A 105,547-nucleotide genomic window follows, 5' to 3' on the forward strand; every position below is an offset into this window, starting at 1 on the left:
TCAGGTCATTGCGGGTGCAGAGCCACACGGAGCGCACGTTGGCGTCGCCCTCCCGGAAGCGCACCAGCAGCAGCGCAGCCGCAAGATTGATCGCGGCGCCGAAGAGCCCCAGGCCGGAGATCGTACCGCCCTCGGGCGCCGCGCCAGTCGCCGCGCGCCAGATCGCAAGTCCGACGATACCCACGGCCATCGTGGCAAGGCTGGCGCTCTTGAAGAACGCCGCCCCCGAGCGAACCTGGACGCTCTTCCCAATCACCCAGAGACTGAGGGCGTAGGTCGCGGCGTCGGCTGCGAAATCCAGGGTGTTGGCGGCCAGCGCTGCGGAGGCCGCAAGCCAGCTCCCCACCGCTACCACGGCGAAGCCCAGCACATTGAGTGCGATCACGGCCCGCAGCGCACGCTTGTACGCCGGCGATGCGCCATCGAAAGCGACCGGGCTACCGCAGCCGCACCCGGCAGCGGCCGGTTTCTCAGAGGTCGAGCAACTGGACATGTCGGCACCCTGCACCCTCTAGTGGCTAGAGGATCAAGCGCCTATTTCAGGGACCAGAGGAGGACGCATGAGCGCGCTCACAATAGGCAAGCTCGCCAAGGCCACTGACGTGAAGGTGCCGACAATCCGCTTCTACGAGCAGATCGGTCTCCTTCCGGAGCCCGACCGCACCGAAAGCGACCGTCGCGTCTACGACGATGCAGCGGTTCGCCGGCTGGCGTTCATCAAGCATGCCCGGCAGCTTGGCTTCTCGGTGGATGCCATCCGCACCCTGCTCGACCTGGCCGACCATCCGGATCGGGCATGCGACCAGGCGAACGCCCTGGCCGCGGAACAGCTGACGTCGGTCGAGGCCAAGATCTCCCAGTTGCAGGCGCTGCGGTCCGAGTTGAAGCGCATGGTCGACGCCGGCTGTCACGGCGTGGCGGGCGAGTGCCGGGTCATCGAAACCCTCGCTGATCACAGCCTCTGCACCCATGACCACACCGCCCCGAAGCGGCTGGAGACAGCCTGACATGCCGGCTTGCCCCCACGTCCACGGTTCCACGGCGGCTCGAAGGGATGTTGCGGCTGCCATGGAAGCGGCCGAGCGCCGCTGCGCGGTCGCTGGGGAGCGATGGACCCCGTCGCGACGTCGGACCTACGAGTTGCTCTTGCAGGCAGGCTCCCCGGTGAAGGCGTACGACCTGATCTCGTCGTATGCGCACGACGGGGAACCTGTGGCGAAGCCACCCACCATTTACCGAGCGTTGGAGTTCCTCACAGCGCAGGGACTAGTTCACCGGATCGAGAGCATGAACGCCTTTCTCGCTTGCGGGTCCAACCCCCACGGACGTTCGACAGAGTTCCTGATCTGTGACTGCTGCGGGCGCGTCGAGGAGCTTGGCGTGGGAATGGATGGGGCTGCATTCCCGGCAGCGTCAGCCCGCGGCTTCAGGCCCTCGCGGATGGTCATGGAGGTGCACGGCGCCTGTGTCGACTGCAGCTCAGGGCAGCCGAACTAGCAGACCGGTCGCACAGCAGGCTGCGAATGCGCGATCTTATGAAGCGGAAGCCACAAAGCTTCACGAAGGAAGACGGCGAGGTGGGCGGATCGCCTGATCAGCGACCCGGCTCGCTGCGCCTCCTGAGCGCTGCAACTACCGTACCTTCCTAGAGGCCAAGCGGTTGCCCAATGGAAGCGGTATGGTCCAGGTTGGAGCGGTGAGTCTGACCTAACGGTTCGGCCACGTCCGACTTTGACGGGCTTGCCCGCTATGCGTCTGACGGGCGCTCGACCGATGCTGCTGAGCCGCGCCCACTGAGGCGCGGATGCATGCGAAACGAGGAAACGTCCGTATCGATGAGCAACATCAATATCCGGCGTGTGATCGACAACATCCGGTCTGGCACTACCGTTTACACGCCGGTCATTGAGTTGATCGTCAACGCTATCCAAGCGATGCCCGAAGGCCAGGCGGAGACGGGTCGTATCGAGGTGACCGTGCTGCGCGCGCAAGAGCATGGGCTGTTCGACCAGGTTCCAGCTGTCGACGGCTTCGAAGTCCGCGACAACGGTGTCGGGTTCAATAAGACGAACCGCGATGCGTTCGACGAACTCTATACCGCAAACAAGCTTAAGCAGGGCGGCAAAGGGTTTGGGCGGTTCACGTGCCTCAAATACTTCGACCGCCTGCATGTCGAGAGCGACTACCGCGAGGGCGAGACCATGCGCCATCGCACCTTCGACATGGGGCTGGAGAACGACATCATCGTTGGGGAGACCGTCAGGCCCTCCGATGCCGAACACAGCGGAACAAGCGTCACCATCTCCGGAATTCGCGCGATAAAGCTGCAGGATCGGAGCGTCGAGATCATTGCGCGCTCCCTGGTCGAGAAACTCCTGCCCTACCTCGTCGACACTGCGGTGCCCTGCCCCCGCATCATCGTGCAGGACGCGGACGGCGCAAACGCTGTGGTGCTCAACGACTATCTGAGCGGCGGTGAAGGCCATATCTCAGAGATGACGGTCCCTGCGCCGCTCTTCACGTTGCCGGCCACGGACGGCCCCCGCGAATTCCTGGTGCGGGTGTTCAAGTTCTACTCGCCGCGCAGCCAGAAGAGCAAAATCAGCCTGGTCGCCCATCGGCGCGAAGTGACGGATGTCACCATCCAGACCTATGTTCCGGAGTTCGCCGACGAGTTTCACGACGCCACCCTGCCCGCTGATGGGGGTCGCGACCGGAACTACATCGTCAAAGCCTACGTCTATGGCTCCTATCTCGACGAGAACGTGTCGCTCGAACGCGGGGCGTTCCACTTCGGCCGTGACACCGACCTGCTCTTGGGCGTCTCGCAGGCTCAGATCGAAAGCGCTGCCGCAGACATCACGCGGGAGGCGATGGGCAAAGACATCAGCACTCGGAGGGAACGGAAGCAGAAGCGGATCGACGCTTACGTCGCGAACGAAGCCCCCCGGCACGCCAGCGTAGCCGCGGAGGCAGACTTCTCGAGCCTGCCAATGAACCCCTCGGACACCGAGATCGAGATCCACCTTCAGCGCCATAAGCATGCTGTAGAGATCAAGACGCGGAGCGAGGTCGCGACCATCTTGGCTAAGGAAGATATGTCGGCCCTAAGCGAGCAGGTCACCAAGGTCCTCGCGCAGATCTCGCAGACCAGCAAGAACGACCTCGCGCACTATGTCTCCATGAGGAAGTGCGTCCTCGACCTCTTCCGGAAGTCGCTCGAGCGCGACAAGGACGGCAAGTACAAGTCAGAAGGTGAGGTTCACGACATCATCGTGCCTCGCCGCAAGGACAGCGACGAGCTCGACTACGAAGACCACAATCTCTGGATCCTGGACGAGCGCCTGAACTTCGCGGACTACCTGACATCTGATCTGCCGATGAACGGGCCCCAATCTGATCGGGGCGACGTGACCATCTTCAACCACAAGGTGGCGTTCCGCGGAGAAAACGAAGCCAGCAACCCGATCATCATCTTCGAGTTCAAGCGGCCGCTGCGGCACGACTTCGCCAACGCCTCGTCGGATGACGATCCCGTGGAGCAAGTCGTCCGCTACGTCAGGCGTTTCCGCTCGGGCGAGTTCCAGACGCCAGAGGGGCGCGATCATCGTGACCGAGACTACGCCCTTCTACGGTTACGTTGTGTGCGACCTCACAACGAAGGTTCGGGACTGGGTGCGCGACGTCAAGGATTTCACGCCCATGCCGGATGGGCTCGGATGGTACCGGTGGTACAGCAACATGAACCTCTACATCGAGGTGCTGAGCTGGGACAAAATCCGCAAAGACGCTGAGATGCGGAACAAGATCTTCTTCCACAAACTCGGCATCTGATCGCACGCGAAGTCGATCTACTCGCGCAGGGCCGACATGCGCCAGGAGCGGACTCTCATTGCAAGCCGAAGGCCTGCATCAAGCATCCGTCGCTCCGGCTAAGCCTGCTTCAGCTTGCGGATGGCAGCGACGCCGAACTCTCAGCAAGCGGTTATGTGAACCGTCTTTTCACGACCGGACCGCTGCGAGATTAAGAACACACAATGCTGGCCGAAATCGGCCGATGGGCGGATCGCCTCTAGGCGATGGGCGCTGGTCGGCGCTGGCTGGCCGCCCGGGCGAGGTTCGCCGCCACGCTGACGACGCGCAATTTCGCATGAGCTTGGTGGAACGCGCGGAACGCAGCCTCATCGGCGGGGCGAACAAAGGTCGTAGTGGTTTGAGCATCTGCGCCGCTCGTCAGCACGCCGGCCGGCACTGAGCCGACCCAGCCCTGAGCCTGACGAAAACTGAGGATGATCGAAGCGAAGCTCGGATCGTCATGATCGACATGGGCCTCGGCCTGCGCAATGCGCGCGCCCGTTAGAGCGCATGCAACGACACCGTTCGAAGAGCGCGCGAATTCGGCGCGCATGAAGGCGGCGAGCTCACCGGCGACCGCTCGGCGACAGGCGTCGGCGAATTCCAGATCCTGGGATTTCGCCCGCCCTTCGATCGCCGTGAGGTAACTGAAATCGGTCGCCTCACCGTTAGGCCGCACCAGCCAGAACCCCGGCGTCGCGAAGCCGGCCCCTGTGTTCAATCGCCGCTCGAACCGGACGATGCCTGCCGTCCCCTTACGCTCTTCGGCCGGCAGCACAGCATCGAGCCGCACGACCAGGGCTGCAAGGTCGTCATGATGACCCGGATCATCGACAGGGGCACCATTGGCATAGGTGTGGAGAATCTCTTTGAAATGGGCCTTGGCCGCCTTTTGCGACGCCCAGGCCTTGCCGTTCGTCAGGGTGATTGCCGCCACAGCACAGGCTCCGCAACGCTACTTCATGAGCCCGTACTTCTTCATCAAGCCTGCGACCCTGTCGATATGAGGCTGAATGGCGCTCTTCTGCGGAGGCGCGTAACCCACCTGGCTATGGTGGGCCGGATCGCAGAACCGCACCGTGTCCTTCATGCCGGCGTGGTCTTCCGGTGCGGTGCCGGGGATCACCCTGAAGAGTTCGAGCAACTGGCCTGAATTCGCAGTGTCGTAGTTGGCAGGCGGCTGTTGGCCGGTTTTCCCGAGGTGAAGCTCGCGCACAAACTCCTCAACGAGCACGCGCAGGCGATCGACGGCGTATTGGCGATTGGCCTCATTGCCGGCGGCCGCGCCCTTGATCTCCGCCAACTGCTGCTGGAGCCGCGCCTGCAGCACGATCACAGGGCCGGTCTGAAGGTAGTTCTCGTAGTGGAAGAGTTGTGTCGACCGGTGGAGGTTCAGGGCGCGCAACTTGTCCGTGACACTGCGCACGTGGGACAACACCACCACCTGTTTGCCGTGGTCGTCGATGAGATGGGGGACGACTTGGGCGATGAAGGCTTCGGCATGGTCGTCATCCATTGCCTGAACCGGATCGTCCAGAAGGATGAAACCAAACGGTGAGGTCTTGGTGGTGGCGCGCATCAGCCAGACGGCCAAGCCGAGGCAATTCAACTGACATTCACTGAGGTTGGCCGCGGCCGGCATCCGTACGCCGAAGCTGGTGGCGTGCAGCTTCAAGGCGTCGTTGGCCGGCTCCATCGTGTCGAACCCGACGAGCGCGCCTTGGTTCAGCAGCTTGTAGAGGTGCGCGACCTCTGTTCCCCGCGATTTCAGCAGGTCTTCTTGCTTGCGCTGAGCACTTGCTTCGACCGCACGGATCAGCACCTGAGTCTCTTCAAGAATAGCGGCGTATCGCGCCAAGGTCTCCACCGCGTCCCCGAGGGCAAGCGCCTTTCCGACCGCGTCGATCCGGGCGACCACATTGTTGCCGGCGATCACGGCCTCAACCGATCCGGCCACCAGCCCCCAACCCACCTCGTAGGCGTCGAGTGCTTGAGCGAATGCGCGCGCGGCGCTCTCTAGCGCCGCTCTCGCGGCCTTTCGATCCTCCACCAAACCGGGCAGGCCTGCCGCCGTTCCGGCGCGCTCACGTGTGGCCGTCCCAAGTTCTTTGTTGCGTCGCAGGGCGTCGCCCAACTCGCGCTGCCGCAGCGCGAAGGTGTCATGAGCCGCCAGGTAGTCATCGAGATGCTCATGCGCACCGAGGATCGTGACGAGGCCACTCCGGCCGATCTCGTCCAGCCCGCGCAGGCCTAGGGCCGTGACAGCGCTGACCGCGGGGTTAAAAGCTTCCTGCCAGGACTGCGAGACTTTCGTCAGGATGTCGGTCGCGGTAACCAGCTCCTCAGAGGCTGCGATCCGCTCACGCAGCGCGGCCTTATGGGCGTCGCCGAGCGTCGGCTCTTCGCACATGGGGCAGTCGGCCCGATCGCCGGCGATCGCCAAGCCCTCCGACCAGAACCTGAGCAGCGCGGCGCTGTAGCTGGCGGCGGTCGCGGCGGAAACCGCGGCCACCGCATCATCGACTGTCGCGGACGCGGATTGCAGCGCACTCAGTCGATCGACGGCGTCGCGCTTCAGATCCGCGTGGTTCTCCGCGAGCGCCACAGGCGCAGTGTCGAAAACGGCGCGGCCGACAGTCGCCCGCGCGGCGCGCAGCGCCTGGATCGCTTCTGCTCGGTTGGCGCAAGGCTGACCGGTCAACTCGGCTGCGCCGGCAAGTAGCGCGGCTTCGTCTCGCACCAGGTCAACAGACACCGGCGCCTCACCCCACCGTCGGGCCACGTCGGTGGTCGCCGGGGTTAGGGCGAGGCCCTGAACCAAGGCCGAGAGCTTCGCACGCGCCTCCGTCACGGCGGCGGGCGGCGTCCGCTGAAACGAGCCACGGGCGCTTTCCAAAGCAGATTTGAGGTTGGTCAGCTCCTCCAGACCGAACGCCGCACAGATGGCGTCGCGTCGGTCCTTAGGTTTGGAATGGACGAACGTCTGCAATCCATGCTGCGCGACCACGGGGTAGAAGGCCTCGAGCGCGTTTATGCCAAGACTGGAGAAGGCACCGGAGACGCCGTCGATGAACGTCTCCGACGACTCCTTCGGCCCCAGCCGCCGGCTCAGCTCGACGTCTTTGCCATTGAGATGGACCTTCAGAGAGACTTCGGTCGGCGTCCCGCCATGAACGTTGGCGAAGGTGTTGGCGTACTCAGCCTTGCTGAAATCCTCCCCCCGCTGGCGGCGCTTCGTGGTGCCGTAGAACAGCCACTCGATAGCCTCGGCGAAACTCGTCTTGCCATGGCCGTTCGGCCCGTAGAACAGGACGAGATCCTTATCGAGGTCGATGGGGTCGGCCGCGCTGCCGAAGCCCCGGAAATTACGGACGGTGAGAGCTTTCAGCCGCATCGGCCGGCTCCTGCAGGGCTTTCTCCATTACGTCCTTGAGGCGCGTGACCAAGTCGGCTGTTTTGACCGTCGGATTGCGGTGGCCGGCGATGAAGGTAGCTATCAGCTGCTTCGACAATTCGTCCTGTCGGCTAGCCCCGAACTCGTCCAGATGACTCCTGTCGGTCATGTCCACTCCGCCCCGCTCCAGCACCATCTAAAGCAAAGCTGTCACGCGGCGCGAGTCTCGAAACTGTCGCAAGCAATGGTCAGTGTTCGAGACAAGGATTTGCCACACGAGCCGGGCTCAGGATTCGGCGCCCTACCCTTACTTCCGACAAGCCAGATGCTCCCGATAGCAGCTAAGTCAGAAGTTGTTACTCGGCAGTCCCTGCGCCCACCCGAGAAGCGGACCTTGCGAGCGTCAGCTAAGGGTCAGAACTCGCCCATTCCCGCGCGAACGGCGTCGTTTGTACTACGCGCTTGAGAGGCCCCTTCCCTGCACGCAGCAAGTGCGATTCCATGCAAGCAGGTCAGGAGAATTGCAGATGCCTACTGACGTCTCCGGTGCGCTAGGCGGCTCGGGGCCGCGCTACCGGCGCACAGTCCGCCGGGCGGAACTTCGCCGCATTGTTCCGTTGGCCGACACGACCATCTACGAGCTTGAGCAACGTGGCGAATTTCCGCGCCGATTCAACCTGACACCGCGGTGCGTCGTCTGGGATCTGGCGGAGGTGGAAGCTTGGATCGATGAGCGTCGCCGCGCGTCAGACGCCTCCCTCATTGCCAGGTCGCCCTCTCCGGACGTCCGCCAGCGCCGTGCGCGACCGGTCAGACAGTAGCGTCTAACGGGCCCAGCTCCATGCTCGGCGGATAGAGCGTCGGCGCACGCTTCCGGCCATCAACCCACGCGTCGACCATGTCGGCCCATTCCTGGAGCATGTGCCGTCGCTGCGGCTCGTACTCGGCCTTGTTGTAGACGCCCCGAGACGAGCGGCTGTCCTCATGGGCCAGAGCCTTCTCGATCCAGTCTCGGTTGAAGCCGAGCTCGTTCAGCAAGGTTGAGCCGGTCCGCCGCAGGTCGTGAACCGTGAACGGTTCGAGTGGCAGCCCCTCCTTCTTCGCGCGTTCCGCGACCGCCGTCGTGATGCGGTTGAAGGTAGCGCGGGACATTGGTGCGTCGGCATCGTAGCGCGACGGCAGCAGGAACCGAGAGTTTCCTGCGCAGGTCTTCAGCGCGATCAAGATGTCGAGGGACTGCTCCGACAGGTAAACATTGTGGGCCTTCGAGCGCTTCATCCGCTCCTTCGGGATGGACCAGACCGCGTTCTCAAAGTCGACCTCATCCCAGGTTGCGTCCTGCAGCTCGCTCTTCCGGACCATCGTGAGCAGGATCAGCTTCAGACCGAGCCGGATAGTCGGCAGCGTCGGCACATGCTCCAGCTGCTTCAGCATGATCCGGATCTCGGTAGGCGATAGGGCGCGATCCTTCGCCACGAAGGTTGCGATCGACGCGGGTCCGACCTCGTCCGCGGGATTCCGGACCTTTTCACCATGGAGGATCGCGAAGCCGTAGATCTGTTTGAGGATGTCCCGGACATGGATTGCGGTAGCGGGAGCGCCGCGACCCTTGATCTTGGCGCACAGGGCTCGCAGGTCGTCCGGCGTGATCTCCGACAACAGGCGATTGCGAAAGGCCGGAAGCAGGTCGCGTTCGAAGATCGAGCGCCTCATCGCCCTGGTGCTGTCGGCCATAGGCGCCTCTTTGAACCAGCGCTCCCCGAACTCACCGAAGCTCTTTGCCTCTAGGACCCGCCGCTTCTCGCGTTGCTTCTCCTGGGCGGGCGAAAGCCCCTCGGCCACCGCCCGACGGGCATCGAGACACTTCTCACGCGCTCGCGCCAGGGACAGACCTGATGGCCCGTACTTGCCGATCGTCAGCGTCTCGCGGCGCCCATGCAAACGGTAATCGTAGCGGAAGGTGATCGACCCCGAGGTCGTCACGTGGACGTACATGCCGTCGCGGTCAGCGACCTTATACGCCTTCTCCTTGGGCTTCAGGTTCTTGAGCGCGGTGTCGGTAAGCACGGTAGACTCCAGAGAATACCGTCACCCCCTTCGGAGCGACTCCAAACACCAGCTTTCCTTTATATTTCCGAGGCTTCCGCTCTCAAAAATACCGTCACGCGGTGCTTTCCAGATGACGGTATCGCCGAGACTCATCGCGAGCAAGCGGGAGGGACGCCGTCATGACTACCGCCAGAACGAGCTGCTGCTCCCCGATAGGTACCGATAGATGACGGCAGCAATCACGTTTTTGTTCAATGACTTACGTGGGCTTGCCGGGCTTCTGCGATAGCCTCTGAAGGCTATCGGATCATTCCCACTCGATCGTCCCGGGGGGCTTGGACGTCACGTCATAGACGACGCGGTTCACGCCCCGCACCTCGTTGATGATCCGGGTGGCGCAGCGGCCCAGCACCTCCCAGGGGAACTCGAAGAAGTCGGCGGTCATCCCGTCCGTCGAGGTGACGGCGCGCAGGGCCAGGACGTCCTCGTAGGTGCGCGCGTCGCCCATCACCCCCACCGTCTTCACCGGCAGGAGCACGGCGAAGGCCTGCCAGATGGAGTCGTACAGCCCGGCCTTGCGGATCTCGTCCAGGTAGATCGCGTCGGCCTGCTGCAGCACCGCCACCTTCTCCCGGGTAATCTCGCCCGGGATGCGGATGGCCAGGCCCGGCCCTGGGAACGGATGACGGCCCACGAAGGCCGGCGGCAGGCCCAGCTCGACGCCAAGGGCGCGCACCTCGTCCTTGAACAGCTCGCGCAGCGGCTCGACCAGCTTCAGCTTCATGTAGTCCGGCAAGCCGCCCACGTTGTGGTGGCTCTTGATCACCGCCGACGGCCCGCCGCGCGCGGAGACGCTCTCGATCACGTCCGGATAGAGGGTGCCCTGGGCCAGGAAGGTCGCGCCTTCGATCTTGGCGCTCTCCTTGTCGAACACCTCGATGAACAGCCGACCGATGGTCTTTCGCTTGGTCTCCGGGTCGGTCACCCCGGCGAGCTCGCCCAGGAAAAGATCAGCCGCATCCACGTGAACCAGCGGAATGTTGTAGTGATCCCGGAACATGGTCACGACCTGCGTCGCCTCGTCCTTCCGCAGCAGGCCGGTGTCGACGAACACGCAGGTCAGCTGCTCGCCGATCGCTTCGTGGATCAGGACGGCGGCCACCGAGCTGTCCACGCCGCCCGAGAGGCCGCAGATCACCTTGGCGTCCCCCACCTGCTCGCGGATCTTGGCCACCTGCTCCTGGCGGTAGGAGGCCATGGTCCAGTCCCCCTTCAGTCCGGCGATCCGGTGGGTGAAGTTGCGCAGGATCAGGGCGCCTCGGGGTGTGTGGGCCACCTCGGGGTGGAACTGGATGCCGTAGAAGCGCCGGCCCTCATCGGCGATGACGGCATAGGGACTGCCGTCGGAGGTGGCGACCACCTCGAACCCCTGCGGGATCGCGGTGATCTTGTCGCCATGGCTCATCCACACCGTCTCGGTGTGCCCGAGGTCGCCCAGGCCCTCCAGCAGCGGGCTTTCCTGCCGCACCTGGATCTCGGCGCGGCCGAACTCGCGGTCGTGGCCGCTCTCCACCGCCCCGCCCAGCTGGGCGCACATGGTCATCTCGCCGTAGCAGATGCCCAGCACCGGCACGCCGAGTTCGAAGATGCGCTGCGGCGCCGCGGGGCTGTCGTCCTCGTGGGCGCTGGCCGGGCCGCCGGAGAGGATCACCGCCTTGGGGGCGAAGGCGTCCAGCATCGGCTCGACCTTGTCGAACGGATGAATCTCGCAATAGACGCCGCTCTCGCGGAGCCGGCGCGCGATGAGCTGGGTCACCTGGCTGCCGAAATCGACGATCAGGACCTTTTCGTGAGCGGGCGTGGTCATGGGGCTCCGTTAGCGGGCTTTCTCCAGCACAGCGACATAGAAGCCGTCGGTGCCGGAGGATCGGGGGGTCAGGCGCAGGTCGCCGGCGGCGGTGAGGAAACGGGCCAGCTCGGGGTCGGCCGTGGCGGGCCGCCGGGCGAACTCGGGGTGGCGCTCGAGGAAGGCGGCGACGCGATCCTCGTCCTCCTCCGGCAGCACCGAGCAGGTGACGTAGATCATTCGGCCGCCCGGCTTCACGAAGCCCGCTCCGTCGTTCAGCACCAGGTCCTGGTCCGCCTGGCGCTTGGCCAGGGTTTCCGGGGTCAGCCGCCACTTGGTGTCGGGATGCCGCCGCCACGAGCCCGTGCCGCTGCACGGCGCATCGATGAACACCACGTCCATCTTGCCCGCCAGGTCCTTCAGCGGCTCGGGGTTGAGCGGCGTACGGACCTGCAGGTTGCGGACGCCAGCCCGGTCGCCCCGGCGGATGGTGTCGGTCAGGCGCCGCGCGTCGCTGTCGTAGGCATAGATCTGGCCGGTGTTGTTCATGGCCGCCGCGAGCGCCAGCGTCTTGCCGCCGCCGCCGGCGCAGAGGTCCAGCACCTGCTTGCCCTTCACCTCGCCCGCGGCCGAGGCCGCCACCTGGGAGCCCAGGTCCTGCACCTCGAACCAGCCCTTCGAGAACTGGGGGATGGCCTCGACGGCCCCGCTCCGGTCCGCCGCGGCGGGCGCGGGGATGCGCAAGGCGTTGGCCGCCAACCCTGGAGGCTGGGCGTCGAAGGGGGTGAGCGCCTTCAGCGCCCGCGCCGGGTCGGTCTTGATCGTGTTGACCCGCAAGTCCACCGGCGCGCGTTCGGCCAGCGCTGCGCCCTCCGCCGCCCGATCCTCGCCGAAGGCTCGCGCGAAGGCGGCGTCCAGCCAGTCGGGGTAGTCGCCGCGCACCGCCGGCGGCGCATCCGCGAGGTCCCGCGGCGTCGCCAGGGCCTGGCGTTCGGCGTCGGTGAGCGGCCCATGGCCATGCACCTCATCGCCCGCCGCGTCGGCCAGCCGGTCCAGCGGCCAGCCCCAATGCAGGTGCAGCGTGCCCAGCACGGCGGCCCGCAGGCTGTCGTCCCCCATCCTCCAGGCCAGCGAGCGGCGGCGGCGCAGGACGTCCAGCACGAGGCCGGAGATGAAGGCGCGATCCTTCGAGCCCGCATACCGCGCGCCCTCGCCCCAGGACTTCATGGCGAGGCGGACGGGCCTGTGCCGCGTCTCGATCTCGGTGAGGACCTCAATGGCCGCCGTCAGGCGTCCGCCGTCTCGCATCAAGTCACCTGAATAGGGCCACGAGCACCATCACGAGCCCGACCATGGAAACGAGCCACACCAGCGTCCGGACCGTGGGGATCCCGGACGCATAGAGCGGCGCATAGAGCGCGCGGCCGCCGACGTAGAGGCCCGCGCCCCAGACCGTCAGCGGCCCGCCCAGCTTCCCCGCCACGGCGCAGGCCAGGACGGCGGCCGCGAAGAAGGAGAAGGTCTCGGCGAAGTTCCAGAAGGCCCGCTCCAGGCGCGCGGCCACGCCGCCCAGCGGCATGGGCGTGTCGCGCGGACCCGCGGCCCACTTCAAGTCGCCCTGGTGCGCCCGCGCCGCCGCCGCCGCCCAGAGGAGCTGGACCAGCCCCACGGCGACCGCTGCGCCGAGGAGCTTCAGCTCCACCGCCAGTTCACTGCCCATGCTTTCGCCTCCCCGTTCGAGCCCGGGTCTAGCCGGCGCTCGGATAGTTCGGGGCCTCGCGCGTGATCATCACGTCGTGGACGTGGCTTTCGCGCAGGCCCGCGCTGGTGATGCGGATGAACCGGGCCCGCTCGCGGAACAGCGGCAGGGTCGGGGCGCCGACGTAGCCCATGGCGGCGCGCAGGCCGCCCACCATCTGGTGCAGGATCGGCGCGATAGGGCCCTTGTACGGCACCTGGCCTTCGATCCCCTCGGGCACCAGCTTCAGGGCGTCCTTCACGTCCTTCTGGAAGTAGCGGTCGGCCGAGCCCTGACCCATGGCGCCCACCGAGCCCATGCCCCGATACGACTTGTAGCTGCGGCCCTGGTAGAGGAAGACCTCGCCCGGCGCCTCGTCGACGCCGGCGAACACCGAGCCCATCATGGCCACCGAGGCGCCCATGGCGAGCGCCTTGGCCAGGTCGCCCGAATACTTGATCCCGCCGTCGGCCACGACCGGCACGTCCGAATCCGCCGCCGCCCGCACGGCGTCGGCGATGGCGGTGAGTTGGGGCACGCCCACGCCCGCCACGATGCGGGTGGTGCAGATGGAGCCGGGACCGATCCCGACCTTCACCGCGTCCGCCCCGGCGTCGATCAGCGCGCGTGCGGCGTCATAGGTGGCGATGTTGCCGGCCACGATCTGGACGCGGTTGGTCTCGCGCTTCACCCGCTGCACGGCGTTGGCGACCTCGGCGTTGTGGCCGTGCGCGGTGTCGATCACCACCACGTCCACCCCGGCGTCCACCAGGGCCATGGAACGCTCGTAACCCGCATCGCCCACCGTCGAGGCGGCGGCCACCAGCAGCCGCCCCTGGGCGTCCTTGGCCGCGAAGGGGTGGGCCTGGGACTTCTCCATGTCCTTGACGGTGATCAGGCCGACGGCGCGATAGTCGTCGTCGACCACGATCAGGCGCTCGATCTTGTGCCGGCGCAGCAGGTCGCGCGCCTCGGCCTGGCTGACGCCCTCACGGACCGTGACCAGGCCCTCGTGGGTCATCAGCGCCTTGGCGGGAATGTCGTCGCGCCCCTCGAACCGCATGTCGCGGTTGGTGAGGATGCCGCACAGTCGGCCGTTATGGTCCACGACCGGAAAGCCGGAGATGTGCCGCCGCGCCTTGATCTGCCGGACCTCGCCCAGCGTGGTCTCGGGCCCGATCGTCAGCGGGTTGATGACCATCCCGCTCTCGTAGCGCTTCACTTCGCGCACCTGGTCCGCCTGTTCCTCGACGGTCAGGTTGCGGTGCAGGACGCCGATGCCGCCCGACTGGGCCATGGCGATGGCCAGGCGGCTTTCGGTGACCGTGTCCATCGCGGCGGACACGAGGGGGATATTCAGACTGATTTCGCGCGTGAACCGGGTCGAGACATCCACCTGCGTCGGCATGACGTCGGACGGGCCGGGTTCGAGCAAAACATCGTCGAAGGTCAGACCTTCGCGGATCTGCATGAGACTCTCCGTTTTGCGGTCCGCGTATAGGGGTTGGACGGCTAGCGGAGCAAGGGGCGTGAAGGGCGCGTTCATGCGATTGCGGGCTCCTGGGCGATGCGGGGACGACGATCGAGGCCGAAGGTCATGGCGAACATGACCAGGCAGAGGGCGGTCGTGGCCATGACGGCGAGGGTCGCGGAGCGCTCCAGCGCCAGGGCGAACAGCGCCGGGCCGAGGATCTGGGCGAACAGGGCCGGCCGGCCGATCAGCGCCGAGCGCCAGGCGTAGCCTTCAGGGCCCCAGAGGCTCAGCGGCAGGACGCCCTTGGCCACGGTGAGCATCCCGTTGCCGGCCCCCTGCCCCAGCGCCATGGCCGCGCCAGCCGGCGCGCCGAGGGTCAGGAGGGCCGCCGCGCCGCTCGGGTGCATGAGCGTGGCCAGGCGCGTGGTGGCCAGCGGAGGCAGGCGACGCAGGACGGTGAACTCCAGGAACCGGACCGTGACCGCGGAGATCCCCATGAGCCCCGCGGCTGCGGCGGCGGCCTGCGGCGTCAGGCCGAAAGCGCCCAGCAGCCGCGGCAGGTGGGCGCTCATGCAGGTGGAGATGAACCAGGCGCAGGCAAACAGCACGGCCAGCTGGATCATCGGCCGGTCCCACCGCACGTCCGCATGCAGCGCCGCCGCGCGCGGGCCGTGACCCGGCGTCGGGGGACAGACCCAGGCCGTCAGCGGCAGGCACACGAGGATCTGCACGGCCGCCCAGGCGAAGTGGGCGCCCCGCCAGCCGAGCTGTTCGGCCATCCAGGCGGTGAGGGGCCAGCCCACCACCGAACCGAGGCCGCCGATCAGCGCCACCGCGGTGATCGGGCGGCGGGCGCCCTCCCCGTACAGCGAGACCAGAATGGCGAAGGGCGTCGGCGACAGACCTAGCGCCTGCCCGAACCCGATCACCGCCATGCCGGCCGCCAGGCCCACGCCGTCCTTGGCGACGCCCACGATCACCAGCCCCAGCGCCAGGACCACGTGGGAGGCGAGCAGGACCTGCTTGCCGCCCCGCTCGTCGATGCGCCGGGCCACGCGCGGGGCGATGAACGCCGGCACGGCGAGCGACAGCGACACCATGCTGAAGACGAAGGTCGGCGAGAGTCCCAGGTCCCGGCCGACGGCGTCGCCGAGCACGCCCATCAGGTAGAAGCTGGAGGCGAAAGCCGCGATCTGCCCCAGGCCGAACCCGCCGACGACGAGCGCCTGGGGTCGCTGGAGGGGGTTGCGGGCTTCCATGGCGAGCTAGTGCCTGGATTGCGGATGCGAGGAAATCGACTTATTCGATTTTCCATGTTCCAAAATCTCACATCCGGGCCGCTGCCTTCGTTGAACGCCTTGCGGGCGTTCGAGGCGATGGCGCGGACCGGACGGGTTACCCTGGCGGCCGAGGAACTCCACGTGACCCACTCGGCGGTCAGCCGGCAGGTCAAGGCGCTGGAGGCCGCGCTGGGCGTACGGCTGTTCACGGGCCCCAAGAACCGGCTGGAGCTGACCGCCGCCGGACGCGAGCTGCTGCCCGCCCTGACCGAAGCCTTCGACCAGATCGCGGGGGTCGTGCGCCGGGTGCGGATCGGCGGCGAGGACCTGCACATCGCCGTCAACGCCAGCCTCTCCGTCAAATGGCTGATCCCGCGGCTCGCCGGGTTCCAGGCGGCGCATCCCGAGATCCGCCTGGTGCTGTCCGAGCTGGCGGCCCACGCCACCTCGCACCGGGGCGCGCAGGCGGTGGTGCGGATCGTGCCCCTGAAGCGGGTATCAGAGCCCAACTGCACCGCCTTCATCCGCAACGCCCTGGGGGTCGTCATGTCGCCCGCAGCAGTAGCGCGGTGGGGCGAGGACCCTCTGGCCGCGCCCCGACTGGCGGCGGCGACCCATCCCGAAGCCTGGCCCCTCTTTGCGGAGCACGCGGGGATCGAGCTGCCCCCGGCTGGCGAGCGGGCATTCCCGCACGTCCACTTCGCCATGGACGCGGCGCTGGCGGGCCTGGGCGCTGCCGTCGTGTCGTGGCCGCTGTGCGTGGACGAGGTGCGCAGTGGCCGGCTGGTGGCCCCGCTGGGCTTCCACCGCTCGGGCAGCGCCTTCGCCATCCTCACCGCGCCAGGGGCGGAGAGCCGGGCGCTGGCGAAGCTCCGCGACTGGCTGGTGGCCGAAGGAGCCAAGACGCCCGCCCCGCCCGAACCCTAGTCCTCGTCCAGCACGTCGCCCAACCGATCGAGGTGCGTCTCCCACGCGCGCCTGTGCCAGCCCACCCACCGCTCCAGGGCCGAGAACCCCGCCTGGTCTATACGGCACGTGCGCACGCGCCCGGCCTTCGCCGTGCGCACAAGCCGGCTTTCCTCCAGCACCTGCAGGTGCTGTCCCACCGCCGTGACGGTGATGTCGAGGGGGGCCGCGAGCGCCGATACGGAACTCGGGCCAAGGCTCAGCCGCCCGAGGATGGCGCGCCGGGTGGGATCGCCCAGCGCCTTGAACAGGCGGTCGAACTCTGGGCTCTGCATCAGTTCGCCAAGCTCTGCGCGAGCCGGTCCAGCAGTTGCTCCCATCCGCTCCTCCTGATCTGCGGCCCGTCAGCGTTCTCGAAGAATGCGGCCTGGTGGGTGAAGGTCAGTTTCGTCCCCTCTCCCGCGACCTGGAATTCGAAGGTGTACAGCCCGGCGGAGATGCGGCTGCCGCCGACCGTCATCGTCGCGGCGATCACGATCCGCTCGTCGGGCGCGATGTCCAGGTGCTCGCCCTCGGCGACGATCGAGACGCCAGGTAGTGGGGTGTCCTCGCCCAGGCGCCCTCGGCTGACCTCACGCCCGCCGACTCGAAAGTCGAGCTCGAACACCTCGGCGGCGTAGCCGAACCAGCGCTGCTTCTTGCTCGGATCCGAGAATGCCGCAAACACCGTCGCCACGGCCTTTGGGTAGGTGCGTTCGATCACGAAGGTGTCGTGGATCACAGGGCTCATCGCCGCCTCCTTATTGAAGTCCATACTTCAGTATCGCAGCGGCCTTTTTGTCAAGCGATGACTTCAGTATCGTGGTGCGAAGGCGTCCTACCGCACCCTTGGGGTTTGGGGGGTGGCCGCCTCGCCGCTCCAAGTTTACGTTCATCAAAGGCAATCTGGTGAGAGCGATGAGCGACGCAGTCGGCCCTGGCGATCTGGTGCTTTGCGTGAACGCCGCCCCCAATCATGTGACGGGGCGACCCGTGCCGCTGCAGGCCGGGGAGACCTATCGGGTCCTGGGCGTGATGGAGTTCGGCTGCCCCTGCGGGCGGGCCGACCATCTTCTCGACGTGGGCATCGACTGGGGGTGGTGCCAGACGCGGTTCCGGCTGCTGCCGAAACCCAAGGCCCAGGCCCGGACGCGGAAGATCTCTGCGCCGCGGGAGAAGGAGACGACCCGCTGACGGGCGGGCGTCTCCCCTCCTCCATCGCGATGGCTCAGAACGCCACGGCGCCGGTCAGGCTGAAGGCGTGGGCCTGGGCTTCGCGAGCGCCTTCATAGCGGTAGCCCATCCGGACCACGCCGCGGGCGCCGACCCGGGCCTCAAAGCCGGCCGACAGTTCCAGCGACGTGCGGCCGGGCGAGCTGGACGCTACGTCGAAGCCGGAACCCTGCAGCGCGGTGTCGATGCGGGTGCGCGCACCGTCCAGTTCCTGCAAGGCAAAGGCCGAGACGTACGGCTTCAAGGTGGCGTCGCGCAGGACGACCTGCCGCTCGGCGCGGACGCCGAGGCGGGCCTGGAAGGCGTCGCGCTTCACATCGTCGAAGCTGAGGCCGACAGCAGCGCTGCCGGCTTCCGTGACGCTGTCGCGGTCGATCCGGTCCTTGGAGAGGCCAGCGATGACGGTGACGGTCGCGGGCGCGAGGACGAAGGTGCGGCCCGCCTCGACGTCCACGGCGTAGGAGGCGCCTTCCGGCTTGGCGTAGAGGGTGGCGCCGCCGAGTTGGCGAGTGGTCTTGTAGACGTCCTTGCCGGCCTGGACGACACCGCTTGCGTAGAGCGGCCCGGAGGTCCAGCCGGCATAGGCCATGGCCTGATAGCTGAAGGCGCGTCCCGCGCCGAACTGGCCGGCCTTGACCTCGGACTCGCCGTAGCTGACTGCGCCGCCGAGGCGGACGGTGTCGCTGATCCGACGGTCAGCGCCGATCACGACGCCCAGCCGATCGTCGCGATAGCGCCCGGCGATATCGTCGGCGCCCACCTCGCGTGTGCCGCCCACGAACGACGCCCAGACCTCGCGATCGGCGGTGGCGGAGGCCGTGCGGGCGATGGCGAGACGGCGGGCGGCGCGGGCGCCGCGCAGGACCGCCTCGACCGTGTCGGCGTGGACCTCACCGGCCGCCAGGTGCAGGACACCGGCGATCTGAACCTCGTTGAGGCCGATCAGGGTGTCGGAGAAGCCGGTCGAGCCGGCGTCGCGCAGGACGTCGACGGCGCCGCCAGCGGCCTCCGCGTTCTCGGCGCCCGTGGGAATAGCGGCGTAACGGTCGGGCGTCACCGCCAAGATGACCGCGTTGGGGCGATAGACGACCTCGAAGCGGCTGTTCGCCGACAGGCCCTGCGTCGGCTGCGTCACACGGTCGAAACGGCCGGTGACGCCGCCCTCGGCCGTGACCACCTGGAAGGCGTCGCCGATGCGGGGCGTATAGGTGTTCGTGGCGTCGCCGGTGATGCCGCGGGTGATCGGCGAAATCGCGCCGGCGGCGGTGAAGACGCTCCCCGTCCCCGTCAGGACCAGGGTGTCGAAGTGACCCGCGCCGATGCCGGCGGTCGGGCCATCGATGTCGATCAACAAGGTGCCGTCGCGCTGGAGGGCGACGCTGCCGTCGACCACGAGGCGGCCGGGCGAGTTGCCGGGGGACAGGACGCCGGCGACGTTCACATTGCCCTTGATCAGGCCTGAGCCGCCGGCCGCGCCCAGGGCGTCCACGGTGACGTTGCCGGTGAAGACGTTGTTGAACTTCAACGTACCTTCCTGGACGCAGGCGCCGATGGCGTTGGCGCCGGGCGCCAGCAGGTTCAACGAGCCCGACCCGGCCTTGATCAGGCAGTTGTCGCCGCTCAGGACGCCGGTCAGGGCGACGTTGCCGGCGCCGGTGTCGATGATGGCGTTCGGGCCGCGGATGGCGAGCGACTGGGTGATCGCCAGGTCATTTTGGAGAGTCAGCGTCGTGCCGCCGCCCAGCACAATGGCGCCGTTGCTGGCGCCCAGGGCGGCCTGCGAGGTGGCGATCACCGAGCCACCGGCGATGTTGATGGACGTCAGGGTGCTGGGGCCGTCCAGGGTCAGAGCGCCGGCTCCGGTCTTGATGAGACCGCCACCGCCGGTCATCGGGCCGCTGAGCGTGAGGTTGGCGCCCGAGAAGTCGATGGTGGCGAGGCCGGCGGCGATCTCCAACGGATTGGAGACGGTCAGGTCGTTCGTGGCGATGAAGCGGGTGTTCTCGCCGAGCTGGATCACGCTGGTGAGGCCGCCAAGGGCCTTGGTGTCCGAGATGGCCAGGGCGCCGGACTGGATCGACACGCCCCCGAAGCTGTTCTCGCCCGAGAGCGTGAGGACGCCCGAGCCGGTCTTCACGAGCTGGCCGCCGCCGGTGATCGGTCCACCGAGGGTCAGTACGTGGTCGGTGTCGAAGGTGGACGGGCCCGTGGCCAGGGTGATCCGGCGCAGGATGCTGGTGTCGCCCGTGGTGCGGATCGTGCCGCCATTGACCTCGAGGTCGGCGCCCTCCGCGCCCAGGGCGGTGTCGGCGCCGATGGCCAGCACGCCCTGGTTCACGGTCACGCCGAGGAAGGTGTTGGCCCCCTTCAGCTCCAGGACGCCCTCGCCCGTCTTGATGAGCCGCCCCTCGCCCGAGATCACGCCCGACAGGACGAGATCATGGCCGCCGGTGTCGATGGAGCCGCCCTTCTCCGTGACGCGGAAGTCGAGGTTCACCGAGCTGTCGTCGACGACCTTGAGCGCGCCGCCGTCGAACACCGGGTTGACGCTGCCGCCCGCCAGGTCGGCGGCGGAGAACTGGCCGCCCGCCTCGATGTTGCGCGGCGGCGCGCCGCCACCACCACCGCCGCCACCGTCGTTGGCGCTGATCGCCGCGGCGATGTCGGTGCCGAAGATGTAGGCGTAGGTCAGGGTGACGCTGTCGCCGTTCACAAGATCGCCCAGCGTGAAGCCCATGCCGATCGTGTAGTCGCCGTTGCCCAGAAACGTACCGGCCAGGTAGCCGGCAGGGGCGGCGGTGAACCCCGGTGCGCCGGTGACGTGGGGCGCGGAGTCGTTGGAGTAGAGGCCGATCACGTACTTCGACACGGTGGCCTCGGCGTAGATCAGATCCGTCGTCGGGACCGAGCCATTGCCCTGGAAGTTGTTGGTGGCGCTGCTGTCGCCGGGCGCCGCGACGGCGTCGGGATCGGTGAAGCGCACGAACTTCAGGCCGGTGATGTCGGTCATCGCGGTGATCGTGGTGACGATCTGGAGCTGTTGGCCGTTCTCGTTGAAGCGATAGTCGTGGCTTACGCCGAGCGTGCTGCCGTAGGTCCCAGTCCAAACGGCGCGCTGGTCGAAGGTGGAGCCGCCGTGGGCGACGCCGCTGTAGTCGGTGAGCGTGCCGCTGATCTGGGCCGAACCGAGCGAGGCGTTGCTGTTGGTGGCGGTGAAGGCGCCGCCCGAGGTCGTGCCCTGGAGGACGAAGCCCTCCATCGGGGAGCCGGGAGTGAGGTAGTCGTAGGCGGGGTTGAACGTTCCCGTGCCCGCGCCGTCGTACAGGATGCCCGGCTGCACCGTGCCGCCGGTGCCAAGGGTGCCTTTGTCGTTGAGGCCGATCTTCAGATAGTCACCCTGCAGGACGAGGCTCTGGGCATGGGCCGCTGGCGCGACGGCCGCGACGATTGCGGTGCTGGCCAAGGCGCGCACAAGCCAGCGGCGGGCCGCGAGGGCGGCCACCGGCGCGGTCTCGGGGCTGAAGAATTCGTCGGCCGACGGGCTCGCTTTGGACATGACGCAACTGGCTCCGAAACTGGGAGCTCAGCGGCTAAAGGTCCTCATTCAACAGGGGGTTACGCCCACATCCCGACGCCCCATTTTGAGTATGCGTCAAACGCGCACACGCGCTGAGGTTGCAGGCCCTCACCTCAGCGCCCCCGGAAGCCCGTGGCGACGAAGAAGACCTCGGAGCTGTCCTGGCGGCTAGCCTTGGGCTTCACGTTTCGGACGTCCGTGAAGTAGCGCTTCAAGAGGGCGATGAGCTGGTCGGAGCCGCCGCCCTGGAAGGCCTTGGCCACGAAGGTCCCGCCGGGCTTCAGCACCTCGACCGCAAAATCGATGGCCGCCTCGATCAGGCCGACGATGCGCAGGTGGTCGGTCTCACGGTGACCGATGGTGTTCGGCGCCATGTCGGACATCACCACGTCCGGCGCCCCGCCGAGCAGCTCGATCAGCTTCGGCCCGCACGCCGGGTCGGTGAAGTCCATCTGCAGGATATGGGCGGGCGGCAGCGGATCGACCGGCAGCAGGTCGACGCCCACGATATCGGTCACCCCGCGCTCGATGGCCACCTGCGTCCAGCCGCCAGGGGCCAGGCCCAGGTCGACCACGCGCGCCCCCTTGCGGAAGAAATGGAAGCGGTCGTCGATCTCGGTGATCTTGAACGCCGCCCGGCTGCGGTAGCCCAGGGCCCGGGCCTTGGCCGCGAAAGGATCGTTGATCTGGCGCTCCAGCCAGGCCTGCTGGCTGGGCGTGCGTTCCTTGGCGGTCTTGAGGCGCGCGGGCTTGCCGCGGCCGCCTTCCACGCCGCCGGTCGGCGGCTTCACCATGCGTTTGCGGGGGGGCTCGTCGGTCATGCGGCCGCCTTCGTACCACCTCGGCCGCGCCGGCGCCTGCGCCGTCGACGCTGGCCGCGCTCGGCCATCAGCGAAAGGAGGATGCCTTCGCGCAGACCCCGGTCGGCCACCCGCACCCGGCTGCAGGGCCATTCCTCCTGCACGGCCTGCAGGATCGCCGCGCCCGCCAGGACCAGATCGGCGCGATCGGGACCGATGCACGGTTGGGCCGCGCGCTCGGCGGCGTTGAGCGCCAGCAGGCCGTCGGCCGCCGCCTCGCAGTCCGAACGCGTCATCCAGATGCCGTCCACCCGGTTGCGGTCGTAGCGGGGCAGCCGCAGGTGCATCCCCGCCAGGCTGGTGATCGCGCCCGAGGTCCCCACCAGGTGCGCGCGGTCGGCCTGGAAGATGGGCTTCAGCGGGTCGGCGCGGCGGAAGGCGGCGATCTGGGCCTTCACATGGTCGACCATCTCGCGGAACCAGGCCTCGGTGGCGACGTCGCCCTCCGGGAACCGCTCGGCCAGGGTGACGACGCCGATGGGCACCGACAGCCAAGCCCGGACCGGCGGCGTCCCGCCCTGCGACGGCGCCTTCAGATCCACCCAGGAGAGCTCGGTGGACCCGCCGCCGACGTCCACCACCAGGGCGGCCTCATGCCGGTCGTCCAGCAGGTTGAGGCAACCCGTCACCGAAAGTCGCGCCTCCTCCTGCGGGCTGATGATCTGCAGCTTCACCCCGGTCTCGTGGGCGACCCGGTTTACGAAGGCCTGACCGTTCTCGGCGATGCGGCAGGCCTGGGTCGCGATGGCGCGGAACTTGGCGACGCGTCGGCGGCGCACCTTCTCGCCGCTCACCTTGAGGGCGGCCAGGGCGCGGTCCATGGCCTCTTCCGAGAGCCGGCCGCTCTGGGTGAGCCCCTCGCCCAGGCGTACGATGCGCGAATAGGCCTCCAGCACGCGGAAGCCGCCCGTCGGCGCGGGCGCAGCGATCAGGAGTCGGCAGTTGTTGGTGCCCAGGTCCAGGGCCGCATAGCAGGGCGCCTCGGCGCCCAAAGACCTATCCCGGCCGCGAACTGGCGACCCGGGCGCGCGCGGCGCCTCATCCATGGACACAATTCCGTCCTACGCAGACGCCCGCCCCCCGCAGCGCCTCATTTCGAGGCGACTGTAGCAAGTGCGGCAGGCGCCAGGAAGACGACGACGGTTGAATGACGACTTTCCGACGCTACGTTCACCTTCCAGTCAGGAGAGAAGGCTTAGATTCGACGGTATGAGCACGCGACTCGCCAAATTCACCATCGGCCAAGTCGTCCGCCACCGGGTCTACCCCTTCCGCGGCGTAATCTTCGACGTCGATCCCATGTTCTCCAACACCGAGGAGTACTGGCTCTCGATCCCGGAGCATATCCGGCCGCACAAGGACCAGCCGTTCTACCACCTGCTGGCCGAGAACGACGACAGCGCCTACGTGGCCTATGTGTCGGAGCAGAACCTTGAACTGGACGACACCGGACAGCCGGTCGGCCACCCGCAGGCCTCGCTGATCTTCGACACCTTCAAGGAAGGCCACTACCGGCTGCGGTCGGGCATCGGCCACTAAGGCAGGCCCTACACAGTCTATGCGGCGGCCGCCCGCGACGCGCAAAATTGTTTCGGCAAGTGGCCTTTCCGGAGGCCAATAAGGCGGGAACTTGCGGCTGAGCCGCTCCATTCTCTGCGTCATGGCCACCGACCTCCCGCCGCCGCCGGGCGCCCGCCCCGATTGGACCATCGACCAGGGCTGGGCGACCTATACCCAAGCGGAACACGACGTCTGGATCACGCTCTACGAGCGCCAGCGCGACCTGCTACCTGGCCGGGCATGCGACCCCTTCCTGAAGGGCCTCGACGCGCTGGACCTGCACCGTACCGGGATCCCGGAGTTCGGCCGGATCAACGAGGAGCTGGAGCGGCTGACCGGCTGGACGGTGGTGGCGGTCCCAGGGCTGGTCCCCGACGCCGTCTTCTTCGACCACCTGGCCAACCGCCGGTTCCCCGCCGGCAACTTCATCCGCAAGCCCGAACAGCTGGACTACCTCCAGGAGCCGGACGTCTTCCACGACGTGTTCGGCCACGTGCCCATGCTGACGGACCCCACCTTCGCCGACTACATGCAGGCCTACGGTCAGGGCGGCCTGCGGGCCCTCAACCTGGGCCGCCTGCACAACCTCGCGCGGCTCTATTGGTATACGGTGGAGTTCGGCCTGTTGGAGACCGCCGCCGGCCTCCGGATCTACGGCGCGGGGATCGTCTCCAGCCACGCCGAGTCGATCTTCGCCCTGGACGATCCCTCCCCCAACCGCCTGGGCTTCGACCTGGCGCGGACCATGCGCACCCCCTACCGCATCGACGACTTCCAGCAGGTCTATTTCGTGATCCCGTCGCTGCAGGCCCTGCTGGACGCTACCCTGGCCGACTTCGGCGCGCTCTACGCCGCCCTGGCGGGCCAGACGGACATCCCCATCGAGGCGGTGCTCCCGGACGACAAGGTCTTCACCCGCGGGACCCAGGCCTACGCCCGGCGCGGCGGGCGAACGGCGGCCTGACATTACCTCGGAGGGAGTTGTCGCGGCGCGCGGCCGCTCCATGCTGAGCGCATGATCCATGCGTTCGATGCCGCCACTGCCCTGCGCCCCGACGGCTCCGGCCGCCTTCGTGGCAAGACGAGCCCCGATTACTGGGCCTTCGTTGGCCCCTTCGGCGGGACCACCGCCGCGACCCTGCTGAACGCCGTGACGCAGGATCCCCGGGCCGCCGGCGACCCGCTAGCCCTGACCGTGAACTACGCCGCGCCGATCGCCGAGGGCGGTTTCGAGATCGACGTGCGGCCCGTCCGCGCCAACCGCTCGTCCCAGCACTGGCTCGTCGAGCTGAGCCAGGGGGGCGGCGAGCCGGCCGCCATAGCCACCCTGGTGCTGGCCGAACGACGCGAGAGTTGGTCGCACCAGGTCGCGAGGCCCCCACAACCCGGTCCGGCCCCCATCTACGACAGCCCCTCCAGTGCGCGCTGGCCCGGGCAATACCGGTTCCGCTTCGCCGCCGGCGCGCCGGATTTCAGCGGCGGCGGCACGGGCGAAACCCGCTCCGAGGTCTGGATCGCCGACGCCGAGCCCCGCGTGCTGGACCATGCCGCCCTGGCGGCCATGGGCGACGCCTTCTTCGGCCGCATCTTCCACGCGCGCCGGTCGATCGTGCCGTTCGGGACGGTCTCGATGACCACCCACTTCCACGTCAGCGCCGCAGAGCTGGCGGCGGAGGGCGCCACCGAAGTCCTGGGCGTCGCCGATGCCCGCACCTTCCACAAAAGCTACGGCGACCAGGCCGGTGAGCTGTGGTCGCCGTCGGGCCGGCTGCTCGCGACGACCACCCAGGTCTTCTACTTCAAGGCCTAGCGGCGTCAGTAGTCCTTGCGCCAGCGGACGGCGATGCGGTTCCCGGTGCCGGTCCCCGCGCTCTGCCCGGCCAGACGCGACAGGATCGACAGGTTCTTGCGGATGCGCCACTCCACCTGGGCCGAGGGCCCCTCGCGACCGCCGCCGGTGATCTCCAGATAGACGTCGTCGGTGAGGTACTTGCCGCCCGAGACCGTGACGCCGGACTCGTCCGCGCCGCCGAACGCCAGACGGTCGAGGCCGGCGAAGTTGCGCAGGTTTCCGATCACGTCGAACCCGCCGCCGCCCGCCAGCGCGGAGAGCGCCGACGCCAACTGGGCCGCCTCCACCGGGGAGAGCTGGGCGGCGGACCGCTCGAACAGCACCTTGGACAGCACCTCGTCGTTCGGCAGGCTGGGCGAGGAAACCAGGGTGATCTCCGGCCGAGCCGCGGTGCCGCGAATGCGCACGGTGACCGTCAGCGACGGGTCCTCGCGGGTCGCGTCCAGTTGCAGGCGGATATTGGCCGGCCGGCTGGACAGGTAGACCACGCCGCGGTCGTCGAACTCGAACCGCTTGCCGGCGAAGTCGTAGTCGCCGCGCACCACCCGCGCCGTGCCGGACAGGTCGGGACGAGTCGTCGTGCCCCCCACGTGGGCATCAAGCGAAAGCTCCAGATCGAGGCCGCGGCCGCGCAGGAACACCCGGCGCGGCGCCCGCAGCTTCACGTCCAGCAGCCAGCCGTCCCCGCGCCGCGCCCGCGGAGGAAGGCCCGCGCGCAGGTCGTCGGGGCGATTGATCTCCGTCACGTCCATGGCGACCACACCCGAGGGCGTCGGCGGCTCCGCGGCGACGTCCGCGCGGTCGATGGTCAGGTCCCCGGTGAGCCGCACCTTGCCGTCGGCGCCGCGGTTGACGCTGGCCTGGCCGCTGGCCGACGCGGTGGCGATCTCATTGTCGATCAGGCGGAAGCCTTGCAGGTCCATCCGGAAGCTGGACGCGCCCTCCGGCAGCAGGCTGATACGGCCCTGGCCGCTGACCTGGCCCCCGCGGCCGTCGTCGCCGCGCGCCTCGGTCACGTTCACCGCGTCCTCGGTGAAGGCGGCGCGCAGGGTCACGTCGCGCAGCGTGAGTCCGGTGCCACCGTCGTCGAATCGGCCACGCTCCACCGACACCTGGCCCGAGGCGCGGGGATCGGCGAGGGTGCCCGACACCGTCCCTTCCGTACGGACGAAGCCGGCCAGGGCGCGCTCACCGCCGATCACCAGTTCCCACAGCGGCCGCACCTCGCCCTCGGCGAAGAACCGCCCCTGCATGGGGCGCTGGCGCGCGATGGCGATACGGAACGGCTTCGCCGAAGCCTCGGCGGGCAGGACGAAGCTGGCGTTCGCCCGCAGGCCCTGCTCGTTCAGCGTGGCCACGTCGAGTGTCAGGCTGGAGCCCGCAAGCCGGGCCTTGAGCGTGCCGTCCATCCCCTGGTTGGCCGGCGTCCCCTTGCCACGTGCGTCGGCAAGCTGAGCGTCCAACGTTCCCTGCAAGCGGTCGCCCTGGCCCTGCACGGCCAGGGTCGCGTCGATGCGGCCGTCAAAGTCGGCGTTGAACAGGTCGAGACCCATGTTGTCGACGCGGGCGCGAACATCGGCCGCCTCGCCGCGCAGAGCGCCGTCCAGGTTCAGCCGGCCGCCGTCAGCCCCGGCGAGCCGTACGCGCGCCGTCTGCTCTGGCCCGCCGAAACGGAACTGCGCGGTCTCGATCGTCCGCAGGTCGCGCTTGCCGAGCGCGCCGCGCCCGTCGAACGCCAGGAGGTAGCCGGGACGGGTCTCGGTGAGGACACCGCCGCCCTCGAGGGTCCAGCCCCCCTGGCCGGAGGCGCCGCGCGCCGTGGCCGTATAGGGCAGACGCGCCAGAGGGCCGTCCGCCGCGAGCCGGGCGCTCGTCACGGTAATCGCCGAGCCGGCCGGACGCGCGGCTTCGGCGCGCAGGTCCAGGGTGGCGCGAGGCCCCCCGCCGGTGTCGACGACCCTTGCGGTCCCGGCGATCCGCCCGGCGTCCAGGAGGGCTCCGCGGCCGATGTCGAGCGTCAGGTTCGCCGCCGACGGGCTGCGCTGGCGGAGCGACAGGGAGCCCGCGGCCCGGATCCCGCCGGCGTCCACGGAAAGCCCCGTCAGATCGATACCGCCGCGCGGAAACCGGAAGTCGGAACGCGCCTTCGCAGGACCGTAGCTGCTGGCCGCCGTGAGGGCGACGGAGCCGTTGGACCCGTCCGCCTGCCGCTGGAAGGTGATCGCGAGTTTCGCGTTCGTGAGCGGAAGCCGCGGGAGGTCGACCTGCTCGATGTCGGCGAGCAGGTCCAGGCGCGGCGAGGCCAGCGCGCCGCTGACGCCCCCGGTCCCCTTGATCCGCCCGGTGATCTCGACCGGACCCGCCCGCACCGGTCCGGTCGCGCTCCAGTCGGCCTTGAAGGCCAGGGTCCGGTCCGCCTGCATCACCCCGGCGGCGCTCGCGTCGAGCGAGGCGCCGTCCAGCGTCGCCTTGGCGACCGACAAGCGCCCGGCCTGCCAGTTGGCCTGGACCTGGAGCCGCGGCTTGCCGCCCAGCAACCGGTCCAGCTCAGCCAGGCCCAGGGCGAAGCGGTCGCCGCGCGCGTCCAGGGTGAACGTCCACGGCGCCGCCGAGCGCGCCTGGGCGGCCTCGAAATCGACGGAGGCGGCCCCATCGGCGCCCAGCCGGGCCGCGGCCAGGTTTGAGATGTCCGCCCTACCCTTGAAGTTCACAGCGCCCAGCAGGCTGCGGCCGCCGCTGGCCCGCACCTTGAGGCCGCGGCCGGTGAGGTCCAGTCGACGCAGCAGGAGTTGGCCGTTCGCCAGGCGCTCGCCCTCCAGCGTCGCCGTCGGCGCCCCGCCCAGCAGCGCTGCGGCAAAGCCCTCCCCGCGCCCGCCGACGCCCCAGGCTTCCGCCTTGACTGCGAGCCCGGTCTTGCCGCGCCGAAACTCCATCGGCCCCGACACGCGCGCCAGGGCGTAGCCGCCCAGCCCGACCTCGGCGGTGTTGTACGAGCCGCTGAACGCCCAGGCCGTAGCGTCGCCGGTCACGCGGCCGACCACCCGCGTCGCGCCCAGGGCCGGGCCGCCGCCTACGATCCGCGACAGCGACGCCGCCTGGGCGTCGATGCGCGCGCCGTTCGCGCCGAGGCGGCGCTTGCCCAGATCCCCCTCGCCCCACGCGCGCAACAACACCGCGTCCGAGCGCAGCCGCGCGTCGAGCGCGTAGACGCCCTCGCGCGCCTTGCGGCCCGCGACGCCGAACACGACGTCGCGCCCGAAGCGCTCGGCGTGCGGCGCGGTCAGGGACGAGGCCTCCAGCAGCAAGCGCCCGCCCGCCTGCCCGCCCTTCGGAGTCCAGGCGCCCCGGGTGTAGAGCGGCGTCAGCGCACCCGAGGTGGCGGTGGCCGAGAAGCGGCCCTCCGAGACCGTCCCGTCGGCGCGCACGGTGAGCTTGAACGGCTGGTCGGGCGACAGCCCCGCCGCGCCCGCCAGCGCGCCGCCCTTGGCCTCCACCGCGTCGGCGGCCAGGCGCATCGGGCCCGTCTTGCCGAGAACGAAATCCAGGTCGAGACGGTCTCCGGCATGCAGCACGCTCGCCGCCTTCAGCTTGCCGCTGCGTCCGCCGCGCCGCTCCACGTCCAGATTGAAGTCCAGGTCGTAGACGCCGCGGGTGCTGGCAAACGCCGGCTCCAGGACCAGACGCGTGGAGGCCTGGTCGATGTGGAATGAGACCGGCAGCCCTCGGTCCTTGCCCTTCGGCGCCAGGGTCGGGCGGCGGATCACCCGGACCGTATCCGCCTCGATCAGATCGGCGTCGAATCGGCGCCTCAGGAGTTCGAGGTAACGCCATGTGATGTGGACGTTATTCGCCTCCAGCCACACGCCCTTCTCATCGCGGATGGTCAGGCGACGAACCCGGGCGTCGCGCCAGATGTCGCCAGACAGGCCCTCGATCTTCAGGCGGCCGACACGGCCCAGCTTGAGGCCATCGGTGCGCGCCTCGATAAGCAGCCGCACCTGGGGGACCAACACGCCGTAGCGTCCAATCGCCAGCGCGCCCACCAGCAACAGGAGGAGGCTCACCGCCACGGCCGTAATCGCCTTCGGCAGGGCCGAACGCTTCAGAACCTCGGGCGCCTTCGCCCCGATGGCCGCTTCGCCCGTCGGCGGGGTGTCGTCAGGCGCGCTCAAAAGCTCTGCCCGATGCTGACGTAGACCTGGATCGCCTGCTCGCCATTGCGCCGCGCGATGGGCGTGGCGACATCGACGCGGATCGGCGCGAAACCCAGGTTGTAACGGACGCCCAGGCCGACGCCGACCGCCAGGTCCTGGAAGTCGATCGGCCCGCTGGATCCCACGGCCCCGGCGTCCACGAACGCGGCCATGCCCCACTTGGCCGTCAGCTCCTGCCGGACCTCGAAGGAGGACTCGAACAGGAAGACCCCGCCGCGCGGCGTGTCGTCATCGATCCGGGGTCCCACCGCCTGGTAGGGGAAGCCCCGCACCGAACCGCCGCCGCCGGCGTAGAAGCGCTGCGAGGCCGGGATCTGGTCGACGGTCCCGTTGAGGATCCGCCCCAGGCGCAGGCGGGCGGCCACGACCGTGCGACCCCGCTTGTCCAGCGGCAGGTAGTAGGATCCCTGCGCCACCGCGCGCAGGTACGGCAGGTTGGTGTCGCCCAGGATCAGCGTGGGTTCGAGCCGGGCGCTGAGGCGCCAGCCCTGCGTCGGGTTGAGCGGGTCGTTGGAGCGGTCGAGCAGGAGGTCCCCGAGGGTGGCGAGCGTGACGAGATCGCGGCCCAGGGTCGTGCCCGTGCCGGCCTTCAGCTCGTCCGACCGGCTCGCGGTGACCGAGGCGCCGACCGTGACATACGAGGTCTTGCCGTAGCGACGCGTCACGTCGGCGCGGGCTTCTACGCCGGCCTCATCGTAGGCGTCCGTTTCTTCGTCATAGGCCGCCGCCCCCAGCTTCAGGGTCTGCTGCGCGCGCCGCCAGTGCGGGAGGGAAACGTCGATCCCGGCGCGGCTGTCGCGATCCGATATCTGCCCGTAGAGGGCCATGGTGTCGGCACGGCGCAGGCGGTTGTAATGGGTCCAGCGGACATTGACCCCGATCCCGTCTACGGTCGCGTAGCTGGCGCCGGCCTCAATCGTCCGCGGCTTGCGGGCGGCCAGGCTGACGACGACGGGCCTCAGGCCCTCGCCGGTCGCCTTGTCCGCCGGGGCCAGGGCGACGGTCACCGAGTCGTAGGCGCTGGTGTCGAGCAGCCGCCGCTCAAGTTCGGCGACGTCGTCGGGATCGTAGACGTCGCCCGACTCCCACGGCGCCAACCGGCGCAGCCAGGTCGGATTGGTTCGCCCCTCGCCCGTCACGTCCAGGCCGTCCAGACGCACGAGCGAGCCGGCGGCGATGCGATAGGTCGGTCGCAGCGTGTGGTCCGCATGGTCGACGATCACCTCGCGGGGCTCGGCGACGGCATCGGCATAGCCGCGCTTCTGGATCGCAGCGACCACCCGGCCCTCGGCCGCGATCACGTCGACGGCGCGCCCCGGCGCGCCAGGCCTCAAGGCCATGGCCTCTCGCGCCGCCGCCGCCGAGTCATCGTCCGGCGGGGCGCCGCGCCACTCCAGGGCGGAGGCTCCGACGAGGAAGCGTGGGCCCGGCGTAACCTGGACCACCGGCCGGGGCGGCTCGGCTTCCGTCACTTCCGGCTCGACCTGGTAGCCGTAGTAGCCCTCGGAGCGCAGGGCCGCGATCGCATCCTCGGCCGCCGCCCGGGCCCGGCGGCGGGCCTCGAAGCGGTTCTCGATGGGGCGATCCGTCTCGCCGATCACCCGCTGGATGGCTGTGCGCAGATCGGGATCCATTTCGCCTTGGACCACCGCCTTGGGCTCGGCCGCCGCGGCGGCGGCGGGCGTGCAGAGCGCCGCTGAGGCGGCGACGGCGTACAGCAGTCGACCCAAGCCCGAATCCTCGCTCGCGCACCCCCGTCCCGTGTAGCGGCGCGTCACTCCCCTGTCATCCGGCCGGGTTCGGGAACCGGCGCCCAAATCCTAGGCGCCTGCTCGCGGCGTGCGCGCCGGGTCACGAATTTCCGTCTGCGGCTTCCGGCAGGGCCGTAAGCGTCCTACAGATTCATGATGCTAAGTGGCGGGAAGGCGTGGATTCCATCGTGAGCGTCAGGCGGGACGAAACGGCCGCGGACCTCGGGGCCTTGGCCCCTGAAGGTCAGGCCAGGCCCTACGACGAAATGCTGACGCCCGACGGCAAGGTGCGGCCGCACTACGCCGCGCTCGACGCACGGCTCTCGACCCTCTCGCCCGACGAGCTGGCCGATCGGCAGCGAACGCAGGAGCGGTTCTTCCTGCTCCAGGGCATCACCTTCACCGTCTATGGGGCGGAGAGCTCCACCGAGCGGATCATCCCCACGGACATCCTGCCGCGGATCATTCCGGCGGCGGAATGGGCCCGGATCGAGGCCGGCCTGACCCAGCGCCTGCGTGCGCTGAACATGTTCCTGGCCGACATCTATTCGGAACAGCAGATCCTGATGGATGGGGTGGTGCCGCGCGAGCTGGTGCTGAAGGCGCCCTCGTATCGGCGGGAGATGCAGAACCTCTACGTGCCGCACAAGGCCTACGCCAACGTCTGCGGTTCGGACCTGATCCGCCAGCCGAACGGCGAGTTCGCGGTGCTTGAGGACAATCTGCGGGTGCCATCCGGCGTGTCCTACATGCTGGCCAACCGCGAGGCGTCGCGGCGGGTCTTCCCGGGCACCTTCCGGGGCGCCGGCGTGCGCGCCATCGACCGGTATCCCGACCTGCTGCTGACGACGCTCAAGGGCATGGCGGCCGACTGGCGGCCGAACCCCCAGGTCGTGGTGCTGACCCCCGGGGTCTACAATTCCGCCTACTACGAACACGCGTACCTCGCCCGGCTGATGGGCGTGCCGCTGGTCGAGGGCCGCGACCTCGTGGTCCACGACAACATGGTCTACATGCGCACCACCACGGGGCTGCGCCGGATCGACGTGATCTATCGGCGGGTGGACGACGACTTCATCGACCCCCTCACCTTCCGGCGCGACTCCGCGCTGGGCGCGGCGGGCCTGTTCAACGCCTATCGCACCGGCAACGTGGTGATCTGCAATGCGCCCGGCACCGGCGTCGCCGACGACAAGGCGGTCTACGCCTATGTTCCGGAGATCATCCGCTATTACCTGGGCGAGGACGCCATCCTGCCCAACATCGAGACCTACCTCTGCCGCGAGCCGGCGCAGCTCAGCCACGTGCTGGCCAATCTGGACAAGCTGGTGGTCAAGGCGGTGGGCGCCTCCGGCGGCTACGGCATGCTGGTGGGGCCGCATTCCACCAAAGCCCAGCAGGACGCCTTCGCCGAGGCGCTGCGCGCCGATCCGGCCAACTACATCGCCCAGCCCACCATCCAGCTCTCCACCGCGCCGTGCCTGATCGACCACGCGGTGGACCCGCGCCACGTCGACCTGCGGCCGTTCATCCTGTGCGGTGAGAAGATCGTGGTGACGCCGGGCGCCCTGACCCGCGTGGCGTTGCGCAAGGGCTCGCTGGTGGTCAACTCCAGCCAGGGCGGCGGGTCGAAGGACACCTGGGTGCTCTCCGAAACCAAGGGCGACAAGTCATGATGCTCGCTCGGGTCGCCGACAGCCTCTACTGGATCGGCCGCTACGTCGAACGGGCCGAGCACATGTGCCGGCTTTCGGACGTGATGCTGAACGCCACGCTGGACCGGTCGGAGGCGGCCGCTCAGGTGGCGCGCATCGCCCTGGCGGCGGTGGGCGATCCGGACGTGGCCAAGGCCAAGAGTCCGTACGATGCGGCCCTGGCCCTGGCCCTGGACCGTGACGACGACGGCTCGATCTATTCCTCCATCGCCCGGGCGCGCGAGAACGCCCGGCAGGTCCGCGACCAGATCACCACCGAGACCTGGGAGCGGCTGAACCTGATCTATCTGCGGATGAGCGATCCGGAGGTTCGCCGCTCCTTCGAGGACGGCTCCCAGCTCTTCCTGCACGACACCATCGCCGACCTGCACCTGTTCAAGGGCGCAGGCGACGCCACCATGAGCCACGGCGAGGGTTGGAGCTTCCTGCTGCTGGGCGTCTACCTGGAGCGGGCGCAGCTGATCGGCTCGCTGCTGGAGGTGGTGTTCGGCGAGGGACGGCGTCGCCGGCCCATCGGCGACCACTTCGCCCTTACCAGCGTGCTGCGGATGGGTTGCGCGCTGGAGCCCTACCTGCGGGCGCACACCGCCGACATGCAGCCCCGGCTGATCCTGCGGTTCCTGATGCTGGACGAGGACTTCCCGCGTTCGATCCGGTTCTGCACCCAGGAGATCGAGTCGCACCTGACGGCGATCATCCGCCACGCCGGCATGGCCGGCAGCGTGGGCCCCGACCGGCTGGCCGGCCGCCTCCGCGCACGTATGCAGTACGCCGATATGGACGAGATCGAGGCCCAAGGCCCCAGCGCGTTCCTGAAGACCGTGCTGGACGAGTGCGCCGCCATCCACCGGAACCTCTACGACACCTTCGTCGCCTACCCCCTCGAAGACCGCCTTCCCGCGTAAGGATCTGACCCGTGCTGCTCGAGATCCGCCACGTCACCCAGTACCGCTACGCCTCTCTGGTGCGCGAGAGCGTCATGGAGGTGTGGATGCAGCCGCAGAAGAGCGCCCGCCAGCGGCTGGTGAGCTTCGATCTCGACCTCGACCCGCCGGCGCAGGTGTTCAGCTACCCCGACAGCTTCGGCAACGCGGTCTATCATTTCGACGTGCCCCAGCCGCACGACAAGCTGACCATCACCGCCCGCTCGGCCGTGGAGACCCAGCCCGCCCCGCCCCTGCCCGACCAGCTCGACCGTGGCGAATGGGACCGGCTGAGGTCGGAATTCCTGCGGGGCGAGAGCTTCGACTTCCTGCACCCCCACGGCTTCGCCTGCGAAAGCGAGGCGCTGCACGCCTACATGGCCGAGCACGACATCGACGCGCTCCGGGGCCGCGACCCCCTGACGGCGGTCCGGGAGCTGAACCGGCTGATCTACGACTCCTTCGGCTACGAGGCCGGGGTCACCCGCGCGGACTCGCCGATCGACGACGTGCTCAAGGCGCGGAAGGGCGTCTGCCAGGACTTCGCCCACGTGATGATCACCATCTGCCGGCTGTGGGGGATCCCGGCCCGCTACGTCTCGGGCTACCTGTTCACAGACCGCAAGCACGGCGACCGCTCGGACCCCGACGCCACCCACGCCTGGGTCGAGGTGTTCCTGCCCAGCCTGCGCTGGATCGGGCTCGATCCCACCAACAACACCGAGGCGACCGAGCGCCACGTGGCCTGCGCCATGGGCCGGGACTATTCCGACGTGCCGCCATCACGCGGCGTCTACAAGGGCGAGGCCGAGAGCCAGCTCGCCGTGGGCGTGTCCGTCCGCAAGGCCCGGGCGGCCATCGCCGATCCGGAGTTCCTGCGCGTCTCCGGCACGCCGGCCCGCAACGTGCCCGCCGGCCGCCGCGCCACCGGCAACGCGGCCTACCAGCACCAGCAGCGGCTGCACCAGATGCAGCAACAGCAGCAGTAGGTCGTCAGGAGGGGCGCTGCGGCGGGAAAGCGCTCTTGCGATGACGCTTTGACCCACCGTCCGGACTGGGGCCGAGGACCGGCGCGCCGATAGGCCGTCGTAGCCCGCCGCAGCGGCCTCAATATAGGTCAGGCGCGCGGCTGGAAAAGCGGGGCGATGGTCGCGATGGCGGCGTCGGCCTCGGCGCGGTCAGGCGCCTCGTTGGCGTCGTTGTAGCCATAGGATTCGTCCGGCCCGGAGTTCTGCACCACCATGCCGTCCGGCCGCGAAAGCGTGCCGACGCCCTTGTAGTAGATCCCGTAAGTGACCTCGGCCTGCGGGATCAGCCAGGCGATCTGGCCCCGGACCGGCACGATGCTCTCGTCCTTCCACAGCGCCCGGGCGCCATAGCCGGTGCAGTTGATCACCACCTTCTGCTTCAGGGCGGCGAGGTCGGCGGGCGTATGGAACTCCACCGTCTCGATCCGCCCGCCGTTCAGCAGGAAATCGTTGGTCAGCATGCGGCCATAGGCGTTGATGTTGAACATCGGCAGGCTGGCGCGGCGCACATGCGCCACCGGGAACGGATGCTGCCCGGCGGCGACCGCCTCGGAGGGCGGGGTCAGGTCGCGGATGCGGGCCTCGTAGTGGGCGAAATCCATCGGCTGGGGCGCACGGCCCTGGCTTGGCGCATCCGCCAGCATGTAGCGGTCGGTCCATTCCACCGGCCGGTCTGCGAGGCCCAGGTACTGCTGGTGGATGCGGAACGAGCGGCGGGCCATCTCTTCCCATTGCGCCGGGAAGGCCGCCGACACGGCGCTGTCGAGCGCGATACGGCTATCCGGCGACCAGACGCCGGTGGCGCGGGCAGAGCGGGCGTCCGGCGCCCGGTCCTTGGCGTAGATCGTCACGCGGCAGCCCGCCCGCTGGGCCAAGGTCGCGGCGGTGAGCCCCAGGGCGCCGCAGCCGATGACGGCGATGTCCCGCTCGCCGCCGGCCAGGGCGATCTTGAGCGCATTGAGGCCCGAGCCCCAGGAGAGCGACCAGCCGCTGCCCCCGTGGCCGTAGTTGTGGACCACCAGCTTATCGCCCACGGCTTCCGCCTCGATCCGCGGCCCCGCCGCCCGGAAGGGCCGCAGGCAGACGGTGATCCCCGTGATGCGGTCGGTACGGGCCTTGATCGGCGCTAGCGGCGGCGGCGCGGCGAATCCGGAGATCCCAGCGCCCTGCCCCGTCGTCGCGCAGCCGCCCAGCAGGCCGACCCCGCCCAGGGCCGCCGAGCGCTGCAGGAACGCGCGGCGGTGAGCCAATTTCACGATCTCGGATGTCACGCCCGGCCCCTCGCACTCGACGCGGCCATATCGGCCGCACCGGCGAAGAGTGGCAAGCCTAGAGCTTCGGCCGGTTGGCCAGATCGGTCCCGGTGATCTGGTAGTGCACAAGCTCCGCCACGTTGGTGGCATGGTCGCCGATGCGCTCAAGGTTCTTGGCGATGAACAGCAGGTGGATCGAATCGCCCACGCTGTCCGGCGCGGCGGCCATGGCGGCGACGATCTCGCGGACCACGCCCTCGTGGCGTTCGTCGATGTCGGTGTCCTTGACCCAGACCTCATAGGCGCCCTGGGCGTCGTTGCCGCGGTAGGACGCGATCACGGCCGCCAGCCGCTCGGCGACCAGGCGCCCCAGTTCGGAGATGCTGGCCGCCTGGGCCTCGGTCGGCGCCTTGTCCAGGCGGGGCACGCGCTTGGCGATGTTCTTGGCCAAGTCGCCGCAGCGCTCGAGCTGCATGGCGATCTTCATGGCCGCGATGGGACGGCGCAGGTCGTCGGCCATCGGCTGGCGCAGGGCGATGAACCGGACGGCGTTCTTCTCGATCTCCGCGTCCTGCAGATCGAGGGCGTTGTCGGCCCGCACCACCTTCTCGGCCGCCGGCAGGTCGTGGCGGGCGAAGACGTCCACGGACGCCCGCACCTGCGCCACCGCCAGATCGCCGAGGGCCGCCACCGCATAGGACAGGGCGCCCAGGTCGTCGTCGACCGCCTTGAGGATGTGGTCCACGGGAAGCCTCCTAGCCGAACCGGCCGGTGATGTAGTCGCGGGTCTGGTCCACGGTCGGGTTGGTGAAGATCTGCTCGGTCTCGCCGAACTCGATCAGCTTGCCCATGTGCATGAACGCCGTCTGGTCGGAGATGCGTGCCGCCTGGCCCATGTTGTGCGTCACGATCACCACGGTCACGTCGTGGGCCAGGTCGGCGATCAGGGACTCGATCTTGGCGGTGGCGATGGGGTCTAGCGCCGACGTCGGCTCGTCCAGCAGAAGCAGCTTGGGCTCCGGCGCCAGCGCGCGGGCGATGCACAGGCGCTGCTGCTGCCCGCCCGAAAGCTCGTAGGCCGGCTTCTTCAGCCGGTCCTGCACCTCGTCCCAGATCGCCGCCTGCTTCAGAGCCTTCTCGACCCGGCCCTCGACTTCGCTGCGGTTGCGGAGGCCGCGCACATAGAGGCCCGAGGCCACGTTCTCGAAGATGCTCTTGGGGAACGGGTTGGGCTTCTGGAACACCATGCCCACCATCAGCCGGACCAGGATCGGATCCACCGACCGGCTGACCAGGTTCAGGCCATCGGGCATCAACTCGATGGCCCCCTCGTAACGGGCTCCCGGATAGAGGTCGTGGATCCGGTTGAAGCAGCGCAGCAGGGTGCTCTTGCCGCAACCCGACGGGCCGATGATCGCCGTCACCTTGTTGTTGTGGATCGGCATGCTGACCGAATGCAGCGCCTGGAACTTGCTGTACCAGAAGTCGAGATTGGAGACCCGCGCGCGGATCGTCGCCTCCGGCGACAGGGGCGTTGGCGTCGTCACGGCGGGGCTCGCGATGTGAAGGGCTTCGTTCATGGTCACGTCCGAACCGTACGACGGAGGCGATAACGCAGGTAGATCGCAAATCCGTTCATCATGAGGGTCATGCACAGCAGCAGCACGCCGGTCGCCGCCGCGTTCACATGGAACTCGGCCTGGGGCCGCGAGGTCCAGTTGAACATCTGGATCGGCATCACCGTGAACGGCGAGTTCAGCCATTCGAAGTTGATCCACGGCGGCGTGGACGTAACGGGGGCCGGCGGCAGGAAGGCGATATAGGTCAGGGCGCCGATCGTGATGATCGGGGCGGTCTCGCCGATGGCGCGTGACAGGCCGACGATCGCACCGGTCAAGATCCCGGGCCGGGCGCTGGGGAGGATGTAGCTCCACATCACCTGCCAGCGGTTAGCGCCGATGCCGTAGGCGCTCTCGCGAAGGCCCGAGGGGATGGCGCGCACCGCCTCCCGCGTGGCGACGATGACGATGGGAAGGATCAGCAGCGACAGCACGAGGCCGCCCACCAGGATGGTCTGGCCCATGTCCAGCGCATAGACGAAGAAGCCCAACGCCAGCAGGCCGTAGATGATCGAGGGCACGCCGGCCAGGTTGCTGACGTTGACCTCGATGATGTCGCTGAGCAGGTTCTTCGACGCATATTCCTCGAGGTAGAGCCCGGCCCCCACCCCCAGCGGAATCGCGATCGCGGCGGTGACCAGCATCACCAGCGTCGTGCCCACCCAGGCGGACAGCACCCCGGCGGCGGCGGCCCGCCGCGACGGGAAGCTGGTCAGGAACTCGGGGCTGATGCGCCCCAGGCCGTCGATGAGCAGGTCCGCGACCAGGGTCATCAGCAGGCCCATGACCACGAAGAGCACGAGGATGCCCACCACGCCGAAGATGAGATCCTGGCGGCGCTTGACCTGGACGAGCCGGCGCGTGTCGTCGCCGGCGCGGATGGCGATGTCGCTCATCAGTAGGCCTCCCGGAACTTGCGGCGCAGGAAGAAGCCCGTGAGGTTGAAGAACAGGGTAATCACGAAGAGCACCAGGCCCGCCGCGAAGATCGTCGAATAGGCCAGTGAGCCGTGCGGCAGGTCGCCCAGGCTCATCTGCACGATGTAGGCCGTGATCGTCGCCGCCCCTTCGCGGGGATCGCCGGTGAGGTTCGGGTTCTGGCCGGCGGCGATGGCCACAACCATGGTCTCGCCCACGGCCCGGGAGAAGCCCAGCAGATAGGCGGCGGTGACGCCCGAGAACGCGCCGGGGATCACGACCTGGAAGGCCATCTGCACCCGGCTCATCCCGATGGCGAAGGCGCCTTCGCGCAGCGACATGGGCACCGCCCGCATCGCGTCCTCGCTGATCGAGACCACGTAGGGCAGGATCATCATGCCCATCACGAAACCCGGCACGAGCAGGTTGAACCCCGAGAGCCCGGGAATGAACTGCTTGGCCAGGGGCGTGAGGAACAACAGGGCGAAATAGCCGAACACCACCGTGGGCACGGCGGCCAGCATCTCGAGGATCGGCTTCAGCGCCTCGCGCACGGAGGGCTTGGCGAATTCGCTGAGGTAAACGGACAGGATGAGGCCGAGCGGCGTCGCGACCGCCATGGCGATGCCGGCCGCCCAGAACGTCGCCGTGAGCAGCGGCAGGATGCCGTAGTGGGCCTCAGTGAAGACCGGCGTCCATTCGGTGTCGGTCAGGAAGTCCCAGAACGGCACCTGCTGGAAGAACGGCAGCGACTCCGTCACCAGGACCCAGATGATGGCGCCGGTGATGAGCACCGACAGGGCCGCGCAGGAGAACAGCGCCGCCTGCATGATCCCGGCGAGGATCCGCCCACGACGCAGGAAGGCGCTGTTGCGCAGCGCCTGATACTCGGAGATCTGTGTTTCGGGTGTCATCCCGTTCCGTCACGCAAGAGCCGCCCCCGGGGACGCACGTGGCGCCCCCGGAGTCCGGCCGTTTCTACGGCTAGGGCTTGGCCGCCGCCACCGGCTTCTGGCCCACGTCGGCCAAGAGTTCCTCGACCGTCACGCCGACCTTGGAGCCGCCGTCGAAGAAGCTGCCCGTCTTGCGGGCGTCGACCTTGGCCAAGGCCAGGGCGTAGGCCTGCGTCGGCAGCGGAACATAGCCGACCTCGCCGACCAGCTTCTCGCTCTCGCCCGCCGTGAAGGCAAACTTGAGGAAGGCGGGCACGTGCGGCCGCTCGTCGGCGAACTTCTTGTTCACGTAATAGAACAGCGGCCGCGACAGCGGCTGGTAGCTGGCGTCGCGGGCGGCCTGGACCGACGGCGCCACGCACTTGCCGTCCTTCTGCCGGATCGGCACGGCCTTCACCTTGCTGGCGTTTTCCGTGACGTAGGCGAGGCCCAGGTAGCCAAGCGCGTTCGCATCGCCCGAGACGCCGTTGATGGTGACGTTGTCGTCCTCGGTCGCCGTGTAGTCGCCGCGCGAGGCGCCCTCTTCGCCGTTCACCGCCTTGGTGAAGTAGTCGAAGGTGCCCGAGTCGGTGCCGGCGCCGAACAGCTTGACCGGCTGATCGGGGAACGAGGCGCGCACCTGCTTCCACGACGTGACCTTGCCCTGGGCGGCGGGCTCCCACAGCTTCTTCAGCTCGTCGACGGTGAGGCAGTCCACGAACTTGTTGCCGGGGTTGACCACGACGGCCAGCGCGTCGAGGGCCACCGGCAGCTCGATGAACTCGACACCGGCGTCGGCGCAGGCCTTGACCTCCTCGGCCTTGATCGGGCGCGAGGCGCCGGCGATGTCGATCTCGCCGCGGCAGAACTTCTTGAAGCCGCCGCCGGTGCCCGAGAGGCCCACGGTCACCCGCGTGCCGGACGCCTTCTGGAACTCCTCGCCCAGGGCTTCCGAGATCGGATAGACGGTGCTGGAGCCGTCGATCAACAGGATCGAGCCGCCCGCGGCCTTCGGCGCGTCACCCTTCTTGGCGTCGCCGCCCGGGCTGCACGCGCTCAGCAGGGCCGCCAGGCCCGCAACGCCAAACAGAATCCGCTTTTTCATTGTCGTCCCATTCTCTGGATCGGCTGCAGCGGGCGATCGCTCGCTTGGTTCAGTAGGAGCCGGCTGCAACGCTTTCGTGACTTCTGTGGAGCCTCACCGTGTAAGGCCCCGGGGCGCTCCTTTGACTACATTTGTGTGACACTTCCACGACAGTGGCGACCGGAACAATGCGTCACGGTTCCGTCGTCCAACCACGAACGGCCATTGCGGCCCGGCGCCCCGGGCGATGCGGATGGCCGCACGGCTTTTCTTTCGTCTTCGCAGGACCGTCACGGGCGCGACACGCGGCGCAGCTAGCGTTCTGCGAAGTAAACCCCTCGCGTATCTCTCCAGACGGCCGTCCCCGAAGGCCGCGGGCCGCGACCGCCCCCCGGTCGCGGCCTTCTTTTTCGAGAGGTCGGCGGCCCTACGCCGCGATGGGGCGAAGCGGAATCGGCTGGGCCATCAGCGCCTTGCGCGCGTCCAGCCACTGGACGACCTCGAAGGTCCCGTCGAAGCGCTCGACGATGGCTGTGCAGCTCTCGACCCAGTCGCCGTCGTTCAGATAGGCGATGCCGTCGATGTCGCGCATCTCGGCCTTGTGGATGTGGCCGCAGATCACGCCGTGGACGCCGCGGCGGCGCGCCTCTTCCGCCATGGCGGCCTCGAACTGGTCGATGAACGCCACGGCGTCCTTCACCTTGTGCTTGAGGTAGGCCGAGAGGCTCCAGTAGCCCAGGCCCATCATCCGGCGCACCCGGTTGAAGTGGGTATTGAGGGCGATCAGCGCCCGGTAGCTCCAGTCGCCGAGGAACGCCAGCCAGCGGGCGTTCTGCACCACCCCGTCGAATTCGTCGCCGTGGGTGACGAGATAGCGCTTGCCGTCCGCTGCCTCGTGGATCGCGTCGCGCGCCACGATCACGCCGCCGAAGTGGACGCCGCAGAAGTCGCGGACCACCTCGTCGTGATTGCCGGGGACGTAGACGACCTTCACGCCCTTGCGGGCCAGGCGCAGGATCTTCTGCACCACGTCGTTGTGCGCCTGCGGCCAGTGCCAGCCCGAGCGCAGCTTCCAGCCGTCGACGATGTCGCCGACCAGGTACAGCGTCTCGCACTCGAGCTCGCGGATGAACTCCAGCAGGAGCTCGGCCTGGCAGCCCTTGGTCCCGAGATGGATGTCGGAGATGAACGCCGCCCGGCAGCGGACGGCGGTGGAAGTCTCGTGCATCGCTGCCCCCAACGGCGAAAGACGCAGGCGAGCGTCCGGCGAGTCTGTGACAGACCGGCGACGCCCTGCCCGCCCGTCAGCCCTCCGTATCGAGGGCGTACCCGGCGGAGCGCACGGTGCGGATGAGATCCGGCGCGTTCGGCAGGCGCAGCGCCTTGCGCAGCCGGCCCACATGCACGTCGACGGTGCGGACCTCCACATAGGTGTTGGCGCCCCAGACGGCGTCCAGCAGGCGTTCGCGGCTGAACACCCGGCCCGGCCGCTGCATCAGGAAGTCCAGCAGGCGATATTCCGTCGGGCCCAGGTGGATGTCCTGGCCCGAGCGGGTCACCCGGTGGCGGCCGCGGTCCAGGATCAGGTCGGCGTACTCCAGCCGCTCGTCGACCAGTTCCGGCCGCGTGCGACGCAGCAGAGCCCGGATGCGGGCCACCAGTTCGCTCATGGCAAAGGGCTTGACCACATAGTCGTCGGCGCCGGTGTCCAGGCCGCGGACCTTGTCGGCCTCCTCGCCTCGCGCGGTGAGCATGAGCACCGGCGTGCGACGGGTCTCGGCGCCCGCCCGAAGCTGGCGGCACACCTCGACGCCCGAGACCTTCGGCAGCATCCAGTCCAGCACCACGAGATCCGGCGGCTCCTCGGCCACGCGAAGCAGCGCCTCCTCGCCGTCGGCCGCCCGCTCAACGCGGAAGCCTTCCTTCATGAGATTGTAGTCGAGCAGGGTCGCCAGGGCGTCTTCGTCTTCGACGACCAGTACGTAGGGGTTCACGGCTGTACGCCTTCCACTTCGATGTTCGGCAAGCTCACCTTCGGTCGCTCCCCGATCAGTTCCTGGCCCGTCATCTGGAAATGCAGGATCTCGGCGATGTTGGTCGCGTGATCCCCGATGCGCTCCAGGTTCTTGGCGATGAACAGCAGGTGGGCCCCGGCGGCCACGGAGCCGGGATGATTGGTCATCAGAGAGAGCAGTTCGCGGAACAGGCTCTCGTAGTGTTCGTCCACTTCGCCGTCACGGCGCCAGACGTCCAGCGCCGGCTCCACGTCGCCGGCGGCATAGGCGTCCAGCACCTCGCGCAGGCGGGCCGAGACCAGGCGGCCCATCCGCTCGATGGCGCCGGTGAGCGGCAGCAGCGGCTCGCTGGCCGACAGCACCAGGCTGCGCTTGGCGATGTTGCGCGCGAGGTCGCCGCAGCGCTCGAGGTTCATGGCCAGCTTCAGCGTCGAGATCGCGCGGCGCAGGTCCGCATGCCCCGGCTGGTGCGTGGCGATCAGGTCCAGCGCCCGGCGCTCCACCTCGCTCTGCAGGGTGTCGAGCCGCAGGTCGCGGACGATCAGGGCCTGGGCCAGGGGCACGTCCCGGCGCACCACCGCGTCGACGGCGTCGACCACCTGCGCCTCGGCAAGGCCGCCCATGCGGATGACCTCGGCGACGAGCTGGCGCAACTCGGCTTGGTAGGTACGTGTCACTGCGGCCTCATTTCGCTGCGGTGCAAACTAATGCGATCTCGCGACAGTTTTGCGACAGCGAAGGCGTTCGGCCGCCGCCGTCGTCACGAACCGTGGGCGACCGCCGGGAGATAGACGCTGAAGGTGCTGCCCTCGCCCTCGGCGCTCTCGATGATCAGGCCGCCGCGGTGGCGGTTGACCACGTGCTTGACGATGGCGAGGCCCAGGCCCGTGCCGCCGCTGCGCTGCCCCTCGACGCGGTAGAAGCGCTCGGAAAGGCGCGGCAGATGCTGGCGCGCGATGCCCGGCCCATCGTCGGTGACCCGCAGGACCACATAGGTCTGTCCCTCGGCGGCGTCCGGCGACAGCAGCGACAGGCCCACGCCGGACCGGCTGGCGGCGCGCGCGGCCTCCACCGTGGGCGCAGCTTCCAGGCTGACGGTCACCTTGCCGCCGGGCGGCGTGTATTTCACCGCATTGTCCACGAGGTTCTGGATCACCTGCACCAGCTGATCGCGGTCGCCGACCACCGAACCCACCCCCCGGCCGACCTTGGTGGCGATGGTCACCTGCCGGTCCGCCGTCAGCGGCTTGATGGCGTCGGAGACGTCCTGGATGGTCCGCGCCAGGTCCACCTTGCCCGACGGCGCGATGTGTTCGTTCAGCTCGATGCGGCTGAGCGACAGGAGGTCGTCCACCAGGCGCGCCATCCGCGTCGCCTGCTGGGCCATGATCCCCAAGAACTTGTCGCGCGCCTCCGGATCGTCCTTGGCGTGGGTCCGCAGCGTCTCGACGAAGCCGGCCAGCGACGCCAGCGGCGTACGCAGCTCGTGGCTGGCGTTGGCCAGGAAGTCCGCGCGCATCCGCTCGGTGCGGCGTGCATCGGTTTCGTCGCGCAGCATCACCACCAGCTGGTTCGGCCCCGCCTCCCCCGTCGCCAGCGGCCGGGCGAAGGCGCGCCAGAAGCGTGGCTGCACCCCGATGGTCTCGAACGCCACCTCGGCCGACCCGCCGGATTCGAGCGCCGCCTCGATGGTCTCCAGCACTTCGGGCCGGCGCAGGGCCGCGCCCAGCGGCGCCCCGGCGAGCTCGATCCGGAAGACCTCGCGGGCGGCGCGGTTGCCATAGGTGATCTCCGGCGCGTCCCCATCGCCCCCCTGCACCACCAGCACGGGTTCCGGCAGCAGTTCGAGAATCAGCGGCGCCGCCGCGCCCGCCCCGTTCTTTTCCAGGTCCGGCATCAGCCCACCGGCACGCCGAGTTGCTGGGCCGTGCTGCGCAGCGCCTGCTGGTCGGCCGGCGAGCCGGCGAAGGCCCGGCTGGCGTCGCGATAGTCCGCCGCGGCCTCTCGGGTCTGGCCCAGGACCATGCGCGCCCGCATGAGGCGCTCCCAACCCGCCCGGTCCTTCGGGTTCTGCTTCAGGCGCTCGGCCAGCCCCGAGACCATGCCCTGGATCATCTGCTGGCGATCGCCCTCGCTCATGTCCTGCGCCGCGGCCATCTGCTCCTGGGTCGGGCCGCGGGGCGCGGAACCCATCGGCGGAGCGCCCATGGGCGCCTGCGCCGTCTGAAGCGGCGGCAGTCGGCCGGCCAGGTCGATCTTGCGATCGGCGGCGACCTTCTCGACGAACGCCCGCACTTCCAGCGCCCAGGGCGCGTCCGGCGGCGCGGACCTGAGCAGCGCGATCCAGTCGTTCATGGCGCCTTCCTGGTCGCCACGTTGGTCCTTTGCGACAGCCAGGTAGTAGCGGGCGCGCGGATCGCCGGGGTCGGCCCCCACCGCGCGCCGGAAGATCGCCTCCGCCGCCGGCGTCACGGCCCCGTCGGCGGCCAGCACGGTGGCTTCCCCCTGGGCCGACAGATATTCGGCGTTGTCCGGGTCCAGCGCCGCCGCCTTGCCGTAGGCCTCGGCGGCCTCGGCGTTGCGTCCGGTCTGCATGTACGACCAGCCCAGCATCCGCCAGCCTTCGGCGTTGTCGGGCCGCTCGCGCATCTGGGCCTCGAGCTGGGCGATCATCGCGCCCACCTCGCCCTGCGGGTGCCCCTCGGCGGTGGTGGCCATGGCGGCGGGACCGGCGGCCTTCAGGGCGGAGCCGCCCGGCACGTCGGGGCGGCCGATCTTCAGATAGAGCCCGGTGCCCGCCAGCGTGACTACCGCCACGATCCCCAGCGCCACCGCCAGCAGCGTCTTCTCAGGCAGCGGCCGCGCCTGCGCCTCGGGCTTGCGCCCCTCGGCCAGGACGCGGCGCTTGAGGTCGGTCTTCAGCGCCTCGGCCTCGGGCTGAGCCAGGGCGCCGGCCGCGGCCTGGGCCTCGATCTCGCCCAGCTGGTCCTTGAGCACGCTCACCGCGTCGGCGCGCCGCTCCCGGGCCGCGTCGCGCCGGCGCACCAGCGGGATGGCCAGGCCCACGGCCGCCAGGACCGTCATCAGGGTCAGGATCATCCAGAGCATTCAGCGGGCCCCATCAGGACGGGTGGTGTCGTCGGCGTTCAGCATCGCGGCCAGCTCGGCCTCTTCCTCGGGCGTCAGGTCGCCCGCCCGGGCCGGCGAGCGGCCCCGCATGTAGACCGCCGCCCCGAGGGCGCCCAGCGCCAGCACGGCCAGAGGCCCGAACCACAGCGCCAGGGTATCGAGCCGCATCGGCGGCTCCAGCTGCACGAAACTGCCGTAGCGGGCGACGATGAAGTCCATCGCCTGCTTGTCCGTGTCGCCCGCGCTGATCCGCTCGCGCAGGATGATGCGCAGGTCGCGGGCGAGCGTGGCGTCCGAATCGTCGATCGACTGGTTCTGGCAGACGACGCAGCGCAGCTCCTTCGACAGCTTGTGCGCGCGCGCTTCCAGCGCCGGATCGGCCAGCTGTTCGTCGGGATTCACCGCGCCCGCCGGACCGGCCAGCAGGGCGAAGGCGACGGCGAGGGAGATGAGGCGCCTCACGGTTCCTTCCTCAGCTGTTCCATCAGCGGGCCGACCTTCCGTTCCCAGTCGTCGGGGGTCAGGGCGCCCACGTGGCGATAGCGGACGCGGCCCTGCTTATCGATGACGAACGTCTCGGGCACGCCGGCCACCCCGAACTCGATGCCCGTCCGGCCGGTCTGGTCGTTGCCCGCGCGGATGTAGGGATCGCCCCGCTCCGCCAGCCATTGGGCTCCGGCGGCGGCGTCTTCCTTCCAGTCCAGCCCGTGGATCGCCACGCCCTCTTGGCGCAGGCGCATCAGCACCGGGTGCTCCACCCGGCAGGGCCCGCACCAGGAGGCGAACACGTTCAGCAGCACCGGCTCGCCCCGCTGGAAGTCGGTGTTGGACAGGCCCTGGTCTCCCGGCCGAAGCGGCGCGGTGGTGAACGCCGGCAGCGGCTTGCCGATGAAGGCCGATGGCAGGGCGCGGGGGTCGCGTCCGAGGCCGACGAAGAACACGCCCAGCAGGATCAGGAACCCGACGACCGGCAGGATGAACAGCAGCCGCTTCATTCCGCCGCCACCGGCTGGCCCACGGGCAGGGTCTTCACGGCCGCGCCGACCCGCACGCGGCGGTCGCTGAGCGACACCGCCCCGCCGGCGGACATCACGAACCCGCCGATCCAGATCCAGACGATCAGGGGATGGTCCCAGAGGCGCACGATGACGCCCGCCTCCGACTCCTCGCCCACCGAGACGTAGAGGTTGCCCAGCGGGCCGACCCGGATGCCCGCCTCGGTGGTCTGCGACTGGGCGGACGGATACCACCGCTTCTCGCTGCGCAGGTCATAGGCGCCCATGGGGCCCTTGACCGCGAACTGGGCTCGCTTGGCCTGGTAGTTGGGCCCCTCCACGATGTCGTAGTCGGTCAGGGTTAGGGTGCGGCCGGCGAAGGCGACGCTGTCGCCGACCTTCATGTTCAGCACCTTGTCGGAATCCCAGGCGGTGACCCCGGTGATGCCCAGGGTCAGGAGCCCCAGCCCGGCATGCGCCGTCACCAGCCCGACGATGGAGCGCGGCGTGGTGCGGATCGCCCGGCCGAGGTAGGCCCGGCCCGACCACCACCGGCGTCCCAGGATCCAGACGCTGCCCAGGATCAGCCAGGCGGAGAGCGCGAGCCCGCCCGCGGTCGCCACGCCCTTCAGCCCCCCGAACGGCAGCGCGACCAGGAGGACCAGGCCGGCGACGATGGCCGGGATGCGGACGCGGTCGAACACCTTGCGCGCCTCGTCCCGCTTCCAGTTGAGCATCGGGCCGAACACCACGAGGAACAGCAGCGGCACGGCGAGCGGCGAGAAGGTCTTGGCGTAGTACGGCGGCCCGACCGAGATCTTGTCGCCGTTGATCATCTCGATGAACACCGGGCTGAAGGTGCCCAGGAACACCGTGGCCGTGAGGGCGGTCAGGAAGAGGTTGTTGAGAGTGATTCCCCCTTCCCGCGAGAGCGGCTGGAACAGGGCGCCCGAGCGGATCGCCGGCGCCCGCCAGCTGTAGAGCGCCAGCGACAGCCCCGTGGTCGCCGCGAGGATGCCCAGGATGTAGACGCCCCGCTGCGGGTCGACGGCGAAGGCGTGGACGCTGGTCAGGATGCCCGAGCGGACCAGGAAGGTGCCCACCAGGCTCAGCGAGAAGGTCAGGATCGCCAGCAGGATCGTCCAGCTGACCAGGGCCCCTCTGCGCTCCAGCACCAGCGCCGAGTGCAGCAGGGCCGTGCCCAGCAGCCACGGCATCAGCGAGGCGTTCTCCACCGGGTCCCAGAACCACCAGCCGCCCCAGCCCAGCTCGTAATAGGCCCAGGCGCTGCCCAGGGTGATGCCGGCGGTGAGCGGGATCCAGGCGGCCAGCACCCACGGCCGCACCCAGCGCGCCCACGCCGCGTCCACACGGCCCTCGATGAGCGCGGCGACGGCGAAACAGAAGGCCACCGAGAAGCCCACATAGCCCAGGTAGAGCAGCGGCGGGTGCATCACGAGCCCCGGGTCCTGGAGCAGCGGATTGAGCTCGGTCCCCTCCGCCGGCGCCGGCGACAGCCGCAGGAACGGGTTCGAGGTGAAGAGGAGGAAGCCCAGGAAGGCCGCGCCCAGCACGCCCTGAACGCCAAGCACCCTCGCCTGCAGCGTCTCGCGCAGCGTGCCCCCAAAGAACGCCACGCCCGCGCCGTAGATGGCGAGGATCAGCACCCAGAGCAGCATGGAGCCTTCGTGGCTGCCCCAGGTGGCGGCGAATCTGTAGGCCAGGGGCTGGGTCGTGTGACTGTGCCGCGCCACCAGGGCCACGGAGAAGTCGCAGGTGACGTAGGCCCAGGCCAGGCACACGAAGGCCAGGCTGACGAAACCGCCCTGCAGCAGCGCCGCCTGCCGGCCCACCGCCATCAGCACACCGTCGCCCCTGTGCGCGCCCCAGAGCGGCGCGCCCGATTGGACCAGCGACAGCAGCAGGGCGAGGATCAGCGCGAACTGACCGACTTCCGCCAACATGGACTTTGTGCTCCCCTCGGACCTGCGGCGCGTGGTAGCGCGTTCGGCGCAGATCGGAAATGTTAGTGTGCCAGGGAGTGCCTTGAAGGCGTAGGGGTCGGCGGCCAAAAGCCGCTGGGGGCGTAGGTTAATGGCGGAAGTCTACAAGATCGCGATCGTCGGATCGGGTCCTGCCGGAATGAGCGCGGCTGCTCATGCCGCGAAGAAGGGCATCAGCCATGTCCTTCTGGAGAAGACCGACCACCTCTCCGACACGATCTTCCGCTACCAGAAGGGCAAGCACGTGATGGCGACGCCGTCGGTGCTGGTCCTGCGCGCCGACTGCGAATTCGACGCCGGCAAGCGCGAGAAGATACTCGCCCAGTGGAACGAGGACGTGAAGGCGGCGGGCGTGAACGTCCGCTTCAACGCCGAGGCCAAGGCCATCACGGGCGAAAAGGGCGCCTTCACCATCGAGCTCACCAAGGGCGGGCAGATCCAGGCGGAGAACATCGTCCTGGCCATCGGCACCCAGGGCAATCCGAACCTGATGCGTTGCGACGGCGCAGGGCTGCCCCACGTGCAGTACCAGCTGGACGACCCGGGCGAATATACCGACGAGCACATCTTCGTGGTGGGCTCGGGCGACGCGGGCATCGAGAACGCGCTGGGCCTCGCCGCCGACCCCGCCCAGGGCAATACCGTCACCATCCTGAACCGCTCGGCCGACTTCGCCCGCGCCAAGAAGGCCAACGTCGACAACCTGATGGCCGCCCGCGACGCCGGGCGCATGACCATCATGACCGAGACCTCCCCCGTGCTGGTCGAGCCGGGCTGGATCACGGTCGAGACCCCGCAGGGCTCGTCCCGCTACAAGTGCGACCGGATCATCGCCCGGATGGGCGCCTCGCCGCCGCGCAAGTTCGTCGAAAGCTGCGGTATCGCCTTCGCCAGCGAGTCGCCTTCGGCCTTCCCGGCCCTTTCGCCCACCTTCGAGACAACCAAGCCCGGCATCTATGTCATCGGCGCCCTGGCCGGCTATCCGCTGATCAAGCACTGCATGAACCAGGGCTTCGACGTGGTGGAGTTCATCAGCGGCGTCACCGACCTGGAGCCCGCCGACGAACCCCTGCTGAAGGAAAAGCTGCAGGGCCTCCCCGGCCGCCGGTCGGTGTCGGAATGGCTGGAGTTCCTGCGCAGCCGGGTCGAGATCCTGAACGGCCTGTCCCCCCTGCAGATGCGGGAGTTCCTGCTCGACTCCGAGGTCCGGGCTTACAAGCCCGACGAGGCGATCTTCATCCGCAACGACCAGGGGTCCTCGCTGTTCGGGATCGCCGAGGGCTCGGTGAAGGTCGAGGTCGATCCCTCGAACCCCAACATCACGGTGCCGATCGGCGAAGGCTCGATCTTCGGCGAGGTCGGCCTGATCTCAGGGCGCAAGCGCGGCGCGACGATCCGCGCTGCCGAGCCGACGATCTGCGTCGAAATCCCGCGTATGGCCGCCCTGAAGCTGATGGCCCAGGTGCCGGAAGCCCGCGACACGGTGAACCGCATCACCAGCGAGCGGCAGGTCCTGCAGATCTTCAAGTCGGGCCTCACCCCCGCCGACATCCAGGAGGTGCTGGCGGGCGCCGAGGTCATGGACGTGAAGCCCGGCCAGGCGATCATCAACGAGGGCGACGTCTCGGACGACCTCTACATCATCCGCTCCGGCTCCATGATCGTGGAGAAGAACCTGGGCGGGAAGCCCGTCTTCATGTCCTACGTCCCGGCCGGCTCGTACTCGGGCGAGATGGCGATGATCGAGCGTGCGCCGCGGGTGGCCACCGTGAAGGCCGCGATCCGCTCGACGGTCGTGAAGCTGCCGGCCGATCCGTTCCGGCGGCTGCTGGCCCGCAAGCCCGAGCTCGCCAAGCGCATGTACGACGAGATGAAGGCGCGCCGCGAGATCAACGCCTTCATCGAGGAACAGAAGGAGGAGTTCGGCGGCGCCGTCGACATGTACTCCTCGGTCGCCAACTTCCTGATCAAGCAGGGCATCGGCGAGGCCACCGACGTGCTGCTGATCGACGAGAGCCTCTGCGTCGGCTGCGACAACTGTGAGAAGGCCTGCGCCGATAGCCACGACGGCCTGAGCCGCCTGAATCGCGAGGCGGGCACTACCTTCGCCAACATCCACGTGCCGACGTCCTGCCGCCACTGCGAGCACCCGCACTGCATGAGCGACTGCCCGCCGAACGCGATCCGGCGGGGGCCGGACGGCGAGGTGTTCATCTCCGACACCTGCATCGGCTGCGGCAACTGCCAGCGGGCCTGCCCCTACGGCGTGATCCAGATGGACAAGCCGCCGCCGCCCAAGCCCAAGCTCTGGGAGTGGATGCTGTTCGGCAAGGGCCCCGGCCCGGGCCAGCCGGACTACGAATGGCGTAAGAAGGCCTCCAAGGGCGGCGCCGGCGGCGAATCGCCGAAACTGGCGATCAAATGCGACATGTGCTCGGGCAAGGCCGGCGGACCGGCCTGCGTGCGGGCCTGCCCGACGGGGGCGGCGATCCGGGTCTCACCCGACGCCTTCCTCTCGGTGGCGCGTATCGACAGGGGCGCGGGCTGACACGTGACGCAGGTTGGGGGGCATCATACCGAGCGCGTGAGGCAGCGGACCCATGAGGGGTTCCTGCGTCACAAGGGATTCCGTTGGGCGCAGATCGCATCGTTGATCTGCCTTGTGGCGGTGGCGATCTATTTCTTTGTGGCCGCCCGTCTTGCCGAACCGCCCAACGGCGGCAGCTGGCTGGGCTACATCCTGGGCGTAGTCAGCGCCGGCCTGATCGTCTGGCTGGCCTGCCTGGGCGTGCGCAAGCGGGTCATCACCGCGGGCCACTATTCGCTCAAGGCCTGGGTCTCGGCCCACGTCTACCTGGGCCTGTCGCTCATCGTGCTGGCCACGCTGCACACGGGTTTCCAGTTCGGCTGGAACGTCCACACCCTCGCCTATTCCCTGATGATGCTGGTCATCGCCTCGGGCGCCCTGGGCATCTGGGCCTACGCCACCCTGCCCCAGCGGCTGCACGGCAACCGCGGCGAGACCACCCGCAAGCAGATGCTGGAGGCGTTGGAGAGCCTGGACAAGCAGCTCCACGACCTGGCGCTGCCGCTCGACCGCGCGGGCGCCCAGGTGGTCCGCCTGTCGCTCGAGGAAACCGAACTCGGCGGCAGCTTCTGGCGACGCCTCACCGGCGCCTACGGGAACTGCGCCACGAGCCGGGCCCTGCGCCAGGTGAAAGCCCTGCCCGCGCCCGCCGATCCGCGCCAGGCCGACGCCCTGGAGAAGATCGAGACGGTGCTGCAGCAGAAGGCCGATGTGCTGGGCCTCGCCCGGCGCCAGATGCAGATCACCGCCCTCCTTGAGGGATGGCTGTTCGTGCACATCCCCGCCACCTTCGCCCTGCTGGCGGCGCTCACCGCGCACATCGTCAGCGTCTTTACGTACTGGTGAGCCGGTGGCCCAGGAATTCCACCTCAAGCTGATCACCCAGCGCGCCGGCGGCGGCGACCCCATCGTGCGCGAGCGGACGGTGGAGAAGCCCGAGCTGTCGATCGGCCGCGCAAGCGCCAACGACATCGTGCTGGCCGACCTGTCGGTCGATCCGACCCATGCGCGGATGCGCTTCTCGGGCCCCGGCCGCATCAGCATCGAGTCCGTCAGCGGTCTGCCCTTCGACCTCGGCGGGCGGCAGGTGCAGGGCGCGGAACTCAACGTCGCCAGCCGCCCTGTCGTCCGCTTCGGCGCCTATACCCTCGCCTTCGAGCCGGCCGACGACGATAGCGCGGGCGTGACCGTCGTCCGCGACGACGACGAACATCACGCCAGCCCCAGCGTCTTCTCGCTGCAGGCCAAGGTGTTCGGCCGGCGCAACATGGCCTGGGTGCTCGGCAGCGGCATCTTCCTGCTGTGCCTGGCGTTCCCGATGATCTTCGTGCTGTTCATGTCGAACCCGAAGATCCACCCGGACGAGCAGTGGTCGACGGGCCCCCTTTCCAAGGCTCACGCCTTCATGGCCAAGGACTGCAAGTCCTGCCACACCAACGCCTTCGTGGCCGTGCGGGACGAGGCCTGCCTCACCTGCCACGCCGCCGCGCCGGACAAGGCGCCCATGGCGCTGGCGACCGCCAAGCGACTGGGCAGCCCGTTCGAACCGCGCCTCGTGGCCGAGCATGCGCCGCACGCCGACCTGGTGAAATCGACGCCCCTGCCCCCGGGCCTCGGGGCCAAGGTCAACGTGCTGGTCCAGCGCGCCTTCAACCATCCCACCGACCGGTGCGCGAGCTGCCATATCGAGCACACGCCGGCCAAGGGCGGCCCGCCCTCGGCGCCGCTCAGCGACAAGCCCAAGCTGGTGGTGGTCCAGGACTGCGAGAGCTGTCACAGCGAGCTGAAGATGCGGCTGCCGAAGACTGGCCTCATCGACACGCCCGACTGGAGCAAGCACCCCGGCTTCCGCCCCCTGGTGATGACCGAACCCGGCTCTGCGCCCAAGTTCCAGCGCGTGGCCCTGGATACCGCGCCGCAGGAGCGCAACGGCCTGAACTTCCCGCACCGGCTCCACCTCGACCCGCTGGGCGGCGTGGCCCGCCAGGCCATCGGCCTGGGCAAGGCCGCCGGCTACGGCGCGGCGCTGGAGTGCGCCTCGTGCCACCGCCGGGACGCCACGGGAAAGACCTTCCTGCCGATCGAGATGGAGCGCGACTGCGGCGACTGCCACAGCCTTGCCTTCGCCCGGGTCGGCGGCGAACTGCGCAACCTGCCCCACGGCGACGTGAACAAGGTGATCGCCACCCTCGCGGGCCGCTCCGTCGCGGCGCCGGCCGGCACAGACCGGGCGCGGCCGGGAACCATCCGCCCCAGCGCGTTCGCCGCCAGCGGGGCCGGCGCCTACCGCGCCACCTTCTCGCGCGGCGGCGCCTGCTACGACTGCCACACGGTCACCTGGGCCGGCGACACAGTGCAGCTGGCGCCCGTCAGCCTGGCCTCCAGGTATCTCCCGCGCGGCGCTTTCGACCACGGCGTGCCCGAGCACGGCGGCCCGGGCGAGTCCAAGAAGGGCGGGTTCGAATGCGCCGACTGCCACCGCGCCCAGACCTCCGACAAGTCCGGCGACGTCCTGATCCCGGACCTGGCCAAGTGCGGCGCCTGCCACGGCAAGACCACGGCCCAGATCGCCGCGGCCGACGACGCCGACTGCACGACCTGCCATAGCTTCCACAAGCCCGGTCAGGCCACGCCGAAGCCCGGCCATCCGCCGCTGGAGACCCTGCGGTGGACCGAGGCCCTGGCCCGCCGGGCGGCCGGCGCCTGACGGCCTGATCTCAGCAAAAACGCCGCCCCGGGCGACCGGAGCGGCGTTCGCATCGTCAGATCGTGACGGGGTTCAGACCACCCCGAAGGCCAGCATCGCGTCGGCGACCTTCTTGAAGCCTGCGATGTTGGCGCCCTTCACATAGTCGGGAATCTTCGACCCCGGCCGGCCGCCGTACTCCAGGCAGCTCGAGTGGATGCCCGCCATGATGTCGATCAGCAGGCGCTGCAGCTCCTCTTCCTTCCAGGAGATGCGGGCCGAGTTCTGGCTCATCTCCAGGCCGGAGACCGCGACGCCGCCGGCGTTGGCCGCCTTGCCTGGCGCATAGAGGATCTGCGCGTCCTTGAAGACGTGCACGCCCTCCAGGTTGGTCGGCATGTTGGCGCCTTCCGACACCCCGATGCAGCCGTTGCCCACCAGCGTCCGGGCATCGTCGCCCAGCAGTTCGTTCTGCGTCGCGCACGGCAGCGCCAGCTGGCAAGGCACGCCCCAGGGCGTCTTGCCCACGTGGAACTCGGCGCCCTTGAATTCCTTGGCGTACTCCGAGATGCGGCCCCGGCGCTTGTTCTTGAGGTCCTTCACCCAGTCGATCTTCTCCTGGGTGAAGCCGTCGGGGTCATAGACGAAGCCTTCGGAGTCCGAGAGCGTCACGACCTTGCCGCCCAGCTGCGTGCACTTCTCGGCCGCATGGGTGGCGACGTTGCCGGACCCCGAGATCACCACCGTGTGGCCCGCGATGTCCTTGCCTTGGGTCTTCAGCATGTTCTGCAGGAAGTAGGTGGCGCCGTAGCCCGTGGCCTCGGTGCGGATCAGCGAGCCGCCGTACTCCAGCCCCTTGCCGGTCAGCACGCCGGTGAATTCGTTCGTGATCCGCTTGTACTGGCCGAACATATAGCCGATCTCGCGCGCGCCCACGCCGATGTCCCCGGCCGGCACGTCCACGTCGGCGCCGACGTAGCGGTAGAGCTCGGTCATCAGGCTCTGGCAGAAGCGCATGACCTCGCCATCCGACTTGCCCTTCGGATTGAAGTTCGAGCCGCCCTTGCCCCCGCCCATGGGCAGGCCGGTGAGCGCATTCTTGAAGGTCTGTTCGAACGCCAGGAACTTCAGGACGCTTTCGGTCACCGAGGGGTGGAAGCGGATGCCGCCCTTGTAGGGGCCGATGGCGTTGTTGTTCTGCACACGCCAGGCGCGCTGCACCCGGATGTCGCCCTTGTCGTCCTGCCAGCAGACGCGGAAGCTGATCACGCGGTCCGGCTCGGCGATGCGGCGCAGGATCTGGGCCTTGTGATAGGCTTCCTTGTCCTGGATGAAGTCGAAGATGTCCTCGGCCACCTCGGTGACCGCCTGGACGAATTCCGGCTGGCCCGGGTTGCGGCGCTTCACGCCCTCGATGAACCCGTTCAGGTCGACGTGATCGGTTACTGCCATGTGGTCCCCCATGCTCCGGCGCGACCCTCGCCCCGGCGGCTCTTCCCTTAAGAAGCTTAGCTTCGAAATCCGTACGGGCTAAGCGCATTTGCGGACGCAAACCCGCGCCCTCTTCTTTGCCCCTTCACAAGAGCCTGGAATTTGCGACAACTCCCCCGCTGGATGGGGGCTATAAGTCATGACGAAAGCGTCTGATCTGTTCGTACAATGCCTGGAAGAAGAGGGCGTCGAGCACGTCTTCGGGGTTCCGGGCGAGGAAAACCTGGACTTCCTGGACAGCCTGTCCCGGTCCACGAAGATCAAGCTGATCCTGACCCGCCACGAACAGGGCGCGGGCTTCATGGCCGCCACCTATGGCCGGCACACGGGCAAGGCCGGCGTGTGCGTCGCCACCCTGGGCCCGGGCGCCACCAACTTCGTCACCGCCGCCGCCTACGCCCAGCTCGGCGGCATGCCGATGATGATGCTGACCGGCCAGAAGCCCATCAAGAAGTCCAAGCAGGGTCGGTTCCAGATCCTCGACGTCGTCGACATGATGAAGCCGCTGACCAAGTACACGCACCAGCTGGCGTCGGCCGACAACATCCCCAGCCGCGTACGCGAAGCCTTCCGCCTGGCCCAGGAGGAGAAACCCGGCGCGGTCCACATCGAGTTCCCCGAGGACGTGGCCGACGAGCAGACCGAGTCGAAGCCGTTCCCCAAGAGCAACGCCCGCCGCCCGGTGGCCGACGAGAAGTCGATTCGCGCCGCGGCCAAGCGCATCGAGCAGGCCAAGTCCCCCATCCTGGTGATCGGCGCCGGCGCCAACCGCACCATGACCAGCCGGATGCTCTCGCAGTTCATCGAGAAGACCGGCATTCCGTTCGTCTCCACCCAGCTCGGCAAGGGCGTGGTCGACGAGTTGAGCCCCAAGTTCCTCGGCTGCGCGGCCCTGTCGGCCGGCGACTTCGTGCACCGGGCCATCGGCGCCGCCGACCTGATCATCAACGTCGGCCATGACGTGATCGAGAAGCCGCCGTTCTTCATGCAGCCCGGCGGCACGGAGGTGATCCACATCAACTTCCGCTCGGCCGAGGTCGATCCGGTCTACTTCCCGCAGTACGAGGTGATCGGCGACATCGGCAACGCCATCTGGCAGATCAAGGAAGACATCCTGCCCCAGACGGGTTGGGACTTCTCGGCCATGTTCAAGGCCCGCGCGGCCGAGGTCGAGCACACCGCCAAGTCCGACAAGGACATGCGCTTCCCGATCTACCCGCAGTACCTCGTGGCCCAGATCCGCAAGGCGATGCCGGACGACGGCATCATCTGCCTCGACAACGGGGTCTATAAGATCTGGTTCGCCCGGAACTATCCGGCGCGGGCGCCCAACACCGTCCTGCTGGACAACGCCCTGGCCACCATGGGCGCGGGCCTGCCCTCGGCCATGGCCTCGAACATGGTCTATCCGAACCGCAAGGTCATGGCGATCTGCGGCGACGGCGGCTTCATGATGAACAGCCAGGAGATGGAGACCGCCGTCCGCCTGAAGCTGAACATCACCGTCCTGATCCTCAACGACAACAGCTACGGCATGATCCGCTGGAAGCAGGCGAACATGGGCTTCAAGGACTGGGGCCTCACCTACGGCAACCCCGACTTCGTGGAGTACGCCAAGGCCTACGGCGCCAACGGCTACCGGGTGGAGAGCGCCTCGCACCTGCCCGAGTTGCTGAAGCAGTGCCTGGACACGCCCGGGGTGAACCTCATCGACTGCCCGGTGGACTATTCCGACAACGACGCGATCCTGAACAAGCAGATCAAGGAACTGAGCGCCGCGCTCTGACCGGCGGCGCCCGAGGATTCCCACATGACCGCCCTCAAGGACTCGTATCCGCTCTACCTCGCCAATGAGGCCCAGACCCCGAACCTCGATCTGGAGGTCACGGACAAATACACGGGCAAGGTGGCGACGCGGGTGGCCCAGGCCGACGCCAAGACCATCGACGCGGGCATCGCCGCCTGCGTCGAAGCGGCCGAGCCCATGGCCCGCCTGCCCGCCTATGCCCGGCAGGAGGTGCTGGCCCACTGCGTGAAGCGCTTCCAGGAGCGGTTCGACGAGCTGGCCTTCGCCCTCTGCATCGAGGCCGGCAAGCCGATCCGCGACGCCCGCGGCGAGGTCACGCGCCTGATCGACACCTTCCGCATCGCCGCCGAGGAGTCGGTGCGGATGACGGGCGAGGTCCAGCCGCTGGACATCTCGCCGCGCGCCAAGGGCTACCAGGGCATGTGGAAGCGGGTGCCCATCGGCCCCTGCTCCTTCATCTCGCCCTTCAACTTCCCGCTCAACCTGGCCGCCCACAAGATCGCCCCGGCCCTGGCCGTGGGCTGCCCCTTCGTGATGAAACCCGCCTCGCGCACGCCGCTGGGCGCCATCATCATCGGCGAGGTGCTCGCCGAGACCGACCTGCCCAAGGGCGCCTTCTCGATCCTGCCGGCCCATCGCGAGGGCGCCGACCTCTTCACCACCGACGAGCGGCTGAAGCTCCTGTCATTCACCGGCTCGCCAGGTGTCGGCTGGGACCTGAAGGCCAAGGCCGGCAAGAAGAAGGTCGTGCTGGAACTCGGCGGCAACGCCGCCGTCGTTGTCGACGCCGACACCGACCTGGACGACGCCGTCGAGCGCATCATCTTCGGCGCCTTCTACCAGTCGGGCCAGTCCTGCATCGGCGTGCAGCGGATCATCATCCACGCGTCGATCTACGACGAACTGCGCGACCGGCTGGTGGCCAAGACCAGGACCCTTGTGGCGGGCGATCCGCGCGAGGAGGCCACCTTCGTCGGCCCGATGATCGACGAGAAGGAGGCCCGCCGCCTCGACAGCTGGATCCAGCAGGCGGTGGCCGGCGGCGCCACGCTGCTGGTCGGCGGCAAGCGCGAGGGCGCCATGCTGGAGGCCACCCTGCTGGAGGGCGTGGACCGCTCGGCCGCCCTCTATGCGGAGGAGGCTTTCGGCCCGGTCGCCATCCTCTCGAAGTTCACGAACTTCAAAGATGCCCTCGACGAGGTGAACGACTCCAAGTTTGGTCTACAGACCGGCGTTTTCACGCGCGACCTCTACAAGATGCTCGAGGCGTGGGACCACCTGGACGTAGGAGGTGTCGTAATCGGCGACGTGCCCAGCTACCGCGTGGACAACATGCCCTACGGCGGGGTCAAGGATTCGGGACTCGGCCGCGAAGGCGTACGTTTCGCCATGGAGGACATGACGGAAATTCGCAATCTGGTCATCCGTCGCCGCTGAGGTTGCGTATCTACACGGGCGTATGCGCGCTGCTCGGGGAGGCGGCCTCTTGATGACCATTGCGCAGATCACCGATCTGCACGTCACGACCGAGAAGGATCCGCTGAATCAACGGCGGAACGAGGAACGTCTGCGTCAGGTGATGCAGGCGATCCACGGCCTGCGCCCGCGCCCCGTCGCCATCATCGCCAGCGGCGACCTCGTCGACCGGGGTGAGCGCGAGGAATACGTCGAGCTCAAGCGGCTGATGGCCGAGAGCGAGATCCCGATCTTCTACGCCATGGGCAACCACGACAGCCGCGAGGGCTTCCTGGCCGAGTTCAGCGGCCCCGGCGCCGAGACCGACGAGAACGGCTTCGTCCAGTACACGGTCGACTTCGGCGAGATGCGGATGGTCGTCTGCGACACCCTGGATGGCCCCAACGACGGCGAGTACGACGAGGCGCGCGCCGCGTGGCTGGCCCGCACCTTGGATGAGGCGCCCGATCGCCCGACCGCCGTCGTGCTGCATCACCCGCCCATCCCCAGCGGGATCCGCTGGATGGACCCCGACCCCAATTCGCCCTGGCTGGGCCGGCTCGAACAGGTGCTCACCGGCCGCAAGCAGGTGAAGGTGCTGATGTGCGGCCACATCCACCGCGCCTTCAACGGCGTCTTCGCCGGCCACGTGGTGTCGGCCGCCCCGGCTACCTCGATCCAGCTCACCCTCGACCTCACCGAGGTCGACATGCATGTGCCGGACGGCCGCGAGATCCTGGTGGAAGAGCCGCCGGGCTACGCGCTCCTGATGTCCGAGGGCGGCAATCTCACCACCCACATGTGCCTGGCCGGCGATTACGCCCCGGCCGTGACCTACAACTTCCCCTTCCGAAAGCTGGCCTGAGCCATGCCGCCGGGGGCTGTGCGCAAGGGCGTCGTGGGCCGCACCCTGGCCCTTCTTTCCCGGCTGCGAGCCAAGGGCGGCAAGAAGTTCGCCGATTTCCTGGTGACCCTCGTGGTCGCGGCGGTGGCGGCCGGCGCAGCCCTCTGGCTCAGCACCACCCTGCCCCTCCGTTTCGTGGAAAACCTCACCTACGATTTCCGGCTGGCCTGGGGTGCCCCGCCGCCGCAGCGCGAATTCGTCATCGTCAAGATGGACGACGCCGCGACCGAGGCCATGAGCGAGGCCTCGGAGTGCCATTGCCTCGCGCCCATCGACAAGGCCTGGCTGGGCGACCTCATCGCCAGCCTGGACTCCAAGGGCGTGAAGGCCATCGCCGTCGACTATCTGCTCGACACCTGGTCCTCGCCCGAGGAGTTCCAGGACTTCGAGCGGCGGATCGCCGGCGTGAAGGCCCCGCTGATCGCCGTCGTCGATCCCGCGCGCACGCCGGGCGTGGACTTCCCGGTCTCCAAGAAGGTGCTCTACTCCGACGCCCGGGCCTTGATGCACATCGACTTCGACGACGTCATCCGGCGCTACGACCCGCGGCCCAGCCAGTATCCGGCCTTCGCCACCCGGGTCGCCATGTCCGTCTCGGACAAGACCTGGCCGACGACGCCCTTCGACATCCGCTACCGCCAACCTGACCCGGAGGTGGCGGCCGAGAACGCGGGCGCCATCGGCCCCTCCTATTCCGCGGCCTTCGTGCCCGTGCTCCCCGACGCCCTGCTCAAGGACAAGATCGCCTTCATCGGCAGCGTCACCCGGGCCGCCACCGAGGATTCGAGCACGCCCAAGGAGGACATGCACACCACGCCCTTACGCTTCCGCCAGGGGCACACCCAGGGCACCCCGGGGGTCGAGGTCCACGTCCATGCCCTGTCGCAGATGCTGGCCGGCGACCGCATCATCCGGCCCGGCGCGGTGTGGGACGCCCTCATGACCGTCGTGGCGGCCTTGGCGGGCGCCCTGCTCGGCCGGTCCACCCAGCGCTGGTGGATCTCCGTGGGGATCGTGCTGTTGGGCGCCGCCACCCTGCTGGTCAGCGCCTTCGTCTTCTACGAGCGCCTGGCCCTGATGGTGCCGATGACCAGCCCGCTGCTGGGCTTCGCCTTCGGCTTCTTCATCCTCAGCCGTCTCGCCGCGGCCGAGCTGCAGAACCAGCGGGCGTTCTACTCCTCGACGCTGGAGCGCTATCTCGCCCCGCAGGTGATCGACCGCATGGTCGACGGCCGCGAGGAGGTGAAGATCGGCGCCGAGGAGCGCGAGATCACCGTGATGATCTCGGACCTGGAGAACTTCTCCACCCTCGTGGCCACCCTGCCCCTCGACACCTTCTCCGAGGTGATCAACGAGTACTTCGACGGCGTCATCGACATCCTGTGGAAGCACGAGGCGATGATCGACAAGATGACCGGCGACGGGATCATCGCGATCTTCGGGGCGCCCGTGGCCTCCAACGACCACGCCGACCGCGCCATCGCCTGCGCCCGGGAGATCGACCTCTACGCCCTGGAGATCCGCGAGCGGATGATCGCCCGCGGCATCAAGTTCGGCTACACGCGCATGGGCCTGTCGTCGGGCATCGGCCTCGTCGGCAACTTCGGCGGCGAACGCCGCTTCAACTACACCGCCTACGGCGAGGTGGTGGTCATCGCCGCCCGCCTCGAGGCCGCCAACAAGACCTTCGGCACCCGCATCCTCTTCAGCGCCGACACCCTGAAGCTGGCCCGCAAAGACGTGCCCATCGAAGCCGTCGGCGAGATCGACCTCAAGGGCGTCCCGGTGCCGATCCCCGCCTACACGACCCGGATCGAGGCGGCCTGACGCAAGACCCCGCCGTAGTGGTGGTGCGCGCTCGATCTCAGTCAGGGGGGGACACTCACGCCCTCCCCCTTTCGTCAGCCCGGGCGGAGCGCTCGCCAGAGCGCGCAGACCCGGGACCCAGCCACACCGCCGCCGACGCTCGCCTGAGGGCGCTGCAGCCACGACAGCGGTCCTTCCGGCTCCTAGAACTAGGGGCCGGATAGATCGCGCCATTCAGGATTCTTGGCCTCGATCAGCTGCAGCTTCCAGTCTCACCGCCAGCGCCTTTCGCGCCGTGCCCGACCATCAACGAAAGCTAAGCCGTGACGCGGATTACGTCATTCATCGTGGCGCAGCTTCTAGGTGGCGTCTGCTGGGTCTCGGGTCTCCGCGCTCTGGCGAGCGCTACGCCCGGGATGACGACTGGGGTGGAGCAAATGATTCTAGCCCAACCGTCGCGGAGGTTGGCGGCCTCTGCTTTCGGCGTCAGGCCGGATGGCTTCTCGATCGCTGCGGGTCCCTACCGATCCGCCTGGCCCGTCGTCCGCGGACCCAGCCAGCCGGCCATGTCGACCTCGTCGCTCACGCGGTACGGGCGGCCCCACTGGTCGGTGAAAAAGCGTTCCATCTCGGGCCGGGTGAATGGCCGCGAGCCCAGGCGGCCGAAGATGGCCATCTGGCCGCCGGTCTCGTCCACGGCCCGGTCGCGATCCAGGCCCTTGGACAGCGCCAGCGCCGGCGACGGCGTGCGGGCCCAGGCGATCAGTTCGGGCTTCGGCGGCGGCGAGAAGCCGTAGAAGTTGGGTTGGCTGGAGGGGCTGATCAGTTGCAGCACCTTCACCCCGTTCCGCCCGTCGGCGACATAGGCGAACAGGGAGGCGTTGGTCGAGGCGACCACCACGTCCTCGGCGTCGTTCAGCGCACCGCCCGCATCGAACTTCTGGTAGAGGCGCGGCCGCTCGGGATTCTTCACATCGACGATGACCAGGCCGTCCTTTTTGGCCGCCACATAGGCGAAGGTGCGGGCCACATAGACGCGGCGAGCGTCCACCAGCGGCACGGTCGCGCCCTCCACGAGCTTCGGCTGGTCGAGCTTGGTGACGTCAAGGACCTCCAGGCCCCGGGCCGTGGTGACCCAGAGGTAGCGGAACTGCAGCGCCGACCCGCGCACGTCCGGCAGGGACACGGTGGTCACGTGCCGCGGCTTCAGCGGATCGTTCAGGTCCACGACCACCAGGCCGGCGTCGGCGGCGATATAGGCATAGTGGCCGCCCAGGGTGATGTGGCGGGCGCCCTTCAGCACCCCACCGGCGTTCCAGGTCGCCGCCCGCTTCAGCTTGTTGTTGCGCGGCTCACCGTCGGCCAGGGTGTTCACGTTGACGAGGATCAGCCCCTCCTCGCTGTCGGTCACGACGGCGTAGGAATAGAGCGGGTGGAACGTCTGCTCCTGGTTGGCCTGAAGCAGGCTGACGTCGGCGCCCGTGACGGCGTCCTTGACCATCATCTTCTGCATCGCCTCGTTCCGCAGCGGGGCGATGTTCTGGTTGGTGGGCAGGGCCATGCAGGTGGCGTTCTTCGACGGCACGTGGGTGTTGTGGCCCAGAGGCGAGAACGGCGCCGAGACGACCCGCTGGGAGACGCCCTTGTTGGCCACGCTGGCGGCGTCGAACACCCGGAAGCCGCCCTTCCCTTCGGCCACGAACATGTACTCGCCGCGCAGCTGCAGGCAGCGGGCCGCCCCGTCGGTCTTGGAGACGAAGTTCGAGATCTCCTCGGCGCTGTCCTCCTCGCCGCCCGAGACGCCCTTCACGAAGGGCTTGCCGCGCACCCAGTTCTTCAGCTCGCGCTTATTCTGGTCCACGTGCAGCTTGTAGAAGTCGGGATAGGCGTACCGGTGCAGGTACGAGCCGAACACCGCCTGCGGCTCGCTCCATTCGGAGACGCGCACCGCCTCGATGCCGTCCTCCAGGCCGACCCAGGCGTTCAGGCCCACGAAGTTCACGAAGTTGGTCCCCAGCAGCAGGAGCTGGGCCATGATCGCGTTGTTGTCGTTGGCCGCGCTCACGTGGCAGTCCGAGCAGGTCTTGGTCTCGGTCGTCCGCACCGTGTGCGGGAAGTGCGGCGCGAAGGCCTGGCTGGAAAAGCCCGAGGCGGCGATCGGCGGCTGCTGCACGTAGATCCGCTCGCGGTTCACGTTGGTCGAGGACAGCACCAGGGCCGAGGACGAACGCACCGGGGCGATGGTCGAGCCCTTGGTCGTGGAGTGGACCCCCAACTGGTACATGTCGTCCCGGGCGACCTGGGGATTGTAGGTCGCGTAGTTCCGGGTCTCCTCGCCCTCGTACTTGTGGGTCGTGGTCTTCCAGTTCGCCTCGATGGGCAGGTGGCAGCCCGCGCACGCCGTGGTCCACGAGGTGTGGCAGGCGAAGCATTCCATCTCGTCGTCGTTGTGGGCCCGGTTCGCCGGATCGACGCCCGGTCCCCACGTGAACGGCCGGCCATCCTTGCTGATTTTGCCCATCAGCTTGGCGCGCGCCGACTTGGCGTTGAAGTCGGGCGAGGTGCGGTCGACCGTGTCCTTGGTCAGCTTCACCCGCCATTCCAGCTTCGGATCCAGCAGCGAGCGCTGGATCAGGACCTGGCGACCGTCGCGCTCCACCCACTCGAATCGGCGCTGGCCGTCCGGGTTGCGCAGCAGGGACAGGTCGTTGCCTTTCGGATCGGCGGCCGGGCCCGAGGTGCGCAGGGTCGGATAGGCCGACGAGGTGCCGTGGCAGTCCTTGCAGCGGATCTCCACCGCATTGGCCACCTCGCCCATGATCAGCCCCGAGCCGTGGCTGTCCTGGCTGAAGTGGCAGTCGGCGCACTGCATGCCCTTCTCGGCATGGATGTCCATCATGTGGACCGCCTTGCCCGGCGCGTTCTCGCCCACGGGCGTGAACTCAGGGGCGCCGGCCTTGTGGAACTTCTCCGGATCGTCGTTGGCGATGACCGCGCCGTCCTTGTCCAGCAACTCGCCGTCGCGGTTGCGCTTGAACACAGCGCGGAAGTTCCAGCCGTGGCCATGGTAGTCGGCGAACTGGGTGTCCTTGAGCTTCTTGTTGAGGCCGAAGACGTTGCGCAGGAAGTCGAGGTCTGCCCACTTGCCCCGTGGCGCCGCGCCCTCGGGATTGCGGTTCAGGACCTTTCGCATCTCTTCCGAGGTCGGGTACTTCTGCCGCTCCGGCCACATGAACGGCGCGTCGGCCTCGTAGTCCCACATCGTGTAGCCGAGGTAGGTGTTCACGAACATGTTCGGCTGGTGCATGTGGCAGTTCATGCACTGGGCCGTGGGGATCGCGCGCGTGAACGCGTGCTTGATCGGGTGTCCCGGCTCGTCCTTCGGGATCGTCGGATCCGCCTGCGCGCTCTGGCCGTCGCGTCCGAACTGGGCCCAGGTCGAACTCGCGTGCGGCTGGCGGTTGTTGGCGTAGACCACGTGGCACGAGGCGCAGCCCGACGAGCGGTAGTCGCCCGGCTGGTCGTTGGTCCCCAGGAACCAGGTGAAGGGGTCGTTCAGGCGCGTCTTGTGGATGTTGAGCAGCGGGATCGCCGCGCGAAGCCCGGTGCCGGGCCCGCGGTTCGACTGACGGATGTCCGGCCGCCCAGGCTCCTCCAGGCGTTGGATCTGGCCGTTGGCGTTGGGCAGGCCCACCTCGGCGAACTGGCTGTTGATGTTGCGGCCGCCGCGCTCGAACACACGGAAAATGTCCCCAGGCGGCGTCACCTGCCAGGTGGGCGCCGGATAGAGGGTCGGCAGCGCGCCGCGCTTGGCTTGTTCCGGCGTCACCGTGCCAGGCGGGTTTCCGGGCGACAGCAGCCGGGCCGGCTCGCCGTGAGCCGTGTAGGCCTCCCCCAGGACGTAGTTCTTAAACGGCAGGATCCCGTTGTTGTAAGACGCGCCGCCGAAGAACATGGCGCCCGTCGCCATCAGCGATCGCTCCGCCTTCTCGATCAGCTCCATGTGGCAGGCGCCGCAGGCCTGGCGCGCCACCCGGTAGTCCGAGGGGTTCACGAAGCGGATGTACTCCGGCTCCTCCTTGTTCAGGAGCGTGTAGCTCTGCTTGGGATTGGCCGAGCTGGGATAGTGCCAGGTCTTCGGATAGCGCGGCAGCACGTGGGCCCGGTCGCGCAGGGCGACGTACTGGGGCGCCGTCTTCGCCAGGCCGGCGGGCGCGATCACGCCGGCGTCGCCGCCGTGGCAGGACGCGCAGCCCAGCTTCACCGCCTGGGACATGTGCATCGTCTTGGCGTCGCTGTCGGTGTGGCAGGAGACGCAGCCGGCGCTGTCGCGATCGACCTCGGCGTCCGTCATGCCCAGCTTGGCTGGCGCGGCGGCGACGTACTTGCGGGCCACCGGCTTCTCGGCCTCGCTGGCCTTCAGGGACAGGGGCGCGAGCAGAGTCGCTGCGATCAGCGCTCCCGTCCTCAGCCAGTTTGTCCCGAATTTCAGCATCTTGCCCCTAGAAGGTGAGAACGGCGTTCAAGAGGATCGAATAGTAGCGCTTATCACGATCCCGGTTTTCGAACAGGTCGTTGAAGCCCTTGCCCGGGTCGAAGGCCGCGGCCGAGGCCCGGAAGACCAGGTTCTGGCTCATGTGCGGCCGCCAGATCGTGGAGACCGAAGCGTCCCAGCCCAGCGACTTCGGGATCGAGCCTTCCTGCCGCAGCGCCTGCAGCACCGCTGTGTTTGAGAACGAGATGTGGTTGAGGTTGGCCGACACCCGCAGCTCGGGCGTCACGTCGAAGTCCGCGCCGCCGCCTAAGAGGACCGTGCCCGGATTGTTGAAGTTGGACTGCCCCTCCTCCTTGGACGAGCGCAGGCTGTTCAGCACGCCGTTGCGGCCGTTGACGCTGATCACCCGCCCGCCGCCCGCGAAGGGGATGGTCTGGCGAATCCAATAGCTGGTGTCTGATCCCGCGAACTGCGGGTTCTCGAATATGGCGTCGAACCCCGTTTCCTTGTTGTCATACGGGTCCTTGTCGCCGGATGCGTAAAGGCCCTGCAGGCGCAGCCGCACCCAGCTGAAGTCGATCGAAGGCTCGGCGGCCACGAAGTAGCTGCGGATCTTCGCCTTGCGATCCGTCAGGATGCTGTTTCGGTTCTCGCCGAACGCATAGAAGGCCGAGGCGGTCAGGTTGATCCGCCCGATGCGGCCGTCGGCGTTGTAGCCCAGGTAGGTCACGTCGTAGTCGCGGCCGCGCAGGCTGCCCAGCAGGGCGGGCCGCTGGGGAAACCCGTTCTTGTCGACGTAGATCTCGTCGCCTTCGCGGTTGCGGTTGTGCGCCACCATCACCTGCGAAGTGAGGCCCGGGAACGGCAGGTCCTGGCGATAGAGCGAGCCGATGAAGACGTAGTCGTCGCGCAGGTCCTGGGTGACGTCGTTGAGGCCCGAGTTGGTGTCCTTCTCGATCCGCCAGAAGGCCGCCAGGTTGTACTGGAACCGGTTGTTGTCGCGGTTGCCGAACAGGCGAACGCCCAGCTGGTTGTCCTGGAACAGGAAGCCGCGGAATTCGGACGAGAACGGCTGGATCCCGACCCGCAGGCTGTCGAAGTCGTAGCGGTCCGAGACGTTGCGCAGGTGATAGTCGACGAACAGTTCCTGGACGCCCAGGAACGAGTCGTTCCGGTGGCTCTTGCGGCTGGGCTCGACGAAGAGGACGCGCCTCTCGGGCACATCGACGTAATTGTGCTGGAAGGCCAGGGCGACCCGGAATTCCAGGTCCGGCGGCTTGTACGCGGTGGAACCCTTGATCAACGCGGCGCTCGCGATGAACGTCTGCGCCATCACCAGACTGGTGTTGTTGCCGAAGACGTCCAGGCTGCCCGGCCGGCTGGTGGTCTGCACCCCCACCGGGATCGGGAAGCTGCGCGGCTCCACCACGGTGTCGGAGATGCCGCTCAACGCGACGAACCAGTCGTGCGTCCCCTTGATGGGGATGTCGCCCTTCAGGAAGTTCTGGTTGTACGGGTCGAACCAGCGCGGCTTGGTGACCCCCAATGCGCCGGCAAGCCGCCACCGGTCTGGGATCGGGACCTCGTCCTTCGGAAAGGCTTCAGGCGGCGGCGCGCGCACCGCGCCCGGATTGTCCTGGACCACCGGCGGCGGCAGGTCCTTCTGCCGCCCGGGCACGCGCCGGCCCTCCAGGATGTCGTCGATCGTCGGCGCAGGTTCGCCGTCTGCGGGCGGCGGCTCCGGCTGAGCGACCGTGGCCGGCTCCTGCGCCGCCGCGTCGCTTGCGGAACCGGGGGCCGGCGCCGCGCCAGAGTCGACGACCCGGCCGTCCAGGATGTCTTCGATGGTCAGTGAGCCGCCACGCTCCGGCGCAGCCTGCGCCTGCCCGGCAAGGGCGGCGAAGGCGGTCAGAGCAAGAAGGGAGCCCGCGCGCATGCCTATTTCCCCTGGCACACGTTCTGTTCGCTGGTGTCCAGGAACGGCGCGAAGGGGCAGCTTACGTAGCGCAGCCGGGCCGGCGCGGTGGGACCGACCACCAGTTGGTCGGCGCGGATTGCAGAGGCGGCGTTCGACACGCTCCCTGCCCGCACGCCACCGTTGTGCAGCCCCAGGAACGAGATCATGTCGTCCTGGTCGATACCATCGCCCGAAACGCCCACCCCGCCGATGAGCCGGCCGCCACGATAGATCGGCACGCCGCCCGGGAAGATCTGGATTCCGTTCTGCAGACGGTTCTGACCCACGGCCACGTCCGGCAGCGAGGTGCAGCGCTGCGGCGTATCGGTCGCCGAGGCGCCCGTGATGAAGTTCAGGTGCTGGCCGACGTTGCCGATGATCAACGCCGACTGCAGGCCGGTGGAGAGGGGGCTCCACTGGGCGATGGGGCGCGACAAGGGGCCGTTCGGTCGGCCGACCTCGCCGTCGGGGAAATACGGCCGCGCCAGGTTGCCGATGCTGCGGGCGCCGAACGCGTTCTTGCCGGTCAGCGCGGCGGAGTCGGCGAAGAAGTCGCGCGTCTTCTGCACGAAGCCCCGCACGTCCGTGCTCGGATCGGCGCCCAGCTCCGCTGCAGCGAAGGTCCCCGAGAAGAAGCTGGCGGTGCGCGCCTTCTGCGCCGAGACGTCGATGCCGAACACCGGCGCGTCGGGCGAGCGGACGATGCCGAGGATCTGGCCGCGGCTGTCGACGACGGTGATCGACACCTGGGCACGGCTGTCGAGCGGGCGGCGGATCTGCGCCCGCGCCCGGCTCATCACCGTGAACGCCTCCTCCAGGATCGCCCGCACCTCGGCCTCGCTGAGCGGCGTCAGGCCGTCAGCGGCGTCCGTGCCGGCGCGGATCGGGAAGCGGTTCTGGCCGGCGCCGTTGGTCAGCACCATGGCGCTGGTGTTGGCGAACTCCGCCGCCGTGGCCAGGCGCAGGCCCGAACCCTCGGTTCCGTACACGGCGCCCGCGAGGGCTCCGCCTCCCGCGTAGTAGCCCGTGACCGGGGTGAAGCCGCCGGTTCCTGCGGGCAAGGTCGCGAAGGCAGGCGCGCTAGCCGGCGTCGAGCGCAGCGTCGCAGCGCTGGCGTCGCTGAAGCGCAGGGTCGTGCCGTCGACCGTCACCCGCTCGGCGCGGATGTCGGTCGGCGCGTCGAAGCCGGTGGCCGCCGCGTAGGCGATCGCCTCTTCGCCATCGTCGTCGGTATCCAGCGTGTTGCGGTCGAAGCCGTAGTCGCCATCGGCCATGACGCCCACGCCGCCGACCAGCACGCCGTTCTTGTAGAGCGGGAACCCGCCCGGATCGGCGGCGAGGCCCAAGGGCGAGCGGCGCGGACCGATGCTGGACGTCGCCATGCGCGTCGTAACGTCCGAGCACGGCAGGGACGAGAACTGCACGCCGAACAGCGGGCCGCTCTCCAGGCCCACCGTCGAAGGCGCCGGCGGAAAATGCTCCTGGACGATCTGGCTGGCGGTGCGGGTCGAGAAGGCGTTGCCGCCCGAGGACAGGTACGCGCCCGTGATCGCCTTGGCGATGGCCGCGCCGGCGGCCGGGACGACCACGCCCTGGGCGTCCATGTTCTGGCCGTTGGGCGCCGCGCGCAGGGTTGCCGTGCCGCGGGCGCCGGTCATCGAATAGACCGCCAGCACGTTGCCGACCCGATCGGTCACCGCGATCACCGCCGGCAGGTTGCGTGCGCGCGCTTCGGCCACGGCCTGAGCGATCACCTGCTGCACATCGGCGACGCTCAGGGCCTGGGCCGCGGGCAGCGCATAGGTGGGCGCGGACGGCGGGGGCGTCGTGGGCGGCGGCGTGGTCGTGCCGCCTCCCCCCCCGCCGCCGCCACCACAGGAGGCAAGCGCCAACGCAGCCGCAGAGACGGCCCAGCGCGAAACGGAACTCATCGCAGCGACCTCGCGGCCTGCGCGACCTGGGCCAGCGAGGCCCGGAACGCGTCAGGACGATAGCTGTTGGGATCGCGGACCTGGGCGTAGGCACGGTCCAGATTCGGCCGGATGCGGGCGGCCGCGCCCGGATCGACCTGGCCCGACTTGACCAGGGCGTTCAGCAGGGTGTCGGCCGCCATCACGGCCTGGGCGCTGCCGGCATAGTCCGTATAGCGCCGCGCGATCTCGCCCTGCAGCACAGCGTCGACGATGGCCAGGGTCTCGGCCCGCGAGAAGTTGCGGGCCGCAAAGGCATCCGCCAGGGCGCGCGATGTGGCCGCGAGCTTGGCGGCGGCGCGAATGGACTCCGCACGGTCGCGGGCCAGGGCGACGTGGAAGGCGCGGCTGTCGGCATCGAACCGCGCCGCCAGCCCCGGGGCGACGACCTTCGCCGCCGCCGAGAGCATGATCATGTTCTCGTCGTTGAAGGGCGGCGTGCCGGAGGGGATCGGACGGCCGGGATTGGCCTGCCACTGCGGGCGCGCCTTGGGGTCGTCCGAGATCTGCCGGTGGCAGGCGTGGCAGTCGAAGAAATACAGTTCCGGGAACGCCCCGCCGCCCCGCCCCGGCTGGCCGTACAGGCTGAGCGCCCGGTCGAGGGCGAGCGCCTGGCCGACGGCCCAGGTCTTCACGCCGCCCGCATAGGTCTTGCGCTTCACGTAGTCGGCGTCGACATCCCAGTGCTGCTGCAGGCTGGAGAACAGGTCGAGTTCGAACGCGACCCGCGGATGGCCGGCGGCCATGATCTCATGGCTGACGAACTGGCCCGGCTTGGAGCCGCCGAAGTGGCAGTCCAGGCAGATGCCCGCCCGCACCTTGGGGTTCTCAAGCGGACGCAGGCCCCGCGAGACGTTGTCGGCGTGCGTGCCCGTGACCGTCCGGTGGCTGGCCAGCCACGCGCTTGAGCCGCCGTGGCAGGCCTCGCAGCCGACGCCGTCCGAGATCTGGAACCGCGCGCCGCGCTGGCCGGCCGGCGCCGGATCGGCGTGGCAGCCCAGGCATTGCTGGGCGACGCCGTTGGCGCCCAGGCCCATCTTGCGGATGATCGACTGGCCACGCGCCTCGTAGAGCACGCGATAGGCGCGGCTGTGCGCGCCCGCCACGCTGGAGGGGTCCTGCCAGGTGATGAGTTCGTTCTGACGGATGTTGACGCCGGAATCCACCTGCCGGCTATGGCACGTGGAGCCTGCGCAGGACGCCACGCCCTCGTGGGTCGCGCGGCCGGCGCCTTCGGGCGCTGCCGTCGCGGCGCGCCCGCCGCCGATCGCGAGTCCGCCGATCATCAGAACGGCGGCGGCGCAAAGCGCGCCGATGACACGCGACGTTCGTCCCTCCCCCATCGGCCCTCCCCCGGCACGCACACCCTGCGAATCTTAGCGGGGTCAGTGGAGCTTCGGTAGCCTGAATAGATTGCTAACCGGCCAAATGTCCCCGTGGCGCGACCGGGGTGCGTCCTCGCCTGGCAAGGGTCCGTACTTAACAACGTGTTCGACGGAAGCTAAGAGCGACGGGGGCTACGTGGGGGGTTGGGGAATGACGGGGCGCAGCTCGCGCGCTCGGCGGGCCGGCTTGCGCTGGCGACTAAGCTTTGCCGTGCTCGCAACGACGGCGCTGACACCGCCGGCTCTGGCCTTTGCCCAGCCCGCCGCGCCGCCGCCCGGCGCCACGCCCGGCACGACGGCCGCCGAGCTCAATCCCGACACCCGCGTGTCCCGACCGCCTCCGTCCCGGGCGGCCGGCGCGTTTGCCCCCGAGCCTCCCGGTCCGTGCCCGCTGGAGACGTCGGACGTACAGGTCACGCTGAACAGCGTCGTCTTCCGCGGCGCCACCGCGGTCGGTGAGGACGCACTGCGCGCGGCCTATGCCCCCTACCTCGGCAAACCGCAACCGGTCTCGGTGATCTGCCGGATCCGCGACAGCGCCGCGCGCATCGTCTTCGATGCCGGCGTACTCGCGCGGGTGGAGATACCGGAGCAGCGGATCGCCGGCGGCGCCCTGGTGCTGGAGGTCATCGAGGCGCACGTAGTCAACGTGCGCGTCCGCGGTGACGTGGGCCCGGCGCAGGCGGCCGTGGAACGCTACGCCGAGAAGCTCCGGGGCATGAAGCCCTTCGATATGGACAAGGCCCAGCGCTACCTGCTGCTGGCGTCGGACGTGCCGGGCCTGCGTGTCCGCGCCGCGGTCCGCCCGTCCACCAGCGGCGAGCGCGGTGCGGTGGACATCGACCTCAACGTGACGCGGCAGGGGCCCAGCCTCATCGCCAATGTGCAGAACTCCGGCTCAAAATCGGTGGGGCGCTGGGGCGGCCTCCTCCGTGCCGACCTGGCCGGATACACCGCCTACGGCGACAGCACGTCGATCACGGCCTTCCACACGCTGGATTCCAACGAGCAGTGGCTGGTGCAGCTGGCCGAAACCGCGCGCTTCGGTTCCGAGGGTCTGACAGCCAGCGGCTCCATCACCTATGGCGAGAGCCGCCCGGGCGGCTCTCTCAAGCCGCTCGACCTGAAGAGCCGTTCCGTCGTCGGCAACCTTGAGGTCGCCTACCCCGTGCTGCGCAGCCGCAGCCAGAACCTCAACCTCGCCGCGGGCCTCGATGTCGTCGACCAGAAGACGGTGGCCAGCGGCTTCGGGCTGCTGAGCCGCGACAAGCTGCGGGTCGCCTATGCCCGGGCGGATGGCGACTACCGTGCCGAGTTCGCCCAGCGGCCGGCGCTGCTGACCGGCGGCCTGACGCTCCGCAAGGGCCTGTCCATCCTGGACGCCAGCGAGGCGGGCGAGGTCACCCTCACGCGCGCCCTGGCCAAACCCGCCGCCTGGACCCTGCGCGCCCAGGGCGGCGCCGATGTCGTGCTCAGCGAACGGGTCACGGCCAGTGTCCGCGCCCAGGCCCAGTACGCCGGCGACGTGCTCTTGCCGTACGAGCAGATGTCGCTGGGCGGCCTGACCATCGGTCGCGGCTACGACCCCGCGGCCCTCCTGGGCGACAAGGGCGTCTCGGCGGCCTTCGAGGTCCGTTACGGCCCCACGCAACTGCACCCGAAGGTGCTGGCCTCGCCCTACGCCTTCGTCGACGCCGGGTATGTGGCCAACAACAAGACGAGCGTGACGCTCCTGCAGAAGGACCGCAGTCTCACGTCCGTGGGCGCCGGCGTCGTCTTCCGCCTGTTCAACCGGGCGAACCTCGAAGTGACCTACGCCCACCCCCTGCATTCCACCGGCCCCGGCCGCTCGCGCCCTGGCGACCGTGTCCTGATCCAGCTCACGGCCAGCTTGCTGTGACGCGGAGAGAATAAGATGCCGATGCCTTTCCGTGATGCCACGCCGCCTGCCGACCGCCGGCGGTTGCTCGCCCGGACCGCGATCTGCGGGGCCTTGAGCGTCCTGCCCGGGATCGTCCACGCGCTGCCGGTCGGCGGCTTGCCCGAGGTTGGCGCCGGCGGCGTCCTGCCGACCATCACTTCCACGGCGGGGCGGACCGACATCACCCTGGGCGGGCCGCGCACGGTGCTGAACTGGTCGTCGTTCAACGTGAAGCCGGACGAGACGGTGAGCTTCAATTTTGGCGACCGGTCCTGGGCGGTGCTGAACCGCATCACCGGCCTGCAGCAGAGCAAGATCGAAGGGACGATCGAAGGCAAGGTCGGGGGCCAGTACGGCGGCAATATCTGGTTCGCCTCGTCCAACGGCATCATCTTCGGCAAGGGCGCGAGGGTGGACGCCGGCAGTCTCCTGGTGGGCATCGGCATCACCGATACGGCCAACTTCCTGAATCCCGCATCGAACGCCTTCGCGTTCAACGGCTCGGACAATCTGCCCGGCGCCAAGATCATGGTGCTGTCCAACGCTAGACTGACCGCCCATGGCGGGATGGTGGCGCTGATGGGCCCTAGCGTGGTGACCCGCGCGAACGCCCAGGTCACGGCGATCGACGGCAGCGTCGTCTATGGATCGGCCAAATCGTTCCAGATCCGGCTGGCCCCGGGAACGGCCGGAGACTTCGACCTGGTCGACTTCATCGTCCCCGACGCCAGCGGCGGCGCCGACGGCGGCGTGGCGATCGACCTTGGCGGGAGCACCCGCGCCAACGCCGTCTTCCTCGCGGCCGTCAATAATTCCGGCATCGGCAGCGCGGTGATCAACCTGGAAGGCCTGGTGACCGCCCAGGCGGCGAAGGCCGACGGCGGGGATATCGTGCTGTCCGGCGGCGGCGGCATCGTGAACCGCCTGCCCGGTCCAGCGCTCACGGGCGCCTCTGCCACGGACGTCTACCTCAACAAGGCGACGGCCTCGCGCGACATCCGCATCGACAATGCGGGCCGCACATTCCGCCGGCCGTGGGTGCGGCCGCCGGAAGAACTGGAAGATCCGCCGACCATCGCGCAGGACGAGGATTGCAACCTGCTCCCCCGCGGGTGCGACGACGACGGCTCCAACGGTAACGGGTTCGGCTTCGCGCCCCTGGAGCCCTCGGCCCAGGACGCCGACATCGTCGCCTCGCTGTTCGATCCCACGGCGATCTCCTCGTTGAGCGCCGGCCGGGACGCCACGATTGCAGCCACGGCCAGCATCGAGCTGGGTCGGGTTAACGCGGCGCGGGACATCGCCATCACCGGGGGTGACATCAAGGCCAATGGTCTGATCGCCGGCGGCGGGCTGAACGTGGCGTCTACCAAGGGCGAGATCGTCCTCGCCGCCGCGGGCGTGATGGGCGATGGCGTCATCAGCGCCAAGACGGACGCGCGCATCGAGTCCATGACCGCGCCCAAGGCGCTCACCGTCACGTCCGGGCGCGACATCTCGGTTGGCGACGGCACAGGCTCGGCTTCCGGGGCCATCACCCTCTCCGCGCCGCAGAACGTCACTGTGAACCTGGCCTCCGGCCGGATCGACACCGTGACGGCCGGCGGCGTCGTCAACCTGCGCGGCGCCGCCGACGTGGGGACGATCACCGCCCCGCGCGTCCTGGGCCTGGCGTCCAGCATCCGGATCGGCACGGTCACGACGCAGGGCGACCTCTATCTGATCGCCTCCAGCGGCGACGCCACAGTGGGCACGGCCACGGCCGGCGACGACATCTACCTCCGCGCGACCAATGGCGTGGCCTCGCTGACCACCGCCACGATCACCGGCGCCGGCGCGGACACGGTCGGCGTGAGTTTCGCCGGCAACCCCGACACGGCCGGCAACGGGCGCGTCGTGCAGGTCGAGTCCACGAACCTGGACGCCCGGCTGGGCCTGGGCTCCGGGCGCGTGACCGGCGCCACGGTGGTCACCGTCCTGGCCGGTCAGGATGCGGCCGTGGAGGTGCTCACGCCGACCCCGGGGGCGTTCTCCGTGACCGCCGCACGCGACGCCACCGTGCGGGCGCCGACGGTGACGCTCGATTCAGTCAGCGCCGGCCGCGACCTCTCGGTGGGCAGCACCACGGGCGACTTCACCCTGACGAACGCCCTCACCGCCGTGCGCAACGTGTCCGTCAGCGCGGCCGGCGCGCTGACGGTGGCAGATGTGCGCGCGGACTCAGGCTCGGTGTCCCTGACGGGCGCCACGGTGACCGCCGGCAACGTCTCCGCCAGCGAGGACCTGACCCTGCGCGCCCTGAGCGGCGGGGTCACCACGGCCAGCTACACGACCGGGCGGGACCTGATCGTTCAGGGCTCGTCGTTGTCGCTGGGATCTGCGATTGGCGCAGTTCCTCGCGATCTTTCAATTACGTCCAACGGAAACTTCACGTCCACATCGCCACTCAGCGCGGGCCGAAACCTGATCCTCGACGTGTCGGGCAAGGCCACCCTGGGCGCGACGACGGCGACCAATTCGATCCGCATCCTGGCCGGCGATCTCGACCTGACCGGAACCTTGACGGCGCCGACGGCCCAGATCGAGTCCCGGGGCGGCGCCATGCGCGTCGGCGGGGCCGCGGACGGCGGGTCCGGCTTCGTGTTCGACAATACCGACTTCGGCCAGCTGCGCGTGAGCGGCGTGACGCGGTTCTATGCCGGCTCCGCCACCGGGTCAGCGCGGGGCGACCTAACCCTGCAGGCGCTGGCGATCAACCCGGCCAATACGCCCAGCGTCAGCTTCCTCGTAGGGTCCGGCAACGTCGCCAACGTCCAGGGAACCGTGGCGCCGACGGCGAGTGGCGGGATCCTGCGCATCGGGGACGCGACCGATCTGTCCTGGCGGCCGGGCTCGATCCTGGTGAGCGGCTCGCTCGGCGCGGCGACCTTCACCAACAACGGGGCCAGCTACACCGGCATCCGGGCTTTCGACGAGGTGCGCCTGGCGGCGCGGCAGGACATCCTGTTCGGCTCGCCCCGCTTCATCAGCCTGATCCAGGGCACGGCCATCGCCGACATCGACATCGCCAAGGGCCTGCCCGCAGGGGTGGTCCCGGTCGGCGACGAGGTGGGCAAGGTCTTCGTCGCGACGGGCCGACTGGAGGTCTCGGCCGACGGCAAGGCCGTGCAGCAGAACACCGCCCTCCCGGGCAGCGGCGGCACGGCCGGCCTCTACTTCACCGGCGCGTTCACGCCGGCGCTGATCATCGATCCACCGCGGCTGGTGGAGCTCTGGGGCGCCATCGCGGGCTCCGACGGGCGGGTGACCACCGGCGCGGCGGCGGGCAGCGGCATCTCCTTCACCGTGGTGGACACCAATGGTCAGCCGACGACCCGGCCGGACGGCGCCAGCTACCGGTTCAACGCCTGCGACGTGGGCACGACCAACTGCCCGGTGATCTCCGCCCCGGTGTCGGGGGGCAGCAGCGTCTCGGGCGACATGAATTCGGGCGTGCTGACGGCTCGCGACCTCCTCGGCGACGACGCCGAGGCGGGGATCGAGGCCCTCTCGTCCGAAAGCCTGGCCAGCCCGCCCGTGCTCCTCGGCATCGCCGAACCGCCGACGGACGAGATCATCACAGACCCGGTGGTCACGGGCACAGGCAGCGAAGAAATCTGGCGCAAGCGCAGGCAGACGAAATGATCCGTAAGAGTCTCTTCCTGGGCCTTGGCGGCGCGGTCGTGATGACGGCGCTGACCACGGCGGCCGGCGCCCAGACCCGGGCCGACCTGATCCCGCTGGGCCAGAGCGCCGCCTCCGGCGCCGTCTGCCAGGCCGTGCGCGACTATGACGACCCCGTGGTCCAGGCTGCGGGGCGCCGCGCCTGGAACATCCGCTGCCGGGGCTGGGACGGCAGCCTGGGGCGGCTCTACGCCCTGCCGAAGGCGCAGGACGCCGACGTCTGGGAAGCCGCGCTGAGCGCGCGTGCGGCGCAGTGCTCCGTCGGCAAGTCCGAGTCGATCGCCGGCCTAGGCGCGGTCAGCCGCCGCGCCTGCCGCAGCGCCGCGGGCCAGGCGCCCTACGTGGCCTATTCGGCCGACAAAGCGGGCCGGCTCTATGCCGCCGAAGGCGCGGCCCAGATCGCCGACGTCCTCGAGACCGGGCTGAAGGTGGTGTCCGGCGCGAGCAAGCCGCCGGCCCAGTCCGAGGTGCAGACCTCGGCCGCCAGCGCCGAGATCGCCGCCGACTTCGGCGGGGCCACCGGCGGTCTCGCCCGCTCGCAGGCCGCCGCGGCCGCGGATCCCAACCGCCTGCGCGCCCGCGGCTACGTCCAGAACAACGAATGGCGCTTCGAGCAGGCGGAGACCGACTTCCAGGCCCTGTTGGCCGACGCGGAGGCGCGCCGCGCGCCGCCCGCAGAGATGGCCGAGGCGCTGCTGAACCTGGCGCTCAACGTCTCGAACAACGGCCGCTTCGCCGAGGCGGACCGGCTGTTCCGCGACGCAGACGCCCAGGTGGCCGCCTCGGGCGACCCGCTGCTGGCGACCCGGGCGCGCACCTACCGCGCCCTGCACCAGCGCAACGCCGGCCGCTTCGCCGACGCCGTCACGACCGCCCAGGCGGCCTTGCGCGCCAGCGACGAGATCCGCGCGACCCGTGGCCTCGCCGCCGGCGGGCCCACCGTCACCCAGGCGGCGGACGGCCTGGCCATCGGCGGCGACCTCGCCGCGGCGCTCAACAACCGACCCGGCGGCCGCGACGTGATGGGCGCGAGCCGTGTCACCGCCGCCGACCGCCTCGCCGTGCAGGACGCCCAGGCGCTGGAGGTGATGGGGTCATCCCTCGCCGCCCAGGGTGACGCCGCGGGGGCCCGCGAGGCTCTGGCCCGCGCCAGTCGCCTACTGGCGACAGCCGAGGCCAACGGCGCACTCAACGTCTGGCTCCGCGCGCGCATCGAGGCGGATCTGGCCGAAATCGACATGGACCAAGGCCGGCCGGTGCAGGCGATCGGCAAGTACAACAGCGCCCTGCGCACGCTGCGCGTCCGGCACGCGGGCACTGCGGCGGAGGGGGGCCTGTTGCTGGACCTGGGCCGCGCGCAGGCCGGCGCCGGACAGGAGGACGCTGCGCTCGCCACCTATGCCCGGGCGTTCGAGCTCTTCCAGGCGCAGCGCGGCGCGCTGGGCGCGTCAGCGGATGACGCCGCGCCCTACTTCGACCTGCTGCTCAAGCGCATCGAAACCGATCCCGCGCGCGCTGCCGACTACAAGGCGCGGTTCTTCTCGGCCGCCGCCAGCGTGGTCTCCAACGCCACCGCCCAGACCGTCTCGAAGCTGGCCGCGCGCGTGGCCTCCGGCGACAGCGCCGTCACCGGCCTGGTCCGGGCGCTGGAGGACACCCGCCGCGAGCTGCGCGCCACCGAGGCGCAGACGGCCGCCCTGCAGGCGCAGAACGCCTTCGAGGGACAGGCGCGGACCGACCTCGAGGCGCGGCTGAAGGCGTTGCAGGAACAGTCGGACGCCCTGGAGGCCCAGCTTCTGGCGGCCAACCCGCGCTACGCCCAGCTCGTTTCCTCCGAAGCCTCGCTGGCGGACCTGCAAAAGGCGCTGGGCCCAGACGAGGTCTATGTGAAGCTGCTGCTGCTCGACAGCCGCGGCTACGGCCTGCTGGTCACCCCGACGAGCGCCAAGCCCTATGCGATCGCGCTGAACCGCGGCACGGCGGGGGCGGCGGTCCGCCGGCTTCGCGCCCCGTTCGAGGCCGAGGACTCCCTCCCCGCCTTCGACGTGGCGGCCTCCTACGACCTGTTCCAGCAGCTCTTCGGTCCGGTGGCCGCCGAGGTCACCGCCGCCCGTCACCTGGTCTACGAGCCCGACGGCGCCCTGATCTCCCTGCCGGTGGGCGCCCTGGTGACCGCCGATCCCTCGGCCGTCCTCGCCGGCGTGACCCGCGGGACCGACCCGGACTATCGCAAGGTGGCCTGGCTGGGCGGCAAGGTGGATTCGGCCCTGGTGCTGTCGGCCGCCTCCTTCATGCAGTCGCGGGCCTTCGCCCCGTCGCGCGCCAGCAAAAGCTTCCTGGGTTTCGCCGATCCTGCGACGCCGGCCCGCTCCGACCGGCGGGCCTACGCCTCGGTGGTGCGGCGCTCGGTGAGCCTGCGCACGGAACGCGACCTCGGCGACATCTGCGAGAACACCCGCCTCGCCCTGTTGCAGATGCCCGCCCTGCCCGACACCGCCGACGAGGTTCGCCAGGTGGGGGCCAGCATCGCCGGCGCCGCCGGAGAACAGATCGTCGTGGGTCAGGCTTTCACCGACGACAGCGTGAAGGGCCGCAAGGACCTGTCAGACTACAAGGTGCTCTACTTCGCCACCCACGGCCTCCTGCCCCAGCCGTCCGCCTGCCTGCCCGAGCCGGCGCTGATGACCTCCGTCGGCGGCGGCGACTCCGACGGCCTGCTGGACGCCAGCGAGATCCTGGACCTGAAGCTGGACGCCGACTTGGTCGTCCTGTCGGCCTGCGACACGGGCGGCGCGGGCGGCGAGGCCGCCACCAGCGGCTTGCAGGGCGGCGGCGAGGCCCTCGGCGGCCTGACCCGGGCGGTGATCTACGCCGGCGGGCGCTCGCTGATCGTCTCGCACTGGTCGGTGGACTCGGTGGCGACGGTCAGGCTGATGACGGGGATGTTCTCCGCAGCCTCTCCCACCAAGGCCGGCGCCCTGACCAAGGCCCAGGTCGCCCTCCAGCAGAGCGAGCAGTTCTCGCACCCGTACTACTGGGCGCCCTTCACGATCGTCGGCGATGGCTCGCGGCCCCTTCCGGGCGCTGCGAGCCAGGCGGCAGATCGTTAGGACGCGGCGGCGACCATCCCCGATGGCCAACGCCGCCATCCACTTCAGCAGCGAGCCCTACGACGCCTCGATTCCGCGTCCCATGGGCCGCCAGGCCGCGGGCGAAGGCTTCCTGCGGGGCTTCCTGCAGTACGCCGACGGCGAGCGCTTCCATCTCTGGAACGTCCGCGACGAGGACCAGGGCGAGCTGGAGGCCCTGTTGCGGCGCCTGGGCGCGCCCGACAAGCCGATCACCTGGCTTGGGCGTGCCGACCGGTCAGGTCTGGCCGAGGCCGGCGCGGTGCACATGCCGACGCCCGAGTTGAAGGACGAAGCCTGGGCGCGGCGGGCGCTGGGCGGGAACGCCTACTCGATCACCGGCGTCACCCACACCATCGCCGAGACCCATATCCTCAACGAGATCGGCGCGCTCCTGCTCGCCCCGCTGCAGCCCTGGGACGCGCTCGTCTGCACGTCAGCTTCCGTCCGTAACGCCACGGAAACGCTTCTGGAATCTGTCGCCACCTACCTGCAGGAACGGTTCGGCGCCGCGCGCATTCCGCCGGCCCAGCTCGTCACGATCCCCCTGGGCGTGCACACCGCCGACTTCGGCGCCGACCCCGAGGTCCGCCGCCGCTGGCGTGAACAGCTCGACATCCCGGCCGATGCGTCCGTCGCCCTTTTCATGGGGCGGTTCAAGCTTGCGACCAAGATGCACCCGGGCCCGATGGGCCTGGCCCTGCAGGAGACCGCCCGGCGGCTCGGCCGGCCGATATATTGGCTGCTGTACGGCGGCGCCCGCCGGCCTGCGGACGAGGAGGCGTTCCGAAGCGCCGCCGCAGCCTTCGCCCCCGATGTCGAGTTGCGCTTCGTCGAGCACGCCTCGACCCGGACGCGGGACGAGATCGTCAGCGCCGCCGACATCTTCCTGTCGCTGTCCGACAACATCCAGGAGACGTTCGGCCTGACGCCGGTGGAGGCCATGGCCGCTGGCCTGCCGTGCGTCGTCAGCGACTGGGACGGCTATCGCGATACGGTGCGGCACGGCGTCGACGGGTTCCGGATCCGCACGACGGCGCCCCGGCCTGGCCTGGGCTCGGACCTGATCTACGCCTACGCCCAGCGGTTGGTGAGTTACGAGGCCTATGCGGCCGCCGCCTCGATGTTCGCCGCCGTCGACATCGGCGAGACGGCCGAGGCGCTGGCCTTGCTGTTCAGCGATCCGGACCTGCGCCGTCGCATGGGACAGGCGGCGCAGACCCGGGCGCGCGAGGTCTTCGACTGGCGCGTGGTGATCCCGCAGTACCAGGCTCTCTGGTCGGAGCTCGAGCGTCGCCGGACCGCGGCGCCCGTCCACCCGGCGCTTGAGAACCCGTATCGGCCCGACCCTTTCCGCATGTTCGCCGGCTATCCGACGGCCGCGCTCAGCGCCGCGGACATTGTGGAACTCGCCGCGCCGTTCGATCGCGACGCGGCCGTCGCTGTGGTGGGCCACCCTTCCGCCCGCACGGACGCGGCGCGCCTGCCGAGCCTGGACGAGGCGCTTCGGCTCCTGGAGTGCCTGGCGACGGGGCCGCGCACGGTGGGCGCGCTCCTGGCGACGATGCCTCCGGAACGCCGGCCGTTCGTCGAGCGCGGCCTGGTCTGGCTGGCGAAGTTCGGCCTTTTGCGTCTGTGCGGCGCAACGCCGCGTACATGAGACACAAGGCCGTAGTTCAGGTTCCGTTCAGGGCTTGCGTGTGATAGTCCGCGCCGGATACGGGAACGAGCCAAGACTTCCTTCGGGGGCAAGACAGATGCGCAAACTACTGATTGGAGTGGCGTTTTCGCTCGCGATTGGCGGGACTGCCGCCGCCAGCGACTACATCGTGGTGAACTCGACCGATCCGGGCTTCAAGCGCGGCCAGGCTTTCGACGCGGGGGCCAAGGTGGCGCTGGGCGCCGGCAAGACGCTGACGCTCATGCGGGCCACCGGCGAGGTTGTCACCCTGCGTGGCGCGGCCGCCGGCGCAACCGTTCCGGGCGCCCGCATGGCCGCCGCCGACAGCGCGCGTTTCGAGACGCTGCGGTCGCTGGTGGAGCCGCCGCCGACCGGCCGCACCTTCGGGGCCCGCCGCGGCGGCATCTGCCCGGCGGCGGAAACCTTGACCAGCCTGGACGACATCGTTCGCACGGCCGAGTCCAGCGGCTGCAAGACAGTCGCCCGCCAGGCTCTGGACGCCTACCTCGCCAAGGGCGCGACCTCGAACAACTGATCCTCCCGACAACGGTGGGGCGACCGAGGGCCGGCCGGACGTATCGAAGCGTCCGCCGGCCCTTTCTCGTGGGCGGTTAGCGACCATTCGTTAACCATGCCCGTTAGGGCTAATCGAACGGCAGCTGTGGCGTTCTGACGCGGATGAAGCTCCACCGCGCCATCGCCGCCGCGATGCGGGGCCTGCGGGCGTCCTCGCGGAGGCTCGCGGGCGTGGTCGCTTGCGTCTGCACAGTGGCCGTCGCTTCGCCGGGCGCGGCGCACGAGCTGTCGAGCGAGGCAGTGGCCAAATCGACCATCCACGCGCCGCTCGATAAAGGCGTCGGCCTCCAGGCCGATGGCTCGGTCGGCAAGGTCGTGATCGCCCAGCCCGAAACGGCGCAGGTGGGACCGGCGCCCGACGGCCTCTACGTCCTCGGCAGCCAGGTCGGCACGACCAACCTGCTGGTCTACGACCGCCAGGGGCGCCTGACCCAGACCCTGGACATACACGTCGGCTACGACGCCCAGGCGCTGCGCGATCTGCTTGCGGAGGCGCTCCCGGGCGAGCCCATCATCGTCAAACAGCTCTCGTCCAGTTTGCTGCTGGAGGGCGAGGTCTCCAGCCCATCGGTTGCGACCATTGCCGAGCGGCTGGCCGAACAGGTCGCGCCCGACGCCGTGGTCTCGCGCCTTCATGCCCGCGCCGCCCAGGTGCTGCTCGACGTCCGGATCGTCGAAGTCACTCAAAGCGGTCTCCGGGACGTAGCGACAGCCGTACGTCTCACAAACGGCCCAGAACTTTCCATCGCGACGGGCGGCGTTCCCATCGGCGTAGACCCACCATTCGGGACCGCTCAGTTCAGCGCCCACGACGGCCGCTTGCGGCTGGACGCGGCGCTGCAGGCGCTGGAAGCGAACGGCGAATTGCGGGTGCTGGCCGAGCCGTCCGTGGTGGCGCTATCGGGAGAGACGGCCTCGTTCCGCGCCGGCGGCGAGTTTCCATTCCCGGTCCCTCAGGACCTCGACAAGATCGCCATCGAGTTCAAGCCCTACGGCGCCGCCATGACCGTAAGGCCGGTCATTCGCGAGAACGGGACGATCCGCGTCGCCGTCGACGCCGAGCTGAGCGACATCGATCCCTCGGTGTCGCTGCGCGTGGCCGGCTTCACCGTCCCGGCGCTCAGGACGCGTCGCGCCGCCACCGTCGCCGATCTCCGCAACGGCGAGACGTTCATGATCGCGGGGCTCCTGGAGGAGAGCTCGGAGCGCAGCGCCCGCGACGTCCCGTTCGTTGGCCGCATCCCCATCGTCGGCCGCGCCCTTGCGCCGCTGCTGGGCGCGTCACGCCGGAAGGAGGCCCGGCGTGAGCTCGCGATCCTCGTGACCCCCCGGACTGCCGCCGAGGTCTCATCCCCGCTGACCGAGCCGGCGGCGGTGGCGGACGCCTCGCCCCCTCCCATCGCCTCGCCGCCGCCACCGCCAACCCCGCGCCCGCGAGTTTCGCCGCTCCGGGCTTTGGCTGCGGATGTCCGCGATGTGCTGCGCCCGACCGCGCGCTGGGCCAAGCAGACCGCCTCTCGATTCGCCGCGATATTCCGGGACCGCGCCTGACCTGCCGACTCGTGAGAGCCTCTGCGACGTCCGCCCGTGGAGGATCCCCCGTGAGGTTGCTCGTCGCCGCCGCTGTCGCCCTTTCCGCCGCTGCCACCGCAGCCGCGTCCCAGCCGATCCTCGTGCTTGGCGACGCGACGCCGGTCCCGATGGGGATTACGCGCTGTGCGGCGACGCCCCGTTCCGCGGGCGCCGACCTCGAATGCGTGCTGACCCTGCCGGCTCCCACCGCCGGGAACGCGCATGCGCCGCCCGCCCGCATTCTGATCCGGGCCGAGTTCACCCCCGCCCGATGCGCTTCATCGCTGGCCCAGGTGGTGCAGATGAGCCCGGAGCCGGCAACCAAAGGCCTTCCGGTCGTAGAGCATCCGTCGGCCCACCGCGCCGGTTGCCCGTCCTAGGCGAGTCCGCTTGCCGGTCTGTGTGCCGCGTGTCCCACTCCGGACATGCGTCGTCTTAACCTTACCGCGCTGTGGATGTGGCCCCTTCTGGCCGTCTTCGTGCTGATCCTCATGAGCTTCGACAGCCCGTTCCGACTCGCGCTCGCGGGCTTCATGCTGGCGGCGCAACGGCCGGTGTGGCGGCTGATCCATTCGCTGGATCCAGCGCCCGCGAAGATCGTGAGAAAGTCTCTCTAGTGCGCTGATTCACAACCCATTTGGGTTGGTAGGCCGGGTGAGGTTCGAACTCACGACCATTCGATTAAAAGTCGAATGCTCTACCACTGAGCTACCGGCCCCCGACGCGGGCGTCTGGTTGTGACGCCCGGGCGAAGCGGGCGGAACCTAGAGGGCGGCGAGCGAAAGTCAAACCGGGTTTCGCGGCAAACGCTTAACAGCGCGACTGGCGCGCGTATTGTGCCGGCATGCGTACGAGCCCCGTCCACCTGATCGTCGCCATCATCGCAGCAGCCAGTCTGGCCGGCGGCGCGTCGGCCCAGACCAAGCCGGCCCCCAAGACCGCTCCAAAGCGGGCCGCCGCCGCCCCGCTGCCCCCGCCGCCGCCGCCGCCCGATCCCGCCAACCGCGTGAAGACGTCCGACGAACTGAAGCGCGAGAGCGTCGAAGGCGCCGCCACCGCGCCGCTGCGCGACCTCAACATGGTGCGGGCCGAGATTCCGGAGGTGCTGCTGCAGGCGCTGGAGGATCCCTACGCCCGGCCGCCGCGCAGCTTCAAGTGTTCCGCCCTCGCGGCGCTGGTGCGGCCTCTCGACGAAGCTCTGGGGCCGGACATGGACCGCGTCCCGGTGGGCGACGAGAACCTGATGGATCGTGGCAAGTCCACGGCGCTGGGCGCGGCCGCCGACCTGGCCTCCGACGCGATCCCCTTCCGCGGCTTTGTCCGCAAGCTCACCGGCGCCGAGGCCCACGACAGGCTGGTGCAGTCGGCGATCGTCGCGGGCAACGTTCGCCGCGCCTATCTGAAGGGCCTGGGCGAATCCAAGGGGTGCCTCCCGCCGGCCACGCCGTCCCACGAGCGCGCGGCGACGAGACAGGCCACATCGGTCAAGCGGCCGCCGGCGAAGGGCGGCCTTACGCCGAAGTATCCGGTCCGGTAGGCCGCTGCCGGGCGGCGAAGGCGGCGCGGAACGCGGCCATGGTCCCATCGGCGATCGCCGTCCGCATCTGGCCCATGAGCGCCTGGAAGAACGCGAGGTTGTGCCAGGAGAGTAGGACCTGGCCCAGGATCTCGTCCGACTTCACCAGATGGTGGAGGTAGGCCTTTGAATAGTCGCGGCTGGCGGGGACGTCGCTGGCCGCGTCGAGCGGGGCCTCGTCCTCGGCGAACCGCGCGTTCTTCAGGTTGATCGGGCCATCCCAGGTCCAGGCCTGGCCATGACGGCCGGAGCGGGTGGGGAGGACGCAGTCGAACATGTCCACGCCCCGGTAGACCGCCTCCACGATGTCGATCGGCTTGCCGACCCCCATGAGGTAGCGGGGCCGGTCTGGCGGGAGCATGTCCGGGGCGAAGTCCAGCGCTTCGCACATGGCCTGGTGCCCCTCACCCACCGCCAGGCCGCCGATGGCGTAGCCGTCGAAGCCGATCTCCTGCAGGCGCTCGGCGGATTCCCGTCGCAGGGCCGGGTCCAGACCACCCTGCTGGATCCCGAAGAGATTTTGCACATCTCGTTCGCCGAACGCGTTCTTTGATCGCTGTCCCCAGCGGGCCGAGCGCCGCATCGCCTCGGCGGCCCGCTCCGGCGTCGCCGGAAGCGCCACCAGTTCGTCCAGTTGCATGACGATGTCGGAGCCCAGCAGATCGGCCTGGATCTCCATCGATCGTTCGGGAGACAGCACGTGGCGGCTGCCGTCGATGTGGCTCTGGAAGGTCACCGCCTCTTCCGTGACCTTGGAGATCTTGCCCAGCGACATGACCTGAAAGCCGCCGGAGTCGGTCAGGATCGGCCTTTCCCAGCGCATGAAGCGGTGCAGGCCGCCCATCCGCTTCACTCGCTCGGCCGTCGGGCGGAGCATGAGGTGATAGGTGTTGCCCAGGATGATGTCGGCGCCGGTGGCGGTCACCTGGTCCACCGTCAGGGCCTTTACTGTCCCGGCGGTCCCCACCGGCATGAACGCCGGCGTGCGGATCTCCCCGCGGGGCGTGGAGAGCAGGCCCGCGCGGGCCTTGCCGTCGGTCGCGGCGATAGCGAACGGAAAGCCGGCCATCAGGCCACCCGCCAGAGCAGGCTGGAGTCGCCGTAGGAATAGAAGCGATAGCCCGTCGCGATAGCGTGGGCGTAGGCGGCGCGCATCGTATCGAGCCCAGCAAAGGCCGAGACCAGCATGAACAGCGTCGATTTCGGCAGGTGGAAGTTGGTCATCAGCCCGTCGGCCGCGCGAAAACGGTAGCCGGGCGTGATGAAGATGGCGGTCTCGGCGGCAAAGGGGCGGATCGTGCCGTCGGGGGCAGCGGCGCTCTCCAGGAGGCGCAGCGAGGTGGTGCCGACACAGACGATCCGCCCACCGGCGGCGCGCGCGGCGTTGAGGCGCTCGGCCGTCGCGGCGTCGATCTCGCCCCACTCCGCGTGCATCTTGTGTTCGGTCAGATCCTCAGTCTTCACCGGCAGGAAGGTCCCGGCGCCGACGTGCAGGGTCACGCGCTCGAAGCCCACGCCCAGGGCCTCAAGCCGCGCCAGCAGCTCGGGCGTGAAGTGCAGGCCGGCGGTGGGCGCGGCCACAGAGCCGTCCTCGGCGGCATAGACCGTCTGGTAGTCTGCCCGGTCCTGCTCGTCCTCGCTCCGCTTGGCGGCGATGTAGGGCGGCAGCGGCATCATCCCGCGCTCGGTGATCGCAGCCATCAGGTCGGGGCCGGAGAGGTCGAAGGCCAAGGTGACTTCGCCCCCCTCCCCCTTGGCCTGCACCGTCGCGTCGAGGCTCCCGAGGAAGCAGGCGCGGTCGTCAGCCTCCCCGAAATGCAGCCGGTCGCCGGGCGCCAGCTTCTTCCCGGGTCGCATGAAGGCGGTCCAGACATGGCCGGACTTCGGCTGGTGCAGGGTCGCCTCGACGGCGATGCGGCTGTCGCCCCGCACACGGACGCCCTTGAGCCGCGCCGGGATCACCCGTGTGTCGTTGACCACCAGGACGTCGCCCGCCCTGAGCAGGTCCGGCAAGTCCCGGACCTGGAGGTCGCGCAGCGCCTCCCCCGGCTTGACCAGGAGCAGGCGGGCGGAATCCCGCGGGCTGGCGGGCCGCAGGGCGATCCGCTCCTCGGGCAGGTCGAAGTCGAAGTCGGCGAGCTGCATGAAGGGCGGGTGAAGCGCATGCACAGGCGCGCGCGTCAAGGTCGGCGCGGCGTCAACGCCTCCCGCGCCTTGGCGAGCGAGGCCTCCAGGCGCGCCCGCGCCTTGGCCTGGCGGGCCTCCAGCGCGGCAATCTCGCGGGCAAAAGCGGCGTCCGCCTCTGCGAGCTGCGCCTCCAGGTCCGCAACCTTCTTCAGCGCGGCCTTGGACGGGCCGGCGGGCTTCGCAGGCTTGGGGGCTTTCGCCGGCTTGAGCTTCTCCAGCGTCGCACGCGATCCCGCCACCCGGCGCAGAACCTGGCCAGGCTGCGCCGTCGCCGCCTTCACGAGGGCCGGATCTTCGGTCTCTCGGGCGAGGCCGGTCTTGAACAGGTCCTGGTGACTGCCCCAGGCCTCCAGCGCCTTCGGCCTGGAGGTGGTCGCCACGACGTAGTCGGTCAGGCCGTCCGACGTGACGAACACCTTCAGGCGCGCGGCCATGGGCCTTTAAGCGTCCGCGGCGACCTTGGCCGAGACGATCTTGCCGGGGTTGCGCGGCGGCTCGCCCTTGGGCAGCGAGTCCACATGCTCCATCCCCTCGGTCACCTCGCCCCAGACGGTGTACTGGCCGTCGAGGAAGCGGGCGTCGTCGAAGCAGATGAAGAACTGGCTGTTCGCCGAGTTCGGGTTGGCGGTGCGGGCCATCGAGCAGACGCCGCGCACGTGCGGCTCCTTGGAGAACTCCGCCGGCAGGTTCGGCTTGTTCGAGCCGCTGGTGCCGGTGCCCGTGGGATCGCCGCCCTGGGCCATGAAGCCCGGGATCACGCGGTGGAAGACCACGCCGTCGTAGAAGCCTTCGCGGGCCAGCTCCTTGATGCGGGCCACGTGCTGGGGCGCGAGATCCGGCCGCAGCTTGATCGTCACGGGGCCGGTTTCCAGCTCCAGCAGAAGGGTGTTTTCGGCGTCCATCATTTCACCTCGACAGGGATGTTCACGTCACAGGCCGTGAAGTTTGCGCCGCCCGCGGCCTTTGCGCGGGCGATCTCGGCCTTGAACCACGGTCCGGCCGGATCGATCACGCGGATCTTCGGCCGGTCTTTCTCAGGCATATCGCTCAGCAGGCGCAGGCGTTCCATGCGGTCCTGCGGATCGGGCACGGGCTCGCCGACCTTGATGGCGCGCACCACGTCCAGACCCGAGATCACCCGCCCCCAGGCGGTATAGCGCCGCTCCAGCATCGGGTAGTGCGCGCGCATCAGGAAGAATTGGCTGTTGGCCGAATCCTCGGCCTCGCCGCGCGCCGCGCCGCCCACGCCGGGACAGAACAGGCCGTAGCCGGAAATCTTCCCGTCGCGGGTGAGCGGGGCCAGCATCATCGACTGGGTGGTGACGGGCAGCGACTTGATGAAGCCCACCTCGGCCACGCTCTGGTCGGCGACCAGGGCGAAGGGCGTCTCGGGGCCGCGGCGGAACTGGAACTCGGCCTTCACGTCGGGCTTGGTCGAGCCGCCAGTGCCCCGGTTCTCCGGGTCGCCGGTCTGGGCCATGAAGTCGTCGATGACCCTGAAGAAGGTATGCCCGTCGTAGAAGTGCTCGCGGGCGAGCTCGCGGATGCGCGTGGTCCACAGCGGCGCGACCTCGGGAACCAGCTCGACGATGATGCGGCCCTTGTTGGTGTCGATCACCAGCACGTCGTCGGCGTTGGGCGTGCGCCAGTCGGCGGCGCTCGGCGCGGACGGCTGCGGCGCGGCGGGAGCCGGCGCCTTCTGCGCGGAAGCGGTGGTCGCGAGGGCCGCGAACGCTGCGGCGAACAGGACGGACTTGAACGTCATGGCGCTCTCGTAGCGAGGTCGCCGCCGCTTCGCCAGAGATTAGGCGCGGCCCACCTTCTCCATCAGCCGGGCCTTCACGGAGGGGCTGACGAACTTCGTCACCTCCCCGCCCAGCACGGCGATCTCCTTGACCAGCTTGGAGGCGATGGCCTGGTGGCGCGGATCGGCCATGAAGAACACCGTCTCGATCTCGCGGTCGAGCTGCTGGTTCATGGCGGTCATCTGAAACTCGAACTCGAAGTCGGCCACGGCGCGCAGGCCGCGCACGATGACGCTGGCGCCGACCTCGCGGGCGAAGTGCATGGTCAGGCCCTCGAAGGGCTGCACCACGATCTCGCACTGATTGCGCAGGGGATCCACCGCCTCCTCGACGATGGCGACCCGCTCGTCGAGCGAGAACAACGGGCCCTTGCCGGCGTTGATGGCGACACCGATGACCAGCTTGTCCACCAGCTTGGCGGCGCGGCCCATGATGTCGGTATGCCCGTTATGGATGGGATCGAACGTACCCGGATAGAGTCCGACGCGGGTCATGCGGCTCAGGATCCCCCCAACTCGACCTCCGCCCTTTCGCCGCCGGGCGCTTGGATGGCAAGCGGAAATCGACCTGCCGCAGGGTGAGGGCCGGACGCGCGAAACCGTGGGTCGTGGTCCAGGGTTTCGCGCGCAGGACTATTCCTGTCCGGTCTCGGGCGCGGCGGCGGCGTCGTCCCCGGCGTCGGGGCCCGCGACCTCGACGTCGTCCTCACCCTGGTCGGCGAGGCGCTCGACCGAGACCACGTGCTCCGAGGCGCTGGTCCGGAAGATGGTGACGCCCTGGGTGTTGCGGCCCGCCAGCCGGACCTGGCCCACCCGGGTGCGGATGAGCTGGCCCTGGTCGGTCACCAGCAGGATCTCGTCGGCCTCGTCCACCGGGAACGATGCGGCCAGGCGGCCGCCGCGCTTGGTGAGGTCCTGGGCCAGCAGGCCCTGACCACCGCGGCCGGTACGCCGGAACTCGTAGGCCGAGGTCCGCTTGCCGAAGCCTTCGGTGGAGACCGTGAGGATGATCTCCTCGGCCGCCCCCAGTTCGGCGATGCGGTCGGGGCTCAGGCTGACCTGGTCCTCGCCGCCCTCGCCGTCGTCCTCTTCGACCGTCGCCGTGTCTTCGCCGTCCTCCCCGTCCGTCGCCGCCCGCATCAGCTTGGCGTGCTTGAGGTAGGCCGCGCGCTCCGCCGGGGTGGCCGGCACAGCGCGCAGGATGGCCATGGAGATGACGCTGTCGCCCTCGGCCAGGCGAATGCCACGCACGCCGGTGGAATCACGGCCGGCGAAGACCCGCACCTCCTCCGTGGCGAAGCGGATGCAGCGGCCCAGCGCCGTGGTCAGCAGGATATCGTTCTGCTCGGCGTTGCAGACGCCCACGCCGATGATCTGGTCGCCCTCGTCCAGCTTCATGGCGATCTTGCCGTTGCGCTTGATGCCGATGAAGTCGCTGAGCTTGTTCCGGCGGACGTTCCCCGACCGGGTCGCGAACATCACGTCGTACTGGTCCCAGGTCGCCTCGTCCTCAGGCAGCGGCAGGATCGAGGTGATGCTCTCGCCGGGTTCGATGGGCAGCAGGTTGACGAACGCCTTCCCGCGCGAGGTCGGCGTGCCCACCGGCAGGCGCCACACCTTGAGCTGGTAGGCCTTGCCGCCCGACGAGAAGAACAGCATCGGCGTGTGCGTGTTGGCGGAGAACACGCGGGTGACGGCGTCCTCCTCCTTGGTCGCCATGCCCGAGCGACCCTTCCCGCCCCGGTGCTGGGTTCGGTAGAGGCTGAGCGGCGTACGCTTCACATAGCCGCCGTGGGTCACGGTGATGACCATGTCCTCGCGGGCGATCAGGTCCTCGTCCTCGACATCGGCGTCGCCGTCGATGATCTCGGTCCGGCGCGGCACGGCGAAGGCCTCCCTCACCGCCACCAGCTCCTCGCGGACGATGCCCATGATCTTCTCGCGCGAGGCCAGGATCTCGAGGTGCCCGCGGATCATCTCCGCCAGTTCGCGCGCCTCGCCGAAGATCTCGTCGCGGCCCAGGCCGGTCAGGCGCGACAGGGTCAGCGCCAGGATGGCGCGCGCCTGTTCGTCGGTGAGCCGGATCTCGTTGCCGCCGATCACGAGCGTACGCGGGTCGGCGATCAGCTCGACCAGCGGCAGCATGTCGCCGGCCGGCCAGTCCCTGGCCACCAGGCGCTCGCGCGCCTCGGTCGGGTCCTTGGACGAGCGGATGATGTGGATGAACTCGTCGATATTGGCCACAGCGATGGCCAGGCCAACCAAGACGTGGCCGCGGTCGCGGGCCTTGGACAGTTCGAACTTGGTGCGGCGGACCACCACCTCTTCGCGGAACTCCACGAAGGCGGTGATCATCTCCCGGAGGCCCATCTGCTCGGGCCGGCCGCGGTTCAGCGCCAGCATGTTGACCCCGAACGAGGTCTGCAGCGGCGTGAAGCGGTAGAGCTGGTTCAGCAACACGTCCGCCGAGGCGTCGCGCTTCATCTCGATGACGATGCGCATGCCCTGACGGTCGCTCTCGTCGCGCAGGTCCGAGACCCCTTCAACCCGCTTTTCGCGCACCAGTTCGGCGATGCGCTCGACCAGCGCCGCCTTGTTCACCTGGTACGGGATCGCCGTGATGATGATCGCCTCGCGATCCTTCCGGATCTCCTCGACGTTGGCGATGCCGCGCATGATCACCGAGCCGCGGCCGGTCATCAGCGCCGTGCGCGGTCCGGTGCGGCCCACGATCTGGCCACCCGTCGGGAAGTCGGGCCCCGGCACGATGTCCAGCAGCGCGTCCAGGCCGATTTCGGGATCGTCGATATAGGCGAGGCAGGCGTCGACCACTTCGCCCAGGTTATGCGGCGGGATGTTGGTGGCCATGCCGACGGCGATGCCGCCCGCGCCGTTCACCAGCAGGTTGGGGATGCGCGACGGCAGGACCACCGGCTCCTGCTCGGAGCCGTCGTAGTTGTCCTTGAAGTCGACCGTGTCCTTGTCCAGGTCCGCCAGGATCGCCATGGCGGCCCGCGTCATGCGGCTCTCGGTGTAGCGCATGGCCGCCGGCGGATCGTTGTCGACCGAGCCGAAGTTCCCCTGGCCGTCGATCAGCAACAGGCTCATCGAGAACGGCTGCGCCAGGCGCACCAAGGTGTCGTAGATCGCGACGTCGCCGTGCGGGTGATACTTACCCATCACGTCACCGACGACCCGGGCCGACTTCACGTAGCTGCGGTCAGGCGTGTGACCCTGTTCGCCCATGGAGAACAGGATCCGCCGGTGCACTGGCTTCAGACCGTCGCGCACGTCCGGTAGGGCGCGGCTGACGATCACGCTCATGGCGTAGTCGAGGTACGAGCGCTTCAGCTCGTCTTCGATGGCGATAGGGGCGATGCCCCCCGGGCCGTGTTCGGGCGGGGTGGTGGTGCTGTCGTCGGTCAAGGGAGGGAAAAACCGTTCGAATCGGACTGGTTAAATAGGGGCTCCAGTTAGCACCCCCAAGCGCCGGACGCCACTTCACGCGCACGCATGTGCGTACACGCGCGTACGCGAGGGCTAAAGCCTAGGCTGATGACCTTGGCCGTTCGAAGCTCTAGGCTGGCCGGATGCCGCTCGCCTTTGGCCAGAATGCGCCCTGGTTCACCGCCCGGACGCCCTCCAACCCGGAATTCGCTTTCGACACGACCGCCGGCCGCCATGTGCTGGTGCTGTTCCTCCCGGACGCGCCCGAGCCCCGGCTGGCGGCGCTCCGGGCGCTTGCGGCGAACCAGCGGCTGTTCGACGAGGTGAAGGCCTGCGCCCTGGTGGTGTACCGCGACGGCGCCATGGAGGCCGGCCTGCGGGACATGCGCGGCCTGCGCTGGATGCTGGATGCGGATGGATCGATCACCCGCCACTACGGCCCCCAGCCGCACTGGCTGCTGCTCGACCCGACGCTGCGGGCCATGGCCACGGCGCCGGTGGAGGCGGCCGAGGCGATGCTGGCCCAGGTCGCCGCCCTGCCCGCCCCCGCCGACCACGCCGGAACGCCCCTGCACGCCCCGGTTCTGATCGTGCCGCGGGTCCTCGAGCCCGAGCTCTGCCAGGCGCTGATCGAGATGCACCAGGCGGACGGCGGGGAGTTCACCGGCGTCATGCGCGATATCGATGGCCGCACCGTGCCGGTCATGGACGAGCTGAAGAAGCGGCGCGACCTGTGGATCCGCGATCCCGAACTCCAGGCCGCCCTTCGCGAGCGCCTGGAGCGTCGTCTCTTCCCGATGATCCTCCGCGGCCTCGGTTTCACGGTCACTGAGATCGAGCGCTACCTGGTGAGCTGCTACGACGCCGGCGACGGCGGCGTGTTCCACCCCCATCGGGACAACACCACCCGCGGCACCGCGCACCGCAAGTTCGCCTGCTCGATCAACCTGAACGACGGCTTCGAGGGCGGGGACCTGCGCTTCCTTGAGTACGGCTCCGCCACCTACCGCCCGCCGCTCGGGGGCGCCGTGGTGTTCTCCTGCGCCATGATGCACGAGGCGCGGCCGGTGACGGCGGGCCGCCGCTACGCCTTCCTGCCCTTCTTCTACGACGAGGCCGGGACGGCCACCCTGCGGGCCTACCAGGCCGAGGTGGCGGGCGCCGAGGGAGCTGCGGCGTGAGCGGTCGCTGGGCCCTGCCTCCGCTCAGCCTGGGCGACATGGCGCCGGAGTTCGCGGCGGTCAGCCGCACCAACCCGGCCTTCCACTTCAGCACGGTCGCCGGCCGGCACGTGCTGCTGGCCTTCATGCCGCGCGATGCCGCCGCCCGGGACGCGGCCATCGCCGCCGTGGAGCCCCTCATGCGGCGTTTCGAGGGGCGCTTCCTGGCCGCCTTCTTCGTCGCGCGGGAACCCGAGAGCGACGCCATCCCGCCCGACCACGCGCCGGGCCAGCGCTGGTTCTTCGACCCCGAGGACCGGATCGCGCCGCTGTTCCATCTGGGTCCGGAGGAAGGCGCGTGGCTGCTGCTGGATCCCGCCAGCCGCCTCGTCGCCCGTGCGCCGATCGACCAGCCCGAGGCCGTGTTCGGCCCGATCCTCGCCGGCCTGCCGCCACTCGACGCCTACGCAGGCGTCTCGCTGGTCGCGCCGGTGCTGATCGTGCCGCGGGTCTTCGAGCCGGAGTTCTGCCGCCGGCTGATCGACCTCTACGAAGCCCGTGGCGGCGAGCCCTCCGGCGTCATGCGCGATGTCGACGGACGCACCGTCGGGATCATGGACGGCATGAAGAAGCGCCGCGACGTGAACCTCAAGGACGACGCCGACCTCCGCGCCGAGATCATCGCCCGTATCCGGCGCGCCATCGCGCCGATGGTCCGGCGCACCTTCCAGTTCGACGCCACCCGCATCGAGCGCTACATCGTCTCCTGCTACGACGCGGAGGAAGGCGGCTATTTCCACGCGCACCGCGACAACCAGAGCCTCGCCACGGCGCATCGCCGCTTCGCCTGTTCCATCAACCTCAACGCGGGCGAGTACGACGGCGGCGACCTGCGCTTTCCCGAGTTCGGGACCCGGACCTATCGGCCCCCGACCGGCGGCGCGGTCGTGTTCAACTGCAACCTCCTGCACGAGGCCACGCCGGTCACCCGCGGCCGTCGGTACGCCTTCCTGCCGTTCCTCTACGACGAAGAAGGCCAGCGCATCCGGGAGCGGAACCTGGCGTTGATGGAGTCCCGCGCGCCGCAGCCCGCCGACGCGCGCTAAGCCGAGGTTCATCCAGCGCCCGTCACCCTGGCGCCGAAATCAGCCGTAGAGTCCGCCGCCACATGAAAGCCGCCCCCGCCTTCCTGATCGCCCTCGCCGCGCTCGCGCCCACCGGCGCGGCCCAGGCCGCCACGACGATCCTGCCCGGCTACTGGGAGTCCACGAACCGGCTGCTGTCGCCCATCAAGCAGAGTAAGACCGAGAAGCGCTGCATCACGCCGGCCGACGTGGACAAGTTCCTGGCCGGCCCCTCCAACCGCCACTACGCCTGCACCTACCCCACCAAGGTGTTCTCGGGCGGCCGGATCACCCTCAAGGGGACCTGCGTCAGCAAGAAGGGCCGCAAGGTCGCGGTCCAGGGCTCCGGCTCCTACACCCCGACCAGCTTCAACCTGACCGCAGAGATCGCCACCGAGTTCCTGGGCCTGGACATCGCCGGCAAGGCCTCCACCGAAGCCCGCCGCATCGCCGACGCCTGCCCGCCCCCCGAGCCCAGCCCCGCTGCGGCGGCGAACTAGCGTCAGCTGGCGACGGGCGGAGCTGCGCCACGCCCGCCCCGCGTCTTGACTCGCCGCGCGGCGGCGCGTTGCTCACGCCCAAGATGACCGACACCATCACCTACGCCGGCTACCTGGGCCTCGACCGGCTGCTCACCGCCCAGCACCCCACCACCGACCGCCACGACGAGATGCTCTTCATCGTCATCCACCAGACGAAGGAGCTGTGGCTGAAGGAGATCATCCACGAGGTGCGGCTGGCAAAGCGCCTGATCCGCTCGCAGGAGGTGGAGCCGGCCTACAAGGCTCTCGCCCGGGTCTCGCGCATCCAGACGATCATGACCCTGTCGTGGGACGTCCTGGCGACCATGACCCCGTCCGACTACCTCAGCTTCCGGGCAGGCCTCGGGACCAGCTCGGGCTTTCAGTCCTGGCAGTTCCGCACCCTGGAATACCTCCTGGGCCTCAAGGACGCCTCGTTCCTGGCGTTCCAGGACGAGGGCAGCGAGGCGCTCGCGACCCTTAAAGCCGCGCTCGAGGCGCCAAGCCTCTACGACGACGCCATCCATCGCCTGGCGGCCCACGGCCTCGACGTCCCCGCCGAGGTGCTTGAGCGCGACGTGACCCAGCCCTATGCGCCCCACCCCGCCGTCGAGGACGCCTGGCTGGCGGTCTACCGGGACACCCGGCGCTACTGGGAACTCTACCAGCTGGCCGAGAAGCTGGTGGACCTGGACGACGCCCTGCTGACCTGGCGGCACAAGCACGTGCTGACCGTCGAGCGCATCATCGGGGGCAAGCGCGGCACCGGCGGCAGCGAGGGCGCCAGCTACCTGCAGCGCACCCTGCAGCGCCGCTGCTTCCCCGAGCTCTGGTCCCTGAGGACCCGGCTCTAGCCGTGTTCGACAAGCCTTAATCGAATCCGCCAACCCTGGCCTCACATCCCTGGAGGGCGACGCCCGTGACCCGCGACCTTTCGCAAGCCGGGCGCCGGAGAGCCGCCGATCTCCTCCGCCGCGCCGTCGACGCCGACGGCAGGAAGGACTTCGCCCTCGCCGCCAGGCTCGCCACGGACGCCGCCGCGGCCGACGCCGGGAGCGGCCAGGCCTGGCGCCTGCTCGCGGTGTTCCGGGAAAAGCTTGGGGACTACGCCGGCGCGCTGGACGCCTACGAACACGCCCTGGCGATCGCGCCGAACGAGGCCGGCCTCGCCCGCGACATCGCCCGCCTCGCCAGTCTCCTGCGCCTGCCGCAGCTCGCGGAGAGGTTCCTCCTGCGCGCCCGCCAGCAGGACCCCGCCTCCATCGAGATCGCCAACGACCTGGCCTACGCCTATTGCGAGCAGTCCCGCTTTCCAGAGGCGATCGACCTGCTTCGCGGCGCCATCACGGACAATCCAGGCTCCGCCCTCCTCTGGAACACCCTGGGCTGCGTCCTGTTCGAGTCGGGCCAGGCGGGGCAGTCGCTGGTCTTCTTCGACGAGGCGATCCGGCTGCAGGACGATCTGCACACGGCCCACTTCAACCGCGCGAACGCCCGGCGGGCCGTCGCCGACTTCCGGGGCGCCCTCGACGATTGCGAGCGGGCGATCGCGTTGGGCGCCGACAGCCTCGCCCAGGCGGCCATGTACCGGTACGCGAGGTCCAATCTGCTGCTGGCCGCGGGCGAGATCGGCGCCGGCTGGGACGCCTACGCCGTCCGGAACGAGGAGGCCTATCCGGACTACGTCCATCACGCCTTCGCCGCGCCGGCCTGGACGCCGGGCGAGCCGCTGGCCGGGCGGCGGGTCCTGGTGGTCGGGGAACAGGGACTGGGCGATGAGATTCTCTTCGCCAACGTCCTCGCCGATGTGGCGCGGGAGATCGGCCAGTCGGGCCGGATGCTGCTCGCCGTAGAACCCCGGCTCGTCGCGCTCTTCCAGCGATCCTTCGAGGCGGCGCAGGTGGTGGCCCACGACACGCGCCGCGATCAAGGCCGGACCGTTCGGGACGCCCCGGACATGCCGCCGGACGCCTACGACACCTGGGCGCGCATGGGCGACTTCCTCCGCAGCCATCGGCGCGAGCTGGGCGACTTCCCGACAGCGCCCACCGGCTTCCTCAAGCCCGATCCCCGGCGGGTCGACCATTGGAAAGCCACCCTCGCCGGAATCGGGCCGGGGCCGAAGGTGGGCGTGATCTGGCGGAGCCTGGTGATGACCTCGCAGCGCCAGAAATTCTATCCCCCGCTCGACCTCTGGCGCCCGGTCTTCGGCGCCCCCGGCGTGACCTTCATCAACCTCCAGATCGGCGACTGCGACGACGAGCTGCGCGTCATCGCCCAGAGCCTGAACGGGGACATCCGCGCCCTCCCCGGCCTCGACCTGCGCATGGACCTCGACGAGCTTGCCGCGCTCAGCCTGGCGCTGGACCTGGTGATCGGCCCGGCGACCGCCACGACCAACATCGCCGCCGCCGTCGGCGCGCCGACCTGGCTGGTCACCACGCCCGACGCTTGGCCGCGACTCGGCGCGGACGGCTATCCCTGGTACCCTCAGGCCCGCGTCTTCGCGGGCGAGAAGTCCTACGACTGGGCGAACGTGATGGAGGGCGTCGGCGCCGCGCTGCGCGCCGCGTTCCCGCCCCCTCAAACGAAGAAGGCGGCCAGCTCCAAAGGGAACTGACCGCCGGTTCTGATCCTAGCGGACGTTCGGCCCTAGAACGGGATCTCGTCGTCCAGGTTGGCGGAGAAGTCTTCGCGGGGGGCCGAGCTGGACTGGCGCGGGCCGGAGGAGAAGCCGCCGCCATAGCCGCCGCCTTCGCCCTGCTCGGCGTCGCCGCCACGGCCGTCCAGCATGGTCAGTTCGCCGCGGAACTTCTGCAGCACCACCTCGGTGGAGAACTTCTCCTGTCCCGACTGGTCGGACCATTTGCGGGTCTGCAGGCTGCCCTCGATGTAGACCTTGGCGCCCTTGCGCAGATAGTTCTCAGCCACCTTCACGAGGTTCTCGTTGAAGATCACCACCCGGTGCCACTCGGTCTTTTCCTTTCGCTCGCCGGAATTGCGGTCGCGCCAGGTCTCGGACGTGGCGATGCGGAGGTTGGCGACCCGGTCGCCCGAGCCCAGCGAGCGGATCTCGGGGTCGGCGCCCAGATTGCCCACCAGGATGACTTTGTTGACGCTGCCCGCCATGTCGATGTGTTCCTTGGTTTCCGTAGAAGGCGGGCCGATGCCCGTCGTTGAGCGCGCCAGAAAGGTTCGCAGCGGGCGACGCTAGCGCGTCGCGGAAACGGCATCAACCCAAATGTTCCGCTTACGTTCTCGCCTCGCGGAACCCGTCCACAGATGAATCCGCTACTGCGGCATCGCCCCGGGGATCGCCAGCCGGCCGTCTCCCGTCCGCACGAGGGCCACATAGCGCGGCCCCTCCAGCGAGGTGGAGGTCATCACGCCCTCCTTCACCAGGAACAGGAAGTTGGCCTGGTAGGCGCCGTAGATCTCCTGCTGGTTGCCGCCCAGGGTCAGGAACTTGATGCGCATGGCCTCGAGGTTGGCCGCGCACTGCTCCAGGCTCGCCGCCTGCACCAGCTTGTTGTACTTCAGCGAGCCGTCCTTCTGCGGGACCACGTGGTAGCAGATCCCGGCGTCGCCCGGCGGCGTGGTCTTCTTCGCGCAGGCGGTGAGCGCCAGGGCGGCGACAGCGAGGACAAGCAGGGGTTTCGCGGACATGGCCGCGAACCTATCCCACCGGCGGCAGACTGCAATCCGGAGCCTGCGGGACAAGGGTGCGGAAGGCCCGGTTGTCGTCCGAGATCTCGACCTTGCCGGCCACCAGCCGCAGGGTCTGGGAGCCGAACCGCCCGTACGAGGCGCCGCCCGGCCGCTCGCAGCGGCCGGCGAACAGGGTCTGGACACAGGCGTCGAGCCCCCCATCCTCGGAGACGCGCCGCCAGCGGCCGCCCCCATGACGCCAGCATGTGCCCGGCAGCGCGCTCTCGACGTCGGCCTCCTCGGACTCCGCCGGCGGCAGCGCGGACTCCTCGGTGGCGGACAGCGGCCCCTCCTCGACCGGCGGCAGCGGGATGAGCTGGGCGCCGGCCTGCTGCGCCGCGGCCAGAGCCCCCGTCTCGTCCAGGCCCACGTCCAGGGCGTCGGTGGCGACGCCGTTGCGGCGTGCGCAGTCGGTGAGGCTGAGCTCGCCGACGAACTGCCCCTGCACGAAGCAGCGCAGCGGCTTGCCCGGGTCGATGCGGCCGTCTTCCGCCGCGCTGGAATCGATCACCAGCCCGCCCTCGGACGCCGGGGGCGCAGGCGCGGGCCCGCGGTCGCCGGACACCAGCACCCAGGCGATCACGCCGCCGGCGACGAGCGCGCCGAGGCCGCCGAGCACGACGACGGGTGGACCGCGGCGCGGCGGCTTCGGGGCGGATGGCTGGTCGGGGGCCGGAGGGGGCGTCTCCATCGCGTCTCGCTAGCCCCCAAGCGGCCCGCGTTCAAGCCGTCTAGCCGCCGAGACGCGAGAGCGCGGCCTGATAGTTGGCGAGCTGGTTCTTCAGATAGGCGGGAACCTCGCCGGTCGCGGCGGCTGCAGCGGCCGCAGCGGCGGCCTGCTGGCTCTGCGGCGTCGCCTGGGTCACCAGGTCCTTGTAAGCCTTGCGCACCACGCCCATGGCGTTGGCGATGTCCGCCGCCGAGTGGGCGATCTCCAGGGCGGTGTCCAGCCGCAGGTCCGCCTCCAGGCCGAGACCGAAGATCTGCCCCTTGCCGTCGGCGGGCACAGAGGCGCCCTTGTCGCTGATCACGGTGTTGCGGACGATGCCCTCGGGGATGCCCAGGAACTCCAGGGCGTCCTTGTTCACCTTGCCCGCGCCGAACTCGATCACCGTCCGGTTGTTGAGCGGTGTCACCGTCAGCTTCCGCACGCCGCCCGAGGTGGTGACCGCGACCTTGGCCTGGAAGCCGGTGGCGCGCTTGATCTTGGTGGCAAGCGTGTTGAGCGTGTCGTCGGCGTCGATGGTGACCGTCTGGGCCCGCCCTGTGCCGGAGCGCACGGTGAACTGCTCGCCCGCCCGCAGGCTGCTCGCCGCGGTGATCTTCTGCGAATCGGTGAAGTCGAGCGTGCCCTTGGGCAGGCCCAGCCGGTCCAGCGAGCTGGCGCCGCTGGCGTCGACCGCCAGCGAACCGGGCGTCGCGTAGCCTTCCTTGCCGGTGAAGCGCCGAGACCAGTCGGCATTGCCGGTGGCGATGTCGATGCGGGCCAGGAAGCCGTCTTTCTTGCCCACCGGGGGCTGGCCCGGCAGATCGGTTCCGGCCGAGCCCGCGACGTAGACCTCGCCATTCGAAACCGAGAGGGCGGTGGCGCGGTCGTCCCCCGTCCCGCCGTAGTAAGCAAGCGTGCCCCCGGCGCTCAGGTCCTTGGGGATCCGCGCGGCGAAGGCGTCGACGCCGCCCGAGAGCGCCTTGGTCGTGCTGCCCACCGCCAGGCCGCCGTTCGAGGTCGAGCCGGCGATCACCACGTCGCCGCCGTCCAGCGACAGCCCCACGATGTCGCCGCCCTGCAGATCACCCAGGTCTCGGGTGGAGGTCAGGACCGGCGATCCGGACGAGATGTCGAAGCGGCGCAGCACCGCGCGCCCGTCCTCGACGCTGGCGGTGATCAGGTTCGTCCCGTCCAGCACCATCCCCGCCGGACGGTCCGCGCCGGCCGAGCCGAAGCTCTGGGTGAAGGTCGCCGGCACCTTGCCCTTGGTGATGGGGTCGGTGGATGGGGGGCCAAAGCCCTCGATGTAGCTGTCCCAGTCGCCCAGGCTGGTGGCGCCCGGCAGCGCGGACTTCGAGCGGCCGGCCACATAGACCATGTTGTTGTCGCCGAAGACGATCTGGCTCGCCTCGTCGGCCAGCCGCGCGCCGCGCCGCTGGGTCCACATTTCCTCGCCCTCGGCGTTGAACACCGTCACGAAGCTGTCTGTCTGGTCGGCGAAGGCCCCGTTCGGCCCCGAGTTCATCGCCCCTTCCTGGGCGCCGTTGAGGCCGCCGACCACGGAGCCTGCGATCGCCACGCGACCGTCGGCGGCCACCGCCAGGCCCAGGCCCGAAGCCTTGTCCGAGGCGCCGAGCGTGCGGGTGTAGAGCAGATTGCCGGCCGAATCGTACTTGAGCAGGGCCACGTCCTGCTCGCCCTTGATGTCCTGGCCGCCGGTCTTGTTGGTCACATCGGCCAGCATGTAGACCGAGCCGTCGGGGCCGACCTTGGTGGCGCGGACCGTCTTGATCTCGGCGCTCAGCGTCTTGGCGAACGCCCGCCCATCCACCCAGTTGGCGTCGTTCTGGCCCGCCACCGGCGCGTCGACCGTAGCCGTGTCCGTCTGGAACTTGAGCAGCTGCTGACTGATGACGCCGTCGTCGGTGTCGACCTTGCCGTCCGGATTGGGGTCGCCGATGGCCTGGGTCATGTAGACCGCGGGCTCGGTCGCCGCCGCGCTGAACGTCACCGTCTCGCCACCCGGCTTGACCTTGAAGGCCCACTGGTCCGGTCCGGGCCCCAGCTTGATCGTCTGGCCGCCCGCCTGGATCGTGCGTTCGGCCCCCGGCAGGCGCTGGGTGGCGAAGCGCGTATCGACGCCCGCGGCCTCAAGCTTGCCGTTGATGAAGTTGACCACATTGGCCATCGACCGGGTGCCGACGACGTCGTTCAGGTCGATGTCGATGTTGGACGTCACGCCGGAGCGCTTGACCGCGATGGAGAATTTCACGTTGCCGGCGAACTGCGGCACGGCGTCGGCGCTGGTGCCGGCGAAGATCGGCGTGGTGACGTACTCGGTCTTGTTGGCCTGCACCGGGACGGTCGTCTTGGCGGAGGTGGCGACCTCGCCCGACGTCAGCCGCACCTTGTCCAGGTCCGCGGCCTTCGAATAGGCCATCACCTCGTTCAGGCCCTTGGCGAAGGTGCTCTGGATCCGGGACTTCTCGGCGCTGCTCAGGCCCTTCTTCTGGATCTGCTCCACCAGGCCGTTCAGCACGGACAGGCCCTGATAGAGCGCGAAGAGTTTCCGATAGTCCTGGCTCGCCCCCGGCAGGTCGAGCTGGGCGGCGCTTTCGTTGATGAATTTGCGGCCCGCCAGCACGCCCTTGACGGCGGCGCTGGCCTCGGCCGCGGTGGTTTCCTGGGTCCACGGCGCGGTGGGCGCCACGCGCTTGCTCGAGCTCGAACCGCCGGCCAGCGACACCCCGCCAACACCCGCGCGGGTGTTGTAGATGCCGAGCAGCAGATTCGTGTCGATGGGTGTGACCATGGCGCTCTTCGGCGGCTAGCTAGTCCGCCGCCTGCAACCTTGCGGCAAGGATCGTTTACGGCTTGCTAAGGACCGAAAGAAAAAGAGCCTGGGCGACCGGCGCCCAGGCTCTCTCTTACGCCCCAACGGAAACTTGGACGGCTTAGCCGCCGCGGAAGAGCTGCAGCACGATCTGGGGCGCCTGGTTGGCGATCGACAGCGCCTGGGCGCCGAGCTGCTGCTGGACCTGGAGGCCCTGAAGGCGCGCGCTCTCCTTGGCGAGGTCGGCGTCGACCAGGTTGCCCACGCCGGCTTCCAGCACGTCGGTCAGCTTCGAGACGAAGCCCAGGTGAGCCTCGATCTGCTTGCCCTGCGAGCCGAGGTTGCCCAGCGCCTGGTTCACCTGGGTGATCGAGGTGTTGAGGTTCGACAGGATGGCGGTGGCGTTGGTGACCGTCGAGATCGACGCCGCGCTTCCGATGGTGATGATCGAACCGCCCAGCGACATGTTCTGGGTGGACAGGGTGATCCGCTGCGTGGCCTCGGCATTGGCCAGGAACTGGATGTTCGCGCCGACCGAGCCATCCAGGAGGTTGGCGCCGTCGAACGAGGCGTTCGAGGTGACTTGCTGGATCTGGCGAAGGAGCGACTTGAAGTCCGAATCGAGCGCGGTGCGCGAGGCTGCGTCCAGCGACGTGTCCATCGCGGCGACGACCTTGGACTTCAGATCCACGAGCAGATCCGAGATCGTCTCGCCGGCGGTCATCGTTACTTCGGCGATCGACTGGGCGCGATCCAGGCTCATCCGCACGGCGCCCAAGGCGCCGATGTCGGCCCGCTGGCCCTGGGCGATGGCCCAGACCGCCGCGTTGTCCTTCGCGTTGGCGATCTTCAGGCCGGTGTTCACCCGGTTCTGGACGTTGGCCAACTCGTCGTTGGTCCGGTTCAGGTTCTGCAGCGCGGTCAGCGCGGACTTGTTCGTGTTGACGCTGATCGTCATGACGCTCTCCTAGCGGCGGGACGCCCTCGGCTGCGACTCGCATCCAGGACGTGGCTTCAAGCTAGGAAGCGCTGGTTCCAATATGGTTAACAACATTAACGACGTTTGCCGCCGCCAGGCTGGCCTGGGGCGGTCGGGACAATTTGTCCTAGGTGCGCGCGGGGGCTGCGCGCCCTTTGGGATCAGACCTCGGTTCGGATGACGGTCCCGGCGGCGTACTGTCCGCCATCCTTGAGCTTCAGGACCTCCGCCCTGGGCAGCTGCTGGATGACCTCGCCGGTGAGCCGATTGATCGTTTTGTAGACGAACGAACCGCTGGCTTGATCCACTTCTATGACCAGTCGCATCTCGACCGGATCCGGCCCCTTGGCGACCGGCGGCTCGCTCTTGGCGGGCGGCGCGGTCTGAAGCTGGGGCCTTCCGGACTCGGGCGCGGGCGCGACGGCCGCGAGCTTTCTGTCCATTTCTCCCTTCGCTGAACGTGCGTGCAGCGCTCCAGATCAGGGCGAACGGCGGGCAAGGTCTCCCCTGCCCGCCGACGCGATTGACGGACCGCGGAGCCCTGGAGCTCCGCGGCGCCTGGCCTTAACGGAAGAGGCCGAGCAGGATCGAGGACGACTGGTTCGCGATCGAGAGAGCCTGAACGCCCAGCTGCTGCTTGGTCTGCAGAGCCTGGAGCTTGGCGCTTTCCTTCGCGAGGTCGGCGTCGACGAGGTTGCCCACGCCGGCGTCGATCGAGTCCTGGAGCTTGTTCACGAAGTCCAGGTGCGAACCCAGCGACTTCGAGCCCGTGCCCAGGCGGCTCAGGGCCGTCGAGACGTTGGTGATCGAGGTGTTCACCGTGGCGATCATGGCGGTCGCCGTGGAGATCGTGCCGATCGAACCCGCCGCCGCGACCGTCACGTTCGAACCGCCGAGCGCGAGGCTCTGCGCAGCGACCGTGATCTTCGAGGTGGCGTCGGCGTTCGCCAGAGCCGCGATCGTGGTGCCGCCCGACTTGACCATGTTGATGCCGTTGAATTCGGCGTTCGACACGGCCTTGGACAGCTGGTCACGGAGCGCCTTGAAGTCTTCGTTCAGGGCGGTGCGGCTGTTGGCGTCGAGCGAGGCGTCGGCGGCGGCCAGGGCCTTTTCC

General features: G+C 69.2%; 82 protein-coding genes, 1 tRNA gene and 1 pseudogene (1 of these 84 running past the window's edge). 33 read left to right on the forward strand and 51 right to left on the reverse strand.

Going from position 1 to position 105,547, the window contains the following annotated elements:
* Positions 1–493, reverse strand: partial view of a cation transporter gene (locus A2790_RS21675; RefSeq protein WP_293396325.1) — the 5' portion only. 203 nt of this gene lie to the left of the window's left edge; 493 of the gene's 696 nt are visible here — the first part of the coding sequence; the start codon lies at positions 491–493; the stop codon falls past the left edge of the window.
* A gap of 67 nt (positions 494–560) precedes the next feature.
* Here A2790_RS21675 and A2790_RS21680 point away from each other — a divergent pair, with 67 nt between their 5' ends.
* The 3 genes from A2790_RS21680 (at position 561) to A2790_RS21690 (ending at position 3,794) form a co-directional block, all read left to right on the forward strand.
* Positions 561–1,007, forward strand: a complete 447-nt coding sequence (locus tag A2790_RS21680; protein ID WP_257817642.1) for a helix-turn-helix domain-containing protein — start codon at positions 561–563, stop codon at positions 1,005–1,007.
* 61 nt (positions 1,008–1,068) lie between these two features.
* A complete protein-coding gene (locus A2790_RS21685; RefSeq protein WP_257817641.1) occupies positions 1,069–1,497 on the forward strand; it encodes a transcriptional repressor in 429 nt (142 codons plus the stop codon).
* A gap of 338 nt (positions 1,498–1,835) precedes the next feature.
* Positions 1,836–3,794: an ATP-binding protein gene (locus A2790_RS21690; RefSeq protein WP_293396330.1), complete on the forward strand. Its 1,959-nt coding sequence runs from the start codon at positions 1,836–1,838 to the stop codon at positions 3,792–3,794.
* A gap of 278 nt (positions 3,795–4,072) precedes the next feature.
* Here A2790_RS21690 and A2790_RS21695 read toward each other — a convergent pair whose 3' ends face one another.
* The 3 genes from A2790_RS21695 to A2790_RS21705 are packed head-to-tail and all read right to left on the reverse strand — an operon-like array spanning position 4,073 to position 7,418.
* A complete protein-coding gene (locus tag A2790_RS21695; protein WP_257817639.1) occupies positions 4,073–4,792 on the reverse strand; it encodes a DCL family protein in 720 nt (239 codons plus the stop codon).
* An 18-nt stretch (positions 4,793–4,810) separates the two neighbouring features.
* A complete protein-coding gene (locus A2790_RS21700) occupies positions 4,811–7,249 on the reverse strand; it encodes an ATP-binding protein (RefSeq protein ID WP_257817638.1) in 2,439 nt (812 codons plus the stop codon).
* Positions 7,221–7,418, reverse strand: a complete 198-nt coding sequence (locus A2790_RS21705; RefSeq protein WP_293396335.1) for a hypothetical protein — start codon at positions 7,416–7,418, stop codon at positions 7,221–7,223. The genes A2790_RS21700 and A2790_RS21705 overlap by 29 nt, the downstream gene beginning before the upstream one ends.
* A 358-nt stretch (positions 7,419–7,776) precedes the next feature.
* Here A2790_RS21705 and A2790_RS21710 point away from each other — a divergent pair, with 358 nt between their 5' ends.
* Positions 7,777–8,070, forward strand: a complete 294-nt coding sequence (locus tag A2790_RS21710) for an AlpA family transcriptional regulator (protein ID WP_257817636.1) — start codon at positions 7,777–7,779, stop codon at positions 8,068–8,070.
* On the opposite strand, the gene A2790_RS21715 is transcribed toward A2790_RS21710, so the two are convergent.
* From A2790_RS21715 to A2790_RS21740, 6 genes are all read right to left on the reverse strand, one after another.
* Entirely contained in the window at positions 8,060–9,316 is a 1,257-nt protein-coding gene (locus A2790_RS21715; RefSeq protein WP_257817635.1) for a tyrosine-type recombinase/integrase, read from the reverse strand. The two genes, A2790_RS21710 and A2790_RS21715, sit on opposite strands and share 11 nt — an antisense overlap.
* 289 nt (positions 9,317–9,605) lie before the next feature.
* Positions 9,606–11,165 carry a glutamine-hydrolyzing GMP synthase gene (guaA, locus tag A2790_RS21720; protein WP_293396339.1) on the reverse strand — a complete coding sequence of 520 codons (1,560 nt, stop codon included), beginning with the start codon at positions 11,163–11,165 and terminating at the stop codon, positions 9,606–9,608.
* A gap of 9 nt (positions 11,166–11,174) precedes the next feature.
* Entirely contained in the window at positions 11,175–12,452 is a 1,278-nt protein-coding gene (locus A2790_RS21725) for an RsmB/NOP family class I SAM-dependent RNA methyltransferase (protein WP_293396342.1), read from the reverse strand.
* A 4-nt stretch (positions 12,453–12,456) separates the two neighbouring features.
* Positions 12,457–12,864: an MAPEG family protein gene (locus A2790_RS21730; protein ID WP_293396345.1), complete on the reverse strand. Its 408-nt coding sequence runs from the start codon at positions 12,862–12,864 to the stop codon at positions 12,457–12,459.
* A 28-nt stretch (positions 12,865–12,892) separates the two neighbouring features.
* Positions 12,893–14,353, reverse strand: coding sequence for an IMP dehydrogenase (guaB, locus tag A2790_RS21735; RefSeq protein ID WP_293396348.1), 1,461 nt, complete (start codon positions 14,351–14,353; stop codon positions 12,893–12,895).
* Between the two features lie 71 nt (positions 14,354–14,424).
* A complete protein-coding gene (locus A2790_RS21740) occupies positions 14,425–15,615 on the reverse strand; it encodes an MFS transporter (protein ID WP_293396351.1) in 1,191 nt (396 codons plus the stop codon).
* Between the two features lie 54 nt (positions 15,616–15,669).
* Here A2790_RS21740 and A2790_RS21745 point away from each other — a divergent pair, with 54 nt between their 5' ends.
* Positions 15,670–16,563 carry a LysR family transcriptional regulator gene (locus A2790_RS21745; RefSeq protein WP_293396354.1) on the forward strand — a complete coding sequence of 298 codons (894 nt, stop codon included), beginning with the start codon at positions 15,670–15,672 and terminating at the stop codon, positions 16,561–16,563.
* Here A2790_RS21745 and A2790_RS21750 read toward each other — a convergent pair.
* Together A2790_RS21750 and A2790_RS21755 are read right to left on the reverse strand one after the other, a co-directional pair.
* Positions 16,560–16,877, reverse strand: a complete 318-nt coding sequence (locus A2790_RS21750) for a metalloregulator ArsR/SmtB family transcription factor (protein WP_293396357.1) — start codon at positions 16,875–16,877, stop codon at positions 16,560–16,562. The genes A2790_RS21745 and A2790_RS21750 overlap by 4 nt on opposite strands.
* The gene (locus A2790_RS21755; RefSeq protein ID WP_293396360.1) at positions 16,877–17,332 is read right to left on the reverse strand and encodes an SRPBCC domain-containing protein; all 456 of its coding nucleotides are present in this window, start codon (positions 17,330–17,332) and stop codon (positions 16,877–16,879) included. The genes A2790_RS21750 and A2790_RS21755 overlap by 1 nt, the downstream gene beginning before the upstream one ends.
* Positions 17,333–17,499: 167 nt before the next feature.
* On the opposite strand from A2790_RS21755, the gene A2790_RS21760 reads away from it, so the two are divergent.
* Positions 17,500–17,775 (forward strand): hypothetical protein, encoded by a 276-nt coding sequence (locus tag A2790_RS21760; RefSeq protein WP_293396363.1) that lies wholly within the window; start codon positions 17,500–17,502, stop codon positions 17,773–17,775.
* A gap of 34 nt (positions 17,776–17,809) precedes the next feature.
* Here A2790_RS21760 and A2790_RS21765 read toward each other — a convergent pair whose 3' ends face one another.
* The 3 genes from A2790_RS21765 to A2790_RS21775 all read right to left on the reverse strand — a co-directional run bounded on the left by A2790_RS21765 (position 17,810) and on the right by A2790_RS21775 (position 23,297).
* On the reverse strand, positions 17,810–21,370 hold the full coding sequence (locus A2790_RS21765) for an autotransporter outer membrane beta-barrel domain-containing protein (protein ID WP_293396366.1): 3,561 nt from the start codon (positions 21,368–21,370) through the stop codon (positions 17,810–17,812).
* 134 nt (positions 21,371–21,504) lie between these two features.
* Positions 21,505–22,212, reverse strand: coding sequence for an RlmE family RNA methyltransferase (locus A2790_RS21770; protein ID WP_293396369.1), 708 nt, complete (start codon positions 22,210–22,212; stop codon positions 21,505–21,507).
* Complete coding sequence (locus tag A2790_RS21775) at positions 22,209–23,297, reverse strand: Ppx/GppA phosphatase family protein (RefSeq protein WP_293396372.1); 1,089 nt, start codon at positions 23,295–23,297, stop codon at positions 22,209–22,211. The genes A2790_RS21770 and A2790_RS21775 overlap by 4 nt, the downstream gene beginning before the upstream one ends.
* A 163-nt stretch (positions 23,298–23,460) precedes the next feature.
* On the opposite strand from A2790_RS21775, the gene hspQ reads away from it, so the two are divergent.
* The 3 genes from hspQ (at position 23,461) to A2790_RS21790 (ending at position 25,621) form a co-directional block, all read left to right on the forward strand.
* Positions 23,461–23,790, forward strand: coding sequence for a heat shock protein HspQ (gene hspQ, locus A2790_RS21780; RefSeq protein ID WP_068879025.1), 330 nt, complete (start codon positions 23,461–23,463; stop codon positions 23,788–23,790).
* A gap of 121 nt (positions 23,791–23,911) precedes the next feature.
* Entirely contained in the window at positions 23,912–24,775 is an 864-nt protein-coding gene (gene phhA / locus A2790_RS21785; protein ID WP_293396377.1) for a phenylalanine 4-monooxygenase, read from the forward strand.
* 51 nt (positions 24,776–24,826) lie between these two features.
* Entirely contained in the window at positions 24,827–25,621 is a 795-nt protein-coding gene (locus A2790_RS21790; protein WP_293396380.1) for a thioesterase family protein, read from the forward strand.
* 5 nt (positions 25,622–25,626) lie between these two features.
* On the opposite strand, the gene A2790_RS21795 is transcribed toward A2790_RS21790, so the two are convergent.
* A complete protein-coding gene (locus A2790_RS21795; protein ID WP_293396383.1) occupies positions 25,627–29,835 on the reverse strand; it encodes a translocation/assembly module TamB domain-containing protein in 4,209 nt (1,402 codons plus the stop codon).
* Positions 29,832–31,607, reverse strand: coding sequence for an autotransporter assembly complex family protein (locus A2790_RS21800; RefSeq protein WP_293396386.1), 1,776 nt, complete (start codon positions 31,605–31,607; stop codon positions 29,832–29,834). The genes A2790_RS21795 and A2790_RS21800 overlap by 4 nt, the downstream gene beginning before the upstream one ends.
* A gap of 287 nt (positions 31,608–31,894) precedes the next feature.
* On the opposite strand from A2790_RS21800, the gene A2790_RS21805 reads away from it, so the two are divergent.
* From A2790_RS21805 to A2790_RS21815, 3 genes are read left to right on the forward strand one after another with little or no spacing between them, the layout of a single operon-like run.
* Positions 31,895–33,304, forward strand: coding sequence for a circularly permuted type 2 ATP-grasp protein (locus tag A2790_RS21805; RefSeq protein WP_363081489.1), 1,410 nt, complete (start codon positions 31,895–31,897; stop codon positions 33,302–33,304).
* The gene (locus A2790_RS21810; RefSeq protein WP_293396389.1) at positions 33,301–34,248 is read left to right on the forward strand and encodes an alpha-E domain-containing protein; all 948 of its coding nucleotides are present in this window, start codon (positions 33,301–33,303) and stop codon (positions 34,246–34,248) included. The genes A2790_RS21805 and A2790_RS21810 overlap by 4 nt, the downstream gene beginning before the upstream one ends.
* 11 nt (positions 34,249–34,259) lie before the next feature.
* Complete coding sequence (locus tag A2790_RS21815; protein WP_293396392.1) at positions 34,260–35,255, forward strand: transglutaminase family protein; 996 nt, start codon at positions 34,260–34,262, stop codon at positions 35,253–35,255.
* Positions 35,256–35,383: 128 nt separating this feature from the next.
* Here A2790_RS21815 and A2790_RS21820 read toward each other — a convergent pair whose 3' ends face one another.
* The 14 genes and pseudogenes from A2790_RS21820 to A2790_RS21885 all read right to left on the reverse strand — a co-directional run bounded on the left by A2790_RS21820 (position 35,384) and on the right by A2790_RS21885 (position 49,202).
* Positions 35,384–36,565 (reverse strand): FAD-dependent oxidoreductase, encoded by a 1,182-nt coding sequence (locus A2790_RS21820; RefSeq protein WP_293396395.1) that lies wholly within the window; start codon positions 36,563–36,565, stop codon positions 35,384–35,386.
* A 58-nt stretch (positions 36,566–36,623) separates the two neighbouring features.
* Positions 36,624–37,292: a phosphate signaling complex protein PhoU gene (phoU, locus tag A2790_RS21825; RefSeq protein ID WP_293396398.1), complete on the reverse strand. Its 669-nt coding sequence runs from the start codon at positions 37,290–37,292 to the stop codon at positions 36,624–36,626.
* Positions 37,293–37,302: 10 nt separating this feature from the next.
* Complete coding sequence (gene pstB / locus A2790_RS21830) at positions 37,303–38,127, reverse strand: phosphate ABC transporter ATP-binding protein PstB (protein WP_293396401.1); 825 nt, start codon at positions 38,125–38,127, stop codon at positions 37,303–37,305.
* A gap of 2 nt (positions 38,128–38,129) precedes the next feature.
* Positions 38,130–39,062: a phosphate ABC transporter permease PstA gene (pstA, locus tag A2790_RS21835; RefSeq protein ID WP_293396404.1), complete on the reverse strand. Its 933-nt coding sequence runs from the start codon at positions 39,060–39,062 to the stop codon at positions 38,130–38,132.
* Positions 39,062–39,997, reverse strand: a complete 936-nt coding sequence (pstC, locus tag A2790_RS21840; protein WP_293396407.1) for a phosphate ABC transporter permease subunit PstC — start codon at positions 39,995–39,997, stop codon at positions 39,062–39,064. Before pstC ends, pstA begins: the two co-directional genes overlap by 1 nt.
* A gap of 70 nt (positions 39,998–40,067) precedes the next feature.
* Complete coding sequence (locus A2790_RS21845; RefSeq protein WP_293396410.1) at positions 40,068–41,120, reverse strand: PstS family phosphate ABC transporter substrate-binding protein; 1,053 nt, start codon at positions 41,118–41,120, stop codon at positions 40,068–40,070.
* Positions 41,121–41,586: 466 nt separating this feature from the next.
* A pseudogene (locus A2790_RS21850) lies at positions 41,587–42,327 on the reverse strand (UDP-2,3-diacylglucosamine diphosphatase); the annotation flags it as partial.
* A gap of 76 nt (positions 42,328–42,403) precedes the next feature.
* Positions 42,404–43,093 (reverse strand): phosphate regulon transcriptional regulator PhoB, encoded by a 690-nt coding sequence (gene phoB, locus A2790_RS21855; protein ID WP_068879349.1) that lies wholly within the window; start codon positions 43,091–43,093, stop codon positions 42,404–42,406.
* Positions 43,090–43,791: a phosphate signaling complex protein PhoU gene (phoU, locus tag A2790_RS21860; RefSeq protein ID WP_068879350.1), complete on the reverse strand. Its 702-nt coding sequence runs from the start codon at positions 43,789–43,791 to the stop codon at positions 43,090–43,092. Before phoU (A2790_RS21860) ends, phoB begins: the two co-directional genes overlap by 4 nt.
* Before the next feature lie 83 nt (positions 43,792–43,874).
* Complete coding sequence (locus A2790_RS21865; RefSeq protein ID WP_293396420.1) at positions 43,875–45,011, reverse strand: ATP-binding protein; 1,137 nt, start codon at positions 45,009–45,011, stop codon at positions 43,875–43,877.
* A complete protein-coding gene (gene ccmI, locus A2790_RS21870) occupies positions 45,011–46,222 on the reverse strand; it encodes a c-type cytochrome biogenesis protein CcmI (protein WP_293396423.1) in 1,212 nt (403 codons plus the stop codon). The genes A2790_RS21865 and ccmI overlap by 1 nt, the downstream gene beginning before the upstream one ends.
* Positions 46,223–46,705: a cytochrome c-type biogenesis protein gene (locus A2790_RS21875; protein ID WP_293396426.1), complete on the reverse strand. Its 483-nt coding sequence runs from the start codon at positions 46,703–46,705 to the stop codon at positions 46,223–46,225.
* Complete coding sequence (locus A2790_RS21880) at positions 46,702–47,238, reverse strand: DsbE family thiol:disulfide interchange protein (protein ID WP_293396429.1); 537 nt, start codon at positions 47,236–47,238, stop codon at positions 46,702–46,704. The genes A2790_RS21875 and A2790_RS21880 overlap by 4 nt, the downstream gene beginning before the upstream one ends.
* On the reverse strand, positions 47,235–49,202 hold the full coding sequence (locus A2790_RS21885) for a heme lyase CcmF/NrfE family subunit (protein ID WP_293396432.1): 1,968 nt from the start codon (positions 49,200–49,202) through the stop codon (positions 47,235–47,237). Before A2790_RS21885 ends, A2790_RS21880 begins: the two co-directional genes overlap by 4 nt.
* 130 nt (positions 49,203–49,332) lie before the next feature.
* Here A2790_RS21885 and A2790_RS21890 point away from each other — a divergent pair, with 130 nt between their 5' ends.
* The 3 genes from A2790_RS21890 to A2790_RS21900 all read left to right on the forward strand — a co-directional run bounded on the left by A2790_RS21890 (position 49,333) and on the right by A2790_RS21900 (position 54,535).
* Positions 49,333–51,789, forward strand: coding sequence for a cyclic nucleotide-binding domain-containing protein (locus tag A2790_RS21890; RefSeq protein ID WP_293396435.1), 2,457 nt, complete (start codon positions 49,333–49,335; stop codon positions 51,787–51,789).
* 102 nt (positions 51,790–51,891) lie between these two features.
* Positions 51,892–52,674 carry a hypothetical protein gene (locus A2790_RS21895; protein WP_293396438.1) on the forward strand — a complete coding sequence of 261 codons (783 nt, stop codon included), beginning with the start codon at positions 51,892–51,894 and terminating at the stop codon, positions 52,672–52,674.
* A gap of 4 nt (positions 52,675–52,678) precedes the next feature.
* Positions 52,679–54,535 carry a cytochrome c3 family protein gene (locus A2790_RS21900; protein WP_293396441.1) on the forward strand — a complete coding sequence of 619 codons (1,857 nt, stop codon included), beginning with the start codon at positions 52,679–52,681 and terminating at the stop codon, positions 54,533–54,535.
* A 72-nt stretch (positions 54,536–54,607) separates the two neighbouring features.
* Here A2790_RS21900 and gdhA read toward each other — a convergent pair whose 3' ends face one another.
* Positions 54,608–55,966 (reverse strand): NADP-specific glutamate dehydrogenase, encoded by a 1,359-nt coding sequence (gene gdhA, locus A2790_RS21905; protein WP_293396444.1) that lies wholly within the window; start codon positions 55,964–55,966, stop codon positions 54,608–54,610.
* Positions 55,967–56,144: 178 nt separating this feature from the next.
* Between gdhA and A2790_RS21910 the strand changes: the two genes are divergently transcribed.
* From A2790_RS21910 to A2790_RS21925, 4 genes are read left to right on the forward strand one after another with little or no spacing between them, the layout of a single operon-like run.
* Positions 56,145–57,791, forward strand: coding sequence for an acetolactate synthase large subunit (locus tag A2790_RS21910; RefSeq protein WP_293396447.1), 1,647 nt, complete (start codon positions 56,145–56,147; stop codon positions 57,789–57,791).
* 24 nt (positions 57,792–57,815) lie between these two features.
* Complete coding sequence (locus A2790_RS21915; protein WP_293396450.1) at positions 57,816–59,249, forward strand: aldehyde dehydrogenase family protein; 1,434 nt, start codon at positions 57,816–57,818, stop codon at positions 59,247–59,249.
* Positions 59,250–59,301: 52 nt separating this feature from the next.
* Positions 59,302–60,132, forward strand: coding sequence for a phosphodiesterase (locus tag A2790_RS21920; protein ID WP_293396453.1), 831 nt, complete (start codon positions 59,302–59,304; stop codon positions 60,130–60,132).
* Between the two features lie 3 nt (positions 60,133–60,135).
* Positions 60,136–61,998, forward strand: a complete 1,863-nt coding sequence (locus A2790_RS21925) for an adenylate/guanylate cyclase domain-containing protein (RefSeq protein ID WP_293396455.1) — start codon at positions 60,136–60,138, stop codon at positions 61,996–61,998.
* Between the two features lie 499 nt (positions 61,999–62,497).
* Here A2790_RS21925 and A2790_RS21930 read toward each other — a convergent pair whose 3' ends face one another.
* Genes A2790_RS21930 through A2790_RS21945 form a run of 4 tightly spaced genes read right to left on the reverse strand, consistent with a single transcriptional unit; the run spans position 62,498 to position 71,742 of the window.
* A complete protein-coding gene (locus A2790_RS21930; RefSeq protein WP_293396458.1) occupies positions 62,498–66,472 on the reverse strand; it encodes a hypothetical protein in 3,975 nt (1,324 codons plus the stop codon).
* Between the two features lie 7 nt (positions 66,473–66,479).
* A complete protein-coding gene (locus A2790_RS21935) occupies positions 66,480–68,408 on the reverse strand; it encodes a hypothetical protein (RefSeq protein ID WP_293396461.1) in 1,929 nt (642 codons plus the stop codon).
* A 2-nt stretch (positions 68,409–68,410) separates the two neighbouring features.
* Positions 68,411–70,360: a heme-binding protein gene (locus tag A2790_RS21940; protein ID WP_293396464.1), complete on the reverse strand. Its 1,950-nt coding sequence runs from the start codon at positions 70,358–70,360 to the stop codon at positions 68,411–68,413.
* Positions 70,357–71,742: a multiheme c-type cytochrome gene (locus tag A2790_RS21945; protein WP_293396466.1), complete on the reverse strand. Its 1,386-nt coding sequence runs from the start codon at positions 71,740–71,742 to the stop codon at positions 70,357–70,359. The genes A2790_RS21940 and A2790_RS21945 overlap by 4 nt, the downstream gene beginning before the upstream one ends.
* 253 nt (positions 71,743–71,995) lie before the next feature.
* On the opposite strand from A2790_RS21945, the gene A2790_RS21950 reads away from it, so the two are divergent.
* From A2790_RS21950 to A2790_RS21985, 8 genes are all read left to right on the forward strand, one after another.
* Positions 71,996–73,684, forward strand: coding sequence for a ShlB/FhaC/HecB family hemolysin secretion/activation protein (locus tag A2790_RS21950; RefSeq protein ID WP_293396469.1), 1,689 nt, complete (start codon positions 71,996–71,998; stop codon positions 73,682–73,684).
* Between the two features lie 21 nt (positions 73,685–73,705).
* Positions 73,706–77,389, forward strand: a complete 3,684-nt coding sequence (locus A2790_RS21955; protein ID WP_293396472.1) for a filamentous hemagglutinin N-terminal domain-containing protein — start codon at positions 73,706–73,708, stop codon at positions 77,387–77,389.
* The gene (locus A2790_RS21960; RefSeq protein ID WP_293396475.1) at positions 77,386–80,538 is read left to right on the forward strand and encodes a CHAT domain-containing protein; all 3,153 of its coding nucleotides are present in this window, start codon (positions 77,386–77,388) and stop codon (positions 80,536–80,538) included. Before A2790_RS21955 ends, A2790_RS21960 begins: the two co-directional genes overlap by 4 nt.
* A gap of 22 nt (positions 80,539–80,560) precedes the next feature.
* On the forward strand, positions 80,561–82,216 hold the full coding sequence (locus A2790_RS21965) for a glycosyltransferase family 4 protein (RefSeq protein WP_293396478.1): 1,656 nt from the start codon (positions 80,561–80,563) through the stop codon (positions 82,214–82,216).
* A 97-nt stretch (positions 82,217–82,313) separates the two neighbouring features.
* Positions 82,314–82,772, forward strand: coding sequence for a hypothetical protein (locus A2790_RS21970; protein WP_293396481.1), 459 nt, complete (start codon positions 82,314–82,316; stop codon positions 82,770–82,772).
* 143 nt (positions 82,773–82,915) lie between these two features.
* Positions 82,916–84,364 carry a pilus assembly protein N-terminal domain-containing protein gene (locus A2790_RS21975; protein ID WP_293396484.1) on the forward strand — a complete coding sequence of 483 codons (1,449 nt, stop codon included), beginning with the start codon at positions 82,916–82,918 and terminating at the stop codon, positions 84,362–84,364.
* A 50-nt stretch (positions 84,365–84,414) separates the two neighbouring features.
* Complete coding sequence (locus tag A2790_RS21980; RefSeq protein WP_293396486.1) at positions 84,415–84,765, forward strand: hypothetical protein; 351 nt, start codon at positions 84,415–84,417, stop codon at positions 84,763–84,765.
* 45 nt (positions 84,766–84,810) lie between these two features.
* Positions 84,811–85,002 (forward strand): hypothetical protein, encoded by a 192-nt coding sequence (locus tag A2790_RS21985; RefSeq protein ID WP_293396489.1) that lies wholly within the window; start codon positions 84,811–84,813, stop codon positions 85,000–85,002.
* Between the two features lie 26 nt (positions 85,003–85,028).
* Here the strand turns inward: A2790_RS21985 and A2790_RS21990 are convergent.
* Positions 85,029–85,103 (reverse strand) — tRNA-Lys (locus A2790_RS21990).
* 126 nt (positions 85,104–85,229) lie between these two features.
* Here A2790_RS21990 and A2790_RS21995 point away from each other — a divergent pair.
* Positions 85,230–85,922 (forward strand): hypothetical protein, encoded by a 693-nt coding sequence (locus A2790_RS21995; protein ID WP_293396492.1) that lies wholly within the window; start codon positions 85,230–85,232, stop codon positions 85,920–85,922.
* Here A2790_RS21995 and tgt read toward each other — a convergent pair.
* From tgt to gyrA, 7 genes are all read right to left on the reverse strand, one after another.
* Positions 85,897–87,030 (reverse strand): tRNA guanosine(34) transglycosylase Tgt, encoded by a 1,134-nt coding sequence (gene tgt / locus A2790_RS22000; protein ID WP_293396495.1) that lies wholly within the window; start codon positions 87,028–87,030, stop codon positions 85,897–85,899. The genes A2790_RS21995 and tgt overlap by 26 nt on opposite strands.
* On the reverse strand, positions 87,030–88,106 hold the full coding sequence (gene queA / locus A2790_RS22005) for a tRNA preQ1(34) S-adenosylmethionine ribosyltransferase-isomerase QueA (RefSeq protein ID WP_293396535.1): 1,077 nt from the start codon (positions 88,104–88,106) through the stop codon (positions 87,030–87,032). The genes tgt and queA overlap by 1 nt, the downstream gene beginning before the upstream one ends.
* A gap of 35 nt (positions 88,107–88,141) precedes the next feature.
* Entirely contained in the window at positions 88,142–88,582 is a 441-nt protein-coding gene (locus A2790_RS22010; RefSeq protein WP_293396498.1) for a hypothetical protein, read from the reverse strand.
* A gap of 6 nt (positions 88,583–88,588) precedes the next feature.
* Positions 88,589–89,053, reverse strand: coding sequence for a peptidylprolyl isomerase (locus A2790_RS22015; protein WP_068878622.1), 465 nt, complete (start codon positions 89,051–89,053; stop codon positions 88,589–88,591).
* Complete coding sequence (locus A2790_RS22020) at positions 89,050–89,913, reverse strand: peptidylprolyl isomerase (protein WP_293396502.1); 864 nt, start codon at positions 89,911–89,913, stop codon at positions 89,050–89,052. The genes A2790_RS22015 and A2790_RS22020 overlap by 4 nt, the downstream gene beginning before the upstream one ends.
* Before the next feature lie 39 nt (positions 89,914–89,952).
* The gene (gene coaD / locus A2790_RS22025) at positions 89,953–90,447 is read right to left on the reverse strand and encodes a pantetheine-phosphate adenylyltransferase (protein ID WP_293396505.1); all 495 of its coding nucleotides are present in this window, start codon (positions 90,445–90,447) and stop codon (positions 89,953–89,955) included.
* A gap of 138 nt (positions 90,448–90,585) precedes the next feature.
* Positions 90,586–93,378: a DNA gyrase subunit A gene (gene gyrA / locus A2790_RS22030; protein ID WP_293396508.1), complete on the reverse strand. Its 2,793-nt coding sequence runs from the start codon at positions 93,376–93,378 to the stop codon at positions 90,586–90,588.
* A gap of 164 nt (positions 93,379–93,542) precedes the next feature.
* Here gyrA and A2790_RS22035 point away from each other — a divergent pair, with 164 nt between their 5' ends.
* From A2790_RS22035 to A2790_RS22055, 5 genes are all read left to right on the forward strand, one after another.
* The gene (locus tag A2790_RS22035) at positions 93,543–94,580 is read left to right on the forward strand and encodes a 2OG-Fe(II) oxygenase (protein ID WP_293396510.1); all 1,038 of its coding nucleotides are present in this window, start codon (positions 93,543–93,545) and stop codon (positions 94,578–94,580) included.
* Positions 94,577–95,665 carry a 2OG-Fe(II) oxygenase gene (locus A2790_RS22040; protein WP_293396512.1) on the forward strand — a complete coding sequence of 363 codons (1,089 nt, stop codon included), beginning with the start codon at positions 94,577–94,579 and terminating at the stop codon, positions 95,663–95,665. The genes A2790_RS22035 and A2790_RS22040 overlap by 4 nt, the downstream gene beginning before the upstream one ends.
* Before the next feature lie 62 nt (positions 95,666–95,727).
* On the forward strand, positions 95,728–96,183 hold the full coding sequence (locus A2790_RS22045; RefSeq protein ID WP_293396514.1) for a DUF3617 family protein: 456 nt from the start codon (positions 95,728–95,730) through the stop codon (positions 96,181–96,183).
* An 83-nt stretch (positions 96,184–96,266) separates the two neighbouring features.
* A complete protein-coding gene (locus A2790_RS22050; protein WP_293396516.1) occupies positions 96,267–97,058 on the forward strand; it encodes a tryptophan 2,3-dioxygenase in 792 nt (263 codons plus the stop codon).
* A gap of 65 nt (positions 97,059–97,123) precedes the next feature.
* Positions 97,124–98,824, forward strand: a complete 1,701-nt coding sequence (locus A2790_RS22055) for a tetratricopeptide repeat protein (RefSeq protein ID WP_293396518.1) — start codon at positions 97,124–97,126, stop codon at positions 98,822–98,824.
* A 32-nt stretch (positions 98,825–98,856) separates the two neighbouring features.
* On the opposite strand, the gene ssb is transcribed toward A2790_RS22055, so the two are convergent.
* The 7 genes from ssb to A2790_RS22090 form a co-directional block, all read right to left on the reverse strand.
* The gene (ssb, locus tag A2790_RS22060) at positions 98,857–99,333 is read right to left on the reverse strand and encodes a single-stranded DNA-binding protein (RefSeq protein ID WP_293396519.1); all 477 of its coding nucleotides are present in this window, start codon (positions 99,331–99,333) and stop codon (positions 98,857–98,859) included.
* 162 nt (positions 99,334–99,495) lie between these two features.
* On the reverse strand, positions 99,496–99,870 hold the full coding sequence (locus A2790_RS22065) for a hypothetical protein (RefSeq protein ID WP_293396521.1): 375 nt from the start codon (positions 99,868–99,870) through the stop codon (positions 99,496–99,498).
* Positions 99,871–99,880: 10 nt separating this feature from the next.
* Positions 99,881–100,603 (reverse strand): hypothetical protein, encoded by a 723-nt coding sequence (locus A2790_RS22070; RefSeq protein WP_293396523.1) that lies wholly within the window; start codon positions 100,601–100,603, stop codon positions 99,881–99,883.
* A 40-nt stretch (positions 100,604–100,643) separates the two neighbouring features.
* On the reverse strand, positions 100,644–103,433 hold the full coding sequence (locus A2790_RS22075; protein WP_293396525.1) for a hypothetical protein: 2,790 nt from the start codon (positions 103,431–103,433) through the stop codon (positions 100,644–100,646).
* Positions 103,434–103,575: 142 nt separating this feature from the next.
* Positions 103,576–104,412: a flagellin gene (locus A2790_RS22080; protein ID WP_293396527.1), complete on the reverse strand. Its 837-nt coding sequence runs from the start codon at positions 104,410–104,412 to the stop codon at positions 103,576–103,578.
* Between the two features lie 182 nt (positions 104,413–104,594).
* Positions 104,595–104,876: a flagellar protein FlaG gene (locus A2790_RS22085; protein ID WP_293396529.1), complete on the reverse strand. Its 282-nt coding sequence runs from the start codon at positions 104,874–104,876 to the stop codon at positions 104,595–104,597.
* 121 nt (positions 104,877–104,997) lie between these two features.
* On the reverse strand, positions 104,998–105,547 hold a 550-nt coding region (locus A2790_RS22090), incomplete at its 5' end, for a flagellin (RefSeq protein WP_293396531.1).

The organism is Phenylobacterium sp. RIFCSPHIGHO2_01_FULL_69_31, assembly GCF_001824475.1.
In the GTDB taxonomy this organism is placed as follows: Bacteria; Pseudomonadota; Alphaproteobacteria; order Caulobacterales; family Caulobacteraceae; genus Phenylobacterium.

Coding starts and splice junctions, on each gene's coding strand:
- A2790_RS21775 (WP_293396372.1), bottom strand. CDS start 23,297: ATGGATGAGGCGCCGCGCGCGCCCGGGTCGCCAGTTCGCGGCCGGGAT.
- A2790_RS21760 (WP_293396363.1), top strand. CDS start 17,500: ATGAGCGACGCAGTCGGCCCTGGCGATCTGGTGCTTTGCGTGAACGCC.
- A2790_RS21770 (WP_293396369.1), bottom strand. CDS start 22,212: ATGACCGACGAGCCCCCCCGCAAACGCATGGTGAAGCCGCCGACCGGC.
- pstA (WP_293396404.1), bottom strand. CDS start 39,062: ATGAGCGACATCGCCATCCGCGCCGGCGACGACACGCGCCGGCTCGTC.
- A2790_RS22080 (WP_293396527.1), bottom strand. CDS start 104,412: ATGACGATCAGCGTCAACACGAACAAGTCCGCGCTGACCGCGCTGCAG.
- A2790_RS22010 (WP_293396498.1), bottom strand. CDS start 88,582: ATGGCCGCGCGCCTGAAGGTGTTCGTCACGTCGGACGGCCTGACCGAC.
- A2790_RS21885 (WP_293396432.1), bottom strand. CDS start 49,202: ATGTTGGCGGAAGTCGGTCAGTTCGCGCTGATCCTCGCCCTGCTGCTG.
- A2790_RS21680 (WP_257817642.1), top strand. CDS start 561: ATGAGCGCGCTCACAATAGGCAAGCTCGCCAAGGCCACTGACGTGAAG.
- A2790_RS21690 (WP_293396330.1), top strand. CDS start 1,836: ATGAGCAACATCAATATCCGGCGTGTGATCGACAACATCCGGTCTGGC.
- A2790_RS21945 (WP_293396466.1), bottom strand. CDS start 71,742: ATGGGGGAGGGACGAACGTCGCGTGTCATCGGCGCGCTTTGCGCCGCC.
- guaB (WP_293396348.1), bottom strand. CDS start 14,353: ATGCAGATCCGCGAAGGTCTGACCTTCGACGATGTTTTGCTCGAACCC.
- A2790_RS22050 (WP_293396516.1), top strand. CDS start 96,267: ATGACCGACACCATCACCTACGCCGGCTACCTGGGCCTCGACCGGCTG.
- A2790_RS21765 (WP_293396366.1), bottom strand. CDS start 21,370: ATGTCCAAAGCGAGCCCGTCGGCCGACGAATTCTTCAGCCCCGAGACC.
- A2790_RS21865 (WP_293396420.1), bottom strand. CDS start 45,011: ATGCCGGACCTGGAAAAGAACGGGGCGGGCGCGGCGGCGCCGCTGATT.
- A2790_RS22065 (WP_293396521.1), bottom strand. CDS start 99,870: ATGTCCGCGAAACCCCTGCTTGTCCTCGCTGTCGCCGCCCTGGCGCTC.
- A2790_RS22070 (WP_293396523.1), bottom strand. CDS start 100,603: ATGGAGACGCCCCCTCCGGCCCCCGACCAGCCATCCGCCCCGAAGCCG.
- A2790_RS21925 (WP_293396455.1), top strand. CDS start 60,136: ATGCCGCCGGGGGCTGTGCGCAAGGGCGTCGTGGGCCGCACCCTGGCC.
- guaA (WP_293396339.1), bottom strand. CDS start 11,165: ATGACCACGCCCGCTCACGAAAAGGTCCTGATCGTCGATTTCGGCAGC.
- ssb (WP_293396519.1), bottom strand. CDS start 99,333: ATGGCGGGCAGCGTCAACAAAGTCATCCTGGTGGGCAATCTGGGCGCC.
- pstC (WP_293396407.1), bottom strand. CDS start 39,997: ATGACACCCGAAACACAGATCTCCGAGTATCAGGCGCTGCGCAACAGC.
- A2790_RS21995 (WP_293396492.1), top strand. CDS start 85,230: ATGCGTACGAGCCCCGTCCACCTGATCGTCGCCATCATCGCAGCAGCC.
- A2790_RS21940 (WP_293396464.1), bottom strand. CDS start 70,360: ATGAGTTCCGTTTCGCGCTGGGCCGTCTCTGCGGCTGCGTTGGCGCTT.
- A2790_RS21740 (WP_293396351.1), bottom strand. CDS start 15,615: ATGGAAGCCCGCAACCCCCTCCAGCGACCCCAGGCGCTCGTCGTCGGC.
- A2790_RS21965 (WP_293396478.1), top strand. CDS start 80,561: ATGGCCAACGCCGCCATCCACTTCAGCAGCGAGCCCTACGACGCCTCG.
- A2790_RS21955 (WP_293396472.1), top strand. CDS start 73,706: ATGCCTTTCCGTGATGCCACGCCGCCTGCCGACCGCCGGCGGTTGCTC.
- A2790_RS21970 (WP_293396481.1), top strand. CDS start 82,314: ATGCGCAAACTACTGATTGGAGTGGCGTTTTCGCTCGCGATTGGCGGG.
- gdhA (WP_293396444.1), bottom strand. CDS start 55,966: ATGGCAGTAACCGATCACGTCGACCTGAACGGGTTCATCGAGGGCGTG.
- A2790_RS21960 (WP_293396475.1), top strand. CDS start 77,386: ATGATCCGTAAGAGTCTCTTCCTGGGCCTTGGCGGCGCGGTCGTGATG.
- A2790_RS21915 (WP_293396450.1), top strand. CDS start 57,816: ATGACCGCCCTCAAGGACTCGTATCCGCTCTACCTCGCCAATGAGGCC.
- A2790_RS22015 (WP_068878622.1), bottom strand. CDS start 89,053: ATGATGGACGCCGAAAACACCCTTCTGCTGGAGCTGGAAACCGGCCCC.
- A2790_RS21975 (WP_293396484.1), top strand. CDS start 82,916: ATGAAGCTCCACCGCGCCATCGCCGCCGCGATGCGGGGCCTGCGGGCG.
- A2790_RS21730 (WP_293396345.1), bottom strand. CDS start 12,864: ATGGGCAGTGAACTGGCGGTGGAGCTGAAGCTCCTCGGCGCAGCGGTC.
- A2790_RS21705 (WP_293396335.1), bottom strand. CDS start 7,418: ATGACCGACAGGAGTCATCTGGACGAGTTCGGGGCTAGCCGACAGGAC.
- A2790_RS21880 (WP_293396429.1), bottom strand. CDS start 47,238: ATGAAGCGGCTGCTGTTCATCCTGCCGGTCGTCGGGTTCCTGATCCTG.
- A2790_RS21930 (WP_293396458.1), bottom strand. CDS start 66,472: ATGCTGAAATTCGGGACAAACTGGCTGAGGACGGGAGCGCTGATCGCA.
- coaD (WP_293396505.1), bottom strand. CDS start 90,447: ATGACCCGCGTCGGACTCTATCCGGGTACGTTCGATCCCATCCATAAC.
- A2790_RS21700 (WP_257817638.1), bottom strand. CDS start 7,249: ATGCGGCTGAAAGCTCTCACCGTCCGTAATTTCCGGGGCTTCGGCAGC.
- A2790_RS21920 (WP_293396453.1), top strand. CDS start 59,302: ATGACCATTGCGCAGATCACCGATCTGCACGTCACGACCGAGAAGGAT.
- A2790_RS21745 (WP_293396354.1), top strand. CDS start 15,670: ATGTTCCAAAATCTCACATCCGGGCCGCTGCCTTCGTTGAACGCCTTG.
- pstB (WP_293396401.1), bottom strand. CDS start 38,127: ATGAACGAAGCCCTTCACATCGCGAGCCCCGCCGTGACGACGCCAACG.
- A2790_RS22075 (WP_293396525.1), bottom strand. CDS start 103,433: ATGGTCACACCCATCGACACGAATCTGCTGCTCGGCATCTACAACACC.
- A2790_RS21805 (WP_363081489.1), top strand. CDS start 31,895: ATGCTGACGCCCGACGGCAAGGTGCGGCCGCACTACGCCGCGCTCGAC.
- queA (WP_293396535.1), bottom strand. CDS start 88,106: ATGCAGCTCGCCGACTTCGACTTCGACCTGCCCGAGGAGCGGATCGCC.
- A2790_RS21750 (WP_293396357.1), bottom strand. CDS start 16,877: ATGCAGAGCCCAGAGTTCGACCGCCTGTTCAAGGCGCTGGGCGATCCC.
- A2790_RS22035 (WP_293396510.1), top strand. CDS start 93,543: ATGCCGCTCGCCTTTGGCCAGAATGCGCCCTGGTTCACCGCCCGGACG.
- A2790_RS22045 (WP_293396514.1), top strand. CDS start 95,728: ATGAAAGCCGCCCCCGCCTTCCTGATCGCCCTCGCCGCGCTCGCGCCC.
- ccmI (WP_293396423.1), bottom strand. CDS start 46,222: ATGCTCTGGATGATCCTGACCCTGATGACGGTCCTGGCGGCCGTGGGC.
- A2790_RS21890 (WP_293396435.1), top strand. CDS start 49,333: ATGGCGGAAGTCTACAAGATCGCGATCGTCGGATCGGGTCCTGCCGGA.
- A2790_RS22085 (WP_293396529.1), bottom strand. CDS start 104,876: ATGGACAGAAAGCTCGCGGCCGTCGCGCCCGCGCCCGAGTCCGGAAGG.
- A2790_RS21985 (WP_293396489.1), top strand. CDS start 84,811: ATGCGTCGTCTTAACCTTACCGCGCTGTGGATGTGGCCCCTTCTGGCC.
- hspQ (WP_068879025.1), top strand. CDS start 23,461: ATGAGCACGCGACTCGCCAAATTCACCATCGGCCAAGTCGTCCGCCAC.
- A2790_RS21810 (WP_293396389.1), top strand. CDS start 33,301: ATGATGCTCGCTCGGGTCGCCGACAGCCTCTACTGGATCGGCCGCTAC.
- A2790_RS21755 (WP_293396360.1), bottom strand. CDS start 17,332: ATGAGCCCTGTGATCCACGACACCTTCGTGATCGAACGCACCTACCCA.
- A2790_RS22020 (WP_293396502.1), bottom strand. CDS start 89,913: ATGACGTTCAAGTCCGTCCTGTTCGCCGCAGCGTTCGCGGCCCTCGCG.
- A2790_RS21935 (WP_293396461.1), bottom strand. CDS start 68,408: ATGCGCGCGGGCTCCCTTCTTGCTCTGACCGCCTTCGCCGCCCTTGCC.
- A2790_RS21725 (WP_293396342.1), bottom strand. CDS start 12,452: ATGCGAGACGGCGGACGCCTGACGGCGGCCATTGAGGTCCTCACCGAG.
- A2790_RS21845 (WP_293396410.1), bottom strand. CDS start 41,120: ATGAAAAAGCGGATTCTGTTTGGCGTTGCGGGCCTGGCGGCCCTGCTG.
- A2790_RS21910 (WP_293396447.1), top strand. CDS start 56,145: ATGACGAAAGCGTCTGATCTGTTCGTACAATGCCTGGAAGAAGAGGGC.
- A2790_RS21710 (WP_257817636.1), top strand. CDS start 7,777: ATGCCTACTGACGTCTCCGGTGCGCTAGGCGGCTCGGGGCCGCGCTAC.
- A2790_RS21790 (WP_293396380.1), top strand. CDS start 24,827: ATGATCCATGCGTTCGATGCCGCCACTGCCCTGCGCCCCGACGGCTCC.
- A2790_RS21685 (WP_257817641.1), top strand. CDS start 1,069: ATGGAAGCGGCCGAGCGCCGCTGCGCGGTCGCTGGGGAGCGATGGACC.
- phhA (WP_293396377.1), top strand. CDS start 23,912: ATGGCCACCGACCTCCCGCCGCCGCCGGGCGCCCGCCCCGATTGGACC.
- tgt (WP_293396495.1), bottom strand. CDS start 87,030: ATGGCCGGCTTTCCGTTCGCTATCGCCGCGACCGACGGCAAGGCCCGC.